Source organism: Herbidospora daliensis (assembly GCF_001570585.1).
Lineage (GTDB): Bacteria > Actinomycetota > Actinomycetes > Streptosporangiales > Streptosporangiaceae > Herbidospora > Herbidospora daliensis.
On record NZ_BBXF01000001.1, the window covers coordinates 935,730 to 1,048,881 of the forward strand.

Consider the following 113,152-nt stretch of genomic DNA (forward strand, 5'->3'; position numbering starts at 1 on the left):
CGACCACCGCGGAGACCGGGATGACCCCGGCCTCGCCGGCCCCCTTGATGCCCAGGGGGTTGAGCGGGGACGGGGTCTCCAAATGGTCGGTCTCGATCTTCGGGATCTCGGTGACGTAGGGCATCAGGAAGTCCATGAACGACGCGTTGAGCAGCTGGCCGTACTCGTCGTAGGCCATCTTCTCGTAGAGGGCCCCGCCGACGCCCTGGGCGACGCCGCCGTGGATCTGCCCCTCGACCAGCATCGGGTTGATCATCTTGCCGCAGTCGTGCACGACGGCGTACCGGAGGATCTTGATCTCGGCGGTGTCGGGGTCGGTCTCGACGATGGCGGCGTGCATGCCCGACGCGAACGTCGAGCGCACCGGCGAGTAGTAGTCCTTGCCCTCCAGGCCCGGCTCCTGGCCCTCGGCGACCGGGGGCTTCTCCATGCTGCCGCCGGTGGCGAACTGGGTGGCCCGCTTGGCCTCCTCGTCGAAGGCGTACCGCAGCGGGTTGGAGAGCACCGCGACGGTGGCGAGCGGGATCGAGGCGCTGGGGGCGCCCACGACGTGCACCATGCCGTCGGTGATCTCCAGGTCGGCCGGGTCGGCCTCCAGCGCGTCGGCGGCGATCTGGAGCGCCTTCTCCTTGACCTTCCGGCACGCCAGCGCGATGGCGTTGCCGCTCATCACGGCGGCGCGGGAGGCGAAGGTGCCGACGGCGTAGCCGAACCGCCGGGTGTCCCCGGTGACGACCGACACCTTCTCGATCGGCACGCCGAGCTCGGTCGCGGCGATCTGGGCGAACACCGTCTCGTGGCCCTGCCCCTGGGAGGTGAGCCCGGTGGAGACGTGGACCCGCCCGTCGGAGGTCACCTGGACGTGGCCGCCCTCGTAGGGGCCGACCCCGGTGCCCTCGACGTAGCAGCCGACCCCGATCCCCAGCTTCCTGCCCTGCTGGGCGGCCTCCTCCTGAAGCCGGGGGAAGTCGTCCCAGCCGATCAGCTCTTTCAGCTTCCGGAGCGACTCGGGGTAGTCGCCGCTGTCGTAGATCAGCGGGCGGCCGTCCTGGAAGATCATCTGCTGGTCGTAGGGGAACTCGTCGGGCTGGATGAAGTTGACCGCCCGAACGTCGGTCCGGTCCTTGCCGAGGTACTGGGCGATCTTGTCCATGGTGCGCTCCATGCAGAACACGCCCTGCGGGCGCCCGGCCCCCCGGTAGGGGGTGACCTGCACGGTGTTGGTGTAGACGGAGAAGAACTCGACCCGGTAGGAGCCGATCTTGTACGGCCCCAGGAGCTGCGTCGAGGTGATGATCGGCACGATGATGCCGTAGGGCGTGTAGGCCCCGTGGTCGTGCAGGATCTCGACGTCGAGCCCGAGGACGCGGCCCTCGTCGTCGAAGCCGACCCTGACGTGCTGGACCTGGGCCCGCTCGTGGGCCGAGGAGACGAAGTGCTCGCGCCGGTCCTCGGTCCACTTGACCTCGCGGTCGAGCAGCCGGGCCGCCCACGGCACCAGGATCTCCTCCGGCCACGGGTGCACGATCTTCACCCCGAACCCGCCGCCGACGTCGGGCGCGATGACCTCGACCTTCGGCAGGGGCAGCCCGAGCTTGGCCGCGATGGCCATCCGCACGCTCGTGGACGTCTGGGTGGAGCTGTAGACGCGCAGCGAACGGTCGTCGGCGTCCCAGCGGGCGTACACCCCCTTGCCCTCCATCGGCATGCACGCCGACCGTTCGATGTCGAGCCGGAACTCCAGCGTGTGGGGCGCGGCCGCGATGACGTCGCGGGTGGCGCGGCCGTCGCGGTGGGCGACCTCCTGCACCAGGTGCGCGCCGATGTTGCCCGGCACGTCGTCGTGGACGAGGTTGGGGCCCTCGACGGCGTTCTCCAGCCCGACGACGGGCTTGAGGAACTCGTAGGAGACCTCGATCCGCTCGCAGACGTCCTCGGCGATGTAGCGGTCGGTCGCGACGACCATGACGATCGGCTCGCCGACGTGCCGCACGACGTCCTTGGCCAGGCAGTAGGCGGTGCGGCCGTGGGTGAGCGCCGGGTGGGGGATCAGCAGCGGCAGCGGCTCGCGCACGCCCTCGGGCAGGTCCTCCCACGTGTAGATCGCGACCAGGCCCTCGACGTCGATCGCGTCGTCGACGTCGATCCCGGTGATGCGGGCGTGCGCGTGCGGCGACCGGACGAACGCCACGGCCAGCGCGCCGGCGCCCAGGTCGTCGAGGTAGCGGCCGTTCCCGGCGACCAGCCGGGCGTCCTCCCTGCGGCGGACCGGCTCGCCGAACAGCTTGGTCGTCACGGGCCCTCCTCGGCCATCAGCTCGGCGGCGCGGTGCACCGACTTCACGATGTTCTGGTAGCCGGTGCACCGGCACAGGTTGCCCGCCACCGCCTCGATCGCCTCGTCGTCGGCGGGCGCGGGGTTCTCCCGCAGGAACGCGGTCACCGTCGTCAGGAACCCGGGGGTGCAGAAGCCGCACTGGAGCCCGTGGCACTCGGCGAAGGCCCGCTGGACCGGCGACAACCTCTCGCCGTCGGCGAGCCCCTCGACGGTGGTGACCTCGTGCCCGGCGACCGACACGGCGAAGGTCAGGCAGGCCCGCACCGGCTGCCCGTCGAGCAGCACCGTGCAGGCCCCGCAGACCCCGTGCTCACATCCGACGTGGGTGCCGGTCAGGCCGAGGTCGTGGCGGAGGAAGTCGCTCAGCAGCCGCCGCGCGGGCACCCGCGCGTGGCGCGGCACCCCGTTCACGATCAGGGTCACGTCATGCATCGGCGGCCTCCTTCAGCGCCCGCGCGGCCAGCACGCCGGTCAGGTGCCGCCGGTAGTCGGCGGTGGCGTGGATGTCGGCCTCCGGCTCGATCTGCTCCTGTACGAGTCGCGCCGCCCGCGCCCAGTCGCCGCCGGCCTCGGTGACGTCGACGACCACGGGCACCGGCCCGACGCTCAGGCAGGCGACCCGGGCGTGCCCGGGGGCGACCAGCGCCGCGACCCCCGCCATGGCGTAGTCGCCGTGCCGGCGCGCCACCTCGACGATCGCCGTCCCGCCCTCGGCGGCCGGGAAGAACACGGAGAGGGCCAGTTCGCCGGTGCGCAGCGACGACTCCATCGGCCCGGTGAAGAACTCGGCGGCCGGGATGTCACGTTCCCCGTCGGCCCCGCGCACCCGGACCGACCCGCCGAGCAGCGCCAGCACGGCCGGCATCTCGGCGGCCGGGTCGGCGTGCACGATGCTGCCCACGGTGGTGCCCCGGTTCCGGACCGCCGGGTGGGCCACCAGCCGCAGCGCCCGCCGGACGAGCGGCTGGGCCGCGAAGGCGGTCTCGCTGGCCTCGACCTCGGCGTGCCGGGCCAGCGCGCCGACCCGGACTCCCCCGGCCTCGGCGGTGATCTCGCCGAGCCCGGCCACGTGGTTGATGTCGACCAGCCGGCCGGGCGCGGCCAGCCGCATGTTCATGAGCGGGATGAGGCTCTGGCCCCCGGCCAGCACCTTCCCGTCGGCCCCCGCCGCGGTGAGGGCCTCGACGGCCTCGGCCACCGTGGCGGGAGCGTGGTAGACGAACGAAGGAGGCTTCACTTAAACCGTTCTACTCCCGGAAAGCGCTCGGAGCAGGTGGTACCCGCCCAATACGACCACGGTGCCCAGGGCGATGCCGCCGAGGTCGAAGCCCTCGACGATCTGCATGTTGACCGGGCCGATGGCCAGGATGATGCCCGCGCCGATCGGGACCATGTTGACCGGATCGGCGAAGTCGACCCGGTTCTCGATCCAGATCTTGGCGCCGAGGAGGCCGATCATGCCGTACAGGATGACCGTGACGCCACCGAGCACGCCGCCCGGGATCGCGTAGACGAGCGCGCCGAACTTGGGCACCAGACCGAGCAGGATCGCGATGACGGCGGCGATGTAGTAGGCCAGCGTCGAGTAGACCCGGGTGGCGGCCATGACGCCGATGTTCTCCGCGTAGGTGGTGGTGGGCGAGCCGCCCACGGCCGAGGTGACCACGGTGGCGACGCCGTCGCCGATGATCGCCTTGCCCATGACCGGGTCGACGTCGGCGCCGGTCATCTCGCCGACCGCCTTGACGTGTCCGATGTTCTCGGCGATGAGAGCGATGACCGCCGGGAGCACCACGATGATGGCCGAGAGCTTGAAGTCGGGCGCGTGGAAGTTCGGCAGCCCGAACCACGCGGCCTGCTCCACGCCGCCGAAGTCGACCCGGAAGTGACTGGTGACCTGGCCGGCGCCGGTGGGGGCGGTGATCTGCCCGAAGATCCGGTCGGCGAGCCACGAGAGGACGAAGCCGGAGACCAGGCCGATGAGGATGCCGAGCCGTCCGACGAAGCCCCGGAACAGGGCGATGATCACGAAGGTGACGAGCATGGTGAGCAGGGCGATCCACTGGTCCTGCGGCCAGTAGATGTCGGCGACGACGTAGGCCAGGCCGAAGCCGATCAGCATGACCACCGCGCCGGTCACGACCGGCGGGAAGATCCGGTTGATGACGCCGATGCCGAGGAAGTGGATGATCACGCCGCACAGCGCGAGCACGACGCCCGCCACCAGGATGGCGCCCGTGATCGTGGCCGGGCTGCCGCCCTGCGCGGTGATCGCGGCGGCGCCGCCGACGAACGACGCCGACGTGCCGAGGTAGCTGGGGATCTTCCCGTTCACGATGAGCAGGAAGATGATCGTCGCGACGCCGCTCATCATCACCGCGACGTTGGGGTCGAGCCCCATCACCACCGGGAAGACGAACGTGGCGCCGAACATCGCGATGACGTGCTGGGCGCCGAAACCGACCATGCGCGGCCACGACAGCCGCTCGTCGGGTTTGACCACCTCTCCCGGGGCGAGCGTGCCCTTTTCTCCGTGTACCTTCCACCCGAAAGCCATGTGAGCCCCTTTGCAACGGGCCGACACCTGGTGGCCACCCCGCAGGCATCCCAGCGCGGCAAAACATTCAGCAGCCCTTCTACCTGGGCTGTTGCGGGCACATTAGGCCCGTGATCTCTGTAGCACACGGGCAGCATGTGCCAAACAACCGGCCTCAGATGCCGCGCATGTTGAGGACATGGAGCGCCAGGGTGAGGTTGAGCCGCAGATGGGCGTCCTCGGTGAAGTTGCCGAGCAGGCGTTCGAGCTTTCCCAATAGACGGGCGCTAGATCCCACGCATGTTGAGCACATGGAGAGCGAGCGTCAGATTGAGGCGCAGATGGGCGTCCTCGGTGAAGTTGCCGAGCAGGCGTTCGAGCTTTCCGATGCGGTAGCGCAGCGTGTTGTAGTGGAAGTGCAGCCGCCGGGCGGTCTCGGCCACGTTGAGGTTGGTCTCCAGCAGGACGTGCAGGGTGCGGCGCAGGTCGGCGTTCTCGGCGTCGTCGTCGCCGGCCAGTGCGCCGAGGGTCTCCCGCACGAAGGCGTGCAGTTCGGCGGTGTCGTTGACGAGCGAGAGCAGGCGGTAGACGCCGAGCTGGTCGAAGTGGGCGACCGCGCCGTTGCCGTGGAGCTGGCGGCCCACCCGGGCGGCCTTGAGCGCCTGGGCGTAGGCGTCGGCGAGCCCTTCGGCGCCGGAGGCGATCCGGCTCATGCCGGTCGAGAAGGTGCACTCGGCGAAGGCGGCCTGCGCGGCGGTGGCGAGCCGGGCGGTGTCGGCCCCGGCCCCGACGATGACGACGACCTCGTGGGAGAACCCGGCGACCGCGCCGCGCGGGTCGTGGCGGCGGACCGCGGCCTGCCAGACGGCCAGCAGCCGGTCCTGCGCGGTGCGCTCGTCGCTCTCGGGGTCGAGCTCGGCGACCATGACGCTGACGGGACGCTCCAGGTCCCAGCCGAACGCCTTGGCGCGTTCGGCGATGCGCCCGCCGCCCCGGCCGGTGAGCACGTCGCGCAGGAAGTCGGCGCGGTACTTGCTCTCGACCGCGTTGACGGCCTCCTGCTTGGTGATGACGAGGGCGGCGACGGTGGCGGCCCGCTCCAGGATGCGGATGTCGCTCTCGCGCAGCGTGCCGGCCTGGCTGAAGGCGACGATCCGGCCGTGGTGGTGGCCGCCCGCCACGATCGGCACGACCGCGTAGTGGCCGTCGGCCCGCACCATCGGCTCGGGCTGGTCGCGGCCCGGCCCACTGATCATGTACGCGTCGCGCAACATCGCCACCTGCTCGGAGCCCCCGGCGGCGGCCAGGGTCGCGCCCGAGACGTCCATGGCGGCGACGGCGACCTCCAGCAGCCCGGCGACCTCGGCGGTCACCTCGCGCATGCCGCCGCCCGCGAGCACGATCTGGACCAGGCCCCGGTGGGCGTCCTCGGCGCGGGCGAGGATGGCGGCCTGCCGGTTGAGGATGTCGGTGAGCACCTGGTTGAGGATGTCGTCGAACCCAACGTCGTTCGGCAGGATGATCAGCGGGAAGCCGAGCCGGTCGGCCTGTTCGATCATCTCGGCGGGCAGCTCGTCGAGGTATCTGCCCAGCTTGATGGCGAGGGCCGACAGCCCGCGTTCGTCGAGATCGGCCACCAGGCGGCCCAGCGACTGGGGCGTGTTCCTGAGCGGGTAGCCCGTCGTGAGCAGCAGCTCGTTGGGCTTCACCCACGCCAGGATGTCGGGCACCTCCATGACGTTGAGGCGCTGGACGATCCGGTCGAGCCCGGCCCTCCCGGCGATGAGCCGCGCCCCGGCGAGGGTCGAGACTCCCAGGACCTCCCCGACCGTCACCCCGTGGATGATCGTTCCGGTGCTGGCGAGCCGCATCGCGGGTGCAGCGGGATCCGTCGTCATGGTGCGCTCCGGGGGGATTTGAACGTTCTCCGCAAATTGTGCCTGACTGGGCGACTGTCAGGAAGAGCCAAGCATTTGGCCGACTGTTGGCAGATTTCCCCGTACGGACCCCGGGGGTCGCGTTCTAGCGTCCCTTCTAATGGGGGTACGGATGAGGGAGGACTCGTGGCTGTAGGTACACGCCCTCGAAGCCGGCGCCCGGTGCAGACGGCGCAGCCCGAGGTCACGTACCTGTCCGGGGCCGCCGCCACCAGTCTCCGGCCGCTTCTGGAGGCCCCGCGCCGCCCCGCCCGGGTGCTGGCCGCCTTCCCGTCGGCGGTCTACCTGGAGGTGCGGACCGAGACCGAGCCGCGCGTGCTCGCTCTCGTGACCGGTGAGGCCACCCGGCTGCCCAACGCCGTTGTGCTGACCGGCGCGCTCGAAGGCTTCGCGGCCGGCGACGACGCGTGGGTCGGCGACGGCGTCGTCGAGGCCGGCGGCCGGGCCGTGCGGGTCCGCCGCTGGTGGGACCCCGCCCCGTCGCTGGGGCCCGTCTCCGCCGCCGCGCTCGCCAAGACCCTCCCCGTACTGCACGACATCTGCGTCTCCTCCCCCCGGCAGCCCGGCCTGGAGAGCGGCGGCGCGTCCGCGCTGCTGTCGGCCGGCTGCCACCGGGGCTCGCTCGTCGACGCGATCACCGCGGCCGAGCAGCTCATGGGCCTGGGGCCGGGCCTGACGCCGAGCGGCGACGACATGCTGGCCGGGCTCCTGGTCACCCTGCGCTCGGTCGGCACGGCCGCCGGGGTCGGCCGGGCCGTGTGGCTGGCCGACTGGCTGGCCGCGGCGGTCACCTTCGACGCCCGCACCCGGACCACCCCGATCTCCGCGACGCTGCTGCACTGCGCGGCGCGCGGCGAGGCGGGCCTGGAGACCCTCGCGGTGCTGCGCGGCCTCACCGGCCGCCAGCCGCTGGAACCGGCGGTCCACCGCCTGCTCCGGCTGGGTCACACCTCGGGCGCCGACCTGGCGTGGGGCATCAGGACGGGAGTGTCCGCCGTCCTCGGACTTGGTGAGAGGGACGCTGAGTGAACCTGGTGGAGATCCGTCCGGGGGTCTATCACGACTCGGTCAGCCTGATGAGGGTCAGCCAGGCGCTGACCGGCCGCCCGGGGGTCGAACTGGCGATCGTGGCGATGGCGACGGCGCTGAACGTCGAACTCGCCGCCGACGCGGGCTTCGACGTCCCGGCCGCGACCGCCGGCGACCTGCTGGTCGCGATCCGGGCGACCACGGACGCCGACCTCCAGGAGGCCGCCGCCGACCTGGAGCGGCAGTTGTCCGCGCGGGCCGAGACGCGTGACCGGGCCGAGTCCCTCCCCCGCACGATCCGGGCCGCCGCGCGCCTGGCCGACCCGTCGGCGGTCGTGCTGGTCAGCGTGCCGGGCGAGCACGCCTTCACCGAGGCGATGGAGGCGGTCGACGCCGGCCACTCCGTGATGATCTTCAGCGACAACGTGCCGGTGGCGCGGGAGGTCACGCTCAAGGACCTGGCCCGCGAACGGGGCGTCCTGGTCATGGGCCCCGACTGCGGCACCGCGATCGTCGGCGGCGCGGGCCTGGGCTTCGCCAACGTGGTCCGCCCCGGCGCGGTCGGCGTGGTCGCCGCCTCCGGGACCGGCGCGCAGCAGCTCACCGCCCTCCTCGACCTGGCCGGGGTGGGCGTCAGCCACGTGCTCGGCGTCGGCGGCCGTGACCTGGGCGCCGCCGTCGGCGGCCGCTCCACCCTCCAGGCTCTGGACGCCCTCATCGCCGACCCGGCGACCGAACTGATCGTGATCGTCTCCAAGCCGCCCGACCCCGACGTGGCCGCCCGCCTCGACGAGGCGATCGCCCGGAGCCCCAAGCCGGTGATCACCGCCCTGCTCGGCGCGGGCAGGCCCGACCTGACCACGGCGGCCGAGTCGGTCCTGCGCGCCGTCGGCGCCCCGATCCCGGCGTGGCCGAGCTGGCCCGGCAACACCGAACCCGGCGGCGGCCCCCTGCGCGGCCTCTATTCCGGCGGCACCCTCTGCACCGAGGCCCGCCTGATCGCCGGCACGGGCGACTTCACCGACTTCGGCGACGACGAGTACACCGTCGGCCGCGCCCACCCGATGATCGACCCCGCCCTCCGCCTGGAGGCCCTCGACGCGGTCACCGAGGGCGTCGCACTCCTGGACGTCGTCCTGGGCCACGGCTCCGACCCCGACCCGGCCGCCTCCCTGTCATCGGCCGTCGCGGCGGCCAAGTCCCGCGGCGTCTCGGTCGTCGTCGCATTGGTCGGCACGGAGGGCGACCCCCAGAGCCTCCAGGCCCAGGCGGCCCGCCTGTTCGAGTCGGGCGCCGAGGTCTACACCTCGAACGCCCAGGCGGCGAGAAGAGCCGCGACCCTGGCAGGCGCGCCCCCAGCAGAGCCCGCCACCACTCCGGCCGCTGGCGCAACCTCGGCCACCGGCAGCACGGCCGACACCCTCGGGTGGGTGGGCCGTCCTATGGCCATGCTGTCGGCGGAGCCCTCGGTCGTCTCGGTGGGCGCGTCGATCCTGGCGGAGGCGCTCGACCAGCAGGCCGTGGCGCACACGCCCGTCGACTGGCGGCCTCCCGTGCAAGGGGTGGCCGCTGATCTGGCGGCCGTGATGGCCGATCCGCGCCGGAAGGCGGCCAACGAGAAGGCGGTCGGGCGGCTGTTGAGCGCCAGGCCGCATCTCGTCGGGGTCAAGCGGGCCGGAGACGTACTGGACCTCCCGAAGGGGACCTTCTTCCACGCCGGGCCGCCCATCGAGTGGGAACGGGCCTCCGGGCCCATGCGGGGCGCGCTCATCGGCGGGATGTTGTTCGAGGGGCTGGCCGCCGACGCCGAGGAGGCCGAGCGGAAGCTCGCGGGGGGCGAGGTCAAGCTCGACTCCTGTCACCACCACCGGACCGTCGGGCCCATGGCGGGCGTCGTGTCTCCGTCCATGTGGATGCTGGAGGTGCACGACGCCGAGAACGGCGGCACCGCCTTCTGCTCGCTGAACGAGGGCCTGGGCAAGGTGCTCCGCTACGGCGCCTACGGGCCCGAGGTGATCGAGCGGCTGCGGTGGATGGGCGAGGTGCTGGGCCCGGCGCTGGCCGAGGTCATGAAGGTCACCGGGCCGCTCGACCTGCGCAACCTGATCGCGCAGGCCCTCCAGATGGGCGACGAGCTGCACAACCGCAACCGGGCCGCCACCTCTCTCATGGTCAGGGAGCTCGCCCCGGCCATCGTCGACGCCGTGCCGGGCCGGGCCGCCGAGATCCTGCGGTTCGTCAACGGCAACGACCACTTCTTCCTGAACGCCGGCATGGCGGCCGGCAAGGTCGCGGCCGACGCGGCGCGGAACGTCGAGGGCTCCTCGATGGTCGTCGCGATGGCCCGCAACGGCACCGACTTCGGCATCCAGGTCTCCGGCCTCGGCGACCGCTGGTTCACCGGCCCGGCGGGCGTGCCCGACGGCCTCTATCTGGGCGCCTACGGCCCCGGCGACGCCAACCCCGACATCGGCGACTCGACCATCACCGAGACGGTCGGCCTGGGCGGCTTCTCGATGGCCGCCGCGCCGGCGATCGTCCGGTTCGTCGGCGGCGACGTCGCCGACGCGGTCGCCGCCACCACGGCCATGTACGAGATCACTCTCGCCGAGCACCCCGTTTACCAGATCCCGGGTCTCGGGTTCCGCGGCACACCCGCCGGTATCGATGTCACACTGGTCACGCGGACCTCGGTGCTGCCGGTAGTCAATACGGGTATCGCCGGGCGCGTCGCCGGAACAGGGCAGGTCGGAGCAGGTCTGGTGAGCCCTCCGATGGAGGCGTTCACCGCCGCGTTGGCCGCTTTGGCCCGGGTTTAATTCCCTTTGACCCTGGTTTGACCCTAATATCGGTGGCCAACCTCAGAAAATCGCGCGGGTATCTCGCGCGGCCCGGACGAGGAGAATTGGGGACCCCGCCTATGACGACCGATCGCCTGCTCGGTATGGTCCCCGATGGTCAGGGCGGGACGCCCGAGGGGCAGGGCAGGCTCGTCGGCCGCCGCTACCGGCTGTTGTCGCCGGTGGGCCGGGGCGGCATGGGCATGGTGTGGCACGCGCACGACGTGCTGCTCGACCGCGACGTCGCCGTCAAGGAGCTGATCCTCCCCTACGGCCTCGACCAGCAGGGCCGCCAGACCGCCCACACCCGCATGCTCCGCGAGGCCCGTTCGGCCGCGCGGCTGAGCCACCCGGGCATCGTGACCGTCCACGACGTCGTCGAGGAGGACGGCCGCCCGTGGATCGTGATGGAGCTGGTCCGGGCCTGGTCGCTGGAGCAGGCGGTGCGCCAGAGCGGGCCGCTGCCGGTCGTCCAGGCCGCCGAGATCGGCATCAGGGTGCTCGACGCGCTGCGTCACGCCCACGCCGCCGGCATCCTCCACCGCGACGTCAAGCCCGGCAACGTGCTGCTGACGGCCGACCGCGTGGTGCTCACCGACTTCGGCATCGCCGCCATCGAGGGCGACGTGTCGATCACCCACCCGGGCCTGCTGATGGGCTCCCCGGCGTACATCCCGCCGGAGCGGCTGCAGGGCCGCCCGATCACGTTCGCGGCCGACCTGTGGTCGTTCGGCGCCACCCTCTACGCGGCGGTGGAGGGCCGGCCCCCGTACGAGGGCCCCGACGCCGTCGCCGTGCTGGGCGCGGTGCTGACCCAGGAGCCCAACCGCCCCGGGCGGGCGGGCGCGCTGATGGGCGTCATCGAGGGCCTGCTGCGCAAGAACCCGGCCGACCGGCTGCCCGCCGCGCAGGTGTCCGACATGCTGGAGCACGTGCTGCGCCAGCACGGCCTCGGCGTGCGCCCGACCGCCCCGCCGCAGAGCCCGGCCCAGGCCCAGCCGCAGCCCCCCGCCGGGCCCTCCCCCGCGCCGACCCCCGCCGACCAGACCCCGGTTCAGATGCTGCCGCCACTCGACCCGCCCTCCGGACCGATGCCCTCGCGCATCATCGAGACCCCGTCGGGTCCGGTCCGCGTGCCGTACGACCCCAACAGCCCGTCGGGCGGCTACCCGATGAGCGCCCCCAAGCCCGACCCGCTGAGCAGCCCGACCGGTGACATCACCACGACGGGCGGCGTGTCGTTCTTCGCGCCGATCACCCCGAGCAAGCCCGGCGGCCCGAGCCGTCCGGCGCCCGCCGGCGCGGCGCAGACCTCGGGCGGCTGGCCGATGCCCGACCAGAAGGACCTGCCGGAGTTCGGCGACCCGGGCAGGGACGTCCGCGCCGGGAAGTCGTTCGACGGTCCGGGCGACAAGGCCGCCGAGCGCAAGCCCGCCCCGCCGCGCGCCTCGCGCCGCCGCAAGGACCCCGACGACGAGCGCGGCAGCCGCAGCACCCTGCTCGCGGTGGTCGCGGCGATCGCCGTGATCGCGGTCGTGGTGCTGGTGTTGTTGATCATGGTACCGGGTGACGACACGCCCGCCGACCCGCGCGGCCAGGCGGTGGCGACCGCCCCGGCCGACAACGGCGCCGACGTGCCGGTCGTGCCCGCCGCGCCCGAGGGCGAGCTGCCCGAGGGCTTCCGCAACCACACCGTCGGCGGCGTCACCGTCGCGGTCCCCGACACCTGGAAGGTCGCCGCGCAAGACGGCGCGGTCGTGCTGACCGGCCCGAAGGACAGCGGCCAGAGCGGCCTGATCGAGGACATCCCCGACGGCGGCCTCGACGCGCTGAAGAAGGCCGAGGGCAAGGCGTCGTTCGAGGAGTACACCCAGCTGCAGCTGGCCGAGGTGGAGTACCGCTGGCCGGCCGCCGAGTGGGAGTACACCCACCGCGACGCCGCGAACGTGACCGTGCACACGGCGATCCGCTACGTCACGGTCGGCGGCCGCTCCTACTCGATCACCTTCACCGCGCCCGACTACGACTGGACCGAGAGCGCCGCGAGCGTGCGCGCGACCCTCTGGAACTCCTTCACCCCGGCGTAAAACCCGTTGTGGGCGCTGTCATGAGCCATGCCAGACTTCGCTCATGACAGCGATCCCCCTCGCATCCCACCAGAAGGTGCAACGCCGCACTCTCGGAGTGCTCTCCCTGGTCCAGATCGTGTCCGGGATGGGGATCGCCGTGGTGCTCGCGCTGAGCTCCCTCACGGTGTACGACCTCTCGGGCTCCGAGGCGATCAGCGGCCTGGCCGGCACGGCCACAGTGCTGGGCACCGCGTTGATGGCGCTCCCGGCGGCCAGGGCCGCCGACGCCGGCGGCCGCAGGGCGGGCCTGTCCCTCGCCTACGGGACCGCGCTCCTCGGCTGCCTGGCGGCGGTGGCGTCGGTCGGACTCGGATCGTGGCCGCTGCTCCTGCTCTCGCTGGTCCTCATCGGGGCGGGCAGCGCCGGAAACCTGTCGGCCCGCTACGCCGCCACCGACCTGGCCCCGCCGGGCCGGACCGCCCGCCATCTGTCGCTGGTCGTCTGGGCGGCCACCATCGGCAGCGTCACGGGCCCCAACCTGGCCGAGCCGGCCGACACGCTCGGCGTGGACCTGGGGCTGGCGCGCTCGGCCGGCTCGTTCGCGCTCGCGGCGGTCGCGTTCGCGGCCTCCCTGGTGGTGATCAACGCCGGGCTCCGGCCCGACCCGCTGCTGCTGGCCCGCCAGAGCCGCGAGGTGGCCGTCGCCCGGCGGCGGCAGCCGCTGCGCGAGGCCGTGGCGACGGTGAAGGCGGCCCCCGGCGCCCGGATCGGCCTGCTGACGATCGCGGCCGGACACACCGCGATGGTGTCGGTGATGTCGATGACGCCCGTCCACCTGGCCCACGGGCACGCCGGCATCTCGGTCATCGGCATGGTGCTGAGCCTGCACATCGCCGGGATGTTCATGTTCTCGCCGCTCGTCGGCTGGGCCGCCGACCGGTTCGGCCGGGCCGTGGTCGCGACGGCCGGCATGGGGATCCTGGTCGTCTCGGGGCTGCTGGCCGCCTTCGGCGGGCACGACGTGCCGGTGATCACGGCGGGCCTGGTGCTGCTGGGTCTCGGCTGGTCGTGTTCCCTGGTCGCGGGGTCGGCGATGGTGACCGAGGCGGTCGCCCTGGAGCGCCGCCCGGCCGTGCAGGGCCTGTCGGACCTGCTCATGAACGTCTGCGGCGCGGCCGGCGCGCTGCTGGCCGGCGCGATCGTCGGCACGCTCTCCTACCTGGTCCTCGGCCTGATCACGGCGGCGCTGACCGGCCTGACCGGGGTGGTCATTTGGCGTCGGCGTAACACCGCACCGGTGTCGCCCCCATCGGGAACCTGACCGGGGTCGCGCCGAACAGCAGGCGGGTCGCCTCCTCGGCGCTGGCCGCGATGGCGGCGGCCACCTCTGGGGCCTGGTCTTCCGGGCAATGGACCATGACCTCGTCGTGCTGGAAGAACACCAGCCGCGCGGCGCCGGTCAGCCGCCCGCGCAGCACGGCCATCAGCGTGAGCGCCCATTCGGCGGCGGTGGCCTGGACGACGAAGTTGCGGGTGAACCGCCCCCGGTCGCGGGCGGCACGGCCCCCGTCGGGCCCGGAGACGACGGCCCGCCAGCGGTCGGACGGCGGCGGGCTGGTGCGGCCCAGCCACGAGCGCACCACCCGGCCCTCCTCCCCGGCGCGGGCGGCGTCTTCGACGAACGCGTAGGCCTGGGGGAAGCGGGAGCGCATCACGGCCAGCAGTTTGGGGGCGTCGCCGCTGGTGCCGCCGTACATGGCCGACAGCATGGCGATCTTGGCGGCGTCGCGCTGGCCGCCGAACGCCTGGGCCAGCGCGGCGTAGAGGTCGATCTCGCCGGCGGCGCGGGCCAGCCCCCGGTCGCCGGCCATGGCGGCCAGCACGCGCGGTTCGAGCTGGGCGGCGTCGGCGACCACGAGCGTCCACCCGTCGTCGGCCACCACCGCCCGGCGCAGCACCTTCGGGATCTGCAGCGCCCCTCCCCCGCTGGTCGCCCACCGCCCGCTGACCACGCCGCCGACGACGTACTCGGTGCGGAGGCGGCCGTCGTGGACCCACTGGTCGGCCCACGCCCACCCGTGGGCGCTGAACAACCGCGCCAGCTCCTTGTACGCCAGCAGCGGCGCCACCGCCGGATGACCGACCTGCTTCAGCACGTGGGACCGGGTCGACGGCACCTCCACCCCGGCCGCCTTGAACGCCTTCACGATCTGCTGCGGCGAGTCGGGGTTGACCGGCCGGCCGAACGCGGCCGCGACCTGGTCGGCGAGCGCCTGGAGCTTGGCGGGCCGCATGCCGTGGGCGGGCCGGGGCCCGAGCAGGCCGGTCAGCAGCTCGTCGTGGACCGGCTCGCGCCACGGCATGCCCTCGTGGCGCATCTCGGCCGCGACCAGCCCGCCGGCCGACTCGGCCGCGACCAGCAGCCGGAACCGGCCGGGCTCGGGCAGCGCCGCGATGCGGGCGGCCTGCGCGGCGGCCACCTCGTCGACGAGGGCGGCCCCCGGCTCGGCCGGCGCGGGCTCGGGGTCGAACAGCGACCCCTGGGCGGCCTCGGGCCCCTCGTGGCGGTCTTCGGGCACCGGGAGCCCGTGGAGCCGCGCGTGGGCGGCCAGCACCGACCGGGGCTCGCCGTAGCGGCCCTCGGCGGCCAGCAGCAGGTTCTCGGTCAGCGCGACGTCGTGGCAGCGCGCCACCCGCACGCCCCGGGCCAGCAGCCCCGGGTAGACGCGCCGGGTGTCGGCCCACACCCACCGGGGCGGCGCACCGGCCTCGACGCCCCGGACCGCCGCCGCCAGGTCGGCGACGGGACCTCCGGGGAGCAGCTCACCGCTGCCGTCTTTCGCCCCGGAAACCGTCACCTGCACGGTTCCAGCCTGCCAGGCGCCACCGACAGTTCCCGCTGCCGGGCTCGCCCCCCTGTGGTCGTTCTGCCGCAGGGTGGGCGGGAGCCGTAAAAGAGCGGGATCTCAGGCCAACGGGATGATCACTTCGTCTTCGACCGGAGGTTCGAGCTCCTGGGCCAGGCAGCCGGTCGCGGCGAAGCAGCGGATGCGCAGTTCCGCCGGGGTGACCGAGACGTGCAGGAAGCTCTTGAAGAACGGCGGGGTGTCCCAGTCGGTCAGCTCGGAGATCCAGCGGTGGAAGAAGCGGCCCACCGGCAGGTGGAAGGGCATCGGCCAGCCGCCGAGGAACCGGGCCGCCCACTTCATCCGGGCGGTGATCCGCACGGGCGGGGTGTCGCGGACCGGCTCGTTGCCGATCTGCCGCGACATCAGCGCCACGGCCTCTTCAGGCGTCAGGTAGAGCCACTTCATCCGCAGCTTGCGCGAGTAGAGCAGGCTGTAGAACGACAACGAGTCGCCGCGCAGCGGGTAGCAGCGGAAGTCGTCCTCGTGGACCTTGTCGACGCGCGGGATCGTGTGGGTGGCGTGCATGAACGCGCCGCCGCCGCCCGCGACGAAGTACTGGATGACCCGCCCGTCGACGTTGACCGGGAACCGCTGGTAGTTGTGGACGTCGCCGCCGATCGCCGCCACGTAGTTGTGCGCCGGGTCGCGCACGATCTCGTCGACCGTGCCGCCGCCCTCGATCGGGCAGGGCTTGTAGTCGTTGCGCACGTAGATCGGCTTGCCGGTGACGAGCACCTTGGGCCGGGTGTCGGCCGACGAGACGTGCCGCAGCCACTCGCCCTGCTCGCGGTCGAGCGAGCCGGTGATGCCGGTGTCGATGCCGACCAGCACGAGCTCGCCCAGGTCGAGCACCCAGTAGGGAGCCGGCTGCCGGGCCTCCTGCGTCGGCTTTCCGCGCAGCTTCCACGCCTCGGCCAGCGCGGCCTCGTCGATCGCCTCGGGCTTCTTCCAGAGCAGGCCGCGCAGCCCGGCCGGGGAGAGCCGGAAGCCCTCCCGCTCGACCTTGAGCGGCTTGGCGCCGCAGAAGACCCGCATGAAGCCGCCCAGGCCGTCGTACCAGTCGTGGTTGCCGGGGATGGCGAAGATCGGGGCGTCGTAGTCCTTGAACGGGCGGAAGAACTTGTCGCAGTAGTCGCTCGCGGCGCCCGTCGGGTAGATCACGTCGCTGGCGATCACCGCGAAGTCGGTCGTGCCGCCCACTTTCAGCAGGCCGGGGACCACCGCGTACTGGGAGGCGTCGCCCTCGCCGGTGTCGCCGATGACGACGAACGAGTACTCCGGGCCCATCAGGCGGGTCATCCGGAAGTCGGGGTCGGCGCCGTTCTCGCGCATGGACGCCACCCAGCGGCGGCGCACCTCGGCGGACGGATCGCCGAACAACCCGGCGAGGATCTCGTTGCGCGACCGCCACAGGGTCTTCGGGTGTAACCACGTGAAGGTGTTCTTGTTGGGACGCAGCGCCTGGAAGGTCCCGATCTCCTGGCAGTGCCACCCGGCGCCGTGCTCGGAGACCCGGGAGGAGACCTGTTTCCCGCGCGCGGCCGCAGCCTCGACGCCGATGTCCGCCATACGGTCAATCTTGCTCGGTTTCAGGGGACGAGGACACCGGGGTTGAGAATCCCCATCGGATCGAGACTTTTCTTGATCGCCCGCATCACGCCGACGCCCACGGGGCCGATCTCGGTGGCGTAGGCGGCGCGGTGGTCGCGGCCGACGCCGTGGTGGTGCGAGATGGTGCCCCCGGCCAGCCCGATCGCCTCGGACGCCTTGGCCTTGGCGGCCTCCCAGCGGGCCAGCGGGTCGTCGCCGGAGGCGGTGACGACGGTGAAGTAGAGCGACGCGCCGGTCTCGTAGAGGTGGGAGACGTGGCACATCACGATCAGCCGGCCGAGCGAGGCCTCCAGGGCGAGCCTCACGGCCTCGTAGAGGCGGGGCAGCGTCGACCAGTGGGCGGCGGTCTCCAGCGTCTCCACGGTCGCCCCGGCGGCGATGAGCGCGTCGCGCAGGTAGGGGCCGCCGAACCGGCCCTCGGCCCAGCGCTCGGCGGGCTCGGCGCCCAGGTGCTCGGCGCCGGCGAACCTCGGCGGCTCGCCCCCTTCCAGGCCGACCACCATCAGGCAGCCGGAACCGCCGCCGATCATGGTCTCGGTCTCGTCGGACAGGCGGAGCACCGCCGGGAGCCGCCGCTCCTGGGCCAGGACGCGCATCGCGTCGCGCCCGGCCGCGAACGACGGGAACCGCCAGGCGTCCCAGGTCCGCCGCGCGGGCATCCGCCGCACCCGCAGCCGCATCGAGGTGATCACCCCGAACGCCCCCTCGGAGCCCAGCACGACGTGCCGCAGGTCGGGCCCGGCGGCCGAACGCGGCGCCCGGCCGATCTCCCAGTCGCCCACCGGAGTGGCCACGGTCAGCCCCTCGACCATGTCGTCGAACCGCCCGTATCCCGCCGACGCCTGCCCCGACGAGCGGGCGGCGGCGAACCCGCCGAGGGTGGCGTACTCCCACGACTGGGGGAAGTGCCCCAGCGTCAGCCCCCGGGCGTTGAGCAGTTCCTCGGCCTGCGGCCCGCGCAGCCCCGGCTGGAGCTCGGCCAGCATCGACTCCTCGTCGACCGACACCAGCTTGTCGAGCCGCCGCAGGTCGAGCACGACCGAACCGGAGAACCCGTCCCATTCGCACGTGACCCCGCCGACGACGGACGTCCCTCCCCCGAAGGCCACCACCGAGACCATCTCGTCGCTGCACAACCGCAGCACCTCTGAGATCTGGTGGTGCGAGCCCGGCAGCACGACGGCGTCGGGGGCGTCGTCGGCGTCTCCCATCCGCATCTTCAGCAGGTCGGGCGTGGATTTGCCCCGCGTGTGCCGGATCCGGGCATCGGCGTCGGTCCGGACGTTCTCCGCGCCTACGATGGTCCGGAGCGAGTCCAGCACGAACGACGACAGACCGGTCGCGGGGAGCCTGACGTCGCCGAACCCCGCCGGCTCGTCGGCGGGCGGCGTGACGCCGAGCGCCTCCGCGAGCAGGTCGAGCACTTCCGGAGCGAGCCCGGTCGCCTTCTCGGGGTCGCCCCAGCCCGACCAGAGCATGGGCTGCACGGGGGTACGCGGAGTCTCCACAGGATGCCGGCCTCTCGGTAGGTTACCCAAGGGTAGTGCCCGTCCCGATCAAGGAACCGCATGGAGACCTCCCTCAACGCGGCCCGCCGCGCCCGCGACCTCGACGACGCCCGCCGGGAGGTCGCCGACCTCCTGGTGGTGGGCCTGGGCGCCACCGGCGCGGGGGTGGCGCTCGACGCCGCCGCCCGCGGGTTGTCGGTGGTCGCGATCGACGCCCACGACCTGGCCTTCGGCACCTCCCGGTGGAGTTCCAAGCTCATCCACGGCGGGCTGCGCTACCTGGCGTCCGGCCAGATCGGGCTGGCCAGGGAGAGCGCGGCCGAACGCCACGTGCTGATCCGGCACACCGCGCCCCACCTGGTGAAGGCGCAGCCCTATCTGCTGCCGCTGACCCCCGGCGTCCCGGCGGCGACGGCCCGCAAGCTGATGACCGGCTACCGGCTCGGCGACCTGCTGCGCGCCGCCGCGGGCACCCCGAGGAAGCTGATCCCCGGCCCGGCGCGGCTGGGCGCGGCCGAGGCGCTCGACCTGGTCCCGGCGCTGGCCGCCGACGGGCTGCGGGGCGCGCTGCGCTCCTATGACGGCCGGGTGGTCGACGACGCGAGGCTGGTGGTCGCGCTGGCCCGCACCGCCGCCGGGCACGGCGCCCGGGTGCTGACCCGCTGCCGCGCGCTCGGCCTGGCCGGCGACGGCGCCGAGGTGCGCGACGAGCTGACCGGCGACGTGTTCACGGTCAGGGCCAGGGCGGTGGTGAACGCCACGGGCGTGTGGGCGGGCCTGCTCGCCCCCGAGATCACGCTGCGGCCCTCTCGTGGCACCCACCTGGTGCTGCGCGAGGGGGTGCTGGGGCCGCTGCGGGCCGGGCTGCACGTGCCGATCCCGGGCGAGTCGAGCCGGTTCCTGCTGGTGCTGCCGCAGAGCGACGGGCACGTCCTGGTCGGGCTGACCGACGAGCCGGTCGAGGGGCCGGTGCACGACGTCGCCGAGGCGCCCGAGGGCGACGTGGAGTTCCTGCTGGCCACGCTCAACGGCGTGCTGGGCGTGCCGGTGACCCGCGACCAGGTCGCGGGCGCCCACGCCGGGCTGCGCCCGCTGCTCGACACCGGCTCGGGGCAGGGGACGGCCGACCTGTCACGCCGCCACGCGGTGCTCCGGGGCGCCGACGGCGTCGTGACCGTCGTCGGCGGCAAGCTCACCACCTACCGCCGCATGGCCGAGGACGCCGTCGACGCGGCCTGCCCGCAGGCCCGGCGCAGCACCACCGCGCGGCTGCCGCTGGTCGGGGCCGCCACGCGCGGCATCAGGGCCCCCTGGCGGCTGGTCGAGCGCTACGGCGCGGAGGCCGAGGACATCACCGCCCTCATCGAGTCGAACCGGGCCCTGGGCGCGAAGGTGCTTCCCGGGGAACCGACGACATGGGCCGAGCTCCTGTGGGCAGTGCGCCACGAGGGCGCGCTCGACGAGGACGACCTCCTCGACCGGCGTACCAGGATCGGCCTGATTCCGGAAGACCGCCAAATGGCGCTGAAAGTCGCACGCCACGTTCTGTCACTTCAGCCCTGAACGTTTGACAGCATCGTCTAAGGTTAGGATTACCTAACCGAAGATGATCACAAGGACGGAACGGGCACATGAGCAAGGGTTGCGACCACGCGGCGGGCCTGCACACCGGCGACGCGCCGGTGCTCGCCAGCGCGACGGTCGGCGCCCGCCGGTGGCTGCTCATCGAGCACAACGGCCCCTGGGCCGCATACCTGCCCGAATGCCGTCTTCCGCAGAGCGTGCTGGCCCTCATCGACCGCGCCACCGCCCTCGGCATCCGTTCGCAGCTCATCCGCCGCCCCGACCGCGAGACCACGCAGGGCCCCCGCGCGCTGCACGTTTTCGTCGGATCGTCCACGGGGAGTGACCCCTGGCTGGCAGAGGCCTGGCTCGACCACCCCGACGATCTTGACCTGGGCGCACTTGTGGACGGAGCGCTTCCGGAGTCCTGCATACTTGTCAGTGAGCCGGTATTTCTGGTCTGCACGCACGCCAAGCGCAACGCGTGCTGCGCCCGCTTTGGTCTCCCGATCGCGAGATCACTATCCCGGAAACACCCCGGGAATGTGTGGGAAACCACACATGTCGGCGGCGATCGATACGCCGCCAACCTCGTGTGCTTGCCACACGGGCTTTACTACGGCAGCATGTCTGAGGCTGCCGCGATCGCGGCGGCACACGCCTACCGTGACGGCAAGATCGTTCTTGACCGTTTCCGGGGGCGCGCGGGTCTCCCTGAGCCATCGCAAGCCGCCGAGCATTTCGTCCGGTCACACACGGGCGAGCTCTCGGTCGGCGGAGTGGCCGTGGAATCCTCCCGGTCGGAAGGTGACTCCACCGTGTGCGTTGTGCAAACCAACGCGCAGGGTGGAACGTCCCGTTTTCGGGTAGTGGTCGAGCCTTCGGTGTTCGCGGCACCGTGCGGTCTCGCCTGCGCCGAAGAGATCACGACCTACAGGTTGGCCGAGCTCAAGCAGCTCACCCCGGCTTTGACCTGAGGCTTCGCAAGAAGCCGGGAACACCACGGACGCTCCTCGCGTTGCAAAAGAGGAACCCATAAGCGTCCATTGCGGCACAAACACTGAAATACCTCTTCTCACCAAAGGTGGTTTCTCATGTCTCAGGTACGTCGGCAGCTCGCCCGCCCCCGCCCCAGTTGGGGTTGGCAGGATGATGCCGCGTGCCGGGGAGAGGACCTTGTGCTGTTCTTCGGCCCTGACGGGGAGCGCCAGCCTGAGCGCGACATCCGCGAGCGGAAGGCGAAGGCGATCTGCGCCGGCTGCCCGGTCCGCGCGGAGTGTCTTGACTACGCGCTTTCCCGCCCTGAGAAGTACGGCACCTGGGGTGGCCTGAACGAGGACGAGCGCGCTTCCGAGCGTCGCCGTCGGATGCGGCGCGCCGCGAGCGCCGGCATCAGCGCCGTCGCCTAGCACCACCCTCCCCGGCATTCGCCAGATCTCCCTGGTTGTGACCCGCTGGGATGTTCCGCCCACCGATGCGGCGGCGGAACACCCAGTAGGTCCACGACTGGTACAGCAGCACCAGCGGCAGGAACACGACCGCGACCCACGTCATGATCTGCAAGGTCTTCGGCGTGGACGCGGCGTTTTCTATGTCCAGACCGTTTTCCGAACCCGCCGTCGACGGCAGCACGTCGGGATGGAGCGCCGCGAAAAGGCTGACCGCGGCCGCCCCGATCGCCGCGGCCGAGCCGGCGAACGCCCAGCCCTCCCGGCCGAAGAAGTTGGCCGCCATCGCCACGCACCACGCCCCGATGGCGACCGCGGCGAGCAGAACACTCACGAACGACCCTTCCATGGCCTGTGCCCAGGTCAGGAACACGACGGCCAGAACCGCCGCGATCACCCCGCTTTTCTCCGCGACGCCCTTCGCCTTCCGCCGGATCCTGCCCATCGTCTTCACCGCCAGGAACACCGCGCCGTGCGTGACGAACAGCGCCAGCGTCGTCAATCCGCCGAGAATCGCGAACGGGTTCAGCAGGCCCCAGATCGGGCCGGCGAATTCATGTTTCCCGTCCAGGGCGATTCCGCGCACGACGTTCGCGAACACCACACCCCAGAGAAACGCGGGCGCCAGCGAACTCCAGAAAAGGCACCGGTCCCAGTTGCGCCGCCATCTTTTCGTGTCGCGGCTGCCCCGGTATGTGAAGGCCATCCCGCGCACGATCAGCGCCAGCAGAATGAGCAGCAGCGGCAGGGAGAAGGCGCTGAACAGCGCGGCGCCCCATTGGGGGAAGGCGGCGAACAGCGCCCCGGCGGCGGCGATGAGCCAGACCTCGTTGCCGTCCCACGCCGGCCCGATCGTGCCGACCATCACCTGGCGTTCCCGCTCCTCCTTCGGCAGGTACGCCAGCAGCACCCCCACCCCGAAGTCGAAGCCCTCCAGCACGAGGTAACCCGTGAAGAGCGCGGCGACGGCGGCGAACCAGATGTCGGCGAGGGTCACGGCGTCCACTCAGTCACCGTAAGTGATGATTGATCACACGGAACGGAGGCACGCCCGGGTTTCGTCGTCGGTGAGCTGCTCGAACCGTTCGTACCAGCCGCCGACGGAACCGAACTCCTCGGGCGCGATGACCGCGACGACCTCGTCGGCCTCGGTTTCGAGCGATCTGACCGCCGCGGCGGCGCCCACCGGGACCGCGAGGGTGACGCGGTGCGGGTGCTGGGCCCGGACCGCCCGCAGGGCCGCGCGGGCCGTGCCGCCGGTGGCCAGGCCGTCGTCGACCACGATCACGTCACGGCCGCGCAGGTCGGGAGGTGGACGTCCGTCGCGGTAGGCGTCGACCCGGCGGGCCAGTTCGGCGCGTTCGGCCGCCACGACGTCGTCGAGGTCGCTCGCGCGGTAGCCGGTCCGGCGCAGCATGGCCCGGTCGAAGACCGGTTCGCCGCCCTCGGCGATGGCCCCCAGGCCCAGCTCGGGCTGGAGGGGATGGCCGAGCTTGCGGGTCACCAGCACGTCGAGCGGCACCCCGAGCGCCTGGGCGACCACCGCGCCGACGGCCACCCCGCCGCGCGGCAGCGCGAGCACGAGGTCGGCGGGCGTGCCCGCCAGCGCCTCCGCGAGGAGCGCGCCGGCGGACGTGCGATCCGGGAAGGGGTCCACCTTTCCGGTCCTACCCACCCGATCAGGGACGGCCGCGGCCCCGCATGCCCTTGTGGATGATTTTCCACTTCCTGGTCTCCTCGGCCTGGAGCCGGGCGTCGCTGCGCCGCGCCATCCAGGCCGCCTCGCGCTGGAGCTTGCGCCAGCTCTCCAGCCGACGTTCGGGCAGCTCGCCGCTCTCCAGCGCCGCCATGACCGCGCAGCCCGGCTCCGACTCGTGGGAGCAGTCGCCGAAGCGGCACTGCTCGGCCAGGTCCTCGATCTCCGAGAACACGCGGTCGACGCCGTCGGACATGTCGAACAGGCCGACCCGGCGGATGCCCGGGGTGTCGATGACGATGCCGCCGCCGGGCAGCGGGATCAGCTCCCGATGGACGGTGGTGTGGCGGCCCCGGCCGTCGCCGGCCCTGACCTGCTGGGTCTCCATGACCTCGCCGCCCGCCAGGGCGTTGACGAGGCTCGACTTGCCCGCGCCGGAGGCGCCCAGGATCACGGCGGTCCGCGACCCCATCAGGTAGGAGCGCACGGCCTCGACCCCGTCGCCGGTGAACGACGACACGGCGTGCACGTCGACGCCCGGCGCGGCGTTCCGCACGTCGGCCAGCAGGTCGTCGAGGCCCTGCTCGAAGAGGTCGGCCTTGGTGATGACGACGACGGGCGTGCCGCCGCTCTCCCAGGCCAGCGCGGTCAGCCGCTCGATGCGGCCGAGGTCGGCGAAGTCGGTCGCGTGCATGGCCGGTTCGGCCACGAACACGATGTCGACGTTGGCGGCCAGCACCTGGCCCTGCCCGTCGCCCGACAACCCGCCGCGCGAGTCGCGGGACACTCCGCCCCGGACGAACGCGGTGGCCCTGGGCAGCACCTCGTCGAGTTCGTGGCGGCCCTCGGCGAGCAGCCGCAGCGCCACCCAGTCGCCCACGCAGGGCAACTTGGTGGGGTCGGCGGCGGATTCCCGGCGCACCCGGGCGCCGTAGTGGGCCTGGATCTGGCCCTGTTCGGTGATGACCTCGGCGGCGCCGCGGTGCACCCGGGAGACCCGGCCCGGGATGGTGTCCGCGGGGAGGGTACGCGAGTCGTCCCAGCCGAGGAGAGAAAGATCGAAAACGAGCGGATCGAAGAACACTTCGGGTGAAACCCTTCAGGATGGAACAGGCCCCGCGTACGTCAGCGGGCGGCCCGGAGGTGGATGGACGACAGGCTCAGGAGAAAGACCCGCATGTTGTCGCCACCTCCCTGAAGGAAAGACCGGCTCGTTCCGGCCACGCAGAACCCTAGGACAGACGCGAAGGGCCCCGCAACGCCTTTTTCACGCGCCGCGGGGCCCTTCGTCGTGGACTAGCTCAGGCCGGGGGCCGGGAAGTGGGTGGTCAGCTCGCGGACCTCGGCGTGGACGCGCACGATCGTGTGCTTGGCCTCGTCTTCGCCCTTGGCCAGGGCCGAGACGACCTGGTCGATCCAGGCGCCGATCTGCCGCATCTCCGAGACGCCCATGCCCCGGCTGGTGACGCCGGCGGTGCCGATGCGGATGCCCGACGGGTCGAACGGCTTGCGGGTGTCGAAGGGCACCGAGTTGTAGTTGGTCTCCAGACCGGCCTTGTCGAGCGCCTGGGCGGCCGGCTTGCCGCCGACGCCCTTGGGCGTGAGGTCCATCAGGATCAGGTGGTTGTCGGTGCCGCCCGAGACCAGGTCGAAGCCCCGGCCGAGCAGCTCCTCGGCGAGGGCCCGGCTGTTGACGACGACCTGGCGCGCGTAGTCCTTGAAGTCGTCGGTCGCGGCCTCGCGCAGCGCCACCGCGATGGCGGCGGTGGTGTGGTTGTGGGGGCCGCCCTGCAGACCCGGGAAGACGGCCTTGTTGAGCGCGGTGGCGTGCTCGTCGGAGGTCGCCATGAGCATCGCGCCGCGCGGGCCGCGCAGGGTCTTGTGGGTGGTGGTGGAGATCACGTCGGCGTGACCGACCGGCGAGGGGTGGGCGCCGCCCGCGACCAGGCCCGCGATGTGGGCGATGTCGGCCGCCAGGACCGCGCCGACCTCCTTGGCGATCTCGGCGAAGGCCGGGAAGTCGATCGTGCGCGGGATGGCGGTGCCGCCGCAGAAGATCAGCTTGGGGCGTTCCTTGAGGGCGAGCTCGCGGACCTCGTCCATGTCGACCATGCCGGTGTCGCGGCGCACGCCGTAGCGGACCGGGTTGAACCACTTGCCGGTGGCGCTGACCGACCAGCCGTGGGTCAGGTGGCCGCCGAACGGCAGGCCCATGCCCATGACGGTGTCGCCGGGCTGCACGAACGCCATGTAGATCGCCAGGTTGGCGGGCGAGCCCGAGTAGGGCTGGACGTTGGCGTGGTTGACGCCGAACAGCGACTTGGCCCGCTCGATGGCCAGGGTCTCGATCTGGTCGATGACCTGCTGGCCCTCGTAGTAGCGCTTGCCGGGGTAGCCCTCGGAGTACTTGTTGGTGAGGACGGTGCCGGTGGCCTGGAGGACCGCCTTGGAGACGTAGTTCTCCGAGGCGATGAGCTTGATGGTGTCGGTCTGGCGGCGTTCTTCGGCCGTGATCAGTTCGGCGATCTCCGGATCGACGGCGTTGAGCGTGTTCTCAGACATTGAGCGCCTTCCTCGGAACTCGACGACTGCGTCGACCCAGGCGCACGGCCGACGCGGTTTCCGCTCCCCGGTGGTGCCCCACCTCATAGCGCCAGTAGCGAGAACCCCACCTTATCGGCTGTCAGTGCTGCCGGGTGTTACCCGCGAGCGGCCACAGGCGGTCGACCTCGGCGTTGAGGGTGGCCCCGATCAGCACCGCCAGGGCGGTGATGTAGAGCCAGAGCAGCACCGCGATGGGCGCGGCCAGCGAGCCGTAGATGGACAGCGGGTCGAACCAGGCGGCCAGCACCTCGCGCAGCACGGCCGCGCAGATGATCCAGATCACCAGGGCCAGCAGCGCGCCGGGCACCTCGCGCCACCATCGGGTCCGCATCGGCACGCTCACGTGGTAGAGCAGCGTGAGCATGAGCACCGAGCCGGCCACCACCACGGGCCAGTAGAAGATCGAGATGAGCGGTTCGTAGTCGGGCAGGGCGGTGGCCAGCAGGGTCGGCCCGACGACCAGGATCGGCATGACGACCAGGCCGATCAGCAGGGCCGCGAGGTAGAGGCCGAAGCTGAAGATCCGGGTGCGGATGATGCCCCGGGTCTCGCCCATGCCGTAGGCGATGGAGATCAGGTCGACGTACACGAAGAGAGCACGGGAGCCCGACCACAACGAGAGCAGGAAGCCGACCGAGATCAGCGAGACCTCGCCGCCGTTGAAGACGTTGTCGATCAGCGGCTCGACCACACGCTGGACGGCGTCGGGGGTGAACAGCAGGTCGGCGTGCTCGATCACCGACGCCTTGATGTCGGTGATCGTGCCGGGGCCGAGCAGCCCGGAGAGGTGACCGAGGACACCCAGCAGCCCGAGCACGAACGGCGGCAGCGACAGCAGGGCGAAGAACGCCGCCTCGCCCGCGAGGCCGGTGACGCGGTAGTTGACCCCGGCCATCGTGGTGGCCTTGACCAGCGCCCAGAAGCCGCTGCCGGCGAAGCGCTCCATCCCGGCGCGGGCGCGCGCCATGCCGGCGCGGGACTGGTGCCCGAACCAGTGGCGGCGGGACCGGCGCCGGGGCGCGTTCGCTGAGGTCATCGGCGTCAACATTACGTGTCTCGCGAAGGGGTCCACACTGTGGACGCAAACTTGGACATCAAGTACCCGCAAGGTATTGTTACGGACATGCCAGTGGACCCGATGCTCGTCGTGCGCCGCCACGTCGATCTCCAGCGCGTCCACAGCGCCATCTGTATCGACGCCCGTTGATCGCCGCCCCTTCTTTCTGTTAAGGGCGCGTGACAGGCGTCTTTTTTCATGCCCCCGCACTCAGCGCCGAGGCGGGAGGAAAAGCCTGGACGCGCGCGACCACCACTTGGAAAGGTCCCGCATGAGCACCCCGGCCCGCCCGGCGAACCGCCACCACAAGCGCCCTCGCGGCGAAGGTCAGTGGGCTCTCGGCTATCGCGAGCCCCTGAACAAGAACGAGGAGAACAAGAAGAACGACGACGGCCTCAACGTCCGTCAGCGGATCATCGACGTCTACTCCAAGCGCGGCTTCGACTCGATCGACCCCGCCGACCTGCGCGGCCGCATGCGCTGGTACGGCCTCTACACGCAGCGCAAGCCCGGGATCGACGGCGGCAAGACCGCGATCCTGGAGCCCGAGGAGCTCGACGACCGCTACTTCATGCTCCGCATCCGCATCGACGGCGGCCAGCTCGACCTCAACCAGCTGCGGGTCATCGCGGGCATCTCCAACGACTTCGGCCGGGGCACCGCCGACATCACCGACCGGCAGAACGTCCAGCTGCACTGGGTCGAGATCGAGTCGGTCCCGGAGATCTGGGAGCGCCTCGAAGCGGTCGGCCTGTCCACGACCGAGGCGTGCGGCGACACCCCGCGCGTGATCCTGGGCTGCCCCCTGGCGGGCGTCGACGCCGACGAGGTGATCGACGGGCGCGAGCAGATCCGCGAGGTGTACGACCGGTTCATCGGCGACAAGGCGTTCTCCAACCTGCCCCGCAAGTTCAAGTCGGCGATCAGCGGCTGCGGCGCCCACTGCACCGTCCACGAGATCAACGACGTGGCGTTCGTGGGCGTGGTGAACGAGGCCGGCGAGGCCGGGTTCGACGTCTGGGTGGGCGGCGGCCTGTCGACCAACCCGATGATCGGCAAGCGGCTCGGCGCGTTCGTCCGGCCCGACCAGGTGGGCGACGTCTACGGCGGCGTGATCGGCATCTTCCGCGACTACGGCTACCGGCGGCTGCGCCACCGGGCCCGCATCAAGTTCCTGGTGAACGACTGGGGCGCCGAGAAGTTCCGGCAGATCCTCCAGGACGAATACCTGAACTACGCGCTGCCCGACGGCCCCGCCCCCGAGCTGGCCGACGAGACCCGGCGCGACCACGTCGGCGTCCGCCGCCAGAAGGACGGGAAGTTCTACGTCGGCTTCGCGCCCAAGGTCGGCCGGGTCGACGGCGACACCCTGGCGAAGATCGCCGACCTGGCCGAGGCCCACGGGTCGAACCGGGTCGCGATGACGGTCGAGCAGAAGATGGTCGTGCTCGACGTGCCCGAAGACCGGGTCGAGTCGCTCGTCGACGGCCTCGACGCGATCGGCCTGAAGGTGCGCCCCTCGACGTTCCGGCGCCAGACGATGGCCTGCACCGGCATCGAGTACTGCAAGCTCGCGATCGTCGAGACCAAGGCGACCGCGACGACGCTGATCCACGAGCTGGAGAACCGGCTGCCCGACTTCGAGCACCCCCTCACGATCAACGTGAACGGCTGCCCGAATTCCTGCGCCCGCATCCAGGTCGCCGACATCGGCCTGAAGGGCCAGCTCGTCGTCAACGAGGCGGGCGAGCAGGTCGAGGGCTTCCAGATCCACCTGGGCGGCTCCCTGGGCGCCACCCCGGGCTTCGGCCGCAAGGTCCGCGGCCTGAAGACCACCGCGGAAGACTTGCCCGACTACGTCGAGCGGGTGGCCTCCAACTACGCCAAGCAGCGCAGCGACGACGAGTCCTTCGCCGCCTGGGTCCAGCGGGCCGACGAAGCGGACCTGAAATGAGCGAGCGGGCCGCTCCGTACTACTGCCCGTATTGCGGTGAAGAAGATCTCGAACCGTACGTCTCCGACGAGGAGCCGTACGGATGGTACTGCCGGAGCTGCGCCCGGGCCTTCCGGGTGAAGTTCCTGGGGATAGGCGTTCGATCGTGACCCCCCGTGAGGAGAGCGTGATGACCCTGGTGGACATCGAGGTTGAGCTAGAGCGCCGACGCGGCGTGCTCGACCTCCAGAGCATCGTCGAGTCGGCGGCCGAGTTCCTCGAGGACGCCCCCGCCCGAGAGATCATCCGCTGGGCGGCGGCGACCTTCGGCGACCGCATGTGTCTCACCTCCTCGATGTCCGACGCGCTGCTGATCGACCTGGTGAGCCGGGTCAAGCCGGGCGTCGACGTGCTGTTCATCGACACCGGCTACCACTTCGCCGAGACGATCGGCACCCGCGACGCGGTCGAGGCCGTCTACGACGTCAACCTGATCAACATCACCCCGTCGCGGACCGTCGCCGAGCAGGACCGCGACCTCGGGCCGCGCCTGCACGGCCGCAACCCCGACCTGTGCTGCTTCCTGCGCAAGGTCGAGCCGCTGAACCGGGCGCTGGAGCCCTACCTGGCGTGGATCTCTGGCATCCGCCGCGACGAGTCGCCGACCCGGACCGGCACGAAGGTCGTCGAGTGGGACGCCAAGCGCCAGATGGTCAAGGTCAACCCGATCGCGCGGTGGACCCAGGAGGACGTCGACAACTACATCGCCGACAACGGGGTCCTGATCAACCCGCTCCACTACGACAACTACCCCTCGATCGGCTGCGCCCCCTGCACCCGCAGGGTCGCCGACGGCGAAGACGCGCGGTCGGGCCGCTGGGCCGGGCTGGGCAAGATCGAGTGCGGTATCCACCTTTGACGCCTCTGGTGGCCGTGGCGCACGGGTCCCGCGACCCGCGCGCCGCCGCCGTGGCCGAGGCGCTGCTGCACCGGGTCAGGCTGGCGCGGCCCGGCCTCGACGTCCGGGTCAGCTACCTCGACCACGTGAAGCCGGCGCTGACCGAGGCGCTGGCCCCGCTCGCCGAGGCGGTCGTGGTGCCGCTGCTGCTGACGGCGGCCTACCACAGCAAGGTCGACATCCCGGGGGCGCTGGCCGGGGTCGGCGCCCGGGTCGAGGTCAGCCCCACGCTGGGCCCCGACCCGCTGCTGACGGCCGCCCTGGAGCGCCGCCTGGCCGAGGCCGGGACCGTGGTCGGCGACCCCGGCACGGCCGTGGTGCTGGTGTCGGCCGGGTCGAGCGACCCGACCGCCAACGCGACCGTCCGGCGCATCGCCCGCGACTGGGCCCGCTCGCGGCCGTGGTGGGCGGTCACGACCGCGTACGCCAGCGCGTCGGGCCCCCGTCCGGCCGAGGCGGTGGCGATGCTGCGCGCGGCCGGGGCGCCCCGCGTGGTGGTCGCGCCCTACCTGCTTGCGCCGGGCTTCTTCGCCGACAAGGTGGCCCGGGAGGCCCTGGCGGCCGGGGCCGACCTGGTGGCCGACAGCCTGGGACCCGCCCCGGAACTGGTGCGGATCGTGCTCGACCGCTACGACTCAGTCGATCTCGCAGCGGACCGGTTCGAGCGTCTCCCGGCCTGAGCCCGCGCGGTCGACCACGAGCGGCTGCGCGCAGTCGGCGGGCGGGCTGAACAGGCCCGGGTAGCGGTAGACGTGGATCGTGGCGAACATCTTCTCGTCGCGGGCCTGCTCCGCGCGTTCCTCGATCTCGGCGGCGGTGAGCGTGCCGGGCGCCTCGGTGTAGGGGAAGACCCGGGCGGTCACCCTGACCATGCCGTCAGACTGCACGGGCCTGTCGGGGTCGCCGACGTTGTCCCAGCGCAACTCGGTGATCGGCCCGCAGGGGGCCTGGGCGACCAGTTCGTCCTTGACCCACAACCCCGCATAAGCCTGGGTGCCGGTGCAGTGGACGAAGACCTCCATCGGCCCGGCGCCCGCCGGGTAGAACACGTCGTCGAGCTCCCCGGGCGACTGCGCCGAGTCGGCGTCCATCTGGTAGACGACCTGCTCCGTCGGGACGGGCGGCTGGGGCCGGGCCAGGGTGTGGTCGCCGGCGGGCAGCGCCCCCGGGAGGACGGCGAACATGCCGGCCGCCACGGCGGTGGCCGCCGCCGCGGTCCCCAGCGCGGTCCGGCGCCGACGGATGCGGCCGGCCCGCCGGTCGATCTCCTTCAGGGAGATCCGGTGTACGGGGGCCTCACGGGTGTCGTCCTCGAAAAGCTCACGGATCATCGCGTGCTCCAGTCCATGGCGGTGTCGACGCGCAGCTTCGCCAGGGCGCGGCTGGCCTGGCTCCGGACGGTGACCTCCGAGCAGCCGAGGATCGCGGCGATCTCGGCGTCGGACAGATCCTCGAAATAGCGCAGCACCAGCACCGCCCGCATCTTCGGCGGCAGCGTGGCCAGCGCGGCCCGCAGCACGTCGCGGTCGTCGAGGGTGTCCTCGACGCCGGGGGCGGTCAGGTCGGGCAGCTCACCCGTGGCCACCTCGCGCCGCCACATGCGGCGCCACCAGGAGTTGTGGGTGTTGACGAGGATGCGGTAGACGTACGCGTCGGGGTGGTCGCCGACCCGCCGCCAGGCGAGCCAGGCCTTGGCCAGCGCGGTCTGCGTCAGGTCTTCGGCCGTGGCCCAGTCGCGGCACAGCAGGTAGGCCGCGCGCAGCAGCCGGGCCGACCGCTGCTCGACGTAGCGCTCGAAGTCGGCCCGGTCGCGCATGTCGGGGTCCTCACCGTCGGAGAATTCATGTCACCGACGATGACGCGGCGGCACCGGCGATCTGTTGCACCGGTGTCAGCGGTCTCTGTTGTGCCTCCGGGCCTTCCTGGTCTCGTGCATGGCCTGGCGGATCGACTCGTTGACCATCCGGTTGGCGTCGCGGATCGACTCGTTGACCGCCTGGTTGATCGCGCCGTGCATGGAGCCGTGCCCGTGACCGTGGCCGAGACCGCGGCGGTTGAGCCACCATTCGGTCCAGGCCAGGGCGTTGCGCCTGATGGGCTGGGCGTGGGAGTCGCCGAGGACCTTGATGTCGCCCATGACGACGTAGCCGCGGATCCGGATGATGGGGGCGTGCTGGCCGGGCGGCGCCTCGACCACCTTGACCTTCTTGTCGCCCATGATCGTCACGCCGCTGAGCTGCACGTCGACGCCGTCGGGGACGATGATCTTGATGTCGCCCATCACGCAGGTCGCCACGATGTCGATCTCGTTGGAGCGCACCTCGGCCTCGCGCAGGTCGATGGTCACGTCGCCCATGACGGCCACCGCGCCGATCTCGCTGTCGACCCGCCACTTGCCCTTGCGCTTGGTGTCGCCCATCACGGCGACGAACCACTGGCGGGCCTTGCCGGGCGGCTTCGCGGGGGCGTAGGCGGGGGCGGGGGCGCCGCCGGGGAGGTCGGCGGTCAGCTGGGCCAGCTCGCCCTGGGTCTGGGCGAGGTAGGCGGCCTCGGTGCGGTCGGTCAGTTCGGCGAGCGTCAGCCGGCCTTCGGTGGAGGCGACCCGCAGCCGCTCGACGACGGCTTCGCGCTCGCTGTCGGACGCGCGCATGCCGGCTGGTTCGGTCATGGCTAAGAATCTAACCCTCCGGGAGCTCCCGCTCGATCCTCCCTGGGGACGATTCCTATCTCACCCTGGCCCGCAACCGCACGGCCACGAAGGCCGCCACGGCGACCGCGCAGACCACGATCACCCCGTTGGTGAGCCAGCCCGAGTAGCGCTGGACGACCTCCCAGTTCTCCCCGAGGAAGTAGCCGGCCAGCACGAAAATGGAGTTCCAGATCAGGCTGCCCAGCGCGGTGAGCAGGGTGAACACCCCGATCGGCATGCGCTCGACCCCGGCCGGGATCGAGATGAGGCTGCGGAAGACCGGCACCATCCGGCCGAAGAAGACCGTCTTGCGCCCGTGGCGGGCGAACCAGGCCTCGGTCTTCTCGACGTCGGCCGTCGTGACGAACGGGACTCTGCCCAGCAGGGCGACGGTGCGGTCGCGGCCGAGGAGGGCGCCCAGGCCGTACAGGACCAGAGCCCCCGCCACCGAACCGGCCGTGGTCCAGGCGATGGCGGCGACCAGGCTCATGTTCCCCTGGCTGGCGGTGAACCCGGCGAGCGGCAGGATGAGCTCGCTCGGGATCGGGGGCGCCAGGTTCTCGATCGCGGTGGCCAGACCCGCCCCGGGCGCGCCCAGGGTCTCCATCAGGCCGACGACCCAGCCGGCGATTCCGTCAAGTTTCTCCATGGCGATCACGGTAGGGAGATCCTTCCGGCGATTTGAGCCAGAAAGCCCCCGTTTCGACCGGGGGACACCCTCACCCCGCCAGCCCACAATCTGGACATATCACCATAAAGTACCCTGGAAGGGTGACGATCAGTGAGCTGATGCTCGCCGTGGCGCACGACGACCTGGAGCGCGCCCGCGAGGCGCTGCGCCGCGAACCCGACCTGAACCGCGGGCGCGGCACCCTGCCGCTCTACCGCGCGGCCCAGCGGGGCAACGCCGCCATGGTGACGCTGCTGCTCGAACACGGCGCCGACCCGAACCAGGCCTCCCACGGCGAGGACGAGGGCCTGCCGCTGTGCGCGGCGGCCTCCTGGAACCACGAGGAGGCGCTGCGCGCCCTGCTGGAGGGCGGCGCCGACCCCGACCTGATCGAGTGCGACGAGTGGACCCCGCTGATGTGGGCGGCCACCCTCGGCCACCTGGAGACCGCCGACCTGCTGCTCGACTTCGGCGCCGACCCCGACCTGTGCTCCCCGCTGGTCGCCGCCGCCCGGTTCGGGGCCTACGGCGTCGTGTGGAGCCTGCTCGAACACGGCGCCACCCCCCTGCGCGAGGCCCTGTCGGTCGCCCGCGCCCTCGCCGCCCGCGACCTGACCGAACTGGTCGAGGGCTGCGAGCCCCCGGCCGAGGTGTCACTGGCCGCCGACGGCACCACCCTGGTCTCCACGCCCTCCCCCGAGGGCCAGGAGATCTCCCAGCGCGGCCACGCGGCCATCGCGACCCTGCTGGAGGACGCCCTCGGCGAGCGCCCCCCGGTCGAGGCGCTGATGCGGCGCGCGGTCCCCTACCGCGACGTCGACGAGGACGGCGAGACCTGGTGGGCCGCCGTGCACGCCATCCAGCGCCGCGCCGACGACGAGACCTTCGCCTCGGCGGTCGCCCTGGTCGACCGCGACGACCCGATGGAGCGCGACTTCGGCGTGGACGTCCTGTCGCAGTTCGGCTTCACCGCCGGCACCCGCCCCTACCTCGACCGCACCCTGCCGGTCCTGCGCGACCTGGCCGAACACGAGCAGGACCCGAGGGTGATCGACTCGATCCTGCGCGCCCTCGGGCAGCAGGGCGACCCCCGCGTGCTGCCCGACGTGCTGGCGCTGATCGGCCGTCCGGGCCGGGTCCACACGGTCCGCGACCCGGTCGCGCTGTCGGCGGTGCTGCCCGGCGAGGACAAGGACGGCCTGGCGGCGCTGATCACGCTGTCGCGCGACCCGTCGCCGGACGTGCGCGACTACGCGACCTTCGGCCTGGCCGCCCTCGACGCCGACGGCGACGACCTCCGCTCGGCCCTGGCCGACCGGCTGGCCGACCCCGACCTGGTCACGGCGGCCGAGGCGGCGCGCGGGCTGGCGATCAGGGGCGACGACCGGGCGGTGCGGGGGGTGCACCGGGTGTTGTCGGAGAGCGAGGACGCCTACGCGCGCGACGTGGCGCTCCAGGCGGCGGGCACCCTGGGCCTGGACCTGTAGGGGCTCACGGCCCCGACAACGCGGGGGCCGCCGCCCTCAGGTCGGCCGCCAGCGCCAGGTCGCCCTCGGCCTCCCACGCGTAGCCCGCTCCCCGGCCGCCCAGCACGAAGCAGTATTCGGCCGCGTCGGCCAGGAGCGAGAGGGCGACCTCCTGGCCGTCGTAACCGCCGGCGGGCGAGCCCGGGAGCAGCGGAATGTGCCAGTCTCCTCCCCCGTCGCCGGTCAGCGTCAGGCGGATCGACCGGTCGCCCAGGTCGAGGCCGCTCAGCAGGGCCGTCGTCGGGAGCAGCCGCGCGCACAGGTCGGCCATCGGGTGCAGCTCCTCCGCCGGCGGCTTCGGGAGGTGCAGGCCCTCCGACACGGCCGTGTCGTGGGTGTGCACCCAGGTCTCCAGGGCGCGGCCGAGCAGCTGGTCGCCGACCGGCAGGGGCAGGCCGCCCGGGGTGATCATCCGGGCCGGGTCGGCGCCCGACAGGGCGTGGCAGAGGGCGTCGGCCTGGTCGCGCCACGACCGGTGGGTCTCCAGCAGGGAGCGGGAGCGTTCGTGGTCGTGGACGACCGCCGTCCGGGCCATCGGCTCGTCGTCGGTGATCGGGGGGCCGTGGACGGGTGCCCCGACGGCCGCCGCCACCAGGCCGTCCTTGGCCGCCAGGTGGCCGATCAGCTCCTGGAGGTTCCAGCCCTCCACGATCTCCACGTCCCACGCGGTCGCCGAGGCGAAGACGGCGTCCATGGCGGCCACCCGGCCCGCGTACGGGCGGGCCCACGCGACGCAGTCGGCGGCGGGGCGGCGGCGGGAGGCGGCCGTGGCGAGCAGGCGGGCCCGGCCGCCCGACGGCGGGGCCACGGGGGCCTCGTCGAGCAGGTCGAGGTAGAGGCGGTCGAGGCTCACAGCGCCTCCTCGTTCAGCGACTCGGCCAGGCGGCGCAGGGCCAGCCGGATGCGGGACTTGGCGGTCCCCTCCGGTACGCCGATCTCCACCGCCACCTCGCGGTAGGTGCGGCCTCCGTAGTAGGCCAGCTCGATGACCTGGCGCAGGGCGTCGGGCAAGCCCACCACCGCCTCCCTGACCCGTTTGATCTCGTCGGCGGCGACGACGCCCTCTTCGAGGTCGTGGGGGCGTTCGAACAGGCGGGGGGCCAGGGCCCCGACGCGGCGGCGTTCCTCCGACCTGACGTGGTCGACCGAGCGCCGGTGGGCGACGGTCGCCAGGAAGGTGCGCAGGCTGCCGCGTGCCGGGTCGAAGCCCAGCGGGCGCTCCCAGAAGGTCGCGAAGACCTCCTGGGTGATGTCCTCGGCGGCGACCCGGTCGCGGGTCACGCGGAGCGCCAGACCGTAGAGCAGGGCGGAGAACCGGTCGTACATCTCGCCCAAGGCGGATTCGTCGCCGCTCACGACCCGGCGGTGGAACAGGTGGTCGTCCACGGCGGCTCCCCACTCGTCGACCCGAGCATCGCATTATTCGCCCGGGATGGTCAGATGGATGACATGAGCCATGAAGTCATGAACCAGGTGCCGCCGCTGTCGGGTCACGACGTGGCGGCCGACCCGGCGCTGGCGGCGGCGCTGGCCCGGGAGGGCGCCGACTGGGCCGAGGGCGAGCTGCGGCAGCTGGGCACCCTCGCGGGTTCGGCGAAGGCGCAGGAGTGGGGGCGGCTGGCCAACGAGAACGAGCCGGTCCTGCGCACGCACGACCGTTATGGGCACCGGATCGACGAGGTGGAGTTCCACCCGGCGTGGCACGAACTGATGACCGTCGCCGTCGAGCACGGGCTGCACGCCGCGCCCTGGACGATGGCCCGGCCGGGCGCCCACGTGGCGCGGGCGGCCAAGTTCTACGTGTGGTCGCAGGTCGAGGCGGGCCACGGCTGCCCGATCTCGATGACGTACGCCTCGGTGGCCGCGCTGCGGCACGCCCCGGCGCTGGCGGGCGAGTGGGAGGCGGCGCTCGCCGCCCGTACCTACGACCCCGGGCTGCGCCCCCTGGCCGACAAGCGCGGGGTGCTCGCCGGCATGGCCATGACCGAGAAGCAGGGCGGCAGCGACGTCCGGGCGAACCTGACGACCGCCGAGCCGCTCGGCGACGGCGCCTACGCCCTGAACGGCCACAAGTGGTTCAACTCCGCGCCGATGTGCGACGTGTTCCTGGTGCTGGCCCAGGCGCCGGGCGGGCTCTCCTGCTTCCTGCTCCCCCGGGTGCTGCCCGACGGCACGCGCAACGCCGTCAGGCTGATGCGGCTGAAGGACAAGCTCGGCAACCGGTCGAACGCCTCGGCCGAGGTCGAGTACGACGACGCGGTCGCCTGGCTGGTCGGCGAGGAGGGGCGCGGGGTCCGGACCATCATCGAGATGGTCAACATGACCCGGCTCGACTGCGTGATCGGCTCGGCGGCGGGCATGCGGCTGGGGCTGACCCAGGCCGTCCACCACGCCCGGCACCGGGCCGCCTTCGGCCGGCCGCTGATCGACCAGCCGCTGATGCGCAACGTGCTGGCCGACCTGGCCCTCGAATCCGAGGCGGCCACGGTGCTGATGATGCGCCTCGCCGGGGCGACCGACCGCGCCGTCGCCGGGCAGGCGCAGGAGGGGCTGTTCCGCCGGGTGGCGCTGGCGGCCGGGAAGTACTGGGTCTGCAAGCGCGCCGCCGGGCACGCCGCCGAGGCGCTCGAATGCCTGGGCGGCAACGGCTACGTCGAGGAGTCGGGCATGCCGCGGCTGTTCCGCGAGTCGCCGCTGAACGGCATCTGGGAGGGGTCGGGCAACGTCGCGGCGCTCGACCTGATGCGGGCCCTCACGCGTGAGCCCGAGGCGGCGGAGGCGTACTTCGCCGAGGTCGAGCTCGCCGCCGACCCCCGGGTCTCCGAGTCGGTGAGCCGGGTGCGCAAGACCCTGGCCCACGCCACCGAGGCCGACGCGCGGCGGCTCGCCGAGGAGATGGCGCTGGTGCTCCAGGCGTCGCTGCTGATCAGGTTCGCCCCGGCGGGCGTGGCCGACGCGTTCTGCGCCTCGCGGCTCGGCGGCGGCTCGGGCCGCGCGTACGGCGCCCTCGGCCCCGGCCCCGACCTGGACGCCATCTTGGCCCGGATCTGAGTCACCCGACCGCTACGCCCCGGAAACACGGAGGAAACGGCCCGGCGCTCTCATGAAGGGGACCCACCGGAAGGTGGGGCGCACCTAGGGTTCCGCTCGGGTTCCGAGGCTGGTCCGAGAGGTGCAGGCGGCCGCCAGGCCGTTCCACGGCGGGAGAAAAGCCCGGGAGACAGTCACGTGTCGGCTGCCTCCCGACGTGAGGCTTTCCCGAAAAGGAGTGCCCGTGGGACACCTCCACCACAACTACGGCCCCGAGGCCCGGTCGGCCGTCGAGCGCGAGGCCGCGCTGCCCACGACCATGCACCAGCGCGAGATCGAGCGCGGCCTGGAACTCGGACTCCCGGGCGCCGACTCGATCGTCGACCGCACCATCCCCACCTTCTCCCGGGGCGAGCTGCCGCACTTCGCCGGCATCAACACCTTCCTCAAGGCCCCGTACGTCGAGGACGTGCGCACCTGCGGCGACTACGACGTCGCGGTGATCGGCGCGCCGTTCGACGGCGGCACCACCTACCGGTCGGGCACCCGGTTCGGCCCCCAGGGCATCCGCAAGATCAGCGCCCTCTACGGCCCCTACAGTTTCGAGCTCGGCGTCGACCTGCGCGAGTCGATCACCATCTGCGACCTGGGCGACGTCTTCACCATCCCGGCCAACATCGAGAAGACGTTCGACCAGATCAGCAAGGGCGTCTCGCACGTCTACGCGTCGGGGGCGTTCCCCGTCGTGCTGGGCGGCGACCACTCGATCGGCTACCCGACCGTGCGGGCGGTGGCCGAGCACCACGCCGGGAACGTCGGGATCATCCACTTCGACCGCCACGTCGACACCCAGGAGACCGACCTCGACGAGCGGATGCACACCACGCCCTGGTTCCACGCCACCGACCTGCCGAACGTGCCGCCGAAGAACCTCGTCCAGATCGGGATCGGCGGCTGGCAGGCGCCCCGGCCGGGCGTGAAGGTCGGCCGCGAGCGCGGCACCACGATCATGACCGTCACCGACTGCGTCGAGATGGGCATCGAGGCCGCCGCCGAGCGGGCCCTGGAGGTGGCCTGGGACGGCGCGGAGGCCGTGTGGTTGTCGTTCGACGTCGACTGCCTCGACGCCGCGTTCGTGCCCGGCACCGGCTGGCCCGAGCCGGGCGGCTTCCTGCCGCGTGAGGTGCTGAAGTTCATCCAGCTCATCGCCGGCGCCCGGCCGCTGGCCGGCATCGAGGTGGTCGAGTGCGCGCCGCCCTACGACAACGCCGAGATCACCTCCCTCATCGCCACCCGCGTGATCTGCGACACCCTCGGGTGCCTGGTCCGCGCGGGTCACCTCCCCAAGAAGAAGGGAGCGGCGTGATGTTCCGTCGCGTGCTCTTGGTCTTGCTGCTCTGTACGGCCTGCGCCGCCGCCCCCGCCGAGCAGGCCACGCCCTCGGCCGCCCCGATCACGCTCGGCTTCAGCGCCTGGCCCGGCTGGTTCCCGTGGCAGGTCGCCGAGGAGCAGGGCCTGTTCGAGAAGAACGGGGTGACGGTCGAGCTGAAGTACTTCGACAGCTACACCGACTCCCTGAACGCCCTGGCGACCGGCACGATCGACGCCAACAGCCAGACCCTCAACGACACCCTCGCCTCGGTGGCGGGCGGGGCGAAGCAGAGCATCGTGCTGGTCAACGACAACTCGACCGGCAACGACCAGATCATCGCCGCCCCCGGCATCACGTCCCTGGCCGACCTGAAGGGCAGAACGGTCGCCGCCGAGCAGGGCACGGTCGACCACTACCTGCTGCTGCTCGCCCTGGAGAAGGCCGGCCTGTCGGAGGCCGACGTGACGTTCACCCCGATGCTCACCGACGCCGCCGCCGCGGCCTTCGTCGCGGGCCAGGTCGACGCCGTCGGCGCGTTCGCGCCCTTCACCTCGACGGCCCTCGAACGCGAGGGCAGCGCCGCCATCGCGACCTCGGCCGACTTCCCCGGCGCGATCCCCGACCACCTGGTGGTCACCCGCGACCTGGTCTCCCGCGACGAGAAGGCGGTCCAGGGCCTGGTGAACACGTGGTTCGACACGATCGAGTGGATCGGCGCGAACCGGGCGAAGGCCGTGGAGATCATGGCCAGGCGGGGCGGGGTGACGCCGGCGGAGTACGAGACGTACGACAAGGGCACCACGATCTTCACCCTCGACCAGAACCGGACCGCCTTCGCCGGCCCGCTCGACCGGCAGGCGAAGCTGATCTCCGACTTCCTGGTCTCGACCGAGCTCGTCGACGCGGCCCCGCCGCTCGAGGGCCTGTTCCTACCCAAGTTCGTGGAGGCCGTCCAGCCATGACCCTCGCCAACCGCCACCGCGTCCGCGTGACCTCATCCGGACCGACCGCCCGCACCGCGAGCACCCGCCGCACCACCGGCATCCCCGACGGCGCCCCGGCGGTCGTCCACGAATTCGCCGAGGACCTGCCCGCGGGCCCGGTCGCCAACGCCGCCCGCCAGGTGGTCGTGGCCGTGACCGGCGGGTCGTGGCAGGTCGAGCCGTCGGGCGGGGTCAACGATGGCTGACACGACGCTGGTGAGCGTGGAGTCGCCTCCCGTCGAGCGGGCCGCCGCGCCGCGCGTGAAGCTGCTCAAGACCGGGGTCTCGCGCCGGACCGCCTGGCTGTTGCGGGTCGCCTCGGTCGTGGTGCCGTTCGTGCTCTGGTGGGCGGTCAGCGGTTCGGGGATCGTGCCCGACCGGTTCCTGCCGGCGCCGCCCGAGGTGTGGGCCGCGTTCACCGAGATGGCCGCCAGTGGCGACCTGCAGAGTGACCTGCTGGCCAGCCTCGGGCGGATCGGGGCCGGGTTCGCGCTGGCGGTGCTGATCTCGGTCCCGCTGGGGTTCCTGATGGGCACCGTCAGCTGGGCGCAGCCGCTGTTCGAGCCGATCATCGGGATCCTGCGGTACCTCCCGGCCTCGGCGTTCATCCCGTTGCTGATCATCTGGCTGGGTATCGGGGAGACGTCCAAGATCGCTCTGCTGGTGCTCGGGGTGGTGTTCTTCAACACCCTCATGACCGCCGACGTGGTCAGGCAGGTGCCGAGGAGGCTGCTCGACGTCTCGGCCACGCTCGGGGCCGGGCGGGCGCGCGTCGCCGCGCGGGTGGTGTTCCCGCACGCGCTGCCCGGCATCCTGGACGCCCTGCGCGTCAACGCCGCCGTCGCCTACAACCTCGTCGTCGTGGCCGAGCTGATCGCGGCGACCTCCGGCCTGGGCTACCGGATCACCCGGGCCCAGCGGTTCCTGCAGACCGACAAGATCTTCGCCATCCTCATCGTCATCGGGCTCATCGGGCTGACCATCGACGTCACGCTGCGGGTCGTCCGGGCCCGGGTCGGCAGGTGGTCGGCGTGAGCCTGCGCTTCGAGGGCGTGTCGATGGCGTACACCCCCGGCGTCCCGGTGCTGGAGCACATCGACCTGGAGATCCCGCCCGGCGAGTTCGTCACGATCGTCGGGGCCAGCGGCTCGGGCAAGTCGACCCTGTTGTCGCTCGTCGCGGGCCTGACCAGAGCCACCGAGGGCCGGATCACGCTCGACGGGCGGCCCGTCGAGGGACCGGGACCCGACCGGGGCATGGCCTTCCAGTCGCCCAGCCTCTACCCGTGGCGCACCGTCGAGAGGAACGTCGCGTTCGGCCTGGAGACGCGGGACATGTCGCGCCAGGCCAGGAAGGAGCGGGTCGCCTGGCTGCTCGACGAGGTCGGCCTCACCGAGCACGCCGCGAAACTGCCCGGCAGCCTCTCGGGCGGCCAGCAGCAGCGGGTCTCCATCGCGCGGGCGCTGGCCCGCTCCCCCAGGGTGCTGCTGCTCGACGAGCCGTTCGGGGCCCTGGACGTCCAGACCAAGGAGGACATGCAGCTGTTCATCCGCCGGATCTGGCGCGATCTGGGCACCACGGTGGTCATGGTCACCCACGACGTCGAGGAGGCGGTGTTCCTCGGCCGGCGGGTGCTGGTGCTCGCCAGCGACCCCGGCCGGGTGGCCCGCGACCTGCGGGTGGAGCCGCCCGGCGAGGGCCTGGAGGTGAAGCGGACGGCCGCGTTCCTGGCGGTCCGGGCGCAGGTGGAGGACCTGGTCCGGCGCGAACACCGTGCCCACCTGGCAGCCGCGCACGCCTGAGGCGTTATGTTCGTCGGTGGCATCACCGTTATCGAAGGGATATCGCTATGGCGACCACTCGTACCGCGACGACCCAGTGGAAGGGCGCGCTCCTCGACGGCTCCGGCTCGGTGTCGCTGGACACGTCCGGCGTCGGCACGTTCGACGTCAGCTGGCCATCGCGCGCCGAGGCGGCCAACGGTAAGACCAGCCCCGAAGAGCTCATCGCGGCCGCGCACTCCTCGTGCTTCTCGATGGCCCTGTCGCACGGCCTCGCCCAGGCGGGCACCCCGCCGCAGACGGTCGAGACCAAGGCCGACGTGACCTTCCAGCCCGGCCAGGGCATCACCGGCATCGTCCTGTCGGTCAAGGCCCAGGTCCCCGGCATCACCGCCGAGGAGTTCCAGACCGCCGCCGAGAACGCCAAGGCCAACTGCCCGGTCAGCAAGGCCCTCACCGGCACCGAGATCACCCTGAACGCCGAGCTCCTCAGCTAGACGTTCCGTCGAAGGCCCCCGTCCACCAGGCGGGGGCTTTCTTCTTTCCGTTACGGCTCCGCCTGCCCCGGCCCCGCCCGCCGCCTCCGCAACGCGCCGCACCCGGCGCTGACCACCCGCTCCCGCACCGCGCCGCGACGCCGGATCACCAGAACCGGAACCGCAGGATCTGGCCTGCCACGTCGTGCCCGGCGAACTCGGACCGCAGCGCCTCCCGCAGCGACCACCGGTCGACCCGGACGTTCCATTCGGCCCCGGCCCTGCCGAGATCGAACTCCGCGTAGGTCTCGTTCTCGTAGTGGAGGGTGTAGGCCGTGACCCGGCCCGAGGCGAGGTGCAGACGCCCGGTCCAGCTGCGCTCGGCGGGTTCTCCCGGGTCCTGGTCCCAGAGTTCCCACCGCAGGTAGAAGGGACCAGGACCGTATTCGAGGAACAGCAGGCCGTTTCGCCCGGGGGTCAGCCAGTCGGGCCCGACGTCGTGCCGCCGCTCGATGTCCCACACGCCGGGTTCGCCGGGGCCCGCGCCGATGTCGGTCACCCCGTAGAGGTGGTCGAGCGGGACGACGTCGGATAACCCGGCGAGCAGTCTCATCGGGCCAGGATGTCGTCGAGGTTGTAGGCCACCGGCACGTCGAGCTGCTCGTAGGTGCACGACTCGGGGGTGCGGTCGGTGCGCCAGCGGCGGAACTGCGCAGTGTGCCGGAAGCGCGCCCCCTCCATGTGGTCGTAGGCGACCTCGATGACCAGCTCGGGTTTCAGGGGGATGAACGACAGGTCCTTCTTGGCGTTCCACCGTGAGACCGCGCCGGGCAGCCGCTGCCCTTCGGGCCCGCCGCCGACCCCGGCCCCCGCCCAGGCGGCCCACTCGCCCCAGGGGTGTTCGGCGGGGTCGTCGACCTTGTAGGGGGCGAGCTCGGCCACCAGCTCCTCGCGGCGCTTCATCGGGAACGACGCCGACACGCCCACGTGATGGAGTTTGCCGTCGTCGCCGTAGAGGCCGAGCAGCAGCGAGCCCACGATCGGGCCCGACTTGTGCTCGCGGTATCCGGCCACCACGACGTCGCAGGTGCGTTCGTGCTTGACCTTGAACATCACCCGTTTGTCGGGCTCGTAGGGCAGCCCGCCGGGTTTCACGATGATGCCGTCGAGCCCGGCGCCCTCGAACATCTCGAACCATTCGAGCGCCTGCTCGTGGTTGGTCGTGATCGGCGTGAGCCGGATCGAGTCGCCGGCCTTGGCGGTCGCCTCGACGAGCAGCCGCCGCCGCTCGGAGAACGGGCGGTCCATCAGGTTCTCGTCGCCCAGGGCGAGCAGGTCGAAGGCGATGAACGAGGCGGGCGTCGACTCCGACAGCAGCTTCACCCGGGAGGCGGCCGGGTGGATGCGCTGCTGCAACTGGTCGAAGTCGAGCGCCGGACCCCGGGTGACCACGATCTCGCCGTCGAGCACGCACCGCTCGGGCAGCTCGCGCTTGACCGCCTCGATGACCTCGGGGAAGTAGCGGGTGAACGGCCGCTCGTTGCGGCTGCCGAGGAAGACGTCGTCGCCGTCGCGGAACACGATGCAGCGGAAGCCGTCCCATTTCGGCTCGTAGAACAGGGTGCCGTCCTGCTCCGGCATCTTCTTGACCGCCTTGGCCAGCATGGGCGAGACGGGCGGTTGTACGGGCAGGGTCATGACCCCTCCTCCGATCGGTCCCGGACATAGCGGCAGAACAGCGAGCCCTCCTCCTCGAGCACCCGGGCCAGCGTGAACCGGGCGTGGGAGGCGGTGCCGTTGAGCACGCGGGCGGCGTCGCCGCCGATCATCAGGGGGGAGACGGTCAGGCACAGCTCGTCGACGAGGGAGGCCGCCGCCAGGTGGGCGTTGAGCCGCGGGCCGCCCTCGCACAGGATGCGCCCGAGGCTCCGGGCGCGCAGCGCGGCGACCGCCTCGGCCAGGTCGACGCGCTGCTCCCCGGCCACGATCACGTCGGCGTGGCGGGCCGCCTCGGCTCTGCGGTCGGCGGGGGCCGACTCGGTGGTGATCACGATGGTGCGCGACTCGGGGGCGCACTCGGTGAACAGGGCCCCGCCGAGGTCGAGGTCGATCTTGCGGGTGATCACGGCCACCGGCGGCGCGGCCGGACGCCCCTCGCGCAGCGGACGCCACGCGTCGCGGGGCTTGGAGGGCCCGTAGCCCTCGATGCGGACGGTCGCCCCGCCCGCCAGCACCACGTCGGCCAGGCCGCGCAGCACCATGAAAACCCGCCGGTCGCCCGGCGAGGACAGCCCCTTGGACAGGCCCTTCAGCCAGGCGCCGCCGTCGGCGCTGGCCACCATGTTGAGGCGCAGCCACTCGGCCTGAGGGTAGGCGTAGACCGACGGGAGGTCGGGGTCGTCGGCCGGCTCGGGATGTATCTGGCGCACGACCCCACCCTGTCACAGCGGTCCGACAACTAGGGAGGACCTCCCGGGGAGTAACGGTTTGATGTCAAGCGGTCGCCGATTGTCAGGTTCGGTGTTGGATCGAACCAGATGTGGTCGGAGGGGGTTTTCGTGCCGCTTGTCGTGTTGATCGTGTGGGTGATCGCCGCATCCATCGGGGTCTACCTGCTCTACCTGTGGTTACGCGGTGGAGGCCTGCGTCAGCAGGCCACCAAGGTGACCCGGTTCCCCAAGGCGCTGATCTTCAGCCATCCGCTGCTGGCGGTGACCGGGCTGGCGTTGTGGGCGGCCTTTATGGTCACCCGGATCAGCGCCTACGCGTGGGGCTCGTTCGGCGCCTTGTGCCTGGTGGCGCTGCTGGGGTTCGTGATGTTCACCCGCTGGCTCGGCGGCGGCAGGCACGCGCGCGGGGCCGAGCACCGGTTCCCGGTGGTGGCGGTGGGGCTCCACGGGCTCGCGGGGGTGAGCACGTTCGTGCTGGTGCTGCTGACGGCGACCGAGCTGACCCGCTAGCGGCGCACCGCCCGCAGCACCCGGAACGACCGCGCCGCCACCTCGACGTCGGCACCCGTGTGCCGCACGTCGGCCGGGGGCTGCCCGGCGCCGCCCGTCTCGGCGGCGGTGTCGAACAGGGACTTCCAGCTGACCGCGAAGTCGCGGCCCGGCAGGGTGAACGTCAGGCTCTCGTGGTGGGCGTTGATCAGCAGCAGGAACGAGTCGTCGGTGATGCGCTCGCCGCGCGGGCCCGGTTCGCTGATCGCGTCGCCGTTGACGAACACCGCCACGGCCTTGGAGTAGCCGGCGTGCCAGTCGGAGTCGTCCATCTCCTTGCCCGCCGGGGTGAGCCACACGATGTCGCGCACCCCGTCTGACTGCTCGCGGCCGGAGAAGAAGCGGCGGCGCCGGAACACCGGGTGGTCGCGCCGGAAGGCGGCGACGGCCCGGACGAAGCCGAGCAGCTCCGATTCGGTGTCGGCCAGCGACCAGTCGATCCAGGAGACCTCGTTGTCCTGGCAGTAGGCGTTGTTGTTGCCGCCCTGGGTGCGGCCGAACTCGTCGCCCGCGGTCAGCATCGGCACGCCCTGCGACAGGAACAGGGTGGCCAGGAAGTTGCGGCGCTGGCGGTGGCGCAGCGCGGTGACGTCGGGGTCGTCGGTGGGGCCCTCGACCCCGCAGTTCCACGAGCGGTTGTCGTCGGAGCCGTCGCGGTTGCCCTCGAGGTTGTCGTCGTTGTGCTTGCGGTCGTAGGAGACCAGGTCGGCGAGGGTGAAACCGTCGTGGGCGGTGACGAAGTTGATGCTGGCGATGGGGCGGCGGCCGGAGGTCGCGTACAGGTCGGAGGAACCCGTCAGCCGGGAGGCGAAGTCGGGCAGCGTGGCGGAGGAGCCGCGCCAGAAGTCGCGGACCGTGTCGCGGTACTTGCCGTTCCACTCGGTCCACAGGGGCGGGAAGTTGCCGACCTGGTAGCCGCCGGGGCCGACGTCCCACGGCTCGGCGATCAGCTTGACCTGGGAGATCACCGGATCCTGCTGGATGAGGTCGAAGAAGGCGCTCAGGCGGTCGACGTCGTGGAGCTCGCGGGCGAGCGCGGCGGCCAGGTCGAAGCGGAAGCCGTCGACGTGCATCTCCAGCACCCAGTAACGCAGCGAGTCCATGATCAGCTGGAGCGCGTGAGGGCTGCGCACGTTCAGGGAGTTGCCGCAGCCGGTGTAGTCGAGGTGATAGCGGCGGTCGGCGTCCTGGAGCCGGTAGTAGGAGTTGTTGTCGATGCCGCGGAAGCCCAGCGTGGGCCCCATGTGGTCGCCCTCGGCGGTGTGGTTGTAGACGACGTCGAGGATCACCTCGATGCCCGCCTCGTGGAGCGACTTGACCATGGCCTTGAACTCCAGCACCTGCTCCCCGCGCTGCCCCGAGGAGGAGTAGGCGTTGTGGGGGGCCAGGTAGGCCATCGTGTTGTAGCCCCAGTAGTTGGTCAGCCCGCGGGCGACCAGGAAGTGCTCCGGGACGTACTGGTGGATCGGCAGCAGCTCGACCGCGGTGACGCCGATCGACTTCAGGTGGTCGACCACGGCCGGGTGGGCCAGCCCCGCGTAGGTGCCGCGCAGGTCTTCGGGCACCTCGGGGTGGAGCCGGGTCAGGCCCTTCACGTGGGCCTCGTAGATGACCGTCTGGTGGTAGGGGATACGCGGCGGCCGGTCGTTGCCCCAGTCGAAGAAGGGCGAGACCACGACGTTCTTCGGCATGAAAGGGGCCGAGTCGCCGAGGTTCAGCCGCCGGGGGTCGGCGAAGTCGTAGGAGAAGAGGGACTCGTTCCACTTGACCTCGCCCTCGATCGCCTTGGCGTAGGGGTCGAGGAGGAGTTTGGCGGCGTTGCTCCGGTGGCCCTGGCGCGGGCTGTAGGGGCCGTGGACCCGGTAGCCGTAGCGCTGACCAGGGGTGATTCCGGGCAGGTAGCCGTGCCAGACGAAGCCGTCCATCTCGGGGAGGTCGATACGCGTTTCCTCGCCCGCGTCGTCGAAGAGGCACAGCTCGACCCGCTCGGCCACCTCGCTGAACACCGAGAAGTTGGTGCCCACACCATCCCAGGTGGCGCCGAGCGGATAAGGCTCTCCAGGCCAGACGTCGCGCATGCAGGTCCCATTCTCGCTTCCCGGGATTTTCCCTACCCGTTCATCCGATTTAACACAGGTAGGAGCCCAGCCCGAAAGGAGCGGGGAAGGCACAAGAACGGATCATCGGTCGCGGTCCTTCGAGGGCTGCACCCGCTTGGGCTCCCCGGGCATCTTCGGGTAGTTGGGCGGATAGGGCAGGTCGCCCCGCCCGTCCTTCTCGTAGACCTCCAGGAGGCCCGTCAGGTCGCAGGCCACCTCGTCGATGCTTTCGTGCGGGTCGCCGATCTCGGCGAACCGGGCCGGCATGGTGCGGAGCGTGAAGTCGGCCGGGTCGCACGACTCCAGTTCCTCCCACGTCACCGGGGCCGAGACCTGCCCGTCGGGCCGGGCCCGCACCGAGTATGCCGCCACGACGGTCCGGTCGAGGGCGTTCTGGTTGAAGTCGATGAAGACGCGCTCGCCGCGCTCCTCCTTCCACCAGGCCGTGGTCGCCAGGTCGGGGACCCGTTTCTCGACCTCCCGGGCGAACCCGATGCCGGCGTATCTGACCTCGGTGAACGTCCAGCGGGGCTGGAGGCGGACCGAGATGTGGATGCCCCGGTTCCCGGACGTCTTCGGGAAGCCGACCAGGCCCAGGTCGGCCAGCACCTCGCGGGCGGTGAAGGCGACCCGGCGGGCCTCGTCGAAGCCGGTGCCGGGCTGCGGGTCGATGTCGATGCGCAGTTCGTCGGGGTGGTGGAGGTCGGGCACCCGGGCCGCCCACGGGTGGAAGTCGATCGTGCCCAGGTTGGCGCACCAGGCGATGCCGGCCACCTCGGTCGGCCGGAACGCGTCGGCGGTGCGGCCGCTCGGGAAGCGCACCTCGGCGGTCTCCAGCCAGTCGGGGTGCTTGGGCATGCGCTTCTGGTAGATCGCGTCGGTCTGCACCCCGTCGGGGTGCCTCTTGATGTACGTCGGCCGGTCGCGCACCGCCCGCATGATGCCGTCGCCGACGCTCAGGTAGTACTCGACGAGCTCGCGCTTGGTCGCGCCGATGCCCGGGAAGTAGACCTTGTCGGGATTGGTGACCTTGACGGTCCGTTCCCCGGCCTCGATTTCGATGAACGGCGAAGGCATGTTCGAACCCTACCCATCGGGAAGGTTCCACCCCCCGAGTGGGTTGGATCAGGTGGAATCCCGTCCAGAAAAGGCTGGTGGCTGATGAACAAGGTCATGAAGACGGACGCCGAGTGGCGCGCCCAGCTCAGCCCCGAGGAGTACCGGGTGCTCCGCCAGGCCGGCACCGAGCGGCCCTTCACCGGGGAGTACGTCGACACCAAGACCGAGGGCGTCTACTCCTGCCGCGCCTGCGGCGCGGAGCTGTTCACCTCGGACGCCAAGTTCGAGTCGCACTGCGGCTGGCCCTCGTTCTACGAGCCCAGCGCGGGCGACCACGTGACCCTGATCGAGGACCGCAGCCTCGGCATGGTGCGGGTCGAGGTGCGCTGCGCCTCGTGCGACTCCCACCTGGGCCACGTCTTCCACGGTGAGGGCTACCCGACCCCCACCGACGACCGCTACTGCATCAACTCCGTCGCGATCTCGCTCAGGACTTCGGCTTCGGATAAGTGACCCGGCAGTCGTCCTTCGGGCCGAGCACGTTGGCCAGCACCGGGTTGCCGTTGCCCCCGGTGCGGGCCTGCACGAACACCACCCGCTTCTTGACGCCGAGCTCCGCCAGATACTGCATCCCGCGCTCGCAGAGCCGCAGGGACGCCGGGGAGTTGTCGGACGATTCAGGTAAGTCGGTGTAGATGCGCAGGTAGGTGCCGGTGGTGCGGATGTCGGTGATGTGGCCGTGGGTCGCGTCGTCCCAGCGGTCGTCGAAGTAGGCGAGCGCGTCCTTGTCGGAGTACTTCGACTCCTTGCGCTTCGCCTTCTTCTCCTCCTTCTCGGCCGGCGGCGGGGCCTGCGCCGCCGGGGCGACCGCCGCCGTCGTGGGCTCCTCGATCGAGGCGGTGCGTATGGGGGCCTGTTCGCCCCGCGCCGCCAGGAGAGGCACCACGACGGCCGTCACGCCGAGCCCCAGGCACGAGACCCCGACGACCACTTCGGCGGTCCGAGATCGCGACCTGCGGCGTTTCCCCGTGGATCGTGCCATTTTCATCATTTGCCCACGAGTATGCCAAGAACTGGGGCTTACGGCAGGGCGTTGACGAGTTCGGTGACCGGTTTGCGGCTGCCCGTGTAGAAGGGGATCTCCACCCGGGTGTGCTCACGGGCCTTGGCGCCGCGCAGGTGACGCATCAGGTCGACGATGCGGTGCAGCTCGTCGGCCTCGAAGGCGAGCATCCACTCGTAGTCGTTCAGCGCGAAGCAGGCGACCGTGTTGGCGCGCACGTCGGGGTAGTCGCGGGCCATCTGGCCGTGCTCGGCCAGCATCGCCCGGCGCTCGGCGTCGTCGAGCAGATACCACTCCAGCGACCGCACGAACGGGTAGACGCACACGAAGCCGCGCGGCTCCTCCTCGGCCAGGAACGCCGGGATGTGGGACTTGTTGAACTCGGCCGGGCGGTGCAGCGCCATCGCCGACCAGACCGGCTCGCTGGCCCGCCCGAGGGCGGTGCGCCGGAACCGGGCGTAGACCTCCTGGAGGTCTTCGGGGGTCGGGGCGTGCCACCAGAACATGAAGTCGGCGTCGGCGCGGAACCCGGCCACGTCGTAGGCGCCGCGGGTCACCACGTCTTTCTGCCCGAGCTGCTCGAAGAGCTCGGCCACCTCCTCGGCCACGGCGTCGCGTTCGGCCGGGAGGCCCTCGCGCAGCCGGAAGACCGACCACATGGTGTAGCGGATCACGTTGTTGAGGTCACGCGCCTTGAGCCGCGGGGTGCCGTCCGTCATGCCGCCATTCTGCCCGGGGATCCAGGTGGTCGAGAATCCGGGCGGCCGCCATGCGGGCGGTCGCGGCCGTGGCCGGGATGCCGACGCCGTCGTAGGCCGCCCCGCACACGGCCAGGCCGGGGACCGCCGCCACCGCCGCGCGCACGCGGGCGACCCGGTCGTTGTGGCCGACGTCGTACTGCGGCAGCGCGCCGCCCCAGCGGGTGACCCGGGTGTCGGCCGGGAGGCCGCGTACCCCCATGATCTCGGTCATCTCGTTCATGGCCAGCGCGACCAGCTCGGCGTCGTCGCGCTGGAGCAGCCGCTCCTCGCCCAGGCGGCCGAGGGAGCAGCGGACGAAGACGTAGCCGTGGCCGCCCAGGTGGGGCCACTTCACGCTGGAGAAGGTGACCGCCTTCACCGCGCGGCCCTCGACGGGCGGGGTGAGGTAGCCGCTGCCGCTCGGGACCTGCGGGAACGCCTCGATCGGGTAGGCGAGGGTGACGATCGCCATGCTGGCGTACTCGATCCTGGCCAGTTCGGCGGCGGCCTTGGGCACCTCGCGGTCGAGCAGGCGGGCGGCCGGGGTCGCCGGCACGGCCACCACGACCGCGTCGGCGTCGAGGGTGTGCTCGTCGCGGGTGGGGCCGGTGGTGAGCCGCCAGCCGGAGGGCGTACGGGACAACTCCCGGACCATCACCCCGGTGCGGACCTGCGCGCCCGACGCGGCGGCCAGCGCGGGCGGCAGGCTGCCCATCCCGTTCTTCAGCGAGGTGAACACGTGGCCGGGGTTCTGCGGGGCGGCGCCGGTGATCTCGCGCACGGCCCGCAGCAGCGACGCCTCCGACCGGGCCGCCGCGGCCACCGCCGGCATGGTCGCCTCAAGGGAGAGCCGGTCGGCGAACCCGGCGTAGACGCCGCCGAGCAGCGGCTCGACCAGCCGGTCGACCACCTCGTCGCCCATGCGGGCCCGGATGTAGGAGCCGACCGAGACGTCGGTCGTCACGAGGGTCGCGGGCAGCACCTGGTCGAGCGGCACCCGGGCCAGCCCCGCCGGTGACAGCACCCCCGAGCGGGCCAGCGCCACCAGGTCGGACGGCACGCCCATGACCTGGCCCTTCGGCATCGGCCGCAACTCGCCCCGCGACAGGATGGACGCGCTGGTGGTGCCGGGGTCGACCAGGTCGCCGCCGAGCCCCGCCAGGCGGGCCAGCTCGACGCCCTCGGGGCGGCGGGCCAGCAGGGCCTCGGCGCCCGCGTCGACCGGCACCCCGGCCACGTCGGTGGCGACCAGCTTGCCGCCGATCCGGGCCGCGCCGTCGAGCACGGTCACCCTGATCCGGTCGTTCCTCAGGTGCCATGCGGCGGCCAGGCCGGCGATGCCGCCGCCCACGACGACCACGTGAAAGCGCTCCATGACCATCACCCTAAGGCCGTGACTGAGTCGTGACGCGCCGCGCAAAACCGTTCACGCACGGCGGACGTCAATGGGGCATGAACACTTTGCGCTCACGCGCGGTACTGCCGCTGGTGCTGGCGGCGTTCCTCCTGACGGCGTGTGGGGCCGACGGCGGTGAGTCGGCGAGCGGCGTCGCCGACATGCCCGCCTCGGCGCCTTCGGCCGCGGCCGAGCAGGCGGCGCCCGCACCCGCGGCCCGCGAGGCGGACCAGAGCGGCGGTGGGAGCGACGCCAAGTCGGCCCCCGCCGACGCCAACGTCACGGTCGCCCCCGCCGACCGGGCGATCATCTACACGGCCGAGATGACGGTCCGGGCCAAGGACGTGGCCGCCGCCGCCGAATCGGCCAAGCGCATGGTCACCGAGGCCGGCGGTTACGTCGCGGAGGAGCGCTCCAACTCCTTCTCGTCCCGCCAGGAGTCGACCATCACGTTCAAGATCCCGCCGGGCCAGTACCCCGGGACGCTGAGCCGCCTGGGCAAGGAGCTCGGCGAGACCGAGCAGCTGCACCAGGGCACCCAGGACGTCACCGGCGAGGTCGCCGACGTCGCGGCCCGGGTGAAGTCGGCCGAGGCCGCCGTGGCGCAGTTCCGGACCCTGCTCACCAAGGCCGAGAAGATCGGCGAGATCATGGACATCGAGCGGGAGATCCAGTCCCGCACCGCCGATCTGGAGGCCCTCCAGGCCCGGCAGAAGTCGCTGGCCGAGCAGACCGGCATGGCGACGGTGACGATCACCCTGGTCGGCCCGTCGGCGCCGCCGGTCAAGCCGGTGGAGGAGGAGACGGGCTTCCTGGCCGGCCTGAAGGCGGGCTGGACCGGCCTGAAGAACTTCGCCGAGAGCCTGTCGACGATCGTGGGCGCGCTGCTGCCGTGGCTGGTCGTGCTGGCGCTGCTGGGCCTGCTCGCGCTGCCGTGGTGGCGGCGGACGCGCCGCGAGCAGCAGAAGGCCCCGGCCCCGGCTCCCGTCGCGCCCGTGGAGGCGCGGGACGAGGAGCTAGTCGAAAAGGAATGACCTCCAGTGCGGTGGCCCGGCGTCGCGGGACTCGTACCAGCCCTGCTGGTTGCGGATCCGGGCGTCGGGCCACAGCAGCACCCAGGAGGCGTGGCTCGGCATCAGGTGCCGGTCGGCGGGGTTGTAGACGACGAACTCCCTGGTCCCGAACGCGTCGAAGAAGAACCTGGGCAGCTCGAAGGAGAGGTCGTAGGACTCCCCGCCCTTCGCGTAGTGGTAGCGCTCGACCCCCCGCACCCCCGGCCGGTAGTCGGGCCAGACGGCGGTGAGCGCGTCGGGGTAGCCGCCGTGGTCGGCGTGCCGCTTCTCGACGGCGGCGATCATCTCGGCGGCGTTGGCGACGGCGGTGGCGCGGGCGTAGGCCGTCAGCGGCCGGTTGAGCACGGCCTGCCCCGCCAGCGCGACGAGCGGCAGCACCACGAAGTAGACCGGCGAGGGCCGCCGCGCCAGCACCGCCACCCACAGCGCGAGCGCCGCCAGCCCGAGGAGCGGGCCCGATTCGGCCGCCGCCGCAGCGGAGACCGCCAGCGCGGTGACCGTCAGCGCGACGGTCTGGGCGACCCGCCAGAACCGGTTGCGCGGCCAGGCCAGCAGCGGCGCCGAGGTGAGCACGGCGAGCAGGCCCACTCCCCCGAAGATCTGCACCAGCGTCGACAGGGGCAGCGCCAGGGGGTCGTACCCGCCGGGCAGGAAGGGCGAGGCGATGAGCAGGAGCAGTAACGCCGAGAGGAGAGCGGCCCGCATGGGGTCACCCTGTCAGACCAGCTCCCGGGTCATGAAGACGCTCAGCGGATCGGGCCGGTAATCGGCGAACGGTTCGCAGTAGGCGAAGCCGAACTTCTCGTACAGGGACCGCGCGGGGGCGAAGAAGGCGGCCGAGCCCGTCTCCAGGCTCAGCCGGGTGAAGCCCATGCGGGCCGCCTCGGCGATGAGGTGGCCGAGGAGCAGCGAGGCGACCCCGCTCCGCTTGCGCGCCGCGGCGGTGCGCATCGACTTGACCTCGGCGTGGACGTCGTCGAGCGCCTTGATCGCGCCGCAGCCGACGATCACGCCCCCGTCGCGGACCGACCAGAAGGTCACCCCGGGGCGGCGCAGCCCGTCGAGGTCGAGGGCGTGCTTGCTCTCGGGCGGGGTGGTCGCGCGCATCTCCCGGACGTGCTCCTCCAGGAAGGCCGCGATCTCCGGCCCCGAGAGGTCGTCGACCGCGATCTCCATCAGCGGGCGCTGAACTCGTGCACGAACTCGGTCAGCCGGGCGACCTGGTTGGGGTCGGTCGACGGGAGCACGCCGTGGCCGAGGTTGAACACGTGGCCCTCGGCCACCCGCCCGGCCTCGATCACCTCGCGGGCCCGCTTCTCGACGACCTCCCACGGCGCGAGCAGGATCGCCGGGTCGAGGTTGCCCTGCAGCGCCTTGCCGGACCCGACGCGCGTGGCCGCCTCGTCGAGCGGCACCCGCCAGTCGACCCCGACGACGTCGGCCCCGGCCTCGCCCATGATCGGCAGCAGCTCGCCGGTGCCGACCCCGAAGTGGATGCGCGGGACGCCGAGCTCTTCGAGCCCGGCGAAGATCTTCGAGGTGTACGGCAGCACGAACTCCCGGTAGTCGCGCGGCGCGACCGCCCCGACCCACGAGTCGAACAGCTGCAGCGCCGAGGCGCCCGCGCCGGCCTGCACCTTGAGCCACGCCAGCGTGATGGTGGTCAGCCGGTCCATGAGCGCGTGCCAGAGCTCCGGGGCGCCGTACATCATGGCCTTGGTGTGGTCGTGGTTCTTCGAGGGCCCGCCCTCGATCAGGTAGGACGCGAGGGTGAACGGCCCGCCCGCGAACCCGATCAGCGGGGTCGCGCCGAGCTCGGCGACCAGTTCGGTCACGGCCTCGGTGATGTAGGGGACGTCGCCGGGCTCCAGCGGGCGCAGCCGCCCGACGCCGGCGGCGTCGCGGATCGGGTCGGCGACGACCGGGCCCACGCCGGGCTTGATGTCGATGTCGATCCCGATGGCCTTGAGCGGCACCACGATGTCGCTGAAGAAGATGGCCGCGTCGACGCCGTAGCGGCGGACCGGCTGCATCGTGATCTCCACGACCAGGTCGGGGGTGGCGCACGCGGCGAGCATCTCGGTGCCCTCGCGGACCTTGCGGTATTCGGGCAGCGAACGCCCCGCCTGACGCATGAACCAGACGGGCGTGTGGGGCACGGGCCGGCGGCGGCAGGCCAGCAGGAAAGGCGACTCGGCCAGCTGGGGATTCACCCCACCAGAGTCCCACGCCGCAGGGCCGGTCGGTGCCGGGACCCCGGGTACAGGACCACCCAATGATCGGTATCGTTGGGCCCTCGCGACACCCCGGTCAAACGCCTCGCGAGCGCCGCTCTAGGCAAAGTGTTCGCCAAATGGGGCTCCGGCATCGATTCCAATACCACTTTCGAGACACGCCGAGCGCGATGCGGGGTTTTGTCGGCGCGACGTGCCACCGTCGGACGGACCGGTTCCGATGAAAGGGCGATGACTTCGATGTGGAGTTCCCCCGAACACCGCACTGAGCGCTGTGCCTCCTGCGACACCGAGCGCGAGTTCACACAGCCGCCCTGCGAGGAGGGTCACGAGGTGTGCCCCGAGTGGTCGTGCGTGATCTGCGGGAGCGCCCTGTTCCTTGCGTTGGCGGCGGCTTGATCACCACCGATGACCGCGACGACCACCCCCCTGCTCCGTCTCGTCCCGCGACCCGCCTCCGCGCCCGTCATGTCGATCGGTGACCGCCCGGGGCCGCCGGAGGCGTTCGCCCGTGCCATGGCCACGCTGCGCCCGGCGACCGTACGCCCCGAGATCGAGCTCGAAGACATCCCGGCGCCGCAGCGGCTGGCCCCCTATTCGGGCGCCGTGGGCGCGTCGGTCTACCGCGACGACGACGAACTGGCCGTGGGCCGGCTCATCGTGCTGTTCGATCCCGACGGCCAGCGCGGCTGGGAGGGCCCGTTCCGGCTGGTGGCCTACGTGCGCGCCGACATGGAGCCGGAGATCACCTCCGACCCCCTGCTCGGCCCGGTGGCGTGGAGCTGGCTGACCGACGCGCTGGAGACCCACGGCGCCGGGTTCGCCGCCGCGGGGGGTACGGTTACCAGAGCGGTGTCGGAGGGTTTCGGGAACAAGGACAACGATCCCGTCACGACCGAGCTGGAACTGCGCGCGTCATGGTCCCCTCTCGACGAGGATCTTTCCGCGCACGTCGCCGCCTGGTGCGACCTGATGTGCATCGCCGCCGGGATACCTCCCCTGCCGCCCGATGTCACGGCCCTGCGGCCGAGACGCACCGATGAAGAGACAGACCGGAAGACCAGTACGTGACCGATGAGACAGCCGTTCAGCCTCTGCTGGAACCTCGCGAAGGGATCCCGCCCGTCATAGCGGAGGCCGCCGACCTCGCGGCGGCGGTGACCGCTTTCGCGGGCGGGACCGGCCCGGTGGCCGTCGACGCCGAGAGGGCGTCCGGCTACCGCTACAGCGGCCGGGCCTACCTCGTGCAACTCCGGCGGTCGGGCAGTGGGAGCGCGCTCATCGACCCGATCGCCTGCCCCGACCTGTCGGCGCTCGACGCCGCCCTGTCGGGCGCCGAGGTCGTGCTCCACGCCGCCACGCAGGACCTGCCGTGCCTGGCCGAGATCGGATTCCGGCCCAGGCGGCTGTTCGACACCGAGCTGGCCGGCCGGCTGCTCGGCTACGAGCGCGTCGGCCTCGGCACCATGGTCGAGGTCGTGCTGGGCTTCGGCCTGGTGAAGGGCCACTCGGCCGCCGACTGGTCGACCCGCCCGCTGCCCGAAGACTGGCTGCGCTACGCCGCCCTCGACGTCGAGGTGCTGATCGAGCTGCGCGACGCCCTCCACGCCGAGCTGACCGAGACGGGCAAGCTCGAATGGGCGATGGAGGAGTTCGCCGCCATCCTGACCGCGCCGACGGCTCCCCCGCGCACCGACCCGTGGCGCCGCACCAGCGGCATCCACCGCGTCAGGGCCCTGCGCGGCCTCGCGGTGGTCCGCGAGTTGTGGACGATCCGCGACGCGCTGGCCCGCGAGACCGACCTGGCCCCGGGCCGGGTGCTGCCCGACTCGGCGATCGTCCAGGCCGCCCTCGACCTGCCCCGCACGACCAAGTCGCTGACCGAGATCGCCCCCTTCACCGGCCGCAGCGCCCGCCGCCACCTGCGCGAATGGCTGACCGCCATCACCCGCGGCCGCACCATGCCCGAGTCGGAGCTGCCCCAGCCCCTCGGTCCGGGCGACGGCCCGCCCCCGGCGAACCGCTGGGCCGACCGCGACCCGGCGGCCGCCAAACGCCTCGCCGCCGCCCGCGCGGTGGTCGCGGCCCTGGCCGACGAACACCGCATGCCGACCGAGAACCTGCTCCAGCCCGACGCCGTCCGGCGGCTGACCTGGGAGCCCCCGGCCGACCTCGACGAAGACGCGATCTCCGAGCGGCTGCGGGCGCTGGGGGCCCGCGAGTGGCAGATCGGACTGGCGGCCCATCCGATGTCACGGGCGCTCCAGCGCCTGGAGATCAAGGGCGAGATCTGACCGGCGCGGCCGAGGACTCCTCGACGAGGGGGTGCTCCTGGCCCCACACCAGCATGGCGTGCAGGATGCCGCTGAGGCTCCGGCCCTGTTCGGTGAGCTCGTAGACCACCCGGGGCGGCACTTCCGCGTGCACCGTTCGGGTGAGGATCTGCTGGTTCTCCAGCATGCGGAGCCGCTCGGTGAGCGTCTTGGGGCTGGGGTCGCCCAAAGCCGAGCGCAGTTCGCCGAATCGTCTGGGGCCGGTCAGCAGTTCACGGATGACCAGGGTCGACCACTTGCCGTCGAGGACCCTGAGCGTGCGCTCGACACCGCACTCACTGGTGGGGGCCGTGGTCAGGCGGGCGACGACGGTCCTTGACGCACGCCTACGCCGGGGCCGATGCGGTCATCGTGCAACTGCCGCTCGTCTTCGCCGCCGATGCGGCCGTGCCGCAGGCCGAGGCGGTGCTGGCCGCGCTCAAGGGCGGCGCGGTGCCCCGAGTGGTGTTCAACACCGGCGGCCCGACGCCCGGCGGGCCCGTCGGTGTGCCCTTCGTGGACGCCCGGGTGCTGCTGGCCGCCGAACTGCCGGGCGTCGTGGACGCCGCGACCGTCGTGGCGCCGGCGTTCACGTACATGGAGAATCTCGCGGCCCCCTGGTCACTCCCCCGGGTGGGCGAGGGGGAAGCCGCCTACCCGCTGCCGGCCGGCCTCCCGGTTCCCTGGCTGGCGCTCGACGATCTCGCCGGCGTCGTCGCCGACCTCGTCACCGACCCCGCTCCGCCGCCGGTGCGGATCGTGGCCGGCCCTCAGGCCCTGACCGGTCACCAGGTCGCCGCGGAGCTGACCGCCGCACTGGGCCGCGAGGTGCGGTGGCGGACGGTCGAGCCGGAGGAGTACGAGCGGATGCTGGCCCCGTTCACCGGCGCCGCGATCGCCGCGGGCATCGCCGCCGCCTACGCCCCTCCCCCGCCCGGATCACCGCCGCCCGCGGCGCCGGACCCGGCCGTGATCACGACCGGGACGACGACACTCCGCGAATGGGCCACCGGCCGGAGCCGGCGTCCCTGATGACCTACGACCGCAACCACACCGCCGTGTCCTGCGGCAGGCCGCCCTCCAGCGGGCCGCTCGCCAGGATGACCTCCCCGTCGAGGGGAAGGGTCCGCGCCGACAGGTTGACCACGCAGGTGAAGCCGTCGCCCCGGGTGAAGGCGATCACCTCGTCGCCCTGGTCGAGCCACGTGAAGGCGCCGCCGCGCGGGCGGGCCGCGATGGCCCGCTTGTAGAGGTTCAGCGTCGAGCCGGGGTCGGCCTGCTGGGCCTCGACGGTCAGGGCGGCCCAGGTCGCGGGCTGCGGCAACCAGGTCGACTCGCCTTCGGTGAAGCCGTAGGGCTTGGCCGTGCCGGACCACGGGATGGGCACCCGGCAGCCGTCGCGGCCCAGGCGGGCGCCCGCCGTGCGGTGGAAGACGGGGTCGTCGCGGAAGGCGTCGGGGATGTCGATGACCTCGGGGAGGCCGAGTTCCTCGCCCTGGTAGACGTACGACGAGCCGGGCAGCGCGAGCAGCAGCAGGGCGGCGGCGCGGGCGCGGCGGGTGCCGAGCTCGACGTCGACGTCGAGGTCGTGGCTGGCCAGGGGGCCGCCGCCGTAGCGGGTCACCGGGCGGACCACGTCGTGGTTGCTGATCACCCAGGGGGCGACGACGTCGGATTCGGCGGCCAGGCCGATCGAGGTGGTGATGGTGTGCCTGAGGGCGGCGGCGTCCCAGGCGGTCTGGAACAGGAAGAAGTTGAACGCCTGGGGCATGCCGCCGGGGCGGAAGTAGGGCTCCAGGTGGGTGATCTCGGTGCCCCAGAACTCGCCGACGGCCGTGCGCTCGCCGGGGAAGACGTCGGGCGGGTAGGAGTCGAGGATCGCCCGCCACGAGGCGTAGTGGCCGATGAGCTCGGGCCGGTGGAACCACGGCGACGGGCGGTCGGAGGGGGCCGGGTCGGGCACGCTCGGCAGGTCGGGGTCCTTGAACAGGCCGTGGGCGACGTCGACGCGCAGACCTGCCACGCCCCGGTCGAGCCAGAAGCGGATGACCTTCTCGAACATCGCCGGGACGGCCGGGTTGCGCCAGTTCCAGTCGGGCTGGGAGGAGTCGAACAGGTGCAGGTACCACTGGCCGTCGTCGACCTGGGTCCACGCCGGGCCGCCGAAGATCGACTGCCAGTTGTTGGGCTCGTCGCGGAACATGAACAGGTCGCGTTCGGGGCTGCCGGGACCGGCTTCCAGGGCCGCCTGGAACGCCGGGTGGGCCGACGAGCAGTGGTTCGGCACGATGTCGACGATCACCCTGATGCCGTGTCCGGCGGCCGCCGCGACGAAGGCGTCGAAGTCGGCCAGGGTGCCGAAGCGGGGGTCGACGTCGCAGTAGTCGGCGACGTCGTAGCCGCCGTCGGCGAGCGGCGAGGGGTAGAAGGGCGAGAACCAGACGGCCTCGACGCCCAGATCGGCCAGATAGGGCAGCCGGGCCAGCGCTCCGGCGAAGTCGCCGGTGCCGTCGCCGCTGCCGTCGGCGAAGCTCCGGGGGTAGACCTGGTAGACGACGGCGTCACGCCACCACTGACTCAACACACGCTCCCTTTTTGCTGGTCGTTTGCCTAGTTAACCAGACCCCTTGCGCTTCGGGAGAGTGCCGACGTACCGTGCGGAAAGCGCTTTCCACCTAAGGAGGACCACATGGCCGAGCTCGGCGTGGTGATGAACGGGGTCACCGGGCGGATGGGATACCGGCAACACCTGGTGCGTTCGGTGCTGGCGATCAACGCCCAGGGCGGGGTCGTGCTGGCCGACGGGTCGAAGGTCAAGCTGCGGCCGGTGCTGGTCGGGCGGAGCGAGACCAAGCTCAAGGAGCTGGCCGCCCAGCACGACGTCGCCGACTGGACGACCGACCTCGACGCCGCCCTGGCCGACCCGGCCAACACGATCTACTTCGACGCCCAGATCACCCAGGCCCGCGTGGCCGCGACGAAGAAGGCCATCGCGGCCGGCAAGCACGTCTACTGCGAGAAGCCGACCGCCGAGACCTCGGCCGAGGCGCTGGAGCTGGCCGCCGCGGCCGAGGCCGCCGGGGTGAAGAACGGCGTCGTCCAGGACAAGCTGTTCCTGCCGGGCCTGCTGAAGCTGAAGCGGCTGATCGACGGCGGGTTCTTCGGGCGGATCCTGTCGATCAGGGGCGAGTTCGGCTACTGGGTGTTCGAGGGCGACTGGCAGGCCGCGCAGCGCCCGTCGTGGAACTACCGCGCCGAAGACGGCGGCGGCATCGTGCTCGACATGTTCCCCCACTGGGCCTACGTGCTGGAGAACCTGTTCGGCCCGGTGACCTCGGTCTACGCCCACGTCACGACCCACATTCCCGAGCGGTGGGACGAGCGCGGGCAGGCCTACCCGGCGACCGCCGACGACGCCGCCTACGCGGTGTTCGAGCTCGGCGGCGGCGCGGTCGCGCAGATCAACTCGTCGTGGGCGGTCCGGGTGAACCGCGACGAACTGGTGGAGTTCCAGGTCGACGGCACCCACGGCAGCGCGGTCGCCGGGTTGCGCAACTGCCGCGTCCAGCACCGGAGCGCCACGCCCAAGCCGGTCTGGAACCCCGACCTGCCCGCGACGGCCCGGTTCCGCGACGACTGGCAGGAGGTGCCCGACAACGCCGAGTTCGACAACGGCTTCAAGGTCCAGTGGGAGCGGTTCGTGCGCCACGTCGTCGACGACGCGCCGTTCCCCTACACGCTGCGCTCGGGCGCGCGCGGCGTGCTGCTCGCCGAACTCGGCCTGCGGTCGGCGGCCGAGGGCCGCCGCCTGGCGGTGACCTCGTGACCACGTTCAAGAGCCGGGTCGTGTACGCCGCCGCGCACGTCGTGGCCGACCCCCTCGCCGACAACACGCCGGGCAGACCCGCGGTCATCGACTGGGAGGCCACGCTGCGCTTCCGGCGGCACCTGTGGTCCCACGGCTTCCGCGTCGCCGACGCCATGGACACCGCCCAGCGCAACGCCGGCCTCGACTGGGCCGCCACAAAGGAGCTGATCCGGCTGAGCGCGGCCGAGGCCCCCGACCTGGTGGCCTGCGGCGCGGGCACCGACCAGCTCACCGGCCCGGCCGACCTGACCGAGATCCTCGACGCCTACCTGGAGCAGATCGACACCGTCCAGTCGGCCGGCGCCGGGGTGATCATCATGGCGTCGCGGCAGCTGGCGGCGGTCGCCGGGCACCCGGAGGACTACCACTGGATCTACGGCCGCCTGCTGGCCGAGGTCGAGCGCCCGGCGATCCTCCACTGGCTCGGCGAGATGTTCGACCCGAACCTCGCGGGTTACTGGGGTTCCCGGGACGTCGAGAAGGCGACCGCCGAGTTCCTGACCCTGGTCCATGAGAACGCCGCCAAGATCGAGGGCGTGAAGGTCTCGCTGCTCGACGAGGCCCACGAGGTCGCGCTGCGCGCCGCGCTGCCCGAAGGGGTGCGCCTCTACACGGGCGACGACTTCAACTACCCGTCCCTGATCAAGTCGGGCTCGCACGCCCTGCTCGGCATCTTCGACGCCATCGCCCCCGTGGCGGCGGCCGCGCTGACCGCCCTGGACGAGGGCGACCTCGACGCCTACGACCGCATCCTGGCCCCCACGGTCGACCTGTCCCGCAAGATCTTCGAAGCGCCGACGTTCCACTACAAGACCGGCATCGTCTTCCTGGCCTGGCTCAACGGCCACCAGGACGCCTTCGTCATGGTCAACGGCGCCCAGTCGGCCCGCTCCCTGCCGCATTTGCGCGAGGTGTACCGCCTGGCCGAACGGGCCGGCCTGATCGCCGACCCCGACCTGGCCGCCGCCCGCATGCGCTCCCTGGAGGCGGTGTACGGCCGATGAGCCTGTCGCTGAACCAGTGGACGACGAAACGGTGGACCGTCCGGGAAGCGGTGGAGGGCTGCGCCCGGCACGGCGTCGAGGCGATCGGCCTGTGGCGGCAGAACGTCGCCGAACAGGGCCTGGACGAGTCGGTGAAGCTGGTCCGCGACGCGGGCCTGCGGGTCTCCTCGTTGTGCCGGGGCGGCTTCCTGACCGGCGGCGACGCCCTCGACGACAACCGCCGCGCCATCGACGAGGCGGCCGCGCTGAACGCGTCGTGCCTGGTCATGGTCGTCGGCGGCCTCCCGGGTGTGGTGCCGGGCGAGCCCCTGGGCGCGTTCTCGCGTGACCTGCCCGCCGCGCGGGCGAGGGTCGCCGAGTCGCTGGAGGTGCTCGCCCCCTACGCGGAGCAGGCGGGGGTTCGCCTGGCGCTCGAACCCCTCCATCCCGTCTACTGCGCCGACCGGGCCGTGGTGTCGACCCTGAAGCAGGCCAACGACCTGGCCGGGCCGTTCCCGAACGTCGGGGTGGTGGTCGACACCTTCCACGTGTGGTGGGACCCCGAGGTGTACGCCGAGATCGCCCGCGCGAAGATCTTCAGCTACCAGGTGTGCGACTTCCTGGTCCCGCTGCCCGCCGACGTCCTGCTGGGCCGGGGCATGATGGGCGACGGCGTGATCGACTTCAGCCCGATCACCGAGGCGGTGCGCGCGGCCGGGTACGACGGCGACGTCGAGGTCGAGATCTTCAACGCCGACGTCTGGGCCCGCGACCCCGACGAGGTGATGACCGAGATGATCAGCCGCTACGAACGACTGATCGCACCCACTCCCGCGCCCCGGGGATGACCTCGTCGAGGTCCTCGACCTCGGGATGCCAGGCCTTCTCCCACTCCAGGGAGAACCAGCCGGGATAACCCCGGAGCAGGCCGCCGACGACGTCCAGCGGCACCTCGCCCAGCCCCATCGGCCGGGGCGTGGTGCCGACGGCGTCCTTGACCTGGACGTAGGCCAGATGCGGCGCAAGGGCGGCGAACGTGGCGGCGGGCTCCTCGCCGTTCCGCCACGGATGGAGGATGTCCCAGATCGCCCCGGCGGCCTCGTGCCGCCCGAACCGGTCGAGCAGCGCCCCCACGGCGGCCCCGGTCGCCAGGTGGTCGTGCGTCTCGACCAGCACCCGCGCCCGGGTCTCCCCCGCGACCGCCTCCAGCCGCCGCAGCGCCGCCTCGACGTCGGTCCCGCCCGGGAAGACCCGCACCCCGAGCGCCCCGAACCGATCGGCCAGCACGAGCTGCTCCCGCAGCGCGGCGATCACCGGCTCGTCGGGTCCGGACTCGGCGATCCGGACATATCCACACAGGGACACGACCTCAAGGCCGGCCGCACGAGGGTCGGCGTCGAGCGGCATGTCCTCGTGGAGCCGCAACTCCAGCCCGCCGACCCCGTGCCGCAGGGCCAGGTCGACCGCCTCGGACAGGGACGCCCCCGGCAGCCCGAGGGTGCTGATCGCGAATCTCACCGGGCGCGCACACTCTCCCTGATCACGACCTCGCCCTCCACGTGGACGACCGACGGCCCCGCGTCCTCCGACAGGGCCAGTTCGACGGCCCGCGCGCCCATGGCGGCCAGCGGCAGCCGTACGGTCGTCAGCGCCGGGACCAGGTCGCGCAGGGTCGCGATGTCGTCGAACCCGGCCAGCGACACGTCGTCGGGCACCCGGATCCCCCGGTCGCGGAACGCGGCGAGGGCTCCTACCGCCATCACGTCGTTGACCGCGAACACGCACGTCACCCCGGGGTCGATCGACAACGCCGCGCCGTAACCGCCGTCGCGGTCGAAGGGCCCGTGGACGATCTGCGGGGAGAGCCCCGGCAGCGCCCCGATGAAACCCTCGCACCGCTCGGCGGCGGTGATCAGCCGCGGCGGCCCGGCCAGCACGGCGAACTCCCGGTGCCCCATCGCGTGCAGCGCCTCGGCCAGTGCGGCCGCCCCCGCCCGGTTCGCCACCGCCACGGTGTCGGCCCCGAGAAGGTCCTGCCCGATGACGGCCACCCGCCCGCCCCCGGCCCGGTAGCGGTCGAGCTCGGTGCGCAGCGCGGCGGCCGAGGGGTCGTCCATGCGCGACCCCGCCAGGATCACCGCCCGCGCCCGCTGCGCCCCGAGCGAGGAGACGTAGGCGATCTCCCTGACGGGGTCGCGGTGGGTGGTGCCGACCATGACGACCATCCCGTGGTCGTCGGCCGCCTTCACCGCCCCGTCGGCGATGGCCGCGAAATAGGGGTCGACCAGGTCGTGGACGACCAGCCCGATGACGTTCCCGGCCCCCCGGGCGAGCGTCTGGGCCGCGACGTTGGTGCGGTAGCCGAGCTCGGCCGCCGCCTGCTCGACTTTGGCCCGCAACCCGGCCCCGACCTGACGGGCGCTCCCGTTCAGGACGCGCGAGGCGGTCGCGAGGGACACCCCGGCGTGTCGTGCGACGTCTTCCAGCGTGACCACGAGTGAGAATCCTCCCGGAAAGCGATTTCCAAGTATGCCGCACAACCGGCTAGTTACTCGCGAGTAGCATTAGGGTGTCAGCCCACGCAGATAGGGAGATACCGTGCCCGCGTCACGTGAAGTCGTCTTCGTCGACGGCGTTCGCACGCCGTTCGGCAAGTCGGGGCCGAAGGGCCTCTACGCCGAGACCAGGGCGGACGATCTGGTCGTCCGCGTCATCCGCGAACTGCTGCGCCGCAACCCGTCGTTGCCGCCCGAGCGGGTCGACGAGGTCGCCGTCGCGGCCACCACCCAGATCGGCGACCAGGGCCTCACGATCGGGCGTTCGGCCGCGATCCTGGCCGGTCTGCCCAAGACCGTTCCCGGCTACGCCATCGACCGCATGTGCGCGGGGGCGATGACCGCCGTGACGACCGTGGCGGGCGGGATCTCCTTCGGGGCCTACGACGTCGCCATCGCCGGGGGCGTCGAGCACATGGGGCGCCACCCGATGGGCGAGGGGGTCGACCCCAACCCGCGCTTCCTGTCGGAGCAGCTCGTCGACGGGTCCGCGCTGGTCATGGGCATGACGGCGGAGAACCTGCACGACCGCTACCCGGCGATCACCAAGCAGCGGGCCGACGCCTACGCCGTGCTCTCCCAGGAGCGGGCCGCCAAGGCGTACGCCGACGGGGTGATCCAGCCCGACCTGGTGCCGATGGCGACCCGGAAGGCCGCCGAGGGCTGGGGGCTGGCCACCGCCGACGAGGCGATGCGGCCGGGCACCTCCATGGAGGGGCTGGCCAATCTCAAGACGCCCTTCCGGCCCCACGGCAACGTGACGGCGGGCAACGCCTCCGGCATCAACGACGGCGCGACCGGCTGCATCGTGGCCGCCGAGGACGTCGCGGCCGAGCTCGGGCTGACCGGGCGCATGCGCCTGGTGTCCTACGCGTTCGCGGGCGTCGACCCCGAGCTGATGGGGGTCGGGCCGATCCCCTCGACCGAGCGGGCGCTGCGGCTGGCGGGGCTGTCGATCGGCGACATCGGGCTGTTCGAGATCAACGAGGCGTTCGCCGTCCAGGTGCTGGCCTTCCTCGACCACTTCGGCATCGCCGACGACGACCCCCGGGTGAACCCCTACGGTGGCGCCATCGCCTACGGCCACCCGCTGGCCTCCAGCGGCGTGCGGCTGATGACGCAGTTGTCGCGCAGCATGGCCGAGCACCCCGAGGTCCGCTACGGCATCACCACCATGTGCGTCGGCCTCGGCATGGGCGGCACCGTCATCTGGGAGAACCTGGCATGAGCGAACTCGTCACCCACGCCCTGGTCCGCGACGTCGAGCTCCCCTACGGCGCCGGCACGATGGCGCTGATCACCCTCGACAACGGCGAGGACCACACCAAGCCGAACACGTTCGGCGAGGGCGGCCTCAACGAGCTGAAGAACGCCCTCGACGCGATCGAGAAGCGCACCGACCTGGCCGCCGTCGGGGTCACCGGCAAGCCGTTCATCTTCGCCGTGGGGGCCGACCTGAAGGAGGCCGCCACGATCACCGACCGGGAGCAGGCCCACCTCGTCGGCCGGTTGGGGCACGCCGTGTTCCGGCGGCTCGGCGAGTTGCCGATCCCGTCGTTCGCGTTCGTGAACGGCGCCGCGATGGGCGGCGGCCTGGAGCTGGCGCTCCACTGCACGTACCGGACGATCTCCGCCGGGGTGCCGGCGGTCGCCTTCCCCGAGTGTTTCCTCGGGCTGGTGCCGGGCTGGGGCGGGACCTACCTGACGCCCCGGCTGATCGGGCCCGAGAAGGCGATCAAGCTGATCGTCGAGAACCCGCTGTCGCAGAACCGCATGGTCAAGGGGCCGGAGGCCTACGGGCTGGGGCTCGCCGACGCGCTGTTCGAGCCGGCCGACTTCCTGGAGGAGTCGCTGCGCTGGGCCGCCAGGGTGGTCAACGGCGACGTCGTCGTCGACCGGCCGGGGCACGACGCCGTCGACTGGGCGCCCGTCGTCGAGCAGGCCCGCCAGCTGGTCGATCTGAAGATCCACGGGGCGGCGCCGGCTGCGTACCGGGCCCTGGAGCTCATCGAGAAGGCCCGCACGAGCGGCCGCGACACCGGTTTCGCGGCCGAGGACGACGCGCTGGCCGACCTGATCATGAGCGACGAGCTGCGCGCCGGGCTCTACGCCTTCGACCTGACGCAGCGGCGGGCCAAGAAGCCGGCCGGGGTGCCCGAGGTGCCGGGCCGCGCGATCACCAAGATCGGCGTGGTCGGCGCGGGGCTGATGGCCTCGCAGTTCGCGCTGCTGTTCGCGCGGCGGCTGCAGGTGCCGGTCGTGCTGACCGACCTCGACCAGGAACGCGTCGACAAGGGCGTCGGGTACGTCCACCAGGAGGCCGACACGCTCCGGGCCAAGGGCCGGATCACCGCCGACCAGGCCACCCGGCTGAAGAAGCTGGTCACCGGGTCGCTGACCAAGGAGGCGTTCGCCGACGCCGACTTCGTCATCGAGGCGGTGTTCGAGGACCTCCAGGTCAAGCAGAAGGTGTTCGCCGAGGTCGAGGAGGTCGTCTCCGACACCTGCGTGCTGGCGACCAACACCTCGTCCCTGTCGGTCACCGAGATGGCCTCGCAGCTGCGGCGTCCCGAGCGGCTCGTCGGCTTCCACTTCTTCAACCCGGTCGCAGTCATGCCGCTGCTGGAGATCGTGCGCGGCGAGCGCACCGACGACGCGACGGTGGCGACCGCGTTCACCGCGGCCAAGCAACTGCGCAAGTCGGCGGTGCTGGTCAAGGACGCGCCCGCGTTCGTGGTCAACCGGCTGCTCACCCGGTTCATGGGCGAGGTGCTGGCCTCGGTCGACAGCGGCACCTCCGCCGACGTCGCCGACCACGCGCTCGACGGGCTCGGCCTGCCGATGACGCCGTTCACGCTGCTCAAGCTGGTCGGCCCGGCGGTCGCGCTGCACGTCGCCGAGACCATGAACGCCGCCTACCCCGACCGGTTCCTGGTGTCGGCCGCGCTGGCGCGGATGGTCGCCACCGGCGGCGACACGCTCGACCCGGGCCGCGGGTTCGTCTCGAACGAGCAGGAGGTGCGGGAGCGGGCGCTGCGCGGGCTGGCGGAGGAGATCCGCATCATGCTCGACGAGGGGGTCGTCTCCGCGCCGCAGGACATCGACCTGTGCCTGATCCTGGGCGCGGGCTGGCCGTTCCACCTGGGGGGCATCACGCCCTACCTCGACCGGACCGGCGTCTCCGAGGCGGTCAACGGAGCCCGGTTCCTCCCTTAGGCTCCCGTGATGTGCGGGAACTGATGCTCGGAATCGGCCTCGGCCTCGGCGCCGGGGTCGCGCCGGGCGCGCTGCTCGGCCTGGTCGTCACCGCGAGCCTTCGCGGGGGCTTCCCGGCCGGGCTGCGCATGGCGTGCGTGCCGCTGCTCTCCGACCTGCCCGTCGTGGTGCTCTCGATCGTGCTCGCGGGCGCGCTCCCCTCGGGTCTGCTGCGGGGTCTGTCGATCGCCGGGGGCCTGTACGTCGTCTACCTCGGCGCCGAGGCCGTCGTCGCGGCCCGTACGGCCGTCCTCCCGGCCCCCGACGAGCGGGTGCGCGCGCCGGTCGGCAAGGGCGTGCTGGTCAACCTGATGAACCCGCACCCGTGGTTGTTCTGGATCACCGTGGGCGGGCCGCTCGTCGTGGCCGCCTGGGAGAAGGGCGTCGGCCCGGCCGCCGCGTTCATGGTCGGTTTCTACCTGCTGCTCGTCGGCGCGAAGGTGGTCCTGGCCGGGCTGGTGGCGGCCGGACGGCACCGGCTCGGCCCGCGCGGCTACCGCGCGACGCTGGCCGCGAGCGGGCTGCTGCTGGCCGCGGCCGGGGTGTGGCTGGTGGTCCAAGGCGTGGCCGGGTAGCCGCTGGGCAGAGGGAGACGATGCTCGATGCCGTGGACCAGCTGCTCACCTGGCTGACCGACCAGAGTCCGATCCTCGTCGCCACCGTCACCCTCCTCTACGTCGCGCTCGAAGGCATGCTGCTCATCGGCGTGATCGTGCCCGGCGACCTGTCGCTGATCATCGCCGGGACCACCGTCGACAGCATCCCCGAAGGGCCGCTGGTGGTCGCGGGCGGCCTGGGCGGCGTCGCGGTGAGCGCGTTCTCGGGCCACTGGATCGGCCGTCACTTCGGCCCGAGGGTGCGGGCGAGCAGGCTGGGCCGGTGGGTCGGCGACGAGAAGTGGAAACAGGCCGAAGAGGTGCTGCACGGCAGCGGCTGGCTGATCGCGCTGACCTACTTCGTGCCGGGCCTGAACGCGCTGACCCCGGTCTTGGCCGGGATCCTGAACATGCCGCGCCGCCGGTTCGGCTTGTGGGCCATGACCGGCGGCGCGATCTGGGTGGTCGGTTACGTCACCCTCGGCGCGCTCGCCGGTGAGGCGGCCCGCCAGAACGAGGGGCTGATCATGCCGATCGCGGCCGGGGTCGCGGTGGTCGCGGCCACGATCGGCTTCGTGGTCAGACGGGTCGTCGCGAAGCGCTAGAACTCCAGGGTGGCGCGGCGGCGCAGCGCGTCGGCAAGCTCGCCCGCCAGGTCGATCGCGGTGAGCCCGGCGTCGGCCAGGATCTTCGGCCGCTTGGCGTGGTTGAGGAACTCCTGGGCCAGCCCGAAGTTGCGCACCGGCACGTCGATGTCGTGGTCGCGCAGCAGCCGCGAGACGGCGTCGCCGACCGCGCCGACGCGGCCGTTGTCCTCGACCACCGCGACCAGCTTGTGGGCGGCGGCCAGCAGGGTCAGCGACTCGTCGAGCGGCTTGACCCAGCGGGGGTCGACGACCGTGACGGAGATGCCCTGCGCGGCCAGCAGCCCGGCGGCGTCGAGGCTGACCTCGGCCATCGGGCCCACCGCGACGATGAGCACGTCGGGCTCGCCCTCGCCCTCGCGCAGCAGCTCCATCGAGCCGATCTCGCCGATCGCCTCGACCTCCTTGACCAGCGCGCCCTTGGGGAACCGCACCACGGTCGGGCCGTCGGTGACGGCCAGCGCCTCGCCGAGCAGCTCGCGCAGCCGCACGGCGTCGCGCGGCACCGCGACCTGGAGGCCGGGCACGACCTGGAGGATCGACAGGTCCCACATGCCGTTGTGGCTGGCGCCGTCGTCGCCGGTCACGCCGGCCCGGTCGAGCACCACGGTGACGGGGAGCCGGTGGAGGGCGACGTCCATGAGCAACTGGTCGAAGGCGCGGTTGAGGAAGGTCGCGTAGACCGCGACGACCGGCTTCATGCCGCCGACGCACAGGCCCGCCGCGCTGGTCAGGGCATGCTGCTCGGCGATGCCGACGTCGAAGATGCGGTCGGGGTAGAGGGCGGCGAAGTCGGCCAGGCCGGTCGGGTGGAGCATCGCGGCGGTGATGGCGACCACGTCGGGCCGCTCGGCGCCGACGCGGACCATCTCGGCGCTGAACACGTCGGTCCAGCCGAGCTGCTTGGGCCGCTCCTCGCCGGTGACGATGTCGAAGGGCTGCGGGGCGTGGAAGCAGTCTTCGTCGTGGTTCTCGGCCGGTTCGTAGCCCTGGCCCTTCTTGGTCACGACGTGGACGATGACCGGGCCGCCGTAGGACTTGGCCTTGCGGAGGGCGGACTCCATCGCGGGCTCGTCGTGGCCGTCGATCGGGCCGACGTACTTGATGCCGAGGTCTTCGAACATGACCTGCGGGGCCAGGACGTCCTTCAGGCCCTTCTTGATGCCGTGGAGGGTGTCGTAGAGGACCGGCACGTTGCCGAACTTGTCCTTGACGAACTCCAGGACCTGCTCGTAGCTCTGGGTGACGCGCAGCTTGGCCAGGTGGGTGGCCAGGCCGCCGATCGTCGGGGAGTAGGAGCGGCCGTTGTCGTTGACCACGATGACCAGCGGCAGGTCCTTGGTCAGCGCGATGTTGTTGAGCGCCTCCCAGGCCATGCCGCCGGTGAGGGCGCCGTCGCCGATGACGGCGACGACGTGGCGGCCGTCGCCCGCCAGGCGGAAGCCCTTGGCGATGCCGTCGCCCCACGAGAGGGCGGTGGAGGCGTGGGAGTTCTCGACGATGTCGTGGGGCGACTCGGCCTGGCTCGGGTAGCCCGACAGGCCGCCCTCCTGGCGCAGGCCGTCGAACTGGTCGGCCCGGCCGGTCAGCATCTTGTGGACGTAGGACTGGTGGCCGGTGTCCCAGACGACGCGGTCGCGGGGAGAGTCGAAGACACGGTGGATCGCGATCGTCAGCTCGACCACCCCCAGGTTGGGACCCAGGTGACCACCCGCCTTCGAGTTCGCGACGGAGCGGACCAGAAGGTCACGGATCTCCTCGGCGAGCCGGGGCAGCTCGCTCGCGTCGAGTGCTTTGAGGTCGGTCGGTCCGCTCAGGGACTCCAGAAGGCCCACTGCGATTCCTTTCCCGTTCGCCGTCGAACAGTAGGAGTGTAGTTCGACAGTGCCCGGCTTCCGGCTCCGAGGCCTGGGGAATCCCTTTACGCGTGGTTGGCTTGTCCCCTACCCTCCTGATTTCGTGCGAAAAATCATTCCCTTACTCCTCGCGGGCTTGGTGGCGCCGCTTCTTGCGCCCGGAACGGTCCACGCACGGCCTGTTCCCACCGGTCTGTCCGCTCTCACGAAGAACCCGATCTACGCCTCCGGCAAGCTGCCGGTGCGGTCGTGTCCCGAATACTCCACGACGATCGAGGACTTCCTCACCGCGCAGAACTACCTGCGCGAGGCGGCCGAGTGCCTCGACGCCTCCTGGACCACCTTCTTCAAGAAGGCCAAGCTGCCCTTCCGCAAGCCGGGCATGGAGTTCATCAGCAAGCCGACCAAGACCCGTGCGTGCGGGAACATGGACGGCTTCTGGGGCGGCGCCTACTGCCACGACACCCAGGGACTGGTCGTCCTGGTCGACGGCTGGATGCTGGAGTACGAGGGCTCGCCCTTCCTCTTCTATGTGCTGGCGCACGAGTACGGCCACCACGTGCAGCAGCGGGCGGGCATCATCAAGGCCCACGACAAGCTGGCGCCCAAGAGCACCAAGGCCGCCTACAAGTGGCACGCCCGCCTGGAGCTGCAGGCCGACTGCCTCTCCGGGGCGTTCCTGCGCAGCATCTGGGCCTCCACGGGGCGCGACTCCCACGACTGGCAGCAGATGCTGACGTACATCAAGGAGGACATGGGCGACCCGACCCACGGCGGCGGCAAGAGCCGGGCGGTCTGGACCGACCGCGGCTTCAAGGCCGGTTCGCCGAGCGCGTGCAACACCTTCAAGGCCCCGGCCTCACAGGTGGCCTGACCTGCGGTGCGGCGGTCATCCACCGGGATGACCGCCGTAAATATGCATATTTACCCGACTTTACTCGTCAATAAGACCTGCAATATGGTCTGCAAACCATGCGAAAACCCCTGATCGCACTGGCCTCCGGCGCACTTTCCGTCCTCGTCGTGACGGGCTCCGCCGCTCAGGCCACCTCCTCTCCCCCGCCCCTGGCCGCCGCGCCGTCGACGGCGGCCGCCCCGGCCCCGATGGCCGCCGCACCCGCCGCCGCGAAGCGCGGGTTCCCCACGGTGCTGACGAAGAACCGGCTCTACCGGTCGGGCGCCGTGGACTCCTTCGCCTGCTCCCCAGGGGAGCCGCGCGCCGGCAGCGCCAACTCGCTCAAGACCTACCTGCTCAAGGTCGCCCGCTGCGTCAACCAGATGTACGCCCGCCAGTTCCGCGCGGCCGGCCTGGGCGCCTACCGGGTGCCGAAGATCATCATCAGGGCCGCCGGCACCAAGACGCCGTGCGGCAAGCTCAGCAACACCTACACCGCGCACTACTGCCCGTCGTCGCAGACCATCTACCAGTTCCTCCCGAAGGCCACGATCCGCAACCCGTGGGGCCTGACGCTGGCCAAGACCATGGCCCACGAGATCGGCCACCACGCCCAGCAGCGCGCCGGCATCGTGCCGGCGTTCAACCGGCTCTACGCGCAGGCGCGCACCAAGACGGCCCGCAACTACCTGAGCCACCGGGTCGAGCAGCAGGCCGAGTGCATGGCCGGGGTCTTCCTCGGGGCCACGCAGGAGAGCCTGCCGGTCATCTTCGAGGAGTGGGGCCAGGTCGTCGACTGGGCCGCCAAGCACGCCTCCGACACCGTCCACGGCAAGGGCCGCAACCAGGCCTTCTGGCTGGAGCGCGGGTTCGACTCGCAGTCGTTCCTGTCGTGCAACACCTGGACCGCGCCCAACGCGCGCGTCGCCTAGCCGTCCCGTCACGTCCTCCCGTCACGGACGATCCGGTACGGGAGCGGTTGACTATCCTGACGGGATGGCGCCCTCCCGTACCGAACCGGATCTGTCGTTCCTGCTCGACCACACCAGCCACGTGCTGCGGACCCGGATGGCGGCGGCGCTGGCCGAGATCGGGCTGACCGCCCGCATGCACTGCGTGCTCGTGCACGCCCTCGAAGAGGAGCGCACCCAGATCCAGCTCGCCGAGATCGGCGACATGGACAAGACCACGATGGTGGTCACCGTCGACGCCTTGGAGCAGGCGGGCCTGGCCGAGCGGCGGCCGTCGAGCACCGACCGGCGGGCCCGGATCATCGCCGTCACCGAGAAGGGCGCCGAGGTCGCCGCGGAGAGTCAGCGCATCGCCGACCGCGTCCACCGCGAGGCGCTCGACGCCCTGTCTGACGAGGAGGGGCGCACCCTCGTCGGGCTGCTGACCCGGCTGACGCGGGGACATCTGGCGACCCCGGTCGAGGCCCCCCAGAACGCGCGCCGCGCCCGGCAACGCGTCCGTTAATCGTCTACAACAAAACTATCTGCTACGGTCGCTTCTGTTCCCCCCGAACAGGAGACGACCATGTCCCGTTGGCTCGCGTTGGCGGTCCTGTCGACCGCCATGCTGATGACCATCCTCGACGGCAGCATCGTGACCGTGGCGCTGCCCGCCATCCAGCACGACCTCGGCTTCACCTCCGCCGCCCTGAGCTGGACGGTCAACGCCTACCTGATCCCCTTCGGCGGCCTGCTCCTGCTCTCCGGACGGCTCGGCGACCTGATCGGCCGCAAACGGGTGTTCCTGGCCGGCAACGCCGTCTTCGTCGCGGCCTCCCTGCTGGCCGGGCTGGCCGCCACCCCCGAACTGCTGATCGCCGCCCGGTTCCTGCAGGGCGCGGGCAGCGCGCTGGCCTCCTCGGTCGTGCTCGGCATCCTGGTGACCCTGTTCACCGACCCCGCGGAACGGGCGAGGGCGATCGGGGTGTTCAGCTTCACCGGCGCGGCCGGGGCGTCCATCGGGCAGGTGCTCGGCGGGGTGCTCACCGACACGCTCGACTGGCACTGGATCTTCTTCGTCAACGTGCCGATCGGGCTGGCCACGATCGTGCTGGCCGTCAGGGTGCTGCCCGCCGAGCGCGGCACCGGCCTGTCGGCCGGGGCCGACGTCGCCGGCGCGCTGCTGGTCACCGCCGGGCTGATGCTGGGCGTCTACACCGTGGTCGGCGTCGAGGCGCACGACACCGGGCGCACCCTCGCCTACGGCTGCCTGTCGGTGGTGCTGCTGGCCGCCTTCCTCGTGCGGCAGGCCACCGCGCGCACCCCGCTGATGCCGCTGCGGGTGTTCCGGTCGAGGAACGTGTCGGGCGCGAACGCGGTGCAGGTCCTCGCGCTGTCGGCGATGTTCTCGTTCCAGATCCTGGTCGCCCTCTACATGCAGCGGGTGCTCGGCTACGGCGCCCTGGCCACCGGCCTGGCCATGCTGCCGGCCGCCGTCGCGATCGGCGGGGTGTCGCTGTTCGTCTCGGCCCGGCTCAACGACCGGTACGGCGCCCGGACCGTGCTGCTCGCCGGGCTGGTGCTGCTGGTGGCCGCGATGGGCTGGCTGACCCGGGTGCCGGTGGACGCCGACTACGTCGCCGACCTGCTGCCGGTGATGCTGCTCATCGCCGGGGGCGGGCTGGTGCTGCCCGCGCTGACCAACCTCGGCATGTCGGACGCCCGCGCCGACGACGCCGGGCTGGCCTCGGGCCTGTTCAACACCACCCAGCAGATCGCCATGGCCCTCGGGGTGGCGGTGCTGTCGACGCTGGCGGCGGGCCGCACCCAGGGCCTGCTCGACGGGGGCGCGCCGGCGGCGGTCGCGCTGACCGGGGGCTACCGGCTGGCGTTCACGGTGTCGGCGGGGCTGCTCGCGGCCGCCTTCGTCGTCGCCCTGGTGGTGCTGCGGCCGGTCAGACGCTCATCCGCGCGAGCACCTCGAGCGGGTCGGCGAGTACCTTCGTGAAGGCGAGTTCGGCGGCCCCGACCAGCGTCGCGTCGTCACCGAGCTCCGAGGTGCGCAGCCGCAGCGTCTCCCGCAGCGCGGGGTGGGTGGCCAGGTTGAGGCGGCTGCGGACCTGCGCGGCCGAGCCGAGATAGATCTCGCGCAGGGTGCCGCCGAAGATGACGACCTCGGGGTTGAAGACGTTGACCAGGTTGGCGACGCCGATGCCGAGCCAGTCGCCCACCCGGTGGAGCGCGTCCTGAGCGATTATGTCGCCGCGGTCGGCCGCCTCGACCACCGCGTGGATGCCGTCGCGGCCCCGGCCCGCCGCCAGGCGCTGGATGCCGGAGCTGCCGGCGTGCTCCAGCAGCGCCCGCTCCCCCACCTCGGCCTCCAGGCAGCCGTGAGAGCCGCAGCCGCAGGGCCGGCCGCCGGGGTTGACCACCATGTGGCCGACCTCGCCGCCGTAACCGGCCGCGCCGCCGAGCAGCTGGCCGTTGACCACGATGCCGCCGCCGATGCCGACGTCGCCGTGCAGGTAGACGAGGTCGCGGCAGCCGGTGCCGGTGCCCCGGGTGTGCTCGGCGAGCGCGCCCAGGTTGGCGTCGTTGCCGACGGTCACCGGCAGGCCCATGGCCAGGCGCTTGGACAGCTCCTCGCCGAACGGGCCGTCTTCCATTTCGAGGTTGGGGCTGAAGCGCACGAGGCCGTCGGTCTTGCGCACCGCGCCGCAGAACGCCGCGGCCGCGCCGACGCAGACGGTGTCGGCCCGGGTCTTGCGGTGCATCTGGCGGGCGAACCCGGCCAGCGTGGCGACCGACTCGTTGAGGTCGAACGCGCCGCGCGGGCGCACCGCCCACCGGCGGTCGAGGATGACCCCGCCCAGCCCCACCCGGGCGGCGACCAGCCGGTCGACGCCCACGTCGAAGGCGAGCACGTAGACCCGCGAGGACTCGGGCCGGACCACCAGTGACGGGCGGCCGGCCCGGCCGGTCTCCTTCGGCAGTTCCTCGCGCACCAGACCGGCCGCGGTGAGGTCGGCCGTCAGCGCCATGATGGTGCTGCGGTTCAGCCCCATGCGGCTGGTCAGTTCGGCACGCGAGGTCGGACCGCCGAGGTGGACGTGGCGCAGCAGGGTGCCGAGGTTGTGCCTGCGGATCTCCTCCTGAGAGGGACCTGCGCGCAGCATGCGTCCTGCCTCTGGTGCCGGGGGGTCGTCGGTCGCGCTCACCCTATCGGCGGCCGGATGCCGACGCCCGCTTACGGGAGAGGGCGTCCACACCCGCCGCGAGCAGCAGCACCGCGCCGGTGACCACGTACTTCACGCTGGAGCTGTAACCCATCAGGCCCATGCCGTTGATGACGACCGCGACGACCGCGCCGCCGAGGATGGCGTCGAGGGCCCGGCCCTTGCCGCCGAACAGCGACGTGCCGCCGATGACCGCCGCGCCGACCGCGAACAGCAGCACGTTGCTGCCGCCCGTGTTCGGGTCGACGGAGTTGGCGCGGGAGGCCGCGATGATGCCGCCGACGGAGGCCATGAAGGAACAGATGACGAACGCGGAGATCTTGATCCGGTCGACGTTGATGCCGGCCCGGCGGGCCGCCTCGGCGTTGCCGCCGACGGCGTAGATGTGCCGCCCGAACCGGGTGCGGCGCAGCACGAACGTCCAGACCAGCAGCAGCACCAGGATGATCGGCACCACGACCGGCACGCCCGTCAGGGAGATGACGCCCGGGTTGCGGCTGCGCTCCAGGTTCAGCACCCACACGGCGAAGCCCGACGCGACGGCGAGCGCGCCGACGCGGACGGCGATCAGCGACAGCGGGTCGGTGACCAGGCCGCGGCCCGCCCTGCGGCGGTTGTTGAGCAGCTGGAGACCGGCGTAGGCGACCACGCCGACGACCACGAGCGCCCAGCCGAGCCACGGGTACATGTTCTCGTTGGCGATGGCCAGGATGACCGAGTCGCGGATCGAGATGTTGGTGCCCTCGTCGAGCAGGATCAGCACGACGCCCTGGAAGGCCAGGAAGGCGGCCAGCGTCACGACGAACGACGGGATGCCGAGCTTGGCCACCAGCCAGCCGATGATCAGGCCGATGACGACGCCGACGAGCATCGCGGCGGCGACGGCGGCGTACCAGGGCCAGCCCTCGTTGGTGAGCAGCACGCCGAGGAAGGCCGCGCAGACGCCCGACGCGAAGCCGGCCGACAGGTCGATCTCGCCCAGCAGCAGGACGAAGACCAGGCCCATCGCGATGACGGTGACGCCCGCGCCCTGGGTGAACAGGTTGGCGAAGTTGACCGGCGACAGGAAGACCGGCGAGAGGATCGCGAAGACCGTGCACAGCACGATGAGCCCGATGACCGCCGGGAGGGCGCCGAGTTCACCTCCGCGCACCCGCTCCACGTAGTCGCGGACCTGCTTGTTCAGCCCGGCGGACGGCGCGACGGCCTTCTCCTCCGGGGCGGTTGTGGTGGTCATGCGGTCGCTTCCTTGCCGTTCTGCAGGCCGAGCTCCCCGCTGCGCCCGGCCGTGATGAGCTCCACGATCTGGGAGTGGGTGACGTCGGAGGTCTTCACCTGGGCGGCCATGCGGCCGAGGTACAACGCGGCGATCCGGTCGGAGACCGCGAAGACGTCGTTCATGTTGTGCGAGATGAGCACGACGGCCAGGCCCTTGTCGGCCAGACGGCGGACCAGCTCCAGGACCTGCGCGGTCTGCGCGACGCCGAGGGCGGCGGTCGGCTCGTCGAGGATGACGACCTTGCTGTTCCACAAAACGGCCTTGGCGATGGCGACCGTCTGCCGCTGGCCGCCGGACAGGCTGGAGACGTGCTGGCGGAGGGACTTGACCGTCCGGACCGAGAGGCCCACGAGGGTCTTGGCCGCCATCTCCTCCATCGTGTCCTCGTCGAGGACCAGGCCGCGCTTGCGCTCCCGGCCGAGGAACATGTTCTGGACGATGTCGAGGTTGTCGCAGAGCGCGAGGTCCTGGTAGACGATCTCGACGCCGAGGGCGGCGGCGTCGCGGGGGCCGCCGACGCTCACCTGCTTGCCCTCGAAGTAGTACTCGCCCGAGTCGAAGGGGTGGATGCCCCCGATGCACTTGACGAGGGTGGACTTACCGGCGCCGTTGTCGCCGACAAGAGCGGTCACCTCTCCGGGATACACCGAAAAGGCGACATCGTGAAGAACCTGCACGGGGCCGAAGCTCTTGTCGATTCCGCGCAGTTCCAGAACGGGTGCCGTGGACACGATGGGCTACTCCTGGTTCCAGAGAGAGGGGTACGGCCCACGCGTCGAGCGTGCGTGGGCCGTACCCCCGGAATGACTTAGCTGATTCCGGCTTCGGTGCACATGGCGGCGAAGTCGCCGGTGCACAGCTCTTCCTTCGTGACGTAGCCGTCGGCGACGACGTCCTTCACGTTCTCCTTGTAGATGGCGACCGGGGTCAGCAGGACGGCCGGCACGTCGGCGCCGGTCTCGGTGTCCTTGACGGTGCCGGTGGCGGCGGGCTTCTCACCCTTGGCCAGGGCGATGGCCAGCTGCGCGGTGGCGTCGGCCTCCTGCTTGACGGCCTTGTAGACGGTCATGCACTGGTCGCCGGCGAGGATGTTCTGCAGGCCCTGCGCGGTGGCGTCCTGGCCGGTGACCGGGACCTTGCCGTTGAGGTTGTTCTTCTTCAGCACCGCGATGGCGGCGTTGCCGAGGCCGTCGTTCGCGGCGAGCACGCCGGCGATCTTCGGCTCCTTGGTGAGCTGCTGCTCGAAGAGGGTGCCGGCCTGGGCGTTGTCCCAGTCGGGAACCGAGTCCTCCGGGCCCTTGACGTAGTCGCCCGAGTCGAACTTCGGCTTGAGGACGCCGTCGTAACCCTCCTTGAAGAGGGTGGCGTTGTTGTCGGTCGGCGAGCCGTTCAGGTACGAGATGATCGGCTTCTCGGCCTTGGCGTCGTCGAGGCACTTCGACAGGCCCTCGCCCTGGAGCTTGCCCACGGCGGTGTTGTCGAAGGAGACGTAGTAGTCGGCCTTGCCGCCGAGGGTGAGGCGGTCGTAGTCGATGGTGGCGATGCCCTGGGCCTTCGCCTTGTCCAGGACGGCCTTGCCGGTGCCCGAGTCGAGGTTGACGATCGCGAGCACGGTCACGCCGCCGGTGATCATCTGGTCGGCGATGGTCTGGAACTGGTTCTTGTCACCCTGGGCGTTCTGGATGTCGTAGGCGACACCCGCGGCCTTGAACGCCTCTTCGAGGTACTTGCGGTCGGCGGTCTCCCACCGGGCGGAGGACTTGCTGTCGGGGAGGATGACGCCGATCTTGCCCTGGGCGGGCGCGGCGGCGGACGTCGCGGGGGCGGCGCCGGTCGTCTCGGGAGCTGCTCCGGTGCCCTCGTCACCCCCGCCGCACGCGGTGAGACCGAGGGAAAGGGCCGCGAAGGCGGCGCCAATGCTGAGGATCCCCTTGCGCATGATGCGTGGGTCCTTTCTGGCCGGGGGTCTATCGGGGGGTGTGACTCACCTAATGGGTGAATGTTGTTTGAGACAACGTAAGCCCAAGGGAACTTGGGGGAAAGACACGGGACGGTAACGTTTGTTGCCCGGGGTAACAATGAAGAAACGTACCCGCAAAGAAGGCGGGCACCCCACCAAGCGCAGGTAAAAAGCGGAAAGCCGCCCAGGTCACAGACCTGAGCGGCGCTTTGTGAGCAGGTCAGCGCAGGCGGGCCGCCGCGCGCAGCAGCATCACCCCGAAGACGACGGCGATCAGCGCCGCCGCTCCCACCGCGGCCAGCATGGGCGGCACCCAGAACGCCGCCACCGCGCAGACCGCCCCCAGCACGACCATCGCGGCCCCGCCCCAGCGCTGCGACCGCTGCCACGCCAGGGTCCAGCGCCCGAGCGCGTCGTCGCCCCCGACGGCGGACGGCGCGATCTTCGGCAGCACGTTGCCGAGCCCCATGAGCAGCACCCCGAACCCGACCGCCGCCGCCCGCTCCAGCGGGAAGCCATGCCCGGCCGCGGTGAGCAGGAACCCCGTGTGCACCACGATGAGGAACAGCGGCAGCAGCGTGAACAGCACGTTCATGGTCCGGACCTGCGCGTCGGGGCTGGCCACCAGGCGGGGGTCGACGTGCGGCTTGAGCCGGTTGCCGAGCTTCGTGGACGCGACCATGACCGCCGCGATGACCAGCAGCACCCCCGGCGTCGCGGCGACCGCGACGAACTTGGGCACCGCCGAACCGGCCCGCTGCGGGGTGGGGTCGCGGGTCACGACGAGGTCGGGGAGGGAGTCCCACAACGCCACGCCCACGCCGGCCATCACGACCACGCTCAGGGCGGAGACCGCGATCCCCGTCCACGGCCGCTGGTTCATACCGCCTCCTTCATGGGCCGTAACGCGCCCAGCCGGGCGACGGTGGCGTGCTCCTGGCTCATCAGGCCGAAGACCAGGCAGAGCACGTCCTCCATGACGGAGGTGTTGAGCCGGTACCAGATCGTGGTGCCGTCGCGTTCGCCGACGATCAGGTCGGCGTCCTTCAGCACGTTCAGGTGTCCCGACAGGGTGGGCCGGGCGATGGTCAACTGGTCGGCGATCTCGCCGGCCGAGAGCTGGTCGTGTTCGTGCAGGATCCGGAGGACCTCGCGGCGACGGGTGTGCGCGAGTGCCTCGAACGTGCGGCCGGTAACCATGTCTGATCCCCGATCTGCCGGAAGCTGATCACGACTCTAGGGAGGGGTCACGCGGGGCACATCCGGCCCGCGACATGTGCGGGTCACGTCGTCGACCATGACGATCGTCATTGCCGCAAACAGGCACAGATGGGCACTTCTCTTCCCCTGTGCCCCCTCCCCGGGCGCCGTTATGCTCCGCCTATGCCGGACGTCATGCCATTGGCCCAAGTCGGGCCGTGGGTGAATTTCCCGCAGGGTCGCCCCCCGATCGTGTTCAAGATCTTCTTCTGGGGGTCGGCCCTCGTCAGCGCGCTGGTCGTGGGCATCAACCTGCTCGCGCTCGACCGCGTGGCCGAAGACGGGCCGATGCGCGCGTTCTTCGTGCTGAGCGCGGTGGCGCTGCCGCTGACCTGCTTACTCTGGCCGCTGCTGCCCTGGCAGGCGTCGGTGTCGCCGCTGCGCAAGACGGCCACCGTCGTGTTCCTCGCGTCGAGCCTGCTGCTCATCTCGGGCGGCGGGGTGGCCGCGCTGCTGGTGGTCAGCGTGGCCGTCGGCAACGCGCTGGTGGTGTACGGCCTGCGCGGCGGCATCGCCTTCGCCGCCATCACCGGCCTGTTCTACCTCGTGCTCGGGCTGCTCAACCCCGGCCAGAGCCTGGTCGCCTCGATCGTGTCGGGCGCGGTCGTGCTGCTGCTCTGCCTGATCATCCTGGTCGTCGTGGTGGCGATGATCGAGGCCAACCGCCGCTCGGAGGAGACCGCCGCCCTGCTGGCCGAGCTGGAGGAGGCCCACGCCGAACTGCGCGGCTACGCCGACCGGGCCCGCGAGCTGGCCATCGCCGAGGAGCGCGCCCGCCTCGCCCGCGACATGCACGACTCGGTCGGCCACTACCTGACCGTCATCAACCTGGGGCTGAGCAACGCCCGCCGCTACCGCGACCGCGACCCGCAGGAGGCCTGGAACGAGGTCCACCAGGCGCAGGACCTCACCCGCGAGGCGCTGGCCGACTCGCGCCGCTGGGTCAGGGCGCTGCGCCCCCTGCGCATGGACGGCAAACGCGGCGTCGAGGCGCTGGCCACCCTGGTCGAGTCGTTCGGCGGCGCCGACACCACGCTGACCTTCACCGCGCGCGGCGACTGGCCCGGCCTCGACGACGACCGGGAACTGCTGTGCTTCCGGGCCGTACAGGAAGGACTGACCAACGTGCTGCGGCACGCCAAGGCGGCGAACGTCGAGGTCACCCTCGACTGCGCGCCCGAGCAGGTGACCATCGTCATCTCCGACGACGGCCGGGGCGCCGACCGCGCGGCCCGCTCCGACGGCGCCGGCCTGAGCGGCCTGCGCGAACGGGCCGAGGCGGTCGACGGCACCGTCGAGACGTGCACCGACCCCGGCGAGGGCTTCACCCTCCGCGTGACGGTGCCCGCATGATCCGGGTGCTCCTCGTGGACGACCAGCTCCTCATGCGCGAGGGCCTGCGCAAACTGCTGGAGATCGAGCCCGGCATCGAGGTCGCCGGGGCCGCCGACGACGGCGTGGAGGCGCTCGACCTGCTCGACCGGCTGCCGCCGGAGCACTACCCGCACGTCGCGCTGGTCGACGTGCGGATGCCGAGGATGAACGGGGTGGAGCTCGTCGCGCGGCTGCGCGAGGAGCACCCCGAGGTCGCCGCGGTGATGCTGACGACCTTCGACGACGACGACTTCATCTTCGGCGGGCTGCGCGCCGGCGCGCAGGGCTACCTGCTCAAGGACATCGCCCCCGACCAGCTCGTCGACGCGATCGGCCGGGCCGCCAGGGGCGAGACCGTGCTCGGCGGCCCGGCCGCCGAACGGGTGGTGGCCGCGCTGCGCGGCCTGCCCGGCGAGCCGCCCCGCGACGACGAACCGGCGCCCCTGTCGGAGCGCGAGTTCGAGGTCGCCCAGCTGGTCGGCGAGGGCGCCTCGACGCGGGACATCGCCAGGAAGCTGCACATCACCACCGGCACCGCCAAGAACCACATCTCCAGCTGCCTGCGCAAACTCGGCCTGCGCGACCGCACCCAGCTGGCGGTGTGGGCCGTTCAGCACACCGGCGAGGTCTGAGCCCCGACGAGTTCGGCGTAGAGCGGCGACTCGGCGACCAGCGTCTCGTGCCGCCCCGACCACGCCCGCGCGCCGTCGAGCAGCAGGATCTCGTCGGCCCGCAGCGCCGAGGCGGCCCGATGCGCGATCACGACGAGCGTGCCGGGCCGCTCGCGGAAGGCCCGTTCGGCGCGGGCCTCGGCGGCGGGGTCGAGATGGCAGGTGGCCTCGTCGAGCACGACCAGCCGGGCCGGGCTGACGTACGCGCGGGCGAGGGCGACCAGCTGCCGCTGCCCGAGCGAGAGCGCGCCCGGGTCGAGCGGGGCGTCGAGGCCGCCCTCCACCAGCGGGCCGGCGCCGACCGCGCGGGCCGCGTCGAGCAGGTCGGCGTCGGTGGCCTCCGGGTGCAGGTAGCGGAGGTTGTCGCGGTAGGTGCCGGTGAAAACGTAGGACTCCTGCGGCAGCAGCGCGACGTGGTCGCGGGCCGGGGGCCGCCCGCCGACGGTGACGAGCCCGCCGTCGGGGGCCCCCAGCCCGGCCAGCAGCAGGGCGAGGGTGGACTTGCCGATGCCGCTGGGACCGATGACGGCCAGGTGGCCGCCGTCGGGGACGTGGAAGCTCAGGTCGCGCAGGACGGGCTCGGCGCCGGGGTCGTAGGCGAAGGTGAGCCGTTCGGCGCGCACGTCCGCCGTCGCGGGGGCCGGGGTCGTCGCGGGCGGGGCGGCGGGGACCGCCCTGATCGTCTCGGTCAGCCGGCCGAGCGTCACCGAGAGCTGCAGGCCCGAGCCGCCGACCAGGTCGGTGAGGGTCTTCATGGCCGGGTCGAGGTGCATGGTCAGGTAGGTCGCCGCGCCGATGACCAGGCCGACGGTCAGCCCCCGGCCGAGCAGCCACGGCGTGGCGACGATGAGCGACAACAGCGGCAGGTAGCCGCCGATCGCGGTGACCACGCTGCGGGCGGCCAGCGCCCGCGCCATGCGCTGCTGGGCGTGCCGTTCGACCGTCATGGCCGCGCCGACCTCGGCGGTGACCTCGCCGGCGCGGCCGAACGCGGCGATGTCGCGGTGCCCGGCGAACGCGGCGGCGGCGTCGGCGGAGACCCGCTCCCCCGCCGTCAGCGCGGCCCGCTGCCGCCGGGCCAGGCTCGGCAGCAGCAGCCCGAACAGCGCCGCCGACAGCAGCACCGGCGGGATCGTCACCCAGACGATCTCCCCGGCCAGCGCGCTCAGCCCGAACACCGCCGCCGCCGTGGTGAAGACGAATCGGCGCAGCCCGTTCAGCAGGGCGGTCACGGTCCGGCGCACCGACTCGACCTGCTGGGTGACGCGCGCGGTCGAGGCCCCGTCGGGCAGCGCGTGTTCGGGCCCGTGGACGAGGCCCGCCACCACCGCCCGCAGCAGGTCGTCACGCAGGGGCTCGATGACCGCGCCCAGCAGCGGATAGGTGAACCGCGACGCGACCGCCCCCACGGAGTAGGCCGCCAGCACCCCCGCCAGCCACCACAAGCCGGTCGCCAGGTCACCGGCGAGGAACCCCCGGTCGACGGCCCTGGCCATGAACAGGCCCGACGCCATCGCGGGCAGCGCCTCGACCGCGGACCAGACCGCCAGCAGGACGAGCTCCCGCCTCCTGGCCCGCAACGACCGGCCGAGCAGCCGGAACCCGGTGTCGCGCCCGGTGTCAGACATGGATCGGCTCCCGTTCCGCGCCGAACAGGCCGCGATAGTCGGCCTGTTCGAGCAGGTCGGCGTGGGGGGCGACGGCGCGCACGCCCGTGCCGTCGAGCCAGACGACCAGGTCGGCGCGGGCGGCCAGCGAGGCGCGGTGGGTGGCCACCAGCCGGGTCGCCGGATGCGCCGCGAGGGCGTGGCTGATGTGCAGTTCGGTCACGCTGTCGACGCTGGAGACGGCGTCGTCGAGGATCAGCAGCCGGGCCGGGCGGGCCAGCGCCCGCGCCAGGCCGAGCCGCTGCCGTTCGCCGCCCGACAGGGGCGCGTCGGCGCACGGGGTGTCGTATCCGGCGGGCAGGCGGCGCACGAACGTGTCGGCCCGCGCCAGCCGCGCCGCCTCCCGCACCCCGCCGGGGGAGCCGAAGCCGATCGCGTCGGCGACGGTGCCCGGCAGGTAGGCGGGGCGTTCGAAGGCCCAGCTCACCGCATCGGCCAGGGCGGGCGGCGACAGGTCGCGCAGCGGCACGCCGTCGAGCAGCACCTCGCCCTCGTCGGGGTCGAGCAGGCGCCCGGCGAGCTGGAGCAGGGTCGACTTGCCGGCGCCCGACTCCCCCACCACGGCAGCCATCGCGCCGCCGGGGACGGTCAGGTCGGCGTACCCGCCGGGAACCGAGACCCCCCGGAAGGTCAGCTCTCCGGGACCGGCGGGCAGCTCCCGGGCGCCCCGCGCGGTCGCGCCGACGGTCAGCACCTCGGCGAGGCGGCGGGCGCCGGCCCGCGCCTGGGCCAGCGCCATGAAGGCGTTGGCCTGGTTGAACAGGCCGAACGCCATGCCGGCGTAGGCGGTCGCGGCGGCGAACTGGCCGGGCGTCAGCTCACCGGCCAGCAGCGTGTATCCGGCGGTGGCGACCACCGCGACCTGGATGAGCGGCAGCACCAGCGACGCGTGCAGGTTCAGCCGGCCCTGCAACGCCCACGACGCCCGCCCGGCGCGGTGCAGTTCGGGCAGGCCGGTGAGCACCCGGTCGATCTCGCGGCGCTCGGCCCCGGCCGCGCGCACGCTGCGCAGGCCGGTCAGCACCTCGGTCAGCCGCCCCGCGATCGAGCCCTGGACGGTCATGTAGTCGGTCATCAGCGGCGAGGCGCGCCCGACGAAGAAGCGGATGATGAGGGTCACGACCGGCGCGCCGACCGCGAAGGCGACGCACAACCGCCAGTCGATCAGGGCCAGCGCGACCAGCGCGCCGCCCGACATCAGCAGCGACCCGATCCAACCGGCGGCGAGCGGCACCACCGAGGCGACCTCGCCCGTGTTGGTCAGGAGCCGGGTCGTCAGGTCGCCGGTCGAGAACGCCGCGCGGTCGCGCACCCCGAGGCGGAGCACGTGTCCGAGCAGGTCACGGCGCAGGCCCAGGACGAGCGTGTTGACATGCCATGGCGACACGAGGAGGCTGGCGATGTCAAGGAGGATCAGGACGGCGACCAGTCCGGCCAGCAGGCCGACGGTGCCGAGGTCACCCCCGGTGGTCTGGGCGTCGACGGCCGCGGCGAGCAGCGCCGGCAGGGCGAGTGCGGCGGCCGAGCGGCTCAGGTCGAGCAGCAGCAGCACGACGCTCCAGGCCGGGTTGGCCGTCACCGTCTCGATCAGCAGCCGGTCGGCAGGGGTGCGCGGCATGATGAGATGTCCTCCGGTAGCGGCGCGAGCCGGGGCGTTACGGTCGCCCCGGCTCACGCTGTCGGTCACGTCACGTCACATGCAGACGACGAGGCTCGCGGTGCTCGTGGTCAGGCAGGCCGAGAAGCTCGCGGTGCTGCCGAGGCAGATCCCGCCGGCGCTGACGGTGCTGTAGATGCTGTTCGGTCCGGCGCCGGCGTCGCCGGAACCCTGGCCCTGGAGGTTGAGGACGTATCCCATGGTCTTCTCTTTTCTGGTGAGGGAGATGGATTAGCAGAGGGCGAGGCTGGTGGTCGAGAAGCAGGTGACGGGGCTCAGGAAGCTGAGCCACGAGTCGGCGCCGTCGCCGGGGGCTTCGGCGGCGACCTTGGTGGCCTGCAGGTTCAGGACGTAGCTCATGAGTGGGGTTCCCTTCTCGGGGTCTCAGGTCCAGGGGCAGAGGAAGAGGCTGGCGCCGCTCTGGCAGTTGATCCAGCTGTTGGTCGAGAACGACAACGCCGCGTTGCGGTCGGCGTGGGCCGAACGGGTGGTGGTCTGCAGGTTCAGGACGTAACCCATGGGTGGTGCCTCGCTTTCGCTAGCAGATGGAGATGCTCCAGTTGGAGAAGCAGAGCGACAGGCTGGGCGTGCTCGGCATGAGCGCGCTCTGCTCGGCGGCCTCGGCGGTGATGCCCTGCAGGTTCAGGACGTAGGACATGGCGGTTCCCTTCTGGTCAGCAGAGGAAGAGGGTCAGCCCGCTGATGCAGAACGAGGGGCTGAGGCTGGAGGGGCCCATGAGCTGGGCGGGTTCCTTGGAGACCTCGCGGGCCTGGAGGTCGAGGACGAAGGCCATCGGGGTGATCCTTTCTGTGACGGGTGGAGCGGTGGGGTCACCTCGCCGTGAACGGCCGCAGGAAGGGCAGCAGCTCAAGGGAGGGGTCACGGAGCGCGGCGAGCGCGTGGAGGATGCCGGCGGCGCCGGTGCCGAAGTCCATCGACAGCCGCATCAGCTGGTCGCCGGGGAAGGCCACCTCGCCCCGCAGCCCGACCATGTGCAGCTTCAGCCGCTCGCGCTTGACCGCGATCAGGTCGTCGAGGGTCGGGTCGCCGGGGTAGTGGTCGCGCAGGTGGTTCAGGAAGCCCATCTGGCCGGCCGTGCCGTAGAAGACCATCGGGCAGATGTGGAACTCGGCGTGCCCGGCGCGGCGCAGCCCGTCGAGTGAGGCGAGCAGGTCGTCGCGCCGCCGGTGGCGCAGCAGCTCGGCCAGCGCCAGCCCGACCCCGGCCGACCCGAGCCCGATGTAGGGCATCAGCCGCCAGCCCTCGTCGACCAGCAGCGAGTCGCCCTCGGTGGTGGTGCAGCAGTCGAGGTCGAGCCTGATGGCGTGCTCGGCGGCGTCGAGGTGGGCGGGGTCGCCGGTCTCCTCGTAGAGGCGGGTGAACAGCAGCGACGAGCCCGAGGTGCCATGAAGCAGGCCGGCCTTGCGGTGGCGGCCGGTCTCGTCGACCGGTTTGGGGGGATCGTGGCGCAGCCGGTCGGCCAGGTCGGCGGCCATCTTCACGGCCAGGTCGCGGCGGCCCGGGTCGTCGAGCCGCCGGGCGAAGTAGAGCTGGGTGAGCGCCACTCCGCTGACGCCGGTCATGATCTCGTCGGCCATCTGCGGGGTGCCGCTGCGCTCGATGACGCCGAGCACCTCCAGGGCGGCGTCGCGGTTGCCGATCTCCTCGAAGGCGTAGGCGATGCCGTGGAGGCCGTCGTAGAGGCCGAGCCGGTGCAGGCCCTGGTGCTCGCGCACCCGCCTGAGCAGCCACTCCTCGTGTTCCTCTCGGCGGCCGTAGCCCGACTTCGCCATCGCGTAGAGCACGCCGGCCGCGCCGTAGCCGAAGCCGAGGCCGCCGAGGTTGAACTGCTCGACGTCGCCGGGGAACAGCCGGTCGTCGCGGTCGGGCGTGGCGCTGGCCCAGACCGTCTTCGCCAGGGAGTCCTCGATGGCCGGCCAGTCGCCGCTCTCGATCAGCCGGGCCGAACGGGCCATCTGCTCGGGCGTGCCGGCGAAGTCGGACGGCCCCAGGTCGAGCAGGTCGAGCACCTGCGCGCCCCAGCCGGCCGGCACCGGGAACCGCTCCTCGACGAACCGCACGAGCGCCTCGGCGCGGGTGCTGTCGAGGGTGAACAGCACGGTCAGCGGCACGAACGGGGCGACCTTCAGGCAGCCCAGCGCGTAGCGGTCGGCCGCCAGGGCGTCGCGCTGGTCGGGCGGCACGAAGCCGGGCGCGCCCATGCCGATCCGCTGCTCGGCGGCGGCGTAGGTGGACAGCTCGAAGTCGATGAGCTTGACCCTGCCGTCCTCGGTGATCATCACGTTGTTCGGGTGGAGGTCGCCGAACGCGATGCCGCGCTCGTGCAGCCGGCCGACCACCTCGACGATCTGGTCGGTGGTGTCGATCGCCCACGCGGTGAACTCGGCGATCTCCTCCTCGCTCGGGTCGGCCTTGATCAGGGGCGCCTTCAGGATCATGCGCTTGTTGAACGTGACGCCGTCGACCAGCTCCTGGACGAGGAAGTGGTGCTCCCACAGCTGGAAGTAGTCGTAGACGTCGACCACCGCGTCGAGGTCGGCCAGCTTCCCGAGGAACTCGTGCTCGCGCTTCAACCGGCTGACCGCGTCGCGGCCCTTCTGGTCGAGCCCCGCGCCGGGCCGGGCCTCCTTCAGCACGACCTTCCGGCCGGTGGCCTTCTCGACGGCGACGTAGAGCCCGCCGCCGTTGGAGAAGTGCATGGCCGACTCGATCTCGTACGGGAAGTCGGCCGGCGCCTCGTTCGACTGCCGCTCCTCCAGGTGAGGCACCAGCCAGGCCGGCGGGCACACCCAGTCGGGCACGTAGAAGACCGGGTCGCGCTTGTCGACGACGAGCTCGCCGTCGGGGTCCTCGATCGCCATCGCCGGCTCGCCCAGCTCGTTGCGGGTCATACGCTCGACGAAGCCGCCGTAGCGCAGGTAGAGCGGCCCCTCCTGCCAGCGCAGGTCGGACAGGATGTAGGGCCCGCCCATGCCCTCGAGCTGGGGGCCGAGCTCGTCGAGGATCTTCCGCAGCTGGTCGTCGTCGGCCGGGTAGATCGTCATGAACTTGCCGCTGCCGCCTCGGTCGGCGTACTTGAGGTTGCGCCCGATGAAGGCCGCCTCGCTCACGAGGAACTTGAAGCTGACCCGCTCGTCGAGGCAGTAGCGGCTCACGATGTCGAGCACCGCCTGGGCGTTCTCCCGCCGTGCCGAGACGTGGATCTTCCACCCCTGGGGCGGCAACACGACCGAGGCGCACATGACGTTGAACCAGGGCCCCTTGCGCCCGGTCACCCAGCCTTCCGGGGCCGCCTCCCCGGCCTGCCGATAACCCGCCTGCGTCGCGGCCCACGTGTGGGACTCGTCGTAGAAGAGGCGATCGGCGAAACAGTACTCGATGTATTGGAGTTTCATGCGCACCGTCCTGGGACCGTTTACCGGGGCTTCGGAGGAACTGATCAGTACGGTACTCGGCGGCGTTTGAATGTCCAATTACGGTACGTGTCATTCATAATCCCGGCGACCCCGTTATGGCGGGGATTCGAATGCAGGCGGGAATCGGGTGTGCGCGTTGGGTTATTTCGGCCGCAGGCTACCGCAGGTTACGGAACTCTGTTGCGGATGGCCTACGCCGCAGGTAGAGTACTCAACTTTCGGCCGGTGAGGTTGCGGAGAGTTACACGGGGCGGAGAAAAAATCATGCGTTTTGCTCCACACCGAAAGACCGAAACACAATGCCTCAAATTCGGCGCCAGACGAAACAACCCCGACCACATTGCTCCGGCATGCCACAAGAGAGAGCAATTTCGTCATTCGTTCGACAGCCGGGCCCACACTATTTCGGCGCCGAGCAAAAAAGAACTTTGTCATTTCGGCGACCAACGAAACAGCCATTCTTATAAGGTCACGCGACGCCCGACACCGGATGCACCTGACGTGCCCCGTGCCTAGCGCCGCAGCGCGGCCGGGGGCGGTAGGCGAGCTCCTCTGACATCGCGGCGCGGGACTCCGGCCAACACCCGGTGCCCCGGCGACAGACATGCCCGCGCCCTGCATCACCCCGAGGCGGACGCGAGAGTGACGGACGAGCTTGCCTGGCATGACATCGCGGGACGCCGGCCAGTGCCGGGTGCGGCGGCGACTGACGCGCCCATGCCTTGCATCCCGCCGCGAGACGGGCGCAGGAACACCGGGCGGGCCTCTCGGCGCGGGGCAGTGGCCAGCACCGAGCGCGGCGGCTGACGTGCCCGTGCCTTGCATCGCACCGCGAGGTGGGTGCGAAAGCGGGCCGGCTTCTCTAGCGTCGCGGCGCGGGGCGGTGGCCAGCGCCGGGTGCGGCGGCGGGTGACGTGCCCGTGCTTTGCATCACGCCGCGAGATGGGTGCGTTGGCTGCGGGCTGGCTGCGCTGGCATCTCGGCGCCGGGTGCGGCGGGTGTCATGGCCGGATATTTCCGGCGTTGCGGCGCGAGCTTGGAGCGGAGGTTGGCGCCGGGGCGGTGCGGACCCTCGGCGGTGGGTGGGGCCGGGGTGGGCGAAGCCGTAACGGGAGAAGGTTTTTGAAAAGGGAAAGCCGCCCGGATCGGCCGGGCGGCTTTCTCGGTGGTTACTTCGCCAGGAGGGAGCGGAGGACGTACTGCATGATGCCGCCGTGGCGGTAGTAGTCGGCCTCGCCGGGGGTGTCGATGCGGACGATCGCCTCGAACTGCTTGTCGCCCGCGTGGACGGTCACGGTCGCCGGGGTGTGGCCCTGGTTGAGCTGTTCGACGCCGGTGATCTCGAAGGTCTCCTCGCCGGTCAGGCCCAGGGACGACGCGGTCTCGCCCTCGGGGAACTGGAGCGGGAGAACGCCCATGCCGATCAGGTTCGAACGGTGGATGCGCTCGTAGGACTCGGCGATGACGGCGCGGACGCCGAGCAGCGCGGTGCCCTTGGCGGCCCAGTCGCGCGAGGAGCCCGAGCCGTACTCCTTGCCCGCCAGGACGACGAGCGGGGTGCCGGCGGCCTGGTAGTTGACCGAGGCGTCGTAGATGAACGACTGCGGGCCGCCCTCTTGGGTGAAGTCGCGGGTGTAGCCGCCTTCGACGCCGGTGAGCAGCAGGTTCTTCAGCCGGATGTTGGCGAAGGTGCCGCGGATCATGACTTCGTGGTTGCCGCGGCGGGAGCCGTAGCTGTTGAAGTCCTTGACCTCGACGCCGTTCTCCTTGAGGTAGTCGGCCGCCGGGGTGCCGGGCTTGATCGAGCCCGCCGGGGAGATGTGGTCGGTGGTGACCGAGTCGCCCAGGACCGCCAGCACGCGGGCGCCGCTGATGTCGGTGACCGGCTCGGGCTTGGCGGGCATGCCCTCGAAGTAGGGGGCCTTGCGCACGTAGGTCGAGGCCGGGTCCCACTCGAAGGTGTTGCCCGTGGGGATCGGCAGCGACTGCCAGTGCTCGTCGCCCTTGAAGACGTCGGCGTAGTCGCGCAGGAACATGTCCTGGCCGATCGACTCGGCGACGACGCGGGAGACCTCTTCGGGCTCGGGCCAGATGTCCTTGAGGAACACCGGCCGGCCGTCGGAGCCGGTGCCGAGCGGCTCGTTGTTCAGGTCGAGGTCCATGGTGCCCGCGAGCGCGTAGGCGACCACCAGCGGCGGCGAGGCCAGGTAGTTCATCTTCACGTCGGGGTTGATGCGGCCCTCGAAGTTGCGGTTGCCCGACAACACGGCGGTGACGGCGAGGTCGTTGGCCTGGATCGCGGCCGAGATCTCCTCGGGCAGCGGGCCCGAGTTGCCGATGCAGGTGGTGCAGCCGTAGCCGACCAGGTTGAAGCCGATCTTGTCGAGGTAGGGCTGGAGGCCCGAACGCTCGAAGTAGCCGGTGACGACCTGGGAGCCGGGCGCGAGCGAGGTCTTCACCCACGGCTTGCGGGTCAGCCCCTTCTCGACCGCGTTGCGGGCGAGCAGCGCCGCGCCGAGCATCACGTAGGGGTTGGAGGTGTTGGTGCACGAGGTGATCGCGGCGATGGTGACGACGCCGTGGTCGATCTCGAACGCGGTGCCGTCGGCCAGGGTGACGCTCACGGCCTTGTGGGGGCGGGGCGCGCCGGCGCGGGCGTTGGAGGCGGGCGCGTCGGAGGCCGGGAACGACTCCTCGACGGCCTCGTCGACGCCGTCGCCGTCGAAGTCGGCGACGTAGTTGCGCACGTCGCGGCGCCAGATGTCCTTCGACTCGCTGAGGGAGATGCGGTCTTGCGGGCGCTTCGGCCCGGCGATCGACGGCACCACGGTGGCGAGGTCGAGCTCGATGTACTCGGAGAATTCGGGCTCGGCGGAGGGGTCGAGCCAGAGGCCCTGCTCCTTGGCGTAGGCCTCGACGAGGGCGATCTGCTCCTCGGTACGGCCGGTCAGGGTCAGGTAGTTGATCGTCTCCTGGTCGATCGGGAAGATCGCGCAGGTCGAGCCGAACTCGGGGCTCATGTTGCCGATCGTGGCCCGGTTGGCCAGCGGCACCGAGGAGACGCCCTCGCCGTAGAACTCGACGAACTTGCCGACGACGCCGTGCTTGCGGAGCATCTCGGTGATGACGAGCACCAGGTCGGTGGCGGTCGCGCCGGCCGGGAGCTTGCCGGTCAGCTTGAAGCCGACCACCCGCGGGATGAGCATCGAGATCGGCTGGCCGAGCATCGCGGCCTCGGCCTCGATGCCGCCGACGCCCCAGCCCAGCACGCCGATGCCGTTCTCCATCGTGGTGTGGGAGTCGGTGCCGACGCAGGTGTCGGGGTAGGCCTTGCCGTCGCGGATCATGACGACGCGGGCGAGGTGCTCGATGTTGACCTGGTGGACGATGCCGGTGCCCGGGGGCACGACCTTGAACTCGTCGAAGGCGGTCTGGCCCCAGCGGAGGAACTGGTAGCGCTCGTGGTTGCGCTCGTACTCCTTCTCGACGTTGCGCTGGAAGGAGTCGGGGCCGCCGAAGAAGTCGACGATGACCGAGTGGTCGATGACCATCTCGGCGGGGGCCAGCGGGTTGATGCGGGCCGGGTCGCCGCCGAGGTCGCGCACGGCCTCGCGCATGGTGGCCAGGTCGACGACGCAGGGCACGCCGGTGAAGTCCTGCATGATCACGCGGGCCGGGGTGAACTGGATCTCCACGCTCGGCGCGGCCGACGGGTCCCACTGGCCGAGGGCGTTGATGTGGGCCTCGGTGATGTTCGCGCCGTCTTCGGTGCGCAGCAGGTTCTCCAGCAGGATCTTCAGGCTGTACGGGAGGCGCGCCGACCCTTCGACCCTGTCCAGCCGGTAGATCTCGTACGACGCGTCACCCACGCGCAGTGTGTCACGGGCGCCGAAGCTGTTCGCGGACACGAAGTCTCGCCTCCCCAAAGTTTTCTGTTGACGACTCGCCCGGCCATCCTCCCGTACGCACGGGAGGGGTTGATCGGTCAGGCTCGCCTAACCTTGGGCGAATATCTCTTGATGTCAAGATATCGCATTCTCGCGCGGGATCTCACATCGGCATGAGGCGGAGGAACAGCAGCGCGAACACGGCGACCGACAACGTCGGGGCGAGGATCTTGGTCTCGAACTTGCGGCCGGTCTTCAGCCCCCAGTCCCACGGCAGCAGCCACTTGTGCTTGAGCGGCCAGAGCACCGGGCAGCCCCGCTCGGTCAGGCAGTCGCCCAGGACGTGGACGAAGCAGCCGACCCCGATCGCGAACCCCAGCCAGGCGTAGGTCACCCCCAGCCCCCAGAACGCGGCGAATATCCCCCCGGTCAGCACGACGTTGACCACCGCCGAGGCGATCTTGTTGCCCGGTACGCCGATCCCGACCGCGCGTAACGCCAGCCCGATCGACAACACGACGAGGATGTCCTGCCCGACGGTGAACCGCTCGGCCAGCAGGTGGGCCCCCACCCCCATGAGGATCGCGAACAGCAGCGAGTGGGTGGCCTTGCGGTGCCCCCCGCTGACGAAGTTGACGCCCTTGCTCAGCAGCCAGGTGACCGGACCGAACGTCTGCGCGATGGTGGCGCTGGGGTGATCGAGGTCGGGCAGCATGGCCGCCCCCGCACAGATGATCGCCCCGGCGATCAGCTCGGCCGGGGACATCGCGGTGGCGAACGCCAGCGACGGCTGGAAGTCGAACACCGAGGGAAGCGCCTGCAACCCGGGCGCGATGCCCAGCCAGACGATCGCCCCGGTCAGCGCGTGGGAGTGGCCCATCATGTCGTGATCACGACACGGCAGCGTACGGCAAAGGACCGACAAAAATCATCGCGGCATGCCAGACCCGTCTGCCCGCGACTCCCAGGCCCCGCTTCAGCCGTCACCCAGCGGCCCGACCCGGGCCGGCGAGGCTTTTACACGAGGCACGGCCGCCGAAGGCGGACGGGCCTCGGGCGCGGGCTTTTGATCTTGCAGACGAGGCACGGCCGCCCGAAGGGTGGACGGGCCTCGGGCGTTCGAGACGCCGACGGCCGGAGGACGGCGGTGGCTCGGACGTTGAACCTGCCCAAATCAAACAAGACGGGACTGCTCCGCTCCAAGAGCACCCCCCAGCCCTCTCAGCGCGGAACAATCCCGTCTCTGCCCAATGTAACGGCACGGTCTCGGTACCTGTTCCCCGACATCCCATCTTTTTTCGTGACTTGAGTCACTTGTGGCTTTTGCTTGTCGACGACATGTTCTCGATATATCGTTGAGGCATCGCGTAACACTCTGGAGGAATCATGACCAACGCACACGCCGCCGGTGGCCCCTGGGCCCACCCCCACGAGTTCCACCGGGAGATCCGCAACCTCAAGGCCGCGCTCAAGGAGAACCTGCGCGGCATCGCCGCCACCTGGGAGGCCTCCGGCGGCGGCCCCCACGATCACCGGCATCGAGGCCACCGCGGCCGGGGCGGCCCGTGGGGCGGCGGGCCGGGGTTCGGCCCCGGCGGGCCCTTCGGGCCGGGCTTCCCGTTCGGGCCGCGCGGCTTCGGCCGGGGGCGCAAGGCCAAGCGGGGCGACGTCCGGGCCGCCATCCTGGCGCTGCTGTCGGAGGAGCCGCGCAACGGCTACCAGATCATCCAGGAGATCGCCGAGCGGTCGCAGGGCGGCTGGAAGCCCAGCCCCGGCGCGGTCTACCCGGCGCTCCAGCAGCTCACCGACGAGGGGCTGGTGCGGTCGGAGGAGGCCGACGGCCGCAAGACCTTCACGCTCACCGACGCCGGCCGCGCCTACGTGGCCGAGCACCAGGACGAGGTCCGCGCCCCGTGGGAGGAGATGACTCCCGACATCGGAGACAACGTCCACGAATTGTTTGATTTGTCGCGTCAGGCCGCGTCCGCTTTGTTCCAGATCGCGCAGACTGGAAGTGAGAGCCAGGTGCGTCAGGCCAAGAAGATCCTGGCCGAGACCCGGCGCAAGCTCTACCAGGTCCTGGCCGACGGCGACACCGACGAGGAGTAGTGACCCGTCTCATGACCGCTGACCGTGTTCCGCCCGCCGCGATGCGCATCGGCGACAAGGAGCGCGACGAGGTGACCGCCTTCCTGCACGACGCGTTCGCACAGGGGCGGCTCACCCGCGAGGAGCTCGACGAGCGCCTCGACGTCACGCTCGCCGCCAAGACCGCCGGCGACCTGGGCGTCGTCCTGGCCGACCTGCCCGGCGGGCAGGGTGTCGGCGCGGCTCCGGTCCCCCGGGCGCAGACGCCGCCGGGGGTCGACATGGGCAACTGGGGATACCACCTGGCCCGTCCGCCGCACGTCCGGATGCGGCGCGGGCCCGGACCGGGGGCGTTCGTCCCCTTGATCGTCGTGGCGTTGATCGCGATGATCGTGACGGGTGCGGTGTTCACGGTGTTCAAGATCCTGTTCTTCCTGTGGATCATCTCGCTGGTCGTGGGGGCGGCCACGCGGCACGGACGCCGTACACCCACGCGGTTCAGATAAGGCGTCGCACGGGGGAGATCGAGATTGCGGTTCCCGCGGGTCAAAGCGGAGCACCGCCCGTTCCGCACCACGGAGGGGACCGTCCGGATCGGCGGCGAGATCTACGGACTCGCCGCCGAGATCGACGACCCCGGGGGCTGGGTCTGGGCGGCGCTGACGCTGCTCGACGGGCGGCGCGGGCCCGAGGCGGTGGCCGCCCGGCTGATCGTGATGTTCCCCGAGCTCAGCCCCGAGGAGGCGCGCGGCGTCGTCGACGACCTGGTCGGCTCCGGCTACCTGGAGGAGGCCACATCTCCCCCGCCGCGCGGGCTCACCCCGCGTGAGGTCGACCGCTACAGCCGCAACCAGGCCTTCTTCCGGGGCGTCGACCTGGTGCCCGGCCACAGCGCGTGGGAGACCCAGCTCGCCCTGAAGCGGGCGCGGGTGGTCGTGGTGGGGCTCGGCGGCACCGGCAGCCACGCCGCCTGGGCGCTGGCCGCGATCGGCGTCGGCCGGCTCCACTGCGTCGACCCCGACCTGGTGGAGTTGTCGAACCTGAACCGGCAGCTGCTCTACACCGAGGCCGACGTCGGCCTCCCGAAGGCCGACCTGGCGCGCGACCGGCTGGGCGCGGCCAACAGCGACATCGTGGTCACCTCGGCCCGCCACCGCGTCACCGGCGAGGCCGACCTGCGATCACTGGTCGACGGCTACGACGCCCTCGCCCTCTGCGCCGACGAGCCCAGGGGCGAGGGCATCCGCGTCTGGGCCAGCCGGGCCTGCGCGGCGGCCCGGGTGCCGTGGGCGGGCGGCGGCTACAACGGGCCGCTCGTCACCGTCGGCGTGTTCGACCCGCCGGACGGCGCCTGCTACGAGTGCGTCGCGGCGGCCGAGCAGGCCCACCGGCCCGAAGGCGGCACGCCCGATCTCGGCGGCCCCGGCGTGACCGGGACCTCGGCCGGCATCTCCGGCCATCTCGTCGCGCAGGCGATCGTCTCGCTGGTCACGGGGGTGCCCGAGGTGGCGCCGGGTTACGTCCACGGCATCAATCTGCTCTCGCCCGACCACCACGTCTACGCCCGTCACCGGGGTCGTGCGGGGTGCCCGACGTGCTTTGGGTCTTGACGGTTGCGGGGGCCGCTTTACGATCACCTCGTGTCGGGGAACCGGGACGGAAGGTAACGGGATGAAACAGTCGCAAAACGACGCCACGCCCAGTACGCCCGTCAGACGGCAGATCACCATCCGCCGCCTGGGACGTAACGAGACAGCCATCTGCAGCAACTCGTACGGGAACTGACCACCACTTCGGGCCGGCGAGAGGCGCGGATCGCCGGACCCGCCAGGAGGATGTGTGCGGGAGATCGTGCAAGGCGCACCCGGGGTCATGCTCGACCGGCAGGCGTACACGACCGAGTTCTACGGCCTCTACCGGGAGATGGAGGGGGTGCTCTGGAAGCTCGAACGGGCCCAGCACTTCCACGAGCCCTACAGTCCGAGCTGGGTCGCCTGGGCCGGGGGCGACTGGGACCGGGCGATGGAGCTGATCGAGGAGTCGGCCGCGGAGTTCGCCGCCGACGTGCCCGATTCGGTGGAGCTGCGGCGGTTGCGGATCGCCGAACGGCCGCTGACGGCGTACCTGCGATGGGAACTTCAGGTTCTGAAGGCGCGGGCCAGGGCGGGCGAACGCGCCCGCGTGCTCGACGCCGAGGCGGTGCGGCACCTGGAGCGGGACGGCCCGCTCCCGGAGATCCTGGTCCTGTCGCGCGATCTCATGTACGAGGTCCGCTACGACGACATCGGCGCCCACCTCGGCGGTCGGCGCATCACCGAGCGAGACGTGATCGCGGCCTGCCTGGCGGAGCTGGAGGTCCTCTACGACCAGGCCGACGCCCTCGACCCGTGGGTGGCGGAGGCTACCCCATCTCCTCCAGTTTTCGACCCTTCGTCTCCGACACGATGAACACCACGAACAGGTAGGACAACGCGGCGAAGACGGCGTAGATCAGGTAGGTGAGCGCCAGGTTCCACGCGGCCAGCGGCGGGAACGTCACGGTGATCGCCCAGTTGGCCAGCCACTGCGCCGCCGCCGCGACCGACAGCGCCGCCGCCCTGATCCGCCCGGGGAACATCTCGCCCAGCAGCACCCACACGATGACCCCCCACGACAACGCGAAGAACAACACGAACGCGTTGGCCGCGATCAGGGCGGCGGCGCCCTGCGCGGCGGGCAGCTGCACGAAGCCGTCGACGCTGCGGCTGAAGCTGAACGACCACGACGCCACCGCCAGCGCGATGGCCATGCCGGCCGAGCCGACCAGCAGCAGCGGGCGGCGGCCGACCTTGTCGACCAGGGCCATGGCGATGAACGTGCCGACGATGTTGATGATCGAGGCGGAGAAGCTGATCAGCAGGGAGTCCGACTGGGTGATGCCGACCGACTGCCAGAGCACGGTCGAGTAGTAGAAGATCACGTTGATGCCGACGAACTGCTGGAACACCGACAGGATGATGCCGACCCAGACGATCGGCAGCAGCCCGAAGCGGGGCCCCCGCAGGTCGCCGAGCCGGGGACGCCGCCGGGTGCGCAGCACGCTCCTGATCTCGGTCACCCGTTCGTCGAGGTCGACGTGGTCGCCTTCGAGCTCGCGCAGCACCTCGCGGGCCTGCCGGTCGCGGCCGGCCGCGACCAGGAAACGGGGCGATTCGGGGATGACGCTGGCGAAGACCAGGAAGATCAGGGCGGGCACCAGGCAGGCGCCGAGCATCCACTGCCACGCCTGCAGGCCGCCGAGGTCGTTGTTGACCTCTCCCCCGGCCCACAGGTTGATGGCCAGGTTCACCAGCTGCGAGACGGCGATGCCGAGCACGATCGCGAGCTGCTGGAACGACCCGAGCCGCCCCCGGTAGGCGGGCGGCGCGACCTCGGCGATGTAGGCGGGCCCGAGGACCGAGGCCATGCCGATCGCGGCCCCGGCGAGCACCCGCCAGAAGACCAGATCCCAGATGGCGAACGGCAGCGCCTGGCCGATGGAGCTCACCGCGAAGATGATCGCGGCCAGCCGCATGGTCTTGGTGCGGCCCCAGCGGTCGGCCAGGCTGCCGGCGAACCAGGCCCCCACCGCCGAGCCCAGCAGCGCGATGGCCACCACCGCGCCGATGGTGAACGGGCCCACGTTGAAGTAGCGCTGGATGCCCACGACCGCGCCGTTGATCACCGCGCTGTCGTAGCCGAACAGGAATCCGCCGATGGCACCGGCCGCCGCGATGAACGTGACGTAGCCGAGACGTTCCTGCCGTCGTACGGCTACCGGTGGACCCCCCATGCAGCCTACTTGCCCGCCAATTACGACAAGTAGCGCAATGGCTACCCTAAGGGGCCATTACCGGATGCGTACTCTGCTTTTCAGGCACACAGTGCAGTGCTGCACCACGACATTGCCGATGCGCTCGGTGTCCTGCCAGTCATGACGCAGGTGAAACCATGGCCTTCTCGGTTCACGTTTATTCATGAGTGATCGCAAGTTCACGCTCTGTCGTCTGCCCCGATGTTAGGCCCTCTGAAAGGACCCTGGGGGTGACGAACGTGTCGCTCCTGTGAAGCCCCGCTCACAGCCGGGGGTCGACAGGCTCACACTCCAGGGCGAGAACGGCGAAAACCGCCTCGTGAACGCGGTGGAGCGGCTCACCGGCCGCCAGTCGCGACAGCGCCTCGACTCCCAGGCTATGCTCGCGCAGCGCCAGCGACCGCTTCCGGCCGAGGAAACGTTTGCGCAGCTCGTCGAGCGATTCCAGGTAGTCGGGGCCGTAGATGATGCGCAGGTACTCGGGCCCGCGCACCTTGACGCCCGGCTGCACCCGGCCGCCGGGGTGGGCGACCGGCTTGACCACCATGCCCTCGCCGCCGGCGTCGGTCAGTTCCGTCCACCACTCCACCGCCGCCGTGCGCTGGTCTTCCCGCTCCAGGTCCACGTACGTGTGCCGGGTGCCGAGCACCAGCGGATGGACGACCGTGGCCAGCCGGTCGAGGTGCCAGTCGTGCGGCCGGGTAACGGCGGTGGCGCCCTCGGCGCAGGCGAGGATCTGGAACGGGGCGAAACGCAGACCGGAAACCCCGGAAACGGGCTCGCAGTAACGGGCATACGCCTCGCGGAACCGGGCAGCGTTGATCTCGCGGCGCCGGGCGCGGTCCAGTATCGATCCCACATCCAGACCGCGTCCGGCCGCCGCCTCCAGGACGCCCACCGCGACGGGCAGCGCGGCCCCGGCGGCGGCGCCGACCGAGGCGTACTGGTCGCGGATCAGCTCACCGGCCTTGGCCGACCAGGGCAGCAGCTCGCCGTCGAGCACCAGCCACGGCGAGTCCTCCAGCAGCGGGGCGAACGCCTCGCGCAGCCCGGCGACGAACCGGTCCTGCAGGTCGCCGGCGAAGAAGGGGCGGCCGGTCCGGGTGAAGACCGTGCCGGTGCCCTCGATCCCGAACCGCTCCTGGGCGTCGGCGGGGGTGCGGGCCAGCACGACGACCGCCCGGGAGCCCATGTGCTTCTCCTCGCACACCACCCGGGTCACCCCGGCGGCGGCGAACTCGGCGAAGGCCTCGTCGGGGTGTTCGAGGTAGCCGTCCTTCTTCGAGGTCTCCGGCGGGGCCATGGTCGGCGGCAGGTAGACCAGCCAGCGCGGGTCGACCGCGAACCGGCTCATGATCTCCAGGGCGGCGGCGGCGTTCTCCTCCCTGACCTTGATCGTGCCGCCGGAGGTCTCGACGTAGCGGTCGCCGGTGACGTCGCCGATGTCCAGGACGTCGGGCTCCCGGCCCCGCGAGGCGAGCGGCCGGGCGGGCTCGTACCAGACCTTCTCGGCCGGGACCGAGACGAGTTCCCGCTCGGGGTAGCGCAGCGCGGTGAGCCGGCCGCCGAAGACGACGCCGGTGTCGAGGCAGATGGTGTTGTTGACCCACTCGGCGACGGTGGTCGGGGTGTGGCCGTAGACGACCGCCGCCCGGCCCCGGTACTCCTCGGCCCACGGGTAGCGGACCGGCAGGCCGTATTCGTCGGTCTCGCCGGTGGTGTCGCCGTAGAGGGCGAACGACCGCACCCGCCCCGAGGCGCGGCCGTGGTAGGCCTCCTTGAGGCCGGCGTGCGCGACCACCAGCTTGCCGCCGTCGAGGACGTAGTGGCTGATGAGGCCCGTCATGAACGCCTTGGCCCGGCCGGTGAACTCCTCGTCTTCGAGGGCGAACTGCTCCAGCGACGTCTCCAGGCCGTGGGCGACCCGGACCTTGCGGCCGTTGAGGGCGCGTACCAGCTTCTGCTCGTGGTTGCCCGAGACGCACAACGCGGTGCCGCGCTCGACCATGTCCATGACCCGGCGCAGCACCCCCGGGCTGTCGGGGCCCCGGTCGACGAGGTCGCCGACGAACACGGCCGTCCGGCCGTCGGGGTGGACGCCGTCGGCGTAGCCGAGGGCGGCCAGCAGGGCGTCCAGCTCCGAGGCGCAGCCGTGCACGTCGCCGACGATGTCGAACGGCCCGGTCAGCTCGGTCTTGTCGGTCCACGCCTTCTCGTAGGAGATCACGGCGTCGTCGATCTGGTCGCCGCGCAGCACGTGGACGCGGCGGAACCCGTCGCGGGAGATCTTCGACAGCGACTGCCGCAGGTCATTACGCTGCCGCCGGATCACGTGGGAGCCGAAGTCGCGGTCGGGCCTGACCGCGTTGCGGGCGACCGCGACCTCCTCGGGCACGTCGAGCACGATGGCGTCGCACAGCACGTCATGGCTCTTGGCCAGCGCCACCAGCGCCTGCCGGGCCTTCCACTGGACGTTGGTCGCGTCGACCACGGTCAGCAGGCCGCGCCGCAGCCGCACGCCGACGATGTGGTGCAGCAGGTCGAACGCCGCCGGGGTGGCGGCCTGGTCGTTCTCGTCGTCGGCGACCAGCCCCCGGCAGTAGTCGGAGGAGATGACCTGGGTCGGCTTGAAGTGCTTGCGCGCGAAGGTGGACTTGCCGCTGCCGGACACCCCGACCAGCACGACGAGCGACATCGCGGGGACGCTGATCTCGGTCATGCCGAGTCCTCCTTGCCGAAGACGGCCATCTGGGTGGGCGAGCCGACCTCGGGGTCGTCGTCGCCGACGGCGCGGAACTCCACCCGGTAGCCGTAGCGCCCGGCGACGCGGAGGGCCCAGTCGCGGAACTCGGCCCGGGTCCACTCGAAACGGTGGTCGGGGTGGCGCAGGCCGGTCAGGTTCTCGTAGCGCGGGTTGTACTCGGCGTTGGGCGTGGTGACCAGCACGTAGGTGGGCTTGGCGGCGCCGAAGACGACCCGCTCCATGGCCGGGAGCCGGGGCGGGTCGAGGTGCTCGACGACCTCCATCAGGACGGCGGCGTCGTATCCGGCGAACCGGGCGTCGGTGTAGGTGACCGACCCCTGGAAGAGGTCCACCCGCTCGCGGGTCCGGCTCCCCATGCGGTCGAGCTTCAGCTTGCGGGCCGCGACCATGAGCGTGTGGGCCGACACGTCCACCCCCGTGATCTTCGGTACGCCCTGGTCGAGCAGGGCCGTGATCAGCTGCCCCGACCCGCAGCCGAGGTCGATGACGCTGCGTGCCTGGAGCTCGGCGAGGGTCGCCACGACGGCGTCGCGGCGCAGGGTGTTGAGGGGGATGCGCACCTCCTCCTCGGCCGGCGGCGCCAGCGTCTCCTCGTCGTCGTCGCCCACCTCGGCCAGCCGGGCGAAGGCGGCCCTGGTCAGGGCGGTCCGGCGGTTGAGGAACCGGCGGGCGATGAGGGTGAGGTCGGGGTGGACGGCCAGCCAGCCCTCGCCCGCGCGGATCAGCTTGTCGACCTCGTCCTCGGCGATCCAGTAGTGCTTGGCGTCGTCGAGGACCGGCAGCAGGACGTAGAGGTGGTTGAGGGCGTCGGCCAGCCGGAGCTCGCCCGTGAGCGTGAGGGTGACGTAGCGGGAGTCGCCCCACTCGGGGAAGGCGGGGTCGAGCGGGATCGGGTCGGCGGTGACGTCCCAGCCCATCGGCTCGAACAGGCGCCGGGCCAGCGCGGGCCCGCCCCGGCACGGCAGCGCCGGCAGCGTGATCTCCAGCGGGATGGCGGTCTCGGCCAGCTCCGGCCGGGCGGCGCACCGGCCCGAGCGGGCGGTCCGGAAGACCTCGGCCATGGCGGTCGACAACAACGACGAGGCGGCGTAGGGGCGGTCGTTGACGTACTGGCCCAGGCTGAAGTCGGGGGTCGTCTTGCCGCGGGTGCGCGCGAGGCGTACCGGATCGACGTCGAGCAGCAGCGCGGCGGTGCACCTCTGCTCGGTGGCCTCGGGATAGAAGACGTGCGCGACGCCGAACGCACGGGGGAACTCCTGCACTCGATCTGGATGCTTGTGCAGCAGGAAGCCGAGATCGGTCGCCGGTTCACGGGTGGTCGAGATGGTCAGCAGCACAGGGAGAAGTGTGCCCTGCCGAAATGCCGGGAGCGACCGGGTTTCCCACGGTCGCTCCGGTGTTCTCCCGTCTCAGACGTGCGGCAGGACCTCGCGCGCGATCAGGTCGAGGTGGTCGAGGTCGGACAGGTCCATGACCTGGAGGTAGACGCGCTCGGCGCCCAGCTCGCCGAAGCGGCCGATCTTGTCGACGACCTCCTCCGGCGTGCCCGCGAGCCCGCCCGAGCGCAGCTGCGCGGGCGACTGGCCGATGGCCTCGGCGCGGCGGGCCACCTCGGCCTCGTCGGCGCCGACGCAGACGGTCTGGGCCACGGAGTAGACCAGCGACCGGCCGGTCTCGGCGCTGGCGGCGCGGACCCGGGCGAAGCCGGTGGCGACGTCGTCGAGGGAGCGGAAGGGGATGTTGTACTCGGCCGCGTAGGTCGCCGCCAGTTTGGGGGTGCGGGTGGCGCCGAAGCCGCCGACGATGATCGGGAGGGGGCGCTGGACCGGCTTGGGCAGGGCCGGGGAGTCGGTCAGCTGGTAGTGCGTGCCGGCGTACGAGAACGGCTTCTCGGCCGCCCACAGGCCGGTCACGATCGCGAGCTGCTCCTCAAGACGGTCGAAACGCTCCTTCACCGGGGGGAAGGGGATGCCGTAGGAGCGGTGCTCCACGTCGAACCAGCCGGTGCCCAGGCCCAGCTCGACGCGGCCGCCGCTCATCTGGTCGACCTGGGCGACGCTGATGGCCAGCGGGCCGGGGAGGCGGAAGGTCGCGGGGGTGACAAGGGTGCCGAGCCGGATCGTCGCGGTCTCGCGGGCCAGCCCGGCGAGGGTGATCCAGGCGTCGGTCGATCCCGGCCCGGGATCGTCGGCGTCGAACGCCTGATAGTGGTCGGATCGGAAGAACGCGTCGAACCCCAGCCGCTCGGCCGCCCGCGCGACCGCGAGCAGATCGTCGTAGGTCGCGCCCTCCTGGGGCTCCGTGAAGATCCTCAACTTCATTCGGCCATTATCGCCGTCCGGCCCTTGCTAGGGTCCCTTGCGGATAGTAGTCGTCGCGCGACGCTCGGTGGTGAATCAGGTGGATTCCGCTTCTCGGCCCCGCCCCGTGGGCACCCCTCCGCGCGCCCTCGTCGCGGCGGCCGCGACGGCTCTCGTGGGGGCCACGGCCGCCGCCCTCGTGCTGCTGCCCGCCGAGCCGCTGCCCGAATGGGCCGCGCCGGTGACGCCTCCCGTGGCAGCCGCCCCCGCCGTCGCGGTGGCCCCCCCGCCCGAACGCACCGTGCCCTACGTGACGTTCGTCGACGCGATCCGCGCCGAGGGCGGCGTCTCCCGGGCGCCGTCCTACCTGGTCGGCCATGTCAACGCCACGGGGTGCCTCCCGACGTGGAGCGGCCTGCCGGCCTCGGCGCAGCGCCCCCTGGTGTCGACCCTCCACAAGACCGGCCGCCCCGTGGGCCTGTCGTTCGGCGGCCCCCGCGGCGCCGAACTGGCCGCGACCTGCGTGGGCCCCGCCCGGCTGCTGCGCGCCTACCGGTCGGTCCTGAAGACCTACCGCCCCGGGCTGATCGACTTCGAGGTCACCGACTCGGCCGACCTCGTCACGACCGGCCGCCGCGCCGCCGCGATCCAGCGCCTCCAGGAGGAGGCCCGCCGGGTCGGCTCCGAGCTGATGGTGACGATGACCCTCCCCGCGACCCGGACCGGCCTGTCGATCGCCGACCGCGCCATGCTCAAGGCCACCCGCGCGGCGGGCGCCGAGATCGGCCGGGTCAACGTGCTGGTCCCCTTCAGCCCCGGCGCCCGCGACAACCTGCGCGCCCTCGCCGACGCCGCCCACGCCGCCAACCGCCAGCTCACCCGCCTGCTCGACCGGCCGGGCTGGCCCCACCTGGGCCTCACCCCGGTCCTGGCCAGCCCCGACGACCTGACGGTCGCCGACGCGAAGACGCTGGTGGCCTTCCAGACCAGGAACAGCCTGGGCGAACTGTCGATCAGAGGCGCGACCCCGGCGGCGGCGGTCGCCCAGATCCTGACCGCTCCGCGTCAGTAGCCGACCTCGATCGGGGTGCCCGCCCTGCGGCAGGCCCCCTCGACCGCCGCCAGCGCCGCCCCCAGCGCCGTGACGTCGGCCGCCTCGGCGGCGAACACGGCGTCGTCCATCAGCGGCGCGACGTCGCCATTGGCGGCCTGCACGGCACGGTCCATGTGGCGCAGAGCCGGCGTCAGCGCGGCGCGCAACTCGGCGGTCGTGGCCCGGGCGGCGGCACGGAGGTCGTCGGCGGCCAGCGCGAACTCCAGGCAGGCCGCCGCGTTGACCGGGTCACGCGTCCGGGCGCCGGGGGCGCCGCCGGTCGCGGTGCCGCAGGCGGTCAGGGCCAGGGCGAGGCCCAGTAGGGCGGTCACTCTCATGAGGCTCCTCGGGGTTCTCCCTCCCAGGGTTGCCCTATGTGTCCAGCGAACGGCCGTTACTGACCGGATTGGTTGGTGTACCAGGCGCACACGCGGAGAGGCCGAGACGAACAGCACGAGACGCCGGTTCGTGAGCCTCCACGCGACGGGAGCGGCGGTCATCCGCATGATCGGCCCGGCTTCGGCTCGCCGAAGTGGCCCGCTGAGACGCGGGTTCGGGAGTCCCGGCCTGGCGGTGCCCGTGCGCCCAGCCTTCCGCTGGCAGGAGCGACCCGCCGTGACTCCAGTTCGGGAGCCCGAGCCCGGCAGCGCTCGTGTGGCCGAGCCCATCCGCTCGCCGGAGCGACCCGCCCTGATGCCAAGTTCGAGAGCCCGAGCCCGGCAACGCTCACATGGCCCAGCCATCCGCTCGCCAGAGCGACCCGCCCTGACGCGGAGTACGGGAGCCCGAGCCGATCCGCTTGCCGGAGTAGCCCGCTGAGACGCGGGTTCGGGAGTTCGGCTCGGCAGTTCCCCTGCGACCCGGCCTCCTACCCGTCGGAGTGGCCCGCCATGACACCGAGTTCGAGAGCCCGGGTCCGGCAGCGCTCGCGCCGCCCAGCCTTCCGCTCGCCGGAGCGGCCTGCAGTGACGCCGAGGTCGGGAGTCCGGCGGTTTCCGTGCGCAGGTCAGGCCGGAGCCCAGGTCCCACATCCCTGGCTCTTAAAGCTCTCTCCCGTCCGGACCGTCACCTGGAGCTCCTTCGGAGCGTCGCGTATGACGTCGCTGTCCAGGATGTCGCCATCCACCGACGATTGCTCCCAGTGGCAGTCCGCCGTTCTGCCGCCCGTCGTCGTGTAGGTGCCGGCCATGATGTCCTCGCCGACCCGGTGGACGCCGTCCCCGAAGCTGAGGTCCGCCGGGCGGCGGGTCTCTCGTTCGGCTTGCTCCTTCACGCGGGCTTCCCTTAAGCCGTCGAGGAACAGGGGGCAAAGGTGCTCGATCGCAGCGGCGAGCCTCTTGTCTTCCGCCTTACTGTTGTGGACGATCCATTCGGCCGTCGGCGGCTTCCCGCAGAGCGCGCGTCCCTCTTCGAGGACGGCCGCGCTGTACTCGGTGGCGCCGTCACGGCTCGTGACGCCATAAGCCGCCTGGAGGTAGGCCCTCTCGACGGCGGTCAGCTTGGTCGGGTCCAGCAGACGCGCTGTCGGCGTGGGCGTGGCGGTCTGCGAACCCGCCAGGCCCCCGACGACGGGTCGCGGAGGCTCGACCTCCGATCCACCGCAGCCGACAACCAGCACGAGGACCAACAGCGCGGGCGCGTTCCGCATGTCAGTCTCCCCAGATAGGCGTGAACGGCTGGGCTATCTCTGCAGCCGGGTTTGGGAAGCGTCCGTGCTTCCGGGCTTCCGGGCTTCCGGGCTTCCGGGCTTCCGGGCTTCCGTGCTTCCGGGCTTCCGGGCTTCCGGGCTTCGACGGCGTGGAAGTTGTGGGCGACCCAGGGCTGACGACTGGCGATCATGACGACCGTGCGCACTCCGTACGCAAAGATCTTGGCGCTTGATAGAGCGACCTGGAGTTTCGCGCAACGATCGCGAGGCGCGAAACCCCAGGTCAGCCGCTCAACCTAGCCTCTGACCAGCAGCGCCACGCACTCCACGTGATGCGTCATCGGGTACTGGTCGAATGCCCGGATGTCGGCCAGTTCGTACCCGTGCTCCCCGAACCACTTGATGTCCCGGGCCAGCGTCGCCGGGTCGCAGGACACGTACACGATCCGGGAAGCGCGCAGCCCCGCCACGCGGTCGACGACCTCGCGCCCGAGTCCCGCCCGGGGCGGGTCGGTGACGACCAGGTCGGCGCGTTCGATCTCCAGCCGGTCGAGGGCCTCCTCGACCCTGCCCCGCTCGAAGGAGACCTGGGCGACGCCGCGCAGGTTCCAGCGGGCGTCCTGGACCGCCTGGGCTTCGCTCTCGATGCCGAGCACAGCGCCCGACGGGCCGACCGCTTCGGCCAGGCCGGCGGCGAACAGGCCGGCGCCGCAGTAGAGGTCGAGGGCCCACTCCCCCGGCTTCGGCTGGGCGAAGTCGAGCACGGCGTCGAGCAGGGTGGCGGCGGCGCCGGGGTGGACCTGCCAGAAGCCGCTGGCCGAGACGCGGAAGTCGCGGTCGCCGACGCGTTCGGTCAGGGTGCCGTGGCCCTGGAGGACGCGGGTGCCGCGGCGGCCCTCGTCGAGCATCACGCTGGCGTCGATCTCCGGGACGCGGACGTCGCGGTGGGGCTTGGGGGTGACGACGACCGCGTGGTCGCCGCCGGTCGAGGCGATGAACTCCACCGAGGACGCGCCGCGCCAGCCCTCGGTGGCGACGCGCAGCTCCTCGATCGCGGGGTCGGCGATCAGGCAGTCGGTCACCGGCTCGACGTCGTGGGAGCGGTGGCGGCGCAGGCCGAGCAGGCCGTCGCGGCCGGTGGCGTACTGGACGCGGGTGCGCCAGCCGAGGCCGTCGGGCGCGCCGGGCACCTCCTCGACCGTGATCTCGCGGTCGATGCCCGCCAGGCGGGACAGTTGTTCGGCCACCACGTCGGCCTTCAGGCGCCGCTGCGCCTCCAGGGAGGCGTGCTGCCAGTCGCAGCCGCCGCACCGGCCCGGCCCGCTGAAGGGGCAGGGCGGGGTCACCCGGTCGGGCGAGGGTTCCAGGATCTCCACCGCGTCGGCGCGGAGGAACCGGGCCGTCTCCTCGGTGACCTCGGCCCGCACGCGCTCTCCGGGAAGCGCGTGCCTGACGAACACCACCCGCCCGTCGTGCCGGGCGACGCACCATCCGCCATTGGCCACCTGGCCCACCGTCAGTTCAAGCATCCCTCCATCATGCCTTGGACTGGCCGTCGGACCGACCGGACGAAGATCCGTAGGGCCGCCGCACCGACCCCGGGGCGGCCGGTTCGACCCGGCCGATGACCCGGTCGGCCGAGTGGAGCTGCCAGGGCACGCTGGTGACCATGACGCCGGGCTTGAACAGCAGCTTCGCCTTCAGCCGCAGGGCGCTCTGGTTGTGCAGCAGGTGCTCCCACCATCGGCCCACGACGTACTCGGGGATGTAGACGGTCACCACGTCGCGCGGCGAGCGGCGGCGCAGCGACTTGACGTACTCGAGGATGGGCCGGGTGATCTCGCGGTAGGGCGAGTCGAGGATCTTCAGCGTCACGGGGATGCCGCGCCGGTCCCACTCCTCCTGGAGCCGCTGCGACTCGGCCGGGTCGACGCCGACCGAGACGGCCTCCAGGGTCGAGGGGCGGGTGGCGCGGGCGTACGCCAGCGCGCGCAGCGTCGGCTTGTGGATCTTGGAGACCAGCACGATCGCGTGGTTGCGGGCCGGGAGCATCGAGGCGTCGACGTCGTCCTCGGGCGCCGACAACTCGGTCGCGACCGCGTCGTAGTGGTGCCGGATGCCCTTCATCATCAGGAACAGCACCGGCATGGCGATGCAGACGATGTAGGCCCCGTGGGTGAACTTCGTGATCAGCACGACCACGAGCACGATGCCCGTCATCACGCCGCCGAAGCCGTTGATCACCCGGGCGCGCATCATCTGGAACCGGACCTTGGCGTCGGTCTCGGTGCGCAACATCCGGGTCCAGTGGCGCACCATGCCCGTCTGGCTGAGCGTGAACGACACGAACACGCCCACGATGTAGAGGTTCAGCAGCTTGCTGACGTCGGCGTCGAAGGCCCAGATCAGCAGGCCCGCCCCGGCTGCCAGGATGATGATGCCGTTGCTGAACGCCAGCCGGTCGCCGCGGGTGTGCAGCTGGCGGGGCAGGTAGCGGTCTTGCGCCAGGATCGAGCCCAGCACCGGGAAGCCGTTGAACGCCGTGTTGGCCGCCAGGAACAGGATCAGCGCCGTCACGGCCGAGACCAGGATGAACAGCAGCGTGCCCGGCCCGAAGACGGCCGAGGCGACCTGCGAGATGATCGGTTCCTGGTAGTAGTTCGAGCCGACCGCGGTGCCGTCGGGCCGCAGCAGGCCGCTCGCGACGTGGGCCGGCTCGGCGACCGTCACGCCCGCCTTGAGACCCAGGAAGATGATGCCGCTGAACATGCTGACGGCGACCGTGCCCATCAGCAGCAGGGTGGTCGCGGCGTTGCGGCTCTTGGGCTTGCGGAAGGCCGGCACGCCGTTGCTGATCGCCTCGACCCCGGTCAGCGCGGCGCAGCCGGACGCGAACGCCCGCAGCACCAGGAACGCCATGGCGAACCCGGCCAGGTCCATCTCCTCGGGCACCACGTCGAACCCGGCCGTCGGGGCGCGCAGTTCGTCGCCCAGGACGACCAGCCGGAACAGCCCCCACAGGATCATGCCGACCACGGACGCCATGAAGAGATAGGTCGGCACCGCGAACGCGATGCCCGACTCGCGGATGCCCCGCAGGTTCATCAGCGTCAGGACCACCACGATGACGATCGCCACGAGCGGCTTGTGGGTGGCCACGAACGGGATGGTCGCGCCGACGTAGTCGACGCCGTTGGCGACCGACACGGCCACCGTGAGCACGTAGTCGACCAGCAGCGCGCTGGCCACGGTGAGCCCGGCGTTGGGCCCGAGGTTGACCGTGGCGACCTCGTAGTCGCCGCCGCCCGAGGGGTAGGCGTGCACGTTCTGCCGGTACGACGCCACCACCGTCAGCATGATCACGACGACGCCCACGGCGACCCACGGGCTGAAGTTGTAGGCCGCGACGCCGGCGATCGAGAGGATGACGAGGATCTCCTGCGGCGCGTAGGCCACGGAGGAGAGCGCGTCGCTGGCGAAGACCGGCAGGGCGACGCGCTTGGGCAGGAGCTGCCCGTGCAGTTCGGTGCTGCGCAAGGCGCGCCCGACCACAAGGCGCTTGACGAGATCCGTCACCTTTGGCACGACTGAGAAGCGTAGCCGCCCTGACCAGGGACACGGCACGCGGCGGTGCCCGTAGACGGGATACTGTCCCCATCGACGTCTCGACACCGGCGGGGAGCATGCACATCGTGATCATGGGGTGCGGGCGCGTGGGATCCACGCTCGCCCACATCCTGGAGGACAACGGCCATTCGGTCGCGATCATCGATCGTGATCCCCAGGCGTTCCGCCGCCTGCGCGCGGGATTCCGGGGGCGCCGGGTCACCGGGATCGGTTTCGACCGAGACGTCCTGGAAGAGGCGGGCATCGAGTCGGCGCAGGCCTACGTGGCCGTGTCCAGCGGCGACAACTCCAACATCATCAGCGCCCGCGTGGCCCGCGAGACCTTCGGCGTCGACAACGTCGTGGCCCGCATCTACGACCCCCGCCGCGCCGAGGTCTACCAGCGGCTGGGCATCCCGACCGTGGCCACCGTGCGCTGGACGGCCGACCAGATCCTGCGCCGGGTGCTGCCCGAGGGCGCCGAGCCGCTGTGGCGCGACCCGACGGGCACCGTCGTGCTGGCCGAGGTCACCTACAACCCGGCCTGGATCGGCACCCGCGCGGTCGACCTCGAAAGCGCCGTCGGCGGCCGGGTCGCCTTCTTCAACCGGATGGGCGAGGCGGTCGTGCCGACCGCCGACACCATGCTCCAGGAGGGCGACGTGCTCCACGTCGTCGCCGCGGGGAGCCACATGGACCACATCAACAAGGTGCTGTCCGGCACTCCGGCCGAGACCGAGGAGAACTGATGCGCGTCACGATCGCGGGGGCGGGCGCCGTCGGCCGCTCGATCGCGGCCGAGCTCCTGGAGAACGGCCACGAGGTTCTCCTGATCGACATCGACCCCAAGGCCATCAAGATCGACAGTGTGCCGAGGGCCGAGTGGCTGCTCGCCGACGCCTGTGAGATCTCCGCGCTCGACGAGGCCGGGCTCAACTCCTGCCACGTCGTGATCGCCGCCTCGGGCGACGACAAGGTCAACCTGGTCGTCTCGCTGCTGGCCAAGACCGAATACGGCGTGCCGCGCGTGGTCGCCCGCATCAACCACCCGAAGAACGAGTGGTTGTTCAACGAGTCGTGGGGCGTCGACGTCGCGGTCTCCACGCCGCGCCTGATCAGCGCCCTGGTCGAAGAGGCGGTCAGCGTCGGCGACCTGGTGCGGCTGATGACCTTCCGCCAGGGCCAGGCCAACCTGGTCGAGCTGACCCTGCCCGAAGACGCGCCCGTGGTGGGCCAGCGGGCCGGTTCGGTGCCGTGGCCGACCGATTCGGCGCTGGTGGCGATCCTGCGCGAGGGCCGGGTGCTGGTGCCCTCGGCCGACGACCCCCTTGAGGCCGGCGACGAACTGCTGTTCGTGGCCAGCCAGGAGGTCGAGGAGGAGCTGGCCCAGCTCCTCGCGCCACACTGATCTACGGGGTTTTCTACGGGGCGGTGGGCTGGGCGGTCCGGCCGCGGGCCAGCATCCAGCCCACCGTGGCCAGCGCGGCCAGGTAGACCGGCCAGCCGAGGGCGACCTTGGCGATGCCGAGCCAGAACACGTTGCCCGCGAGATAGAGCGGGATCTGCACGCCCAGCTTGATCAGGCCGGGCAGGGCCATGATCCACGAGAGCTTCACGCACAGGTCGACGATGCCCTTGTCGCGGTGCCAGGCGATCGGGTCGTCGGGGTTGGTGGCCCCGAGCAGGAAGCCCAGGAACGGCCAGCGCACCAGGATCGACAGGATCATCAGCGCCTCGACGACGGCGATCCAGAGCATGCCGGGCAGGAACGCGTCTTCGGCGTTGCCGCTGCGCAGCGCGAAGAACGCGCCGATGCCGATGCCGAAGAGGCTGTTGAGCACGAACTGCGGCGTCGAGCGCTGCACGATGCGGGCGACCAGCAGCACCACCGACAGGGCGACCGAGAGGATCACGGAGAACTTCAGGTCTTCGGTGAAGATCCAGGTCAGGGTGAAGGCGATCGTCGGCACGGCCGCCTCGACGGTGCCCCGCTTGCCGCCGAACGCCTTGGCGATCTGGGCCCTGACCACGGCCTCGACGGTCTCGTGGGCGCTCACCGGGGGTGGCGGCGCGGCCTCTTCGGCAGTGCTCACGTGTGGTTCACCGTTCCTCGTCACCCGGTAGGGCGAAGTTCGTACCGCGGGTTGAACATGACCTTGCGACCGTCTTGCAGGCTCACGAGGCCCTCGGCCCGGACCACCCGGCCCGGCTCGATGCCGACGATCTTGCGTCGGCCCAGCCAGACCAGGTCGA

At 71.6% G+C, this 113,152-nt stretch carries 107 protein-coding genes and 2 riboswitches (2 of these 109 only partly in view); of the genes, 46 read left to right on the plus strand and 61 right to left on the minus strand.

Annotated features, from left to right (window positions below; genetic code table 11):
- From cutA to AW274_RS03650, 5 genes are all read right to left on the minus strand, one after another.
- A protein-coding gene (gene cutA, locus AW274_RS03630) for an aerobic carbon-monoxide dehydrogenase large subunit (protein WP_062429301.1) crosses the window boundary here: on the minus strand, positions 1-2,296 show its 5' portion. It extends 128 nt beyond the left edge of the window; only the first 2,296 of its 2,424 coding nucleotides appear in the window; it begins with the start codon at positions 2,294-2,296; its stop codon lies off the left edge, out of view.
- Complete coding sequence (locus AW274_RS03635) at positions 2,293-2,769, minus strand: (2Fe-2S)-binding protein (protein ID WP_062429302.1); 477 nt, start codon at positions 2,767-2,769, stop codon at positions 2,293-2,295. Before AW274_RS03635 ends, cutA begins: the two co-directional genes overlap by 4 nt.
- On the minus strand, positions 2,762-3,574 hold the full coding sequence (locus AW274_RS03640; RefSeq protein ID WP_062429304.1) for an FAD binding domain-containing protein: 813 nt from the start codon (positions 3,572-3,574) through the stop codon (positions 2,762-2,764). The genes AW274_RS03635 and AW274_RS03640 overlap by 8 nt, the downstream gene beginning before the upstream one ends.
- Complete coding sequence (locus tag AW274_RS03645; protein ID WP_062429306.1) at positions 3,575-4,894, minus strand: uracil-xanthine permease family protein; 1,320 nt, start codon at positions 4,892-4,894, stop codon at positions 3,575-3,577. It abuts the gene before it with no gap.
- A 266-nt stretch (positions 4,895-5,160) separates the two neighbouring features.
- Entirely contained in the window at positions 5,161-6,771 is a 1,611-nt protein-coding gene (locus tag AW274_RS03650) for a PucR family transcriptional regulator (protein ID WP_083973806.1), read from the minus strand.
- A 201-nt stretch (positions 6,772-6,972) separates the two neighbouring features.
- On the opposite strand from AW274_RS03650, the gene AW274_RS03655 reads away from it, so the two are divergent.
- From AW274_RS03655 to AW274_RS03675, 4 genes are all read left to right on the plus strand, one after another.
- Complete coding sequence (locus AW274_RS03655; RefSeq protein ID WP_232319962.1) at positions 6,973-7,839, plus strand: oxamate carbamoyltransferase subunit AllH family protein; 867 nt, start codon at positions 6,973-6,975, stop codon at positions 7,837-7,839.
- The gene (locus tag AW274_RS41740; RefSeq protein WP_232319963.1) at positions 7,836-10,658 is read left to right on the plus strand and encodes a bifunctional FdrA/YlbE family protein; all 2,823 of its coding nucleotides are present in this window, start codon (positions 7,836-7,838) and stop codon (positions 10,656-10,658) included. The genes AW274_RS03655 and AW274_RS41740 overlap by 4 nt, the downstream gene beginning before the upstream one ends.
- Positions 10,659-10,759: 101 nt before the next feature.
- Positions 10,760-12,766: a serine/threonine-protein kinase gene (locus AW274_RS41050; RefSeq protein ID WP_062429312.1), complete on the plus strand. Its 2,007-nt coding sequence runs from the start codon at positions 10,760-10,762 to the stop codon at positions 12,764-12,766.
- A 43-nt stretch (positions 12,767-12,809) separates the two neighbouring features.
- On the plus strand, positions 12,810-14,069 hold the full coding sequence (locus AW274_RS03675; protein ID WP_062429314.1) for an MFS transporter: 1,260 nt from the start codon (positions 12,810-12,812) through the stop codon (positions 14,067-14,069).
- Here the strand turns inward: AW274_RS03675 and AW274_RS03680 are convergent.
- From AW274_RS03680 to AW274_RS03690, 3 genes are all read right to left on the minus strand, one after another.
- On the minus strand, positions 14,017-15,612 hold the full coding sequence (locus AW274_RS03680; protein WP_198168998.1) for a bifunctional 3'-5' exonuclease/DNA polymerase: 1,596 nt from the start codon (positions 15,610-15,612) through the stop codon (positions 14,017-14,019). The two genes, AW274_RS03675 and AW274_RS03680, sit on opposite strands and share 53 nt — an antisense overlap.
- 102 nt (positions 15,613-15,714) lie before the next feature.
- Entirely contained in the window at positions 15,715-17,226 is a 1,512-nt protein-coding gene (locus AW274_RS03685; RefSeq protein WP_062429316.1) for a metallophosphoesterase family protein, read from the minus strand.
- Between the two features lie 20 nt (positions 17,227-17,246).
- Entirely contained in the window at positions 17,247-18,746 is a 1,500-nt protein-coding gene (locus AW274_RS03690; RefSeq protein ID WP_062429318.1) for an FAD-binding oxidoreductase, read from the minus strand.
- A gap of 90 nt (positions 18,747-18,836) precedes the next feature.
- Here AW274_RS03690 and AW274_RS03695 point away from each other — a divergent pair, with 90 nt between their 5' ends.
- The 3 genes from AW274_RS03695 to AW274_RS03705 all read left to right on the plus strand — a co-directional run bounded on the left by AW274_RS03695 (position 18,837) and on the right by AW274_RS03705 (position 21,748).
- Positions 18,837-20,339, plus strand: a complete 1,503-nt coding sequence (locus AW274_RS03695; RefSeq protein ID WP_062429320.1) for a glycerol-3-phosphate dehydrogenase/oxidase — start codon at positions 18,837-18,839, stop codon at positions 20,337-20,339.
- A gap of 68 nt (positions 20,340-20,407) precedes the next feature.
- Positions 20,408-21,316, plus strand: a complete 909-nt coding sequence (locus AW274_RS03700) for a ferredoxin family protein (protein WP_062429322.1) — start codon at positions 20,408-20,410, stop codon at positions 21,314-21,316.
- 117 nt (positions 21,317-21,433) lie between these two features.
- A complete protein-coding gene (locus AW274_RS03705) occupies positions 21,434-21,748 on the plus strand; it encodes a WhiB family transcriptional regulator (RefSeq protein ID WP_081898622.1) in 315 nt (104 codons plus the stop codon).
- On the opposite strand, the gene cydB is transcribed toward AW274_RS03705, so the two are convergent.
- From cydB to AW274_RS03730, 5 genes are all read right to left on the minus strand, one after another.
- Positions 21,732-22,793 (minus strand): cytochrome d ubiquinol oxidase subunit II, encoded by a 1,062-nt coding sequence (cydB, locus tag AW274_RS03710; RefSeq protein ID WP_232319964.1) that lies wholly within the window; start codon positions 22,791-22,793, stop codon positions 21,732-21,734. The genes AW274_RS03705 and cydB overlap by 17 nt on opposite strands.
- 24 nt (positions 22,794-22,817) lie before the next feature.
- A complete protein-coding gene (locus AW274_RS03715) occupies positions 22,818-23,444 on the minus strand; it encodes a phosphoribosyltransferase (RefSeq protein WP_062429324.1) in 627 nt (208 codons plus the stop codon).
- 22 nt (positions 23,445-23,466) lie between these two features.
- Positions 23,467-24,567, minus strand: a complete 1,101-nt coding sequence (rsgA, locus tag AW274_RS03720) for a ribosome small subunit-dependent GTPase A (RefSeq protein ID WP_062429326.1) — start codon at positions 24,565-24,567, stop codon at positions 23,467-23,469.
- Positions 24,568-24,779: 212 nt separating this feature from the next.
- Entirely contained in the window at positions 24,780-26,045 is a 1,266-nt protein-coding gene (gene glyA / locus AW274_RS03725) for a serine hydroxymethyltransferase (protein WP_062429328.1), read from the minus strand.
- A gap of 27 nt (positions 26,046-26,072) precedes the next feature.
- Positions 26,073-26,154: riboswitch (ZMP/ZTP riboswitch) on the minus strand.
- 12 nt (positions 26,155-26,166) lie between these two features.
- Complete coding sequence (locus AW274_RS03730) at positions 26,167-27,123, minus strand: YihY/virulence factor BrkB family protein (RefSeq protein WP_083973807.1); 957 nt, start codon at positions 27,121-27,123, stop codon at positions 26,167-26,169.
- A gap of 51 nt (positions 27,124-27,174) precedes the next feature.
- Between AW274_RS03730 and AW274_RS42880 the strand changes: the two genes are divergently transcribed.
- The 5 genes from AW274_RS42880 (at position 27,175) to AW274_RS03745 (ending at position 30,715) form a co-directional block, all read left to right on the plus strand.
- Positions 27,175-27,294, plus strand: a complete 120-nt coding sequence (locus tag AW274_RS42880; protein WP_369408604.1) for a putative leader peptide — start codon at positions 27,175-27,177, stop codon at positions 27,292-27,294.
- 121 nt (positions 27,295-27,415) lie between these two features.
- Entirely contained in the window at positions 27,416-29,098 is a 1,683-nt protein-coding gene (locus tag AW274_RS03735) for a nitrite/sulfite reductase (protein WP_062429330.1), read from the plus strand.
- Positions 29,095-29,247 carry an Insertion element protein gene (locus tag AW274_RS41745; protein ID WP_083973808.1) on the plus strand — a complete coding sequence of 51 codons (153 nt, stop codon included), beginning with the start codon at positions 29,095-29,097 and terminating at the stop codon, positions 29,245-29,247. Before AW274_RS03735 ends, AW274_RS41745 begins: the two co-directional genes overlap by 4 nt.
- Positions 29,248-29,267: 20 nt before the next feature.
- Positions 29,268-29,996, plus strand: a complete 729-nt coding sequence (locus AW274_RS03740) for a phosphoadenylyl-sulfate reductase (RefSeq protein ID WP_062429332.1) — start codon at positions 29,268-29,270, stop codon at positions 29,994-29,996.
- Positions 29,993-30,715: a sirohydrochlorin chelatase gene (locus AW274_RS03745; RefSeq protein ID WP_232319965.1), complete on the plus strand. Its 723-nt coding sequence runs from the start codon at positions 29,993-29,995 to the stop codon at positions 30,713-30,715. The genes AW274_RS03740 and AW274_RS03745 overlap by 4 nt, the downstream gene beginning before the upstream one ends.
- Here AW274_RS03745 and AW274_RS03750 read toward each other — a convergent pair.
- From AW274_RS03750 to AW274_RS03765, 4 genes are all read right to left on the minus strand, one after another.
- Complete coding sequence (locus AW274_RS03750) at positions 30,671-31,366, minus strand: hypothetical protein (protein WP_062429334.1); 696 nt, start codon at positions 31,364-31,366, stop codon at positions 30,671-30,673. The genes AW274_RS03745 and AW274_RS03750 overlap by 45 nt on opposite strands.
- Complete coding sequence (locus tag AW274_RS03755) at positions 31,363-31,851, minus strand: SigE family RNA polymerase sigma factor (RefSeq protein ID WP_062429336.1); 489 nt, start codon at positions 31,849-31,851, stop codon at positions 31,363-31,365. Before AW274_RS03755 ends, AW274_RS03750 begins: the two co-directional genes overlap by 4 nt.
- Positions 31,852-31,926: 75 nt before the next feature.
- Positions 31,927-32,703 (minus strand): DUF1707 SHOCT-like domain-containing protein, encoded by a 777-nt coding sequence (locus tag AW274_RS03760; RefSeq protein ID WP_083973810.1) that lies wholly within the window; start codon positions 32,701-32,703, stop codon positions 31,927-31,929.
- 55 nt (positions 32,704-32,758) lie between these two features.
- Positions 32,759-33,373 carry a DedA family protein gene (locus tag AW274_RS03765; protein WP_062430117.1) on the minus strand — a complete coding sequence of 205 codons (615 nt, stop codon included), beginning with the start codon at positions 33,371-33,373 and terminating at the stop codon, positions 32,759-32,761.
- A 122-nt stretch (positions 33,374-33,495) separates the two neighbouring features.
- On the opposite strand from AW274_RS03765, the gene AW274_RS03770 reads away from it, so the two are divergent.
- Complete coding sequence (locus AW274_RS03770) at positions 33,496-34,881, plus strand: ankyrin repeat domain-containing protein (RefSeq protein WP_157519750.1); 1,386 nt, start codon at positions 33,496-33,498, stop codon at positions 34,879-34,881.
- A gap of 4 nt (positions 34,882-34,885) precedes the next feature.
- On the opposite strand, the gene AW274_RS03775 is transcribed toward AW274_RS03770, so the two are convergent.
- Complete coding sequence (locus AW274_RS03775; protein WP_062429338.1) at positions 34,886-35,773, minus strand: maleylpyruvate isomerase N-terminal domain-containing protein; 888 nt, start codon at positions 35,771-35,773, stop codon at positions 34,886-34,888.
- A complete protein-coding gene (locus AW274_RS03780; RefSeq protein ID WP_062429340.1) occupies positions 35,770-36,306 on the minus strand; it encodes a sigma-70 family RNA polymerase sigma factor in 537 nt (178 codons plus the stop codon). Before AW274_RS03780 ends, AW274_RS03775 begins: the two co-directional genes overlap by 4 nt.
- Before the next feature lie 63 nt (positions 36,307-36,369).
- Between AW274_RS03780 and AW274_RS03785 the strand changes: the two genes are divergently transcribed.
- The 7 genes from AW274_RS03785 (at position 36,370) to AW274_RS03815 (ending at position 42,583) form a co-directional block, all read left to right on the plus strand.
- Positions 36,370-37,971 (plus strand): isovaleryl-CoA dehydrogenase, encoded by a 1,602-nt coding sequence (locus AW274_RS03785; protein WP_062430119.1) that lies wholly within the window; start codon positions 36,370-36,372, stop codon positions 37,969-37,971.
- A 73-nt stretch (positions 37,972-38,044) separates the two neighbouring features.
- A riboswitch (guanidine-I (ykkC/yxkD leader) is annotated at positions 38,045-38,142 on the plus strand.
- 52 nt (positions 38,143-38,194) lie between these two features.
- Positions 38,195-39,316: an agmatinase family protein gene (locus AW274_RS03790; protein ID WP_198168999.1), complete on the plus strand. Its 1,122-nt coding sequence runs from the start codon at positions 38,195-38,197 to the stop codon at positions 39,314-39,316.
- 11 nt (positions 39,317-39,327) lie between these two features.
- Positions 39,328-40,284, plus strand: a complete 957-nt coding sequence (locus AW274_RS03795; protein ID WP_198169000.1) for an ABC transporter substrate-binding protein — start codon at positions 39,328-39,330, stop codon at positions 40,282-40,284.
- Positions 40,281-40,511: a hypothetical protein gene (locus tag AW274_RS03800; protein WP_062429346.1), complete on the plus strand. Its 231-nt coding sequence runs from the start codon at positions 40,281-40,283 to the stop codon at positions 40,509-40,511. Before AW274_RS03795 ends, AW274_RS03800 begins: the two co-directional genes overlap by 4 nt.
- A complete protein-coding gene (locus tag AW274_RS03805) occupies positions 40,504-41,340 on the plus strand; it encodes an ABC transporter permease (protein WP_062429349.1) in 837 nt (278 codons plus the stop codon). Before AW274_RS03800 ends, AW274_RS03805 begins: the two co-directional genes overlap by 8 nt.
- Entirely contained in the window at positions 41,337-42,107 is a 771-nt protein-coding gene (locus tag AW274_RS03810) for an ABC transporter ATP-binding protein (protein ID WP_062430120.1), read from the plus strand. Before AW274_RS03805 ends, AW274_RS03810 begins: the two co-directional genes overlap by 4 nt.
- Positions 42,108-42,154: 47 nt before the next feature.
- Complete coding sequence (locus AW274_RS03815) at positions 42,155-42,583, plus strand: OsmC family protein (protein ID WP_062333993.1); 429 nt, start codon at positions 42,155-42,157, stop codon at positions 42,581-42,583.
- Positions 42,584-42,728: 145 nt separating this feature from the next.
- On the opposite strand, the gene AW274_RS03820 is transcribed toward AW274_RS03815, so the two are convergent.
- Genes AW274_RS03820 through AW274_RS03830 form a run of 3 tightly spaced genes read right to left on the minus strand, consistent with a single transcriptional unit; the run spans position 42,729 to position 44,991 of the window.
- Positions 42,729-43,175 (minus strand): hypothetical protein, encoded by a 447-nt coding sequence (locus AW274_RS03820; protein WP_062429357.1) that lies wholly within the window; start codon positions 43,173-43,175, stop codon positions 42,729-42,731.
- Entirely contained in the window at positions 43,172-44,260 is a 1,089-nt protein-coding gene (locus AW274_RS03825; RefSeq protein WP_062429359.1) for an ATP-dependent DNA ligase, read from the minus strand. Before AW274_RS03825 ends, AW274_RS03820 begins: the two co-directional genes overlap by 4 nt.
- Positions 44,257-44,991: a pyrimidine reductase family protein gene (locus AW274_RS03830; RefSeq protein WP_062429361.1), complete on the minus strand. Its 735-nt coding sequence runs from the start codon at positions 44,989-44,991 to the stop codon at positions 44,257-44,259. The genes AW274_RS03825 and AW274_RS03830 overlap by 4 nt, the downstream gene beginning before the upstream one ends.
- A gap of 129 nt (positions 44,992-45,120) precedes the next feature.
- On the opposite strand from AW274_RS03830, the gene AW274_RS03835 reads away from it, so the two are divergent.
- Entirely contained in the window at positions 45,121-45,522 is a 402-nt protein-coding gene (locus tag AW274_RS03835; protein ID WP_063813112.1) for a hypothetical protein, read from the plus strand.
- Here the strand turns inward: AW274_RS03835 and glgX are convergent.
- Complete coding sequence (glgX, locus tag AW274_RS03840; RefSeq protein WP_062429365.1) at positions 45,519-47,639, minus strand: glycogen debranching protein GlgX; 2,121 nt, start codon at positions 47,637-47,639, stop codon at positions 45,519-45,521. The genes AW274_RS03835 and glgX overlap by 4 nt on opposite strands.
- Before the next feature lie 102 nt (positions 47,640-47,741).
- Positions 47,742-48,737, minus strand: a complete 996-nt coding sequence (gene ligD, locus AW274_RS03845) for a non-homologous end-joining DNA ligase (RefSeq protein ID WP_062429367.1) — start codon at positions 48,735-48,737, stop codon at positions 47,742-47,744.
- A gap of 84 nt (positions 48,738-48,821) precedes the next feature.
- Between ligD and msrB the strand changes: the two genes are divergently transcribed.
- On the plus strand, positions 48,822-49,232 hold the full coding sequence (gene msrB, locus AW274_RS03850) for a peptide-methionine (R)-S-oxide reductase MsrB (protein WP_062334011.1): 411 nt from the start codon (positions 48,822-48,824) through the stop codon (positions 49,230-49,232).
- On the opposite strand, the gene AW274_RS03855 is transcribed toward msrB, so the two are convergent.
- Genes AW274_RS03855 through hemG form a run of 3 tightly spaced genes read right to left on the minus strand, consistent with a single transcriptional unit; the run spans position 49,207 to position 51,903 of the window.
- Positions 49,207-49,761 (minus strand): hypothetical protein, encoded by a 555-nt coding sequence (locus AW274_RS03855; RefSeq protein WP_157519751.1) that lies wholly within the window; start codon positions 49,759-49,761, stop codon positions 49,207-49,209. The two genes, msrB and AW274_RS03855, sit on opposite strands and share 26 nt — an antisense overlap.
- 38 nt (positions 49,762-49,799) lie before the next feature.
- Positions 49,800-50,501 (minus strand): hydrogen peroxide-dependent heme synthase, encoded by a 702-nt coding sequence (gene hemQ, locus AW274_RS03860; protein ID WP_062429371.1) that lies wholly within the window; start codon positions 50,499-50,501, stop codon positions 49,800-49,802.
- A complete protein-coding gene (gene hemG, locus AW274_RS03865) occupies positions 50,467-51,903 on the minus strand; it encodes a protoporphyrinogen oxidase (protein WP_063813067.1) in 1,437 nt (478 codons plus the stop codon). The genes hemQ and hemG overlap by 35 nt, the downstream gene beginning before the upstream one ends.
- Positions 51,904-51,974: 71 nt before the next feature.
- On the opposite strand from hemG, the gene AW274_RS03870 reads away from it, so the two are divergent.
- Positions 51,975-52,952 carry a DUF4349 domain-containing protein gene (locus AW274_RS03870; RefSeq protein WP_083973811.1) on the plus strand — a complete coding sequence of 326 codons (978 nt, stop codon included), beginning with the start codon at positions 51,975-51,977 and terminating at the stop codon, positions 52,950-52,952.
- On the opposite strand, the gene AW274_RS03875 is transcribed toward AW274_RS03870, so the two are convergent.
- From AW274_RS03875 to hemE, 3 genes are read right to left on the minus strand one after another with little or no spacing between them, the layout of a single operon-like run.
- Positions 52,935-53,696, minus strand: coding sequence for a hypothetical protein (locus AW274_RS03875; protein ID WP_062429375.1), 762 nt, complete (start codon positions 53,694-53,696; stop codon positions 52,935-52,937). The two genes, AW274_RS03870 and AW274_RS03875, sit on opposite strands and share 18 nt — an antisense overlap.
- A gap of 12 nt (positions 53,697-53,708) precedes the next feature.
- Positions 53,709-54,167 (minus strand): GNAT family N-acetyltransferase, encoded by a 459-nt coding sequence (locus AW274_RS03880; protein WP_062429377.1) that lies wholly within the window; start codon positions 54,165-54,167, stop codon positions 53,709-53,711.
- Entirely contained in the window at positions 54,167-55,204 is a 1,038-nt protein-coding gene (gene hemE / locus AW274_RS03885; protein WP_062429379.1) for a uroporphyrinogen decarboxylase, read from the minus strand. The genes AW274_RS03880 and hemE overlap by 1 nt, the downstream gene beginning before the upstream one ends.
- A gap of 489 nt (positions 55,205-55,693) precedes the next feature.
- Here hemE and AW274_RS03890 point away from each other — a divergent pair, with 489 nt between their 5' ends.
- Both AW274_RS03890 and AW274_RS03895 read left to right on the plus strand, forming a co-directional pair.
- Positions 55,694-56,296, plus strand: coding sequence for a DUF3000 domain-containing protein (locus AW274_RS03890; RefSeq protein ID WP_062335277.1), 603 nt, complete (start codon positions 55,694-55,696; stop codon positions 56,294-56,296).
- The gene (locus AW274_RS03895) at positions 56,293-57,519 is read left to right on the plus strand and encodes an HRDC domain-containing protein (RefSeq protein WP_062429381.1); all 1,227 of its coding nucleotides are present in this window, start codon (positions 56,293-56,295) and stop codon (positions 57,517-57,519) included. The genes AW274_RS03890 and AW274_RS03895 overlap by 4 nt, the downstream gene beginning before the upstream one ends.
- Here the strand turns inward: AW274_RS03895 and AW274_RS03900 are convergent.
- Entirely contained in the window at positions 57,503-57,856 is a 354-nt protein-coding gene (locus AW274_RS03900; protein WP_062429383.1) for a winged helix-turn-helix transcriptional regulator, read from the minus strand. The genes AW274_RS03895 and AW274_RS03900 overlap by 17 nt on opposite strands.
- A gap of 17 nt (positions 57,857-57,873) precedes the next feature.
- On the opposite strand from AW274_RS03900, the gene AW274_RS03905 reads away from it, so the two are divergent.
- A complete protein-coding gene (locus AW274_RS03905; protein WP_062429385.1) occupies positions 57,874-58,569 on the plus strand; it encodes an NmrA family NAD(P)-binding protein in 696 nt (231 codons plus the stop codon).
- Positions 58,570-58,573: 4 nt separating this feature from the next.
- Here the strand turns inward: AW274_RS03905 and AW274_RS03910 are convergent, their stop codons facing one another.
- Positions 58,574-60,121: an alpha-amylase family glycosyl hydrolase gene (locus tag AW274_RS03910; protein ID WP_062429387.1), complete on the minus strand. Its 1,548-nt coding sequence runs from the start codon at positions 60,119-60,121 to the stop codon at positions 58,574-58,576.
- A 105-nt stretch (positions 60,122-60,226) separates the two neighbouring features.
- Here AW274_RS03910 and AW274_RS03915 point away from each other — a divergent pair, with 105 nt between their 5' ends.
- From AW274_RS03915 to AW274_RS03925, 3 genes are read left to right on the plus strand one after another with little or no spacing between them, the layout of a single operon-like run.
- Positions 60,227-61,363 (plus strand): Gfo/Idh/MocA family protein, encoded by a 1,137-nt coding sequence (locus AW274_RS03915; protein ID WP_062429389.1) that lies wholly within the window; start codon positions 60,227-60,229, stop codon positions 61,361-61,363.
- On the plus strand, positions 61,360-62,409 hold the full coding sequence (locus tag AW274_RS03920; RefSeq protein WP_083973812.1) for a dihydrodipicolinate synthase family protein: 1,050 nt from the start codon (positions 61,360-61,362) through the stop codon (positions 62,407-62,409). Before AW274_RS03915 ends, AW274_RS03920 begins: the two co-directional genes overlap by 4 nt.
- Positions 62,406-63,236: a sugar phosphate isomerase/epimerase family protein gene (locus AW274_RS03925; RefSeq protein WP_062429391.1), complete on the plus strand. Its 831-nt coding sequence runs from the start codon at positions 62,406-62,408 to the stop codon at positions 63,234-63,236. Before AW274_RS03920 ends, AW274_RS03925 begins: the two co-directional genes overlap by 4 nt.
- On the opposite strand, the gene AW274_RS03930 is transcribed toward AW274_RS03925, so the two are convergent.
- Positions 63,187-63,906, minus strand: a complete 720-nt coding sequence (locus AW274_RS03930; RefSeq protein ID WP_062429393.1) for a sugar phosphate isomerase/epimerase family protein — start codon at positions 63,904-63,906, stop codon at positions 63,187-63,189. The genes AW274_RS03925 and AW274_RS03930 overlap by 50 nt on opposite strands.
- Positions 63,903-64,883, minus strand: a complete 981-nt coding sequence (locus tag AW274_RS03935) for a LacI family DNA-binding transcriptional regulator (protein ID WP_083973813.1) — start codon at positions 64,881-64,883, stop codon at positions 63,903-63,905. Before AW274_RS03935 ends, AW274_RS03930 begins: the two co-directional genes overlap by 4 nt.
- A 103-nt stretch (positions 64,884-64,986) precedes the next feature.
- Between AW274_RS03935 and AW274_RS03940 the strand changes: the two genes are divergently transcribed.
- The 4 genes from AW274_RS03940 to AW274_RS03955 are packed head-to-tail and all read left to right on the plus strand — an operon-like array spanning position 64,987 to position 69,399.
- Positions 64,987-66,171 carry a thiolase family protein gene (locus AW274_RS03940; protein WP_062429395.1) on the plus strand — a complete coding sequence of 395 codons (1,185 nt, stop codon included), beginning with the start codon at positions 64,987-64,989 and terminating at the stop codon, positions 66,169-66,171.
- Positions 66,168-68,159, plus strand: a complete 1,992-nt coding sequence (locus AW274_RS03945; protein ID WP_062429397.1) for a 3-hydroxyacyl-CoA dehydrogenase NAD-binding domain-containing protein — start codon at positions 66,168-66,170, stop codon at positions 68,157-68,159. Before AW274_RS03940 ends, AW274_RS03945 begins: the two co-directional genes overlap by 4 nt.
- Before the next feature lie 11 nt (positions 68,160-68,170).
- Entirely contained in the window at positions 68,171-68,773 is a 603-nt protein-coding gene (locus AW274_RS03950) for a LysE family translocator (RefSeq protein ID WP_062429399.1), read from the plus strand.
- Between the two features lie 20 nt (positions 68,774-68,793).
- Complete coding sequence (locus tag AW274_RS03955; protein WP_083973814.1) at positions 68,794-69,399, plus strand: DedA family protein; 606 nt, start codon at positions 68,794-68,796, stop codon at positions 69,397-69,399.
- Here the strand turns inward: AW274_RS03955 and dxs are convergent.
- Positions 69,396-71,273, minus strand: coding sequence for a 1-deoxy-D-xylulose-5-phosphate synthase (gene dxs, locus AW274_RS03960; RefSeq protein ID WP_062429403.1), 1,878 nt, complete (start codon positions 71,271-71,273; stop codon positions 69,396-69,398). The genes AW274_RS03955 and dxs overlap by 4 nt on opposite strands.
- Positions 71,274-71,397: 124 nt before the next feature.
- On the opposite strand from dxs, the gene AW274_RS03965 reads away from it, so the two are divergent.
- From AW274_RS03965 to AW274_RS03980, 4 genes are all read left to right on the plus strand, one after another.
- Positions 71,398-72,168 (plus strand): neutral zinc metallopeptidase, encoded by a 771-nt coding sequence (locus tag AW274_RS03965; protein ID WP_198169001.1) that lies wholly within the window; start codon positions 71,398-71,400, stop codon positions 72,166-72,168.
- Between the two features lie 98 nt (positions 72,169-72,266).
- Positions 72,267-73,121, plus strand: coding sequence for a neutral zinc metallopeptidase (locus AW274_RS03970; RefSeq protein ID WP_157519752.1), 855 nt, complete (start codon positions 72,267-72,269; stop codon positions 73,119-73,121).
- A gap of 64 nt (positions 73,122-73,185) precedes the next feature.
- The gene (locus AW274_RS03975; protein WP_062429410.1) at positions 73,186-73,665 is read left to right on the plus strand and encodes a MarR family winged helix-turn-helix transcriptional regulator; all 480 of its coding nucleotides are present in this window, start codon (positions 73,186-73,188) and stop codon (positions 73,663-73,665) included.
- Between the two features lie 60 nt (positions 73,666-73,725).
- Positions 73,726-75,147: an MFS transporter gene (locus AW274_RS03980; protein ID WP_062429412.1), complete on the plus strand. Its 1,422-nt coding sequence runs from the start codon at positions 73,726-73,728 to the stop codon at positions 75,145-75,147.
- Here the strand turns inward: AW274_RS03980 and AW274_RS03985 are convergent.
- The 6 genes from AW274_RS03985 to AW274_RS04010 all read right to left on the minus strand — a co-directional run bounded on the left by AW274_RS03985 (position 75,095) and on the right by AW274_RS04010 (position 80,814).
- Entirely contained in the window at positions 75,095-76,315 is a 1,221-nt protein-coding gene (locus AW274_RS03985) for an ROK family transcriptional regulator (protein WP_062429414.1), read from the minus strand. The two genes, AW274_RS03980 and AW274_RS03985, sit on opposite strands and share 53 nt — an antisense overlap.
- Positions 76,316-76,358: 43 nt before the next feature.
- Positions 76,359-77,612, minus strand: coding sequence for a sugar ABC transporter permease (locus AW274_RS03990; protein WP_062429416.1), 1,254 nt, complete (start codon positions 77,610-77,612; stop codon positions 76,359-76,361).
- Entirely contained in the window at positions 77,609-78,385 is a 777-nt protein-coding gene (locus AW274_RS03995; RefSeq protein ID WP_062429418.1) for an ATP-binding cassette domain-containing protein, read from the minus strand. The genes AW274_RS03990 and AW274_RS03995 overlap by 4 nt, the downstream gene beginning before the upstream one ends.
- Before the next feature lie 77 nt (positions 78,386-78,462).
- Positions 78,463-79,593, minus strand: a complete 1,131-nt coding sequence (locus tag AW274_RS04000; protein WP_062429420.1) for a sugar ABC transporter substrate-binding protein — start codon at positions 79,591-79,593, stop codon at positions 78,463-78,465.
- 241 nt (positions 79,594-79,834) lie between these two features.
- Entirely contained in the window at positions 79,835-80,497 is a 663-nt protein-coding gene (locus AW274_RS04005; RefSeq protein ID WP_062429422.1) for an SdpI family protein, read from the minus strand.
- Positions 80,494-80,814, minus strand: coding sequence for a metalloregulator ArsR/SmtB family transcription factor (locus AW274_RS04010; protein WP_062429423.1), 321 nt, complete (start codon positions 80,812-80,814; stop codon positions 80,494-80,496). The genes AW274_RS04005 and AW274_RS04010 overlap by 4 nt, the downstream gene beginning before the upstream one ends.
- A gap of 252 nt (positions 80,815-81,066) precedes the next feature.
- Between AW274_RS04010 and AW274_RS04015 the strand changes: the two genes are divergently transcribed.
- Positions 81,067-82,227 (plus strand): sensor histidine kinase, encoded by a 1,161-nt coding sequence (locus AW274_RS04015; protein WP_083973816.1) that lies wholly within the window; start codon positions 81,067-81,069, stop codon positions 82,225-82,227.
- Positions 82,224-82,880: a response regulator gene (locus AW274_RS04020; protein WP_062429425.1), complete on the plus strand. Its 657-nt coding sequence runs from the start codon at positions 82,224-82,226 to the stop codon at positions 82,878-82,880. The genes AW274_RS04015 and AW274_RS04020 overlap by 4 nt, the downstream gene beginning before the upstream one ends.
- Here AW274_RS04020 and AW274_RS04025 read toward each other — a convergent pair.
- From AW274_RS04025 to AW274_RS04045, 10 genes are all read right to left on the minus strand, one after another.
- Positions 82,859-84,547, minus strand: coding sequence for an ATP-binding cassette domain-containing protein (locus AW274_RS04025; RefSeq protein WP_062429426.1), 1,689 nt, complete (start codon positions 84,545-84,547; stop codon positions 82,859-82,861). The genes AW274_RS04020 and AW274_RS04025 overlap by 22 nt on opposite strands.
- Positions 84,540-86,204, minus strand: coding sequence for an ABC transporter ATP-binding protein (locus AW274_RS04030; RefSeq protein ID WP_062429427.1), 1,665 nt, complete (start codon positions 86,202-86,204; stop codon positions 84,540-84,542). The genes AW274_RS04025 and AW274_RS04030 overlap by 8 nt, the downstream gene beginning before the upstream one ends.
- Before the next feature lie 75 nt (positions 86,205-86,279).
- On the minus strand, positions 86,280-86,444 hold the full coding sequence (locus AW274_RS40005; protein ID WP_157519754.1) for a hypothetical protein: 165 nt from the start codon (positions 86,442-86,444) through the stop codon (positions 86,280-86,282).
- Between the two features lie 30 nt (positions 86,445-86,474).
- Entirely contained in the window at positions 86,475-86,603 is a 129-nt protein-coding gene (locus tag AW274_RS42545) for a hypothetical protein (RefSeq protein ID WP_269321516.1), read from the minus strand.
- Positions 86,604-86,627: 24 nt separating this feature from the next.
- The gene (locus AW274_RS42550; protein WP_269750529.1) at positions 86,628-86,762 is read right to left on the minus strand and encodes a hypothetical protein; all 135 of its coding nucleotides are present in this window, start codon (positions 86,760-86,762) and stop codon (positions 86,628-86,630) included.
- Between the two features lie 19 nt (positions 86,763-86,781).
- The gene (locus AW274_RS42555; RefSeq protein WP_269750530.1) at positions 86,782-86,901 is read right to left on the minus strand and encodes a SapB/AmfS family lanthipeptide; all 120 of its coding nucleotides are present in this window, start codon (positions 86,899-86,901) and stop codon (positions 86,782-86,784) included.
- Positions 86,902-86,917: 16 nt separating this feature from the next.
- Complete coding sequence (locus tag AW274_RS43125) at positions 86,918-87,037, minus strand: SapB/AmfS family lanthipeptide (protein WP_425460160.1); 120 nt, start codon at positions 87,035-87,037, stop codon at positions 86,918-86,920.
- 37 nt (positions 87,038-87,074) lie between these two features.
- Entirely contained in the window at positions 87,075-89,660 is a 2,586-nt protein-coding gene (gene lanKC, locus AW274_RS04035; RefSeq protein ID WP_062429428.1) for a class III lanthionine synthetase LanKC, read from the minus strand.
- Between the two features lie 1,190 nt (positions 89,661-90,850).
- A complete protein-coding gene (gene acnA, locus AW274_RS04040; protein ID WP_062429430.1) occupies positions 90,851-93,589 on the minus strand; it encodes an aconitate hydratase AcnA in 2,739 nt (912 codons plus the stop codon).
- A 142-nt stretch (positions 93,590-93,731) separates the two neighbouring features.
- Positions 93,732-94,451: a metal-dependent hydrolase gene (locus AW274_RS04045; RefSeq protein ID WP_062429431.1), complete on the minus strand. Its 720-nt coding sequence runs from the start codon at positions 94,449-94,451 to the stop codon at positions 93,732-93,734.
- A 503-nt stretch (positions 94,452-94,954) separates the two neighbouring features.
- Between AW274_RS04045 and AW274_RS04050 the strand changes: the two genes are divergently transcribed.
- The 4 genes from AW274_RS04050 to AW274_RS04065 all read left to right on the plus strand — a co-directional run bounded on the left by AW274_RS04050 (position 94,955) and on the right by AW274_RS04065 (position 98,104).
- Positions 94,955-95,677, plus strand: a complete 723-nt coding sequence (locus AW274_RS04050) for a PadR family transcriptional regulator (RefSeq protein WP_062429433.1) — start codon at positions 94,955-94,957, stop codon at positions 95,675-95,677.
- Positions 95,678-95,688: 11 nt separating this feature from the next.
- Positions 95,689-96,162 (plus strand): DUF1707 SHOCT-like domain-containing protein, encoded by a 474-nt coding sequence (locus AW274_RS04055; RefSeq protein ID WP_157519755.1) that lies wholly within the window; start codon positions 95,689-95,691, stop codon positions 96,160-96,162.
- A gap of 24 nt (positions 96,163-96,186) precedes the next feature.
- Complete coding sequence (locus AW274_RS04060) at positions 96,187-97,266, plus strand: HesA/MoeB/ThiF family protein (RefSeq protein WP_062429437.1); 1,080 nt, start codon at positions 96,187-96,189, stop codon at positions 97,264-97,266.
- 229 nt (positions 97,267-97,495) lie between these two features.
- On the plus strand, positions 97,496-98,104 hold the full coding sequence (locus AW274_RS04065) for a DUF6879 family protein (RefSeq protein ID WP_062429441.1): 609 nt from the start codon (positions 97,496-97,498) through the stop codon (positions 98,102-98,104).
- Here AW274_RS04065 and AW274_RS04070 read toward each other — a convergent pair.
- From AW274_RS04070 to AW274_RS04085, 4 genes are all read right to left on the minus strand, one after another.
- A complete protein-coding gene (locus tag AW274_RS04070; protein WP_062429444.1) occupies positions 98,058-99,467 on the minus strand; it encodes a sugar porter family MFS transporter in 1,410 nt (469 codons plus the stop codon). The genes AW274_RS04065 and AW274_RS04070 overlap by 47 nt on opposite strands.
- A 283-nt stretch (positions 99,468-99,750) precedes the next feature.
- A complete protein-coding gene (locus tag AW274_RS04075; RefSeq protein WP_062429447.1) occupies positions 99,751-102,207 on the minus strand; it encodes a polynucleotide kinase-phosphatase in 2,457 nt (818 codons plus the stop codon).
- Positions 102,204-103,589, minus strand: coding sequence for a 3' terminal RNA ribose 2'-O-methyltransferase Hen1 (locus tag AW274_RS04080; protein WP_062429450.1), 1,386 nt, complete (start codon positions 103,587-103,589; stop codon positions 102,204-102,206). Before AW274_RS04080 ends, AW274_RS04075 begins: the two co-directional genes overlap by 4 nt.
- 72 nt (positions 103,590-103,661) lie before the next feature.
- A complete protein-coding gene (locus AW274_RS04085) occupies positions 103,662-104,573 on the minus strand; it encodes an LLM class F420-dependent oxidoreductase (protein WP_062429452.1) in 912 nt (303 codons plus the stop codon).
- 106 nt (positions 104,574-104,679) lie between these two features.
- Here AW274_RS04085 and AW274_RS04090 point away from each other — a divergent pair, with 106 nt between their 5' ends.
- Positions 104,680-105,624 carry a glycoside hydrolase family 18 protein gene (locus tag AW274_RS04090; RefSeq protein WP_062429454.1) on the plus strand — a complete coding sequence of 315 codons (945 nt, stop codon included), beginning with the start codon at positions 104,680-104,682 and terminating at the stop codon, positions 105,622-105,624.
- Here the strand turns inward: AW274_RS04090 and AW274_RS04095 are convergent.
- The 4 genes from AW274_RS04095 to AW274_RS04110 form a co-directional block, all read right to left on the minus strand.
- Positions 105,618-105,977 (minus strand): hypothetical protein, encoded by a 360-nt coding sequence (locus AW274_RS04095; RefSeq protein ID WP_062429456.1) that lies wholly within the window; start codon positions 105,975-105,977, stop codon positions 105,618-105,620. The two genes, AW274_RS04090 and AW274_RS04095, sit on opposite strands and share 7 nt — an antisense overlap.
- 674 nt (positions 105,978-106,651) lie before the next feature.
- Positions 106,652-107,293, minus strand: coding sequence for an Rv1352/Rv1906c domain-containing protein (locus AW274_RS04100; RefSeq protein ID WP_062429457.1), 642 nt, complete (start codon positions 107,291-107,293; stop codon positions 106,652-106,654).
- 296 nt (positions 107,294-107,589) lie between these two features.
- Positions 107,590-108,822 carry a class I SAM-dependent RNA methyltransferase gene (locus AW274_RS04105; RefSeq protein ID WP_062429459.1) on the minus strand — a complete coding sequence of 411 codons (1,233 nt, stop codon included), beginning with the start codon at positions 108,820-108,822 and terminating at the stop codon, positions 107,590-107,592.
- A 7-nt stretch (positions 108,823-108,829) separates the two neighbouring features.
- The gene (locus tag AW274_RS04110) at positions 108,830-110,878 is read right to left on the minus strand and encodes an APC family permease (RefSeq protein WP_062429461.1); all 2,049 of its coding nucleotides are present in this window, start codon (positions 110,876-110,878) and stop codon (positions 108,830-108,832) included.
- Positions 110,879-110,976: 98 nt separating this feature from the next.
- On the opposite strand from AW274_RS04110, the gene AW274_RS04115 reads away from it, so the two are divergent.
- Both AW274_RS04115 and AW274_RS04120 read left to right on the plus strand, forming a co-directional pair.
- On the plus strand, positions 110,977-111,648 hold the full coding sequence (locus tag AW274_RS04115; RefSeq protein ID WP_062429463.1) for a potassium channel family protein: 672 nt from the start codon (positions 110,977-110,979) through the stop codon (positions 111,646-111,648).
- Positions 111,648-112,307, plus strand: a complete 660-nt coding sequence (locus tag AW274_RS04120) for a potassium channel family protein (RefSeq protein WP_062429465.1) — start codon at positions 111,648-111,650, stop codon at positions 112,305-112,307. The genes AW274_RS04115 and AW274_RS04120 overlap by 1 nt, the downstream gene beginning before the upstream one ends.
- A gap of 13 nt (positions 112,308-112,320) precedes the next feature.
- Here the strand turns inward: AW274_RS04120 and AW274_RS04125 are convergent, their stop codons facing one another.
- Positions 112,321-112,992, minus strand: a complete 672-nt coding sequence (locus AW274_RS04125) for a DUF3159 domain-containing protein (protein ID WP_062429467.1) — start codon at positions 112,990-112,992, stop codon at positions 112,321-112,323.
- 20 nt (positions 112,993-113,012) lie between these two features.
- On the minus strand, positions 113,013-113,152 hold the 3' end of the coding sequence (locus tag AW274_RS04130; RefSeq protein ID WP_062334139.1) for an OB-fold nucleic acid binding domain-containing protein. The gene runs 247 nt beyond the window's last position; the window shows 140 of its 387 coding nt (coding positions 248-387); the start codon falls outside the window, past its right edge; the stop codon is at positions 113,013-113,015.

Excerpts from the sequence above, each read along its gene's own strand:
- hemQ (WP_062429371.1), bottom strand. The coding sequence starts at position 50,501 with ATGACGGACGGCACCCCGCGGCTCAAGGCGCGTGACCTCAACAACGTG.
- glgX (WP_062429365.1), bottom strand. The coding sequence starts at position 47,639 with ATGCGCGACGTCTGGCCTGGAGAGCCTTATCCGCTCGGCGCCACCTGG.
- AW274_RS03685 (WP_062429316.1), bottom strand. The coding sequence starts at position 17,226 with ATGGCGGACATCGGCGTCGAGGCTGCGGCCGCGCGCGGGAAACAGGTC.
- AW274_RS03985 (WP_062429414.1), bottom strand. The coding sequence starts at position 76,315 with ATGCTGCGCGCAGGTCCCTCTCAGGAGGAGATCCGCAGGCACAACCTC.
- AW274_RS03890 (WP_062335277.1), top strand. The coding sequence starts at position 55,694 with ATGTCGATCGGTGACCGCCCGGGGCCGCCGGAGGCGTTCGCCCGTGCC.
- AW274_RS03820 (WP_062429357.1), bottom strand. The coding sequence starts at position 43,175 with ATGAGACTGCTCGCCGGGTTATCCGACGTCGTCCCGCTCGACCACCTC.
- AW274_RS03915 (WP_062429389.1), top strand. The coding sequence starts at position 60,227 with ATGGCCGAGCTCGGCGTGGTGATGAACGGGGTCACCGGGCGGATGGGA.
- AW274_RS03735 (WP_062429330.1), top strand. The coding sequence starts at position 27,416 with ATGAGCACCCCGGCCCGCCCGGCGAACCGCCACCACAAGCGCCCTCGC.
- AW274_RS42550 (WP_269750529.1), bottom strand. The coding sequence starts at position 86,762 with ATGGGTTACGTCCTGAACCTGCAGACCACCACCCGTTCGGCCCACGCC.
- AW274_RS03980 (WP_062429412.1), top strand. The coding sequence starts at position 73,726 with ATGTCCCGTTGGCTCGCGTTGGCGGTCCTGTCGACCGCCATGCTGATG.
- AW274_RS04020 (WP_062429425.1), top strand. The coding sequence starts at position 82,224 with ATGATCCGGGTGCTCCTCGTGGACGACCAGCTCCTCATGCGCGAGGGC.
- AW274_RS03650 (WP_083973806.1), bottom strand. The coding sequence starts at position 6,771 with ATGACGACGGATCCCGCTGCACCCGCGATGCGGCTCGCCAGCACCGGA.
- AW274_RS03690 (WP_062429318.1), bottom strand. The coding sequence starts at position 18,746 with ATGCTCTGGTCGGGCTGGGGCGACCCCGAGAAGGCGACCGGGCTCGCT.
- AW274_RS03765 (WP_062430117.1), bottom strand. The coding sequence starts at position 33,373 with ATGGAGAAACTTGACGGAATCGCCGGCTGGGTCGTCGGCCTGATGGAG.
- AW274_RS03945 (WP_062429397.1), top strand. The coding sequence starts at position 66,168 with ATGAGCGAACTCGTCACCCACGCCCTGGTCCGCGACGTCGAGCTCCCC.
- AW274_RS42545 (WP_269321516.1), bottom strand. The coding sequence starts at position 86,603 with ATGAGCTACGTCCTGAACCTGCAGGCCACCAAGGTCGCCGCCGAAGCC.
- AW274_RS04055 (WP_157519755.1), top strand. The coding sequence starts at position 95,689 with ATGACCGCTGACCGTGTTCCGCCCGCCGCGATGCGCATCGGCGACAAG.
- AW274_RS04085 (WP_062429452.1), bottom strand. The coding sequence starts at position 104,573 with ATGAAGTTGAGGATCTTCACGGAGCCCCAGGAGGGCGCGACCTACGAC.
- AW274_RS41745 (WP_083973808.1), top strand. The coding sequence starts at position 29,095 with ATGAGCGAGCGGGCCGCTCCGTACTACTGCCCGTATTGCGGTGAAGAA.
- AW274_RS03800 (WP_062429346.1), top strand. The coding sequence starts at position 40,281 with ATGACCCTCGCCAACCGCCACCGCGTCCGCGTGACCTCATCCGGACCG.
- AW274_RS03750 (WP_062429334.1), bottom strand. The coding sequence starts at position 31,366 with ATGATCCGTGAGCTTTTCGAGGACGACACCCGTGAGGCCCCCGTACAC.
- ligD (WP_062429367.1), bottom strand. The coding sequence starts at position 48,737 with ATGCCTTCGCCGTTCATCGAAATCGAGGCCGGGGAACGGACCGTCAAG.
- AW274_RS04030 (WP_062429427.1), bottom strand. The coding sequence starts at position 86,204 with ATGCCGCGCACCCCTGCCGACCGGCTGCTGATCGAGACGGTGACGGCC.
- AW274_RS03970 (WP_157519752.1), top strand. The coding sequence starts at position 72,267 with ATGCGAAAACCCCTGATCGCACTGGCCTCCGGCGCACTTTCCGTCCTC.
- glyA (WP_062429328.1), bottom strand. The coding sequence starts at position 26,045 with ATGTCTGAGAACACGCTCAACGCCGTCGATCCGGAGATCGCCGAACTG.
- AW274_RS03855 (WP_157519751.1), bottom strand. The coding sequence starts at position 49,761 with ATGGCACGATCCACGGGGAAACGCCGCAGGTCGCGATCTCGGACCGCC.
- AW274_RS03740 (WP_062429332.1), top strand. The coding sequence starts at position 29,268 with ATGACCCTGGTGGACATCGAGGTTGAGCTAGAGCGCCGACGCGGCGTG.
- msrB (WP_062334011.1), top strand. The coding sequence starts at position 48,822 with ATGAACAAGGTCATGAAGACGGACGCCGAGTGGCGCGCCCAGCTCAGC.
- AW274_RS03730 (WP_083973807.1), bottom strand. The coding sequence starts at position 27,123 with ATGACCTCAGCGAACGCGCCCCGGCGCCGGTCCCGCCGCCACTGGTTC.
- AW274_RS04050 (WP_062429433.1), top strand. The coding sequence starts at position 94,955 with ATGACCAACGCACACGCCGCCGGTGGCCCCTGGGCCCACCCCCACGAG.
- AW274_RS03705 (WP_081898622.1), top strand. The coding sequence starts at position 21,434 with ATGTCTCAGGTACGTCGGCAGCTCGCCCGCCCCCGCCCCAGTTGGGGT.
- AW274_RS03925 (WP_062429391.1), top strand. The coding sequence starts at position 62,406 with ATGAGCCTGTCGCTGAACCAGTGGACGACGAAACGGTGGACCGTCCGG.
- AW274_RS03700 (WP_062429322.1), top strand. The coding sequence starts at position 20,408 with ATGAGCAAGGGTTGCGACCACGCGGCGGGCCTGCACACCGGCGACGCG.
- AW274_RS04010 (WP_062429423.1), bottom strand. The coding sequence starts at position 80,814 with ATGGTTACCGGCCGCACGTTCGAGGCACTCGCGCACACCCGTCGCCGC.
- AW274_RS42555 (WP_269750530.1), bottom strand. The coding sequence starts at position 86,901 with ATGTCCTACGTCCTGAACCTGCAGGGCATCACCGCCGAGGCCGCCGAG.
- AW274_RS04000 (WP_062429420.1), bottom strand. The coding sequence starts at position 79,593 with ATGCGCAAGGGGATCCTCAGCATTGGCGCCGCCTTCGCGGCCCTTTCC.
- AW274_RS04075 (WP_062429447.1), bottom strand. The coding sequence starts at position 102,207 with ATGACCGAGATCAGCGTCCCCGCGATGTCGCTCGTCGTGCTGGTCGGG.
- AW274_RS03760 (WP_083973810.1), bottom strand. The coding sequence starts at position 32,703 with ATGACCGAACCAGCCGGCATGCGCGCGTCCGACAGCGAGCGCGAAGCC.
- AW274_RS03875 (WP_062429375.1), bottom strand. The coding sequence starts at position 53,696 with ATGCGGGCCGCTCTCCTCTCGGCGTTACTGCTCCTGCTCATCGCCTCG.
- AW274_RS04105 (WP_062429459.1), bottom strand. The coding sequence starts at position 108,822 with ATGCTTGAACTGACGGTGGGCCAGGTGGCCAATGGCGGATGGTGCGTC.
- AW274_RS40005 (WP_157519754.1), bottom strand. The coding sequence starts at position 86,444 with ATGGGATACGTCCTCAACCTCCAGGGCCAGGGTTCCGGCGACGCCGGC.
- AW274_RS03990 (WP_062429416.1), bottom strand. The coding sequence starts at position 77,612 with ATGACCACCACAACCGCCCCGGAGGAGAAGGCCGTCGCGCCGTCCGCC.
- AW274_RS41050 (WP_062429312.1), top strand. The coding sequence starts at position 10,760 with ATGACGACCGATCGCCTGCTCGGTATGGTCCCCGATGGTCAGGGCGGG.
- AW274_RS03825 (WP_062429359.1), bottom strand. The coding sequence starts at position 44,260 with ATGACCCTGCCCGTACAACCGCCCGTCTCGCCCATGCTGGCCAAGGCG.
- hemG (WP_063813067.1), bottom strand. The coding sequence starts at position 51,903 with ATGGTCATGGAGCGCTTTCACGTGGTCGTCGTGGGCGGCGGCATCGCC.
- AW274_RS03880 (WP_062429377.1), bottom strand. The coding sequence starts at position 54,167 with ATGGAGATCGCGGTCGACGACCTCTCGGGGCCGGAGATCGCGGCCTTC.
- AW274_RS03805 (WP_062429349.1), top strand. The coding sequence starts at position 40,504 with ATGGCTGACACGACGCTGGTGAGCGTGGAGTCGCCTCCCGTCGAGCGG.
- AW274_RS04115 (WP_062429463.1), top strand. The coding sequence starts at position 110,977 with ATGCACATCGTGATCATGGGGTGCGGGCGCGTGGGATCCACGCTCGCC.
- AW274_RS03695 (WP_062429320.1), top strand. The coding sequence starts at position 18,837 with ATGGAGACCTCCCTCAACGCGGCCCGCCGCGCCCGCGACCTCGACGAC.
- AW274_RS03645 (WP_062429306.1), bottom strand. The coding sequence starts at position 4,894 with ATGGCTTTCGGGTGGAAGGTACACGGAGAAAAGGGCACGCTCGCCCCG.
- AW274_RS43125 (WP_425460160.1), bottom strand. The coding sequence starts at position 87,037 with ATGGCCTTCGTCCTCGACCTCCAGGCCCGCGAGGTCTCCAAGGAACCC.
- AW274_RS04025 (WP_062429426.1), bottom strand. The coding sequence starts at position 84,547 with ATGTCTGACACCGGGCGCGACACCGGGTTCCGGCTGCTCGGCCGGTCG.
- AW274_RS03635 (WP_062429302.1), bottom strand. The coding sequence starts at position 2,769 with ATGCATGACGTGACCCTGATCGTGAACGGGGTGCCGCGCCACGCGCGG.
- AW274_RS04120 (WP_062429465.1), top strand. The coding sequence starts at position 111,648 with ATGCGCGTCACGATCGCGGGGGCGGGCGCCGTCGGCCGCTCGATCGCG.
- AW274_RS03785 (WP_062430119.1), top strand. The coding sequence starts at position 36,370 with ATGAGCCATGAAGTCATGAACCAGGTGCCGCCGCTGTCGGGTCACGAC.
- AW274_RS04100 (WP_062429457.1), bottom strand. The coding sequence starts at position 107,293 with ATGCGGAACGCGCCCGCGCTGTTGGTCCTCGTGCTGGTTGTCGGCTGC.
- AW274_RS04045 (WP_062429431.1), bottom strand. The coding sequence starts at position 94,451 with ATGATGGGCCACTCCCACGCGCTGACCGGGGCGATCGTCTGGCTGGGC.
- AW274_RS03870 (WP_083973811.1), top strand. The coding sequence starts at position 51,975 with ATGAACACTTTGCGCTCACGCGCGGTACTGCCGCTGGTGCTGGCGGCG.
- lanKC (WP_062429428.1), bottom strand. The coding sequence starts at position 89,660 with ATGAAACTCCAATACATCGAGTACTGTTTCGCCGATCGCCTCTTCTAC.
- AW274_RS04005 (WP_062429422.1), bottom strand. The coding sequence starts at position 80,497 with ATGAACCAGCGGCCGTGGACGGGGATCGCGGTCTCCGCCCTGAGCGTG.
- AW274_RS03755 (WP_062429336.1), bottom strand. The coding sequence starts at position 31,851 with ATGCGCGACCGGGCCGACTTCGAGCGCTACGTCGAGCAGCGGTCGGCC.
- AW274_RS03975 (WP_062429410.1), top strand. The coding sequence starts at position 73,186 with ATGGCGCCCTCCCGTACCGAACCGGATCTGTCGTTCCTGCTCGACCAC.
- AW274_RS03675 (WP_062429314.1), top strand. The coding sequence starts at position 12,810 with ATGACAGCGATCCCCCTCGCATCCCACCAGAAGGTGCAACGCCGCACT.
- AW274_RS04070 (WP_062429444.1), bottom strand. The coding sequence starts at position 99,467 with ATGGGGGGTCCACCGGTAGCCGTACGACGGCAGGAACGTCTCGGCTAC.
- AW274_RS03815 (WP_062333993.1), top strand. The coding sequence starts at position 42,155 with ATGGCGACCACTCGTACCGCGACGACCCAGTGGAAGGGCGCGCTCCTC.
- AW274_RS03955 (WP_083973814.1), top strand. The coding sequence starts at position 68,794 with ATGCTCGATGCCGTGGACCAGCTGCTCACCTGGCTGACCGACCAGAGT.